This window comes from Rhizobium sp. SSA_523, from assembly GCF_030435705.1.
Classification (GTDB): Bacteria; Pseudomonadota; Alphaproteobacteria; order Rhizobiales; family Rhizobiaceae; genus Neorhizobium.
Map to the genome: position 1 here is coordinate 229791 of NZ_CP129381.1, position 115343 is coordinate 345133.

A 115343-nucleotide genomic window follows, 5' to 3' on the forward strand; every position below is an offset into this window, starting at 1 on the left:
CGGCCAGCTGGATGGTCCCGATGCCGAGCGGCGCAGGAATGGACGCGACGAAAGTGCCGAAGGCTGCAGGCGCGAGCTTCCAGATCTCCACCTCGATCTGGGCGCCGCCTTCTTCGACCCGCACCAGGCCGGGCTTCGGCGGCACCGTGTTGGCGAGCGCGTAGAGGCGATAGGCGGCAGCGGTTTTGATTGCCTTTGAAAAGCGGCCGTTCAAACTCGTCAACTGGTGGTTCAACGGCATGCCGGACAGATGCGCGCCGACGACGACGATCTCGATCATGTCGTCGTCGTCTTGTGCAACGGCAGCCAAGGCCGGCTCGGGATGTCGCCAGCCGGTTGCGCCAAGCGTCACGCCACTCGCGGTGTGGATGTCACGCGCAACCGTTGCCACCAGGCCGTCACGGCCGGCAGGCGCCAGAAGCGTGACGCTGGCGGGCAAGTCGTCGGACCGTTTGCCGGTGGGAACGGCAATTCCGCACATATCGAGCAGGTTGACGAAATTCGTATAGGTACCAAGGCGGGAATTTTCCCGGATCGGCTCGGCTGCGAGGTCCTTGACCGTGAAATGCCGCGGCGCGGTGGGGACGCAAAACAGATCGACGGAGGCAATGTCCGGTGCCAGCGTCTTCTTCAACGCCTGAAGAGCATAAAGCCCGCTGAAGGCATCGGCGGCGGAGAGGCTCCTGGCACCTCCGTAGATCTTCCGGGTCACCGGATGGAACGCGTCTTCCCGCGCATCGAAGAAAGGCTTGACGGCGGCATAGCGTTCCGCCACCCAGGCGCCTTCGTAGAGCAGGTCGGCAACGGTGTAGAAATCGCCGAAGGGGACTTCGACCAGCCGGTGGCCAAGCGCCTCGATCGACGCGAGCGCCTCGTCATAGGCCTTCTCCATTGCCGTATCGCCGAAGAACCTGCGATCGGAGCGCGCGACGGTGCCGATCGTCAGGACTGGCGGGGCAGATCCGTAGCCTGTCGCGGGTATGCGTCGCGAATAGGCATCCCTCTCGTCCGGACCGGCGGCGATCTCCAGGACGCGCCAGGCGTCGTCCACGGTCAGCGCGAAGATCGAGACGCAGTCCAGGGTCCTGCAGGCGGGGATGACGCCGGTGGTGGACAGGGCGCCGAGACTGGGTTTCAGGCCGACAATATTGTTGAGCCCTGCCGGAATGCGGCCGGAGCCGGCTGTGTCGGTACCGAGGGCGAAGGAGACGATGCCATGGGCGGTGGAAACCGCCGAGCCGGAGGAGGAGCCTCCCGGGACGAGAGCGGGGTCCACCGCGTTTTTCGGGATGTCATACGGCGTGCGGACGCCGACGAGTCCGGTGGCGAACTGGTCGAGATTTGTCTTGCCGATGACGAGCGCGCCGGCCTGCTGCAGCGCTGCGACCACGAAAGCGCTTTCCTGCGGCTGGTAGGCGAAGTCGGGACAGGCGGCCGTGGTCGGCATGCCGGCGACGTCGATATTATCCTTGACCGCGAAGGGTATGCCGAACAGCGGCTTGCCCGGATCAAATGCACCGAGCCTTTCGGCTTGCGCTAAAACCTGCTGTCTGTCGGCAAGATGGATGAAGATGCCCGGATCGTTCACCGCCTCGATGCGGGCGTAGACAGCCTCGATGACGTCGGAGACGCTGCCGCCGTCACGATAGAAGGCGAGAAGCGATGCGATGTCAAACGGTGGCAGGGTCGGGATCATGCTACTTCCTCTTCCAATATGATCACGGGCCGGTCCCACTGGATGAGGACCACGCAGCCGCGTTCGCTCCAGACCGAATGTTCGGTTCCCGGGGCGTTGACGATGAAACTACCACGAGGGTAATCGCCGCTCTCGTCGGACTGGACGCCGTCGAGCACGAGAATGGTTTCGAGCCCTTCATGACGATGACGCGGAACGGAAGCCCCGGCCTGGTATTTCAGGAGCGCGACGCCCGGTTGATCGCCTTCGAAAGGCCGTATCCAGTGGATGGTGACGTCACCGCGGAAGGGGGCGAAAGCGACCTGCTTCCAGCCGTCATCGGTCAGTCGGTCGCGAATGGTTTCAGCCATGCGACAGTCCCTCCAGAATGGCGGCAACAGGCGCTGTCCAGCCGATGATCGCGCCTTGCGCGCGCAGCATTTGCAGCGTGGCTGCCTTGAATTCAGGGAAATAACTCTCCGTTGCATCCTCGGCGAGCAGGCATTCGAAGCCGCGATCATTGGCCTCCCGCATGCTCGTCTGCACGCAGACCTCCGTGGTAACGCCCGCAAAGACAAGCTGCGTGATGCCTTTCTGCTTCAGGATCTCGCCAAGGCCGGTCGCGTAGAATGCGCCCTTGCCGGGCTTCTCGATCACCGTTTCGCCGGCGATCGGTGCAAGCTCCGGAAGAATGGCCGTGCCGGGTTCTCCGGCAATCAGCACGCGGCCCATCGGCCCCTGGTCGCCGATGCGCAGCACCGGATTGCCACGATCGCGCTTGGCCGGCGGCAGGTCCGACAGATCCGGCCGGTGGCATTCCATCGTGTGGATCACCGGAAGGTTCGCCGCACGGAAGCCCTCGAGAAGCAGCTTCACCTCCGGCACGATTGTGCCGATGCGGCTGACATCATTGCCGAGGGCCTCGCCGAAGCCGCCGGGTTCGGCGAAGTCGCGCTGCATGTCGATCACCACCAAGGCCAGTTCCGTCAACCGCGTCGGGAAAGCAAAGGGTTGTGCATTGATGACAGCCATTAGTGATGTCCCGCCATATGGGAGCCGATGGTGCCGATATCGGCGTCACGCGCGAGGGTCTCATAGACAAGACGGCCCTCCGACATCACGTGAATGCGGTCGGACAGCTCCATCAGCTCATCCAGGTCTTCCGACAGGAGCAGGACGGCAGTCCCGCAATTGCGAGCCCGCACGATGCGCGCCCGAATTTCCGCAACGGCGGAGAAGTCGAGGCCGAAACAGGGATTGGAGACGATCAGCAGGTCGACCTTGCCGGTCAGCTCGCGCGCCAGCACGGCGCGCTGCACATTGCCGCCGGACAAGGCGGCCATCGGCGATCCGGTGGAGGCCGTCTTGACCTTGAAGTCGGAGATCAGCGTTGTCGCCAATGTCTTGATCTGCCGCCGCGACAGCCAAATCGACCGGCGGCCGCCCGCATCAAGGTCGAAGGTCCGGAACGCCAGGTTCTCGCTCACCGTCATTCGCGGCGCGCAGGCATTCTGCAGCGGCTCTTCCGGAATGAAACGGACATTGTTCCGCCGCGCTTCTTCGCGCGTCGCGCGATAGGTGGCGCCGTTGACGCTGATCCTGCCGGTCTCGCTCGGCCTCTGCCCGGCCAGAAGTTCCGCCAGTTCCTTCTGGCCATTGCCGGAGATCCCGGCAATGCCGACGATCTCGCCGGCATGCACGGTGAGCGCGGCGATCTCGATCGTCTTCAGCCCGCTCCGGTCCAGGGCCTTGAGGTTCTCGACCTGCAGCACCGGCCTTGCCGCCTCCGCCACCGGCACCCTGCTGTCGAGCTGGGGGAGCTTGACATCGCCGATCATTTTCGCCGCCAACTCGGCAGTGGACAGCTCGCCGATCTTGCCGCCGCCGACGAGCTTGCCGCGCCGTAGGATCGAGACGGCGTCGGCAAATTTCGTGACTTCGTGAAACTTGTGCGAGATCATGAGGACCGTCAGCTCCTTGCGTTCGGTCAGGGCGCGCACGAGGCCGAGCATCTCGTCGGCCTCTGCAGGCGTCAGAACCGATGTCGGCTCGTCGAGGATGAGAAAGGAGCGTCCGAGGTAAAGCTGCTTGACGATCTCCAGCTTCTGCTTCTCGCCGGCCGCAAGCTCGCGAACGGGGCGATCGAGCGGTATTGCGAACGGCATCCGCTGCATGAATCTTGCCAGATCCGCCCGTTCCTTCGCCCAATCGATGACAGCGGAAACCTTCTGGCGGCTGATGACGAGGTTTTCCGCTCCGGTCAGCGACGGGACCAGGGTGAAATGCTGGTAGACCATTCCGAGACCGTAGCTTGCCGCCGCCTTGGGAGAGTCGACAGAGACTTCCCGCCCGTCCACCAGAAGCGCGCCGGCGGACGCATGGTAAAAACCCATGATGCATTTGACCAGCGTCGATTTCCCGGCGCCGTTTTCGCCGAGAAGGGCGTGAAAGGAGCCGGCCGGTATGCTGAGCGAAACCTCGTCAAGGGCCGTGAAGGCGCCGAACCGCATGGTCATGCCGATCGTTTCGATGCCGATCGCTTTGCCCGGAAGCGGGAGCGCAGTATCGCGTATGGTGTTCACGTCAGCCCAGCCTTTCCGCAATGATGGCCACTTGACCGGAAGCCGACTACCCTTGGAGCTCGGCCCTTCCGACACAATCTGCCTTTGAAAACCACAGCGTCGTTCATCCGGTGATCCCCGCGATCAGGGGTTCGGACGCCGATACGGCGCCGAAGACCCCGCCCTGCATCTTCACCATCTTGATGGCGGCCAGGTGATTGCCGTAATCGGTGGCGCCGCAGCAGTCCTCGAGAAGCAGGCATTCGAAGCCGCGATCATTCGCCTCGCGCATGGTCGTCGACACACAGACATCGGTGGTGATGCCGGTCAGAATGATGTTCTCGATGCGCTTCTGATGGAGGATGAGTTCGAGATCCGTGGCACAGAAGGACCCCTTGCCCGGCTTGTCGATGATCGTTTCGCCCTCCTGCGGGTAAAGCTCCGGTATGATGTCCCATCCCGGTTCCCCCCGGGTGAGAATGCGTCCACATGGTCCGGCATCGCCAATGCCGGCGCCGATGCGCTGCGAGCGCCACCGCTTGTTGGCCGGCAGGTCAGAGAGATCCGGGCGGTGGCCCTCCCGGGTATGGATGATGTGGTAGCCCTTGGCCCGCATCGCCGAAAGCACCCGCTTGATCGGCTCGATCGGCGCCTGCACGAGAGACAGGTCATAGCCCATATGGTCGACATAGCCGCCTTTGCCGCAGAAATCGGTCTGCATGTCGATGATGATCAGCGCCGTATTGTCCGGCCGCAATCTGCCGTTATAGGGCCAGGGATAGGGATCGGCGGTGATGTAGCGGCTTTCTGCCTCGACCAGCATGTCCATCTCCTCGCTCCTCACTCGGCTGCGGTCTTGAAGGTTTCGCCGTAGCGCCGCGTCGGCTTGGCAAAGCCGCAGCCGGTCCCGTCGGTCACCTTGACTCCGCCTTCCCAGGGCAGGCGATATTGGCCCGCCATCAGGTCGTGCATGTAGGTATAGGGCGCATCGCCCGCCCCACCGTCCACGGCCACATAGCCGCGGTGACCGAACTGGTAGATATTGTTCTCGACGCCCCAGCCGAGCCGCGCTTCGCGCAGGAGATCGGGCCGAACCTCGGCCGTGATGATTTCATTGACCCGGCCGGAGGTGCCGTGTGCAATGATCGTGCCGTCGAAATTGCAGATCATGCCTTCGCCCATCGAGTCGAATGTGCCGTCCGAGCCGCACATGCAGACATTGGCGGTGATCATGAGATTGCAAAAGGCGTTGGACTGGTTGGTGAAGCGCCAGCTCTCGCGGATGGGAGCCGTATAGCCGGCGGTGCGGATCATGATCTCCGCGCCCTTATAGGCGCATTCGCGCGCCATTTCCGGAAACATGCCGTCGTGGCAGATGATCAGCGCCAGTTTGGCGCCTTTGGGGCCGTCGATGACGGGAATGCCGAGATTGCCCGGCTCCCAGGGCTCCACGGGCACCCAGGGGTGCATCTTGCGGTAATAGAGCTTCAGCTCGCCCCTGTCATCGATGACGATGCCGGAATTATAGGGCATGCCCCCCGGGTTGAACTCCATGATCGAGAAGCAGCCCCAGATCTTGTTGTCGGCGCAAGCCTGCTTGAACGCCGCGACCTCCGGCCCATCAAGGCGGCACATGATGTCGGGATTGATGTCCATCGACAGGCCGTGTAGCGCATATTCCGGGAAAATGACGAGATCCATGCCAGGCTGGTTGCGCCGCGCCTTGCCGACGAGATCGACGATTGCCTGCGTCTGCCTGGCAAGGTCGGCTTTGGTGACGGTCACCGGCAGCTGCAGCTGCACGAGGCCGATGCCCACGCCGTTTTCGGATTTGTTCAATCCGCCAAGTCCGTTCATCTGGTGGCTCCTATGATTTCGTTAGCGACAGGGCGCCGGGCGCGCCGGCAAGCGGCCGGTTCGGCGACGAGGTGATGATCAGGATGATGAGGGTGAGCAGGTAGGGTGCGGCATAGAAGAGATAGTAGCCTTGCGTGACTCCCACCGACTGGAGGGCCGGACCCAGCGCGCCGGCGCCACCGAAAAGCAGGGCGGCGAGGAAGCAGCCGACGGGGTTCCAGCGGGCAAAGATGACCAGAGCGACCGCCATCAGGCCCTGTCCCGAGGAGATGCCCTCGTTCCATGATCCCGGATAGAAGAGCGAGAGATAGGCACCGCCGACCGCGGCCAGCGAGCCCCCGACGGCTGTGGCCAGAAGCCGTACGGCATCGGGTCGGATGCCCATGGCGCGCGCGGCATCCGTGCTGTCTCCCACCACGCGCAGCACGAGGCCGATCCGCGTATTGCGAAAGGCCCAGAAGAGGGCAAAGGCAAGCGCCGCGCCGATGAAGAACAGCACGTTGATGTTGAGCGCTGCCTGAACCTGCGGCACATTCGACCAGGCGCCGAGCGGGATGGAAGGAAGCTTGGGAGCGACCGGCTGGATATACGGCTTGCCCAGGAAGAAGGCGAGGCCGAGGCCGAACTGCATCATCGCAATGCCGATCGCGATGTCGTTCACTTTCGAAAAGCTGCAGATCCAGCCGTGAATGAGGCCGAAAACCGAACCGACGAGCATGGCGGCAAAGACCCCGAGCCAGGCCGATCCGGTCGTGGCAGCCACGGCATAGGCGGTAACGGCGCCAAGCACCAGCGTTCCCTCGAGCCCGAGATTGATGCGACCCGAGCGCTCGGTGATCGCTTCGCCGAGGCTGACGAAGATGAAGGGCGTGGAGACCCGGATGGCGCCGCCGATGATCGCAAGCGGGACGCCCCAGAGGCCGAGACCTGTGTCATCCATCGGTCAATTCCTTTTCCAGAGATCGGGATTGAAGAGCTTGAACCGGTCGTAGAGGGTTTCGCAAAGAAGGATGACGACGAAGAGCGTGCCCTGCAGGACAAGGACGGTCGCATCCGGCAGGCCGAGGCGTCGCTGGATAAGCCCGCCGGATGCCTCTATGCCGCCAAGCAGGATCGCTACCGGAATGATGGCCAGCGGGTTGTGCCTTGCAAGGAAGGCGACGAGAATGCCCGTATAGCCGTAACCCGCCACGATCGAGGCATTGGCACTGCCCTGGACGGCGGCGACTTCGATCATGCCGGCCAGGCCGGCAAAACTGCCGGCGATGGCCGTGAAGCCGACGATCAGCCTTCCGACCGGCAGACCCTGGATCTGCGCGGCGCGGACATTGCCGCCGGCAATGCGCGCCGCAAAGCCGAAGCTCGTCAGCTCGATCAGAACCCAGGACAGGATGCAGGCGCCGATCCCGATCAGAAGGCCCCAATGCACCGTCATGCCGGGCATGTCGCCCATCATGTAGTCCGCCGGGATCGGACTGGTCGACGGCTTGTTCAGACTTGCCGGGTCGCGCAGGGGTCCCTCGACAAGCTGATTCATCAGGGCGATTGCGATATAGGCCAATAGCAGTGACGAGATCGTTTCGTTGACGCCGCGGTAATGGCGCAGGACGCCGGAAAGGGCGATCCAGAAGCCGCCCACCAGCATTGCGGTGAGGGCCATGGCAAGAAGCGCCACCAGGGGCGCAACATTGCCCGCCAGCGGGACGGCGATGGCTGCGGCCGCGACGCCGCCCAGAACCAGGGCTCCCTCGCCGCCGATGACGACGAGGCCGAGGCGCGCGGGAAGCGCCACGCATAGCGCCGTGAGGAGGAGAGGGGCTGCGCGCGACAGACTGTTCTGGATCGAGAACCAGCTGCCGAAGCCGCCGGTATACATGACCTGAAACAGCTGCAGCGGCGATTTGCCGATCGCCAGAATGAACAGCGAGAACAGCGCCAGACCGGCGAGGATCGCGCAAAGACTGATCACCACGGGCTCCGCCCGCCGCGCCGTCCATTCCAGGAGCGGACGAAAGGACGTATGCGGAGTGGTGATCGGCAGGGCGGTAGTATCGGCCTCGACGGTCATGGCGGGCTCCTTTGCGATCAAGACGTCGAGCCGACGACGCCTTCCACGAGATAGGCCATGCTCTCCAGCTCGATGGCGTCTTCGGCGAAGGCCTGGCTGGTGCCGACGACCTCCTTGCCCTTGTTGTCCTTGAGGGGACCCTTGAAGACGGAGAATTTGCCGGTCATGATTTCGGCATGGGCCGCTTCGAACTGCTTGCGGGCCGGCTCGGTCACCGCAGTGCCGAGCGGACTCATCTTGACGAAGCCGTCCTTCAGTCCGCCGCGCACGAAGTTGCCGAGGGGCTCGCCCTTCTGGGCCGCCGTGACGAAATTGCTATAGACATTGCCCCAGGCCCATTCGGCGCCGGTCAGGTATTTTTCGAGTGCAAGCGGGCTCTGATTGGCGTGGTAGCCGCACACGAAGGCACCGCGGCCGGCGGCGGTCTCGACCACGACCTTGGGGCTGTCGACATGGCAGGTGATCACATCGGCACCCTGGTCCACGAGCGCATTGGTGGCTTCCGCCTCCTTCACCGCAAGCGACCATTCGCCCGTGAAAATGACCTGGCACGTAATGGACGGATCCACTGAACGCGCACCGAGAAGGAAGGCGTTCACATTCTGCAGCACCTGCGGGATAGGCTTGGCGGCGACGAAACCGATCTTCTTGGTCTTCGAAGCGTGGCCGGCGGCGATGCCGTTCAGATACTGGCCCTGGTGGATATAGCCGAAATAGGATCCTGTATTGGCCGGATGCTTGCCTTCCTGCCAGAGGCCGCCGCAGTGGCGAAACAGCGTCTTCGGATTTTTCGCAGCGGTTGCCAGCATGTGGGGATCGAAATAGCCGAAGGAGGTGGGAAACAGAAGCGCCGCGCCGTCGAGGTTGATCATCGATTCCATCGATTTCTGGACGTCGACCGTTTCGGCGACATTCTCTTCCTCGACCACCGTCACGCCCGGCAGTGCCTTGACCACGGCCGCCCCTTCGGCATGCGCCTGGTTATAGCCGAAGTCGTCCTTGGGCCCGACATAGATGAAGCCGACGGTCAGCTCCGCCTGAGCCTGGGCGGATGAGATCCCGAAGCCGGGCAGGGCACTCGACGCGAAGCCGGCAGCGGAAGCTTGAAGGAAACGTCGGCGGTTTAGGGATAGGAAGTGCGTCATCATCATTCTCCCGCGGCGGTTAGCCTCTGGTTGTTGAACGATGATGACCAAGCAAGCCCCGTGCCAAAACACAAGTTTATGATATTGTTATGAATTTCCGGCGCGAGAATTTTGGTCGCTTAAAGTGTATGCAGTTTTGAGCGCCTGCAGCTAATTTTCAGTCAGAGCTTGCGGTCGAGAACGGATGCTGGTCCAGCGGTTGGAGATTTGAGATTTGCCAAGGGAATGACTTGGACATGTGCTCCTGAGGTGCTGCGAACGCACGCGAGTGTCGGAATCGAATCTCCAGCGCGGTCGTCAGACTTCATTCACTTCTGTCATCGCCTCATGTATCTGCAGTGATTGTACGAGGGCAGGTTCGGGAACATCATGACGCAGAAAGGGCGACGGAAGATCATTCGCGCCGGAACGACGGTGGAGCAGATGGTGCGAGCCATCGCGGATCTCATCGTGACCGGGGTCATGCTGCCCGGCGAGAAGATGGACGAAGTTTCGCTTGCCGCGCGTTTCGAGGTATCGCGCACGCCGGTCAGGGAAGCATTGCGGGAACTCGGCGCCATGGGCCTTGTCGGTCGCGAGCCCAATCGCAGCGCGGTCGTCATGAATGTCACCGATACCCAGCTGCACAGCATGTTCGAGGCTATGGCGGAGCTGGAGGGCGTCTGTGCCCGGCTATCGGCGGCACGCATGACAGAGGATGAGCGGCATACGCTCGATCGCGAGCACAAGGCGTCGCGATTGCTTGTCGACCATGGCCTGTTCGAAGATTATTCCGCTCACAACACGGAATTCCATAATCGCCTTTACAGAGGCGCGCATAACGAGCACCTTTTCGAACTGGCCACACAGACAAGGGCGCGACTGGCCCCATTCCGGCGCGCGCAGTTTCGGCTCAAGGGCAGGCTTCCGAAGTCTTACGAGGAGCATGACACGATCGTGGCGGCCATTTTGAACGGCGATCAAGATGCAGCGGGTCGGGCTGCCTATGATCATGTCTCTATCGTAAGCGACGCCAGCGCCGTCTTTGCCGCGCCTGCGCCGAAGGAGGTGACAGAGCCAGAGCCACCGGCCTCCTGAACCCGCTGACCCGTTGAAGGCTCGGCTCAGGACCGGTTATCGCAGCATTGTCCAAATTGGCCGGGCATTGGACAAGATTGAAACCTCGTAGGGCCGTAAATTTCCATGGTCTCAAGGAGAGGTGTTTTGATGTCTGCTGATCTGCTTCGTTTTCCGCTTTCCCGTCGGCAGGCTTTGCTGACCGGCGCCGCGCTCACAAGCGTGGCGGCCATGCCCTCTTTTGCGCTTTCCGCCACACACGCACAACCAGCGAAAGGACTTTCGGATATGACCAAGAGCTTCGTCGAAACCAAAGACGGCGTGCAAATCTTCTTCAAGGATTGGGGGCCGAAGGATGCCCAGCCGATCGTCTTCCATCACGGCTGGCCGCTCTCCTCGGATGACTGGGACGCGCAGCTGCTGTTCTTCGTGCAGCAGGGCTTTCGCGTGGTCGCCCATGACCGCCGCGGCCATGGACGCTCTTCACAGGTGAGCGATGGCCACGATATGGATCATTACGCAGCCGATGCCTTTGCCGTTGTCGAGCATCTCGATCTCAAGAATGCCGTGCATATCGGCCATTCCACCGGTGGCGGCGAAGTGGCGCGTTATGTTGCCAAGCACGGCGAGCCCGCCGGTCGCGTCGCCAAGGCTGTCCTTGTCAGTGCGGTCCCCCCGCTGATGTTGAAGACGCCGGCCAATCCGGGTGGTCTGCCGATGGAGGTATTCGACGGTTTCCGCTCGGCCCTGGCGGCCAATCGGGCGCAATTCTTCCATGATGTGCCCGCGGGACCCTTCTACGGCTTCAATCGCGAGGGTGCGAAGGTCTATCCGGCCGTGGTCGAAAACTGGTGGCGGCAGGGCATGATGGGCGGCGCCAAGGCCCATTACGACGGGATCAAGGCGTTCTCCGAGACCGACCAGACGGAAGACCTCAAGGCGATCACGGTTCCGACGCTGGTCATGCACGGCGATGACGACCAGATCGTGCCGATTGCAGCTTCCGCCGAACTGTCGGTCAAGCTGCTGAAAAACGGGGCGTTGAAGGTCTATAAGGGCTATCCGCACGGCATGCTCACGACGCATGCGGATGTCATCAATCCCGACCTCCTGGCCTTCATCAAGGCCTGAGCCCGGCAAGCCCGGACCATGGCCTGAGGAGCGCCTACCGTCTGCCGCCCGGTCGCGGTCGCAGCACGGGGGCAAGACCGGTGCCTGATGAAAGGGCAAGGGGAGCCACTGCTTCCCTTGCCGGCCGCGCTTCAATGCGCGAGCATTTCCTCGACGATTTCCTTGCCGGAGAGCCTGGCGGGATAATAGGTCGGCCAGTTGGTCACTTCCTTCAGCAGTTCGGCCCGGTCGTTTCCTGCATAGAGGTGGTAATGGAATGCCTTCTCCGGCGCGATCATGTGATCGCTGAACTGGATGAAGTTCGGTGCGCCGGCATCACCACTGACTTTCTTGAAGATGAAGCGCACGCCCCGATTGCCCTTGCGATAGGTCAGGATCTCGTGGCCATCTGTCTCGTAATCGCCGGCGACGGACTGTTTGCCGCGGTAAAACGTGATGTGCTTGCCGTCGATGACGATGCGATCCACATCGGTCTTGTAACCCGTCTCATAATAGTCCCGGTATTCCTGGGCGCTCTTGTCCCCGGTCTTCGCCTTCTCCGCCATGACCGGATCAAGCGTACCGTTCGTCAGATACGGATAGACCGACTGCCAGTCTCCCTCCCAATCCGAGAGGGCTCGTGCCTTGACCTGCTCGTCATCGAAGAAGCCCTTGTAGATGGATCGCTGCGTCTCCTGGGATTGCGCCGCCTGGCTCTGTGCCTTGGCTTTACTCTCCGCGCCGGCCTGAGTGGCGAGTGTGAGGAGGGCGGTGAAAAGAGCCGCCTGGCCGATCGTCTTCAACACGTGTTTCATGTCCTGATTTCCTTCCTGTCGACGCACGTTCGACATCCGCCGATTATGTATGTAATAACATTACAATCATTCTGGTAGACGGCTTTCCCCGGAGGCGCAAGAGGCAATGCTTGCGGATCGCGCAGGTTTCAAACCGGTTTGCGATGGGTCTGGTGAGGCGTCAGGGGAGATCGACGGGATTCCGCTCCGGCTGTCCATCATCGTCGCGCTGCCGCGACAGCAGGGGATAGACGACGAACCCGTCCTCCTCGCCCCGCGGAAACTGCCCGTCCCTGTGCCTTCGCTCGGCGGCTTTGTAGCCCGCCGGACTGATGCCGATATAGTGCTTGAACATGCGCGAGAAATAATAATTGTCCGTATAGCCGACCGCGGCAGCCGTCTGCTTCACCGACCGGCCACCGGCAAGCATGCCCATTGCGCGCTCCATGCGCTTGAACTCCTGGTATTTGATGGGCGTCAGCCCGACCTGGCGGCGAAAGACGCGGCGAAAATAGTCGGGATTATAGGGAACGGCCGAGAGTGCGCGCGCCACGATCGCCTCATCCAGCGGATCTGCAGCAATCCGGCTGGCCGCCACCATGACCGCCAGGGAGAGCGCATCCGGATTGTCGATCGCGGCATCCTGCTGCTGACGCCAGCCGAGAAAGGCCGCTTCGATATATTCGGTCAGGAAGACCATGAAGAGATGGTGCTGGGCAAGCGTCGTCGACGACAGAGGCACGCTCTCGCGATAGTGGCGCACCATCTGCTGCAACATGTCCCAGCGCGGCAGCCGCACGCAACGCCGCAATTCCATCTGCGACAGAAGATCGACACGACCGAACACGTCCAGCGTGAAGTGCTGGGCAAGGCCCGTATACAATTCGCTGGAAGTCGTGCGCCCCTGGAAGCGGGTCTGCGCCTCGATCAGCATGGCGCAACCGGGTTCGACCACCAGTCTTTCCCCACCGATCTCATACGCGGCTGATCCTGTAAGACATATGATAAGATCGTGGACGGAGTTCGTCTTGTCGATCCGCCAGCTGGGAGAATGCAGCATCTTGATTGTCGAACGGGTCAAGGTCAGCGTCAGCGCCTGCACCGGGATCGCAGCCAGCGGGCCTTGTTCGTTTTTCTCCATCTTTTTGTCCGGAAGCCTCTATTTTCATCTGGTGGTCTGCGCAAGATAGTAGCGACAAATGATGAGAACGGCCAGTTCCATCACCTGTTCAATGGGAGGATCAGGGCAGGACGGGTCATGGCAGGCGGAAATCGCCTGATCGACCTATCATGCTCTCATACCAAGATGCAGAATTCAGAAACGAAAAAACGCAGCCTTCGCGCGGCTGCGCCTGTTGCGTCGTGCCTGTGCGCGGCGGGGCTTGCAAACAGCGCAGCGCGCCCAGTCGCTCTCCGGAACGGCTTCAACCTGTCTGACAAGCATGCTTGCCGCCGATCATCGCATGATCGCGTCACGGCGTCAGGTGGCGAAGGAGGGGGGACATGAGCGGAGACAATCGCTTTCTCGGCCTGATCTATCTCTCGCCCTATATCATCGGGCTCATGATCTTCACGGCACTGCCCTTTGCCGCATCCTTCTACCTGAGCTTCACCGATTACAATCTGATGAGCGCGCCGGTCTTTACCGGTCTCGACAATTACTGGAAGCTCTTCACCGGCGATCGCACATTTCGCAAATCGCTATGGGTGACGCTCGTCTACGTGTTCACGACAGTTCCGCTGAAGCTCGCTTTCGCCCTCTTCATCGCGGTCATTTTGAACTACAAGCTGAAGTTCATCAATTTCTTCCGCACCGCCTTCTACGTTCCGTCGATCCTTGGCGGGTCGATCGCCATTGCGGTGATGTGGCGCTATCTCTTCGCGGATGTCGGCATCGTCAACATGGCGCTCCAGGCCATCGGGCTTGAGCCGGTGAACTGGTTCGGCGATCCGGGCAATGCGCTGTTCACCATCACCCTTCTGCGCCTCTGGCAGTTCGGCTCGGCCATGGTGATTTTTCTGGCAGCGCTGCAAAGCATCGACAAATCGCTCTACGAAGCGGCCTCGATCGATGGTGCCGGCAAGCTGTCCACGTTCTGGCACATCACCATGCCGCTGATTACGCCGGTCATCTTCTTCAACCTCATCATGCAGATGGTCCAGGCCTTCCAGGAGTTCAACGGTCCCTACATCATCACGCAGGGCGGTCCCTTGAAATCCACCTATCTGCTGCCGCTCTACATTTACGAGGAGGCCTTCAAGCGGTTCGACATGGGCTATGCCTCCGCCATCGCCTGGGTCCTCTTCGTCATCATCATGGTGCTCACCGTCATCGCCTTCTGGTCCTCGCGCCACTGGGTGTACTACGCCGGCGACAAGAGGAGCTAAGCCCATGGCCGATCAGGTACTTTCCCAAGATCTTGCCGTCGATGAAGAAGCCAGCCGCATCCAGAAGGCCCAGACCCGCAGACATCGCGTCGGCACGGTCATCCGCTATAGCGTGCTGACGCTGGTCGGATTGCTGATGCTCTATCCGCTGATCTGGCTGGTGGGCGCCTCCTTCAAGCCCAATTCGGAGATCTTTTCCGGCGCAGGATTCATTCCGGATGCGCCAACCGTGGCCGGCTATGTGAACGGCTGGCAGACCTCCACGCCCTATACGTTCGGCCGCTTCTTCTGGAACACCTTCCTGATCGTCATCCCGAAGATCATCGGAACGGCGATTTCGTGCACGGCCGTGGCCTACGGGTTTGCGCGCTTTGATTTCCCGGGCAAGAAGATCCTGTTCGCATCGCTGATCGCGACGCTTCTTTTGCCGAATGTGGTCACCCGCATCCCGCAATATCTGCTGTTTCGCGATCTCGGCTGGCTCGACACCTATCTGCCGCTCTGGGTGCCCTCCGCCTTCGCCGGCGATGCCTTCTTCGTCTTCATGCTGGTGCAGTTCCTGCGCGCCATCCCGCGCGACATGGAGGAGGCGGCCCGTGTCGATGGTGCCAATACCTGGCAGGTGCTGCTCTTCATTGTCGTCCCGCTGCTGATACCGGCGCTGATTTCGGTCTGCCTGTTCCAGTTCATGTGGACCATGAACGACTTCCTCGGGCCGCTGATCTACATTTCCTCGGTCGACAAGTTCCCGGTGTCGCTCGCGCTCAAACTCTCCATCGATACCACCGAAGCCTTCGAGTGGAACCGGATCCTGGCCATGTCGGTGCTCACCATCATGCCGGCGCTCATCGTGTTCTTCCTGGCTCAGAAATACTTCATCGAAGGCATCTCCGCCGGTGGCGTGAAAGGATAAGACATGGCTCGTCTGCAGCTTAGAAACCTCGAGAAGGACTATGGTGGCTTCAAGGCCGTCCACGGCATCAACCTTGAGGTCGCCGATGGCGAGTTCATGGTCCTGGTCGGACCGTCCGGCTGCGCCAAGTCCACGACATTGCGCATGATCGCCGGTCTGGAGCGGGTGACCGGCGGCGAGATCCGCATCGGCGACAGTCTGGTCAACGACAAGGCGCCGGGCGAGCGCGGCATTGCCATGGTGTTCCAGAACTACGCCCTGTATCCGCATATGAAGGTGCGCAAGAACCTCTCCTTCGGCCTGCGCCTGAAGCGCCGCCCCGCCGAGGAGATCGAGCAGTCGACGCAGGAAGTCGCAACCATTCTGGAGATCGGCGATTACCTGGAGCGGCTGCCCAAGCAATTGTCCGGTGGCCAGGCGCAGCGGGTTGCAGTCGGGAGGGCGCTCATCAAGAAGCCGCAGGTCTTCCTGTTCGATGAGCCGCTCTCGAACCTCGATGCGAAGCTGCGCGCCTCCATGCGCGTGCGCATCACCGACCTGCACAAACAGCTGAAGGCCGATGGTCTGCAATCCACCGTCGTCTATGTGACGCATGACCAGACGGAAGCCATGACGATGGGCGACAGGATCTGCGTGATGAAGGAGGGCCGCATCATGCAAGTGGCCGATCCCGTGACGCTCTACAACCATCCGGCCAATGCCTTTGTCGCGGGCTTCATCGGCAGTCCGGAAATGAACCTCGTCGACGCGGACCTTTCCGGCTCCCAACTGGCGATCGGGTCCCAGGCGCTGACGCTGGATGCGGCGATGCTGGATCGGCTGGGCAAGGCCGTGAGCGCCGGCATGCATGGCGGCAGGGCCGAGGCGCTGACCTTCGGGATCCGGCCGCAGCATCTGGCGATCGCCGATGAGACAGAGACGAATGCCCTGTCCGGGCGCATCTCGCATGTCGAGTTCATGGGCCACGAAGTCTATCTCTACGTCACCGTCGAGGGCCAGCAGATGATCGTGGTTGTCCCGGCCAGCACGTACGACCGCAGCAAGATCAACGGAGATGCCGTCCGCCTCGCGCCCAGCCAGGCAATGGCGCATCTGTTCAACCGCAAGACCGGGGAAAATGTCTCCCTGGCTCTACCAGCCTAAATTCATCTCGGGAGGAACGACATGAAACTGACAAAACTTCTTCTGGCCACCGCCTTCGCCGCCACCAGCCTCGCGCCATCGGCGGGCGCGGCCGATCTGCGCATGTCCTGGTGGGGAGGAGATAGCCGCCACAAGGCGACCCAGCAGGCTTTGAAGGCTTGTGGCGACAAGCATGGCCACACGATCGCCGCCGAATTCACCGGTTGGGACGGCCATCTGGAAAAAGTGACCACGCAGATTGCCGGCGGCACAGAGGCCGACATCATGCAGATCAACTGGCCCTGGCTGCCACTTTTCTCGATCAAGGGCGATGGCTTTGCCGATCTCGCGCAGTTCAAGGGCACTCTGGATCTCAGCCAATGGACGCCGGAGGAGCTGGAAGCCGGCTCGATGAACGGCAAACTGAACGGCCTGCCCGTCTCCACCACCGGCCGCGTCTTCATGTTCAACAAGACGGCCCTGGACAAAGCAGGTGTCGCCATCCCGAAGACATGGGATGAGCTTTTCGCCGCAGCCAAGGAGCTGAAGCAGAAGGTTGGCCCCGAGGCCTTTCCCATGAACGCCGTAAAGGAGACGGCCGTCCTTCTGATCTCGCTTCATGCCACCCAGACCACCGGTAAGGATCTCGTCGATCCGCAGGCGAAGACCGTGGCCTGGACACAGGAGGAATTGGCTCAGGCAATCGACTTTTATGGCAAGATGGTCAGCGAGGGCGTCGTCGTCTCGCAGAAGGACAATGCGGCAGAGGGCAATCTCAACCTCTTTGAGAGCCCCAAATGGGCGGATGGCCGGATCTCCGGCTCCTACGAATGGGATTCGACCTTCTCAAAATATGCTGATCCGCTGAAGGATCAGGTTCTGGAACCGGTGGCCCTGCTGAAGAATGCCGATGCCAAGACGGAAGGCGTCTACCGCAAGCCCTCCATGGTGTTCTCCATCTCGAAAAACACGAAGCACCCGGACGCTGCGGCACAGATCCTCAATTGCCTGCTGAACGAGCCGGAGGGGATCGACGCGCTCGGCACCTCGCGCGGCCTACCGGCCAGCAAGATTGCCGCTCAGCGATTGACGGAGGCCGGCAAGATCGAGCCGCAGATCGTGGCCGCGCATGACATCATCATGCAAGGCAAAGGGCCGACAGTTTCGCCTTTGAACGAGCACCCGGAAATCCGTGCCGTCTTCCTCGATACGCTGGAGGAATATGCCTATGAGCAGCTGGACTCCCAGGAAGCGGCCGAACAGATCATCGAGGGCGTCAACGACGTCCTGGCCAAATTCTGATGCGCTTCGGCGGCCGCCTTGCCTATGGCGCGGGGCGGCCGCCGCGTCCTGCCACCATGAGGAATGCCGCAATGCCTAGCCTCGCGCTGCTCGCCGCGACGCCCCGAACCGTAAGCGTCAGTCTCGATGCGGACCGTTTCGCCTATATGCTGGATGCGGCACGCACCTGGCGTCTGTCGGATGCGGACGGCAGGCTCATCGCAGAGGGTGAGACGGAAACCGTGGTCTTTACCCTGTGCGGGCTGACGCCGCAAAGCCATTACAGGCTGGATGTCGATGGAGAGCGTCTGGATTTCGCCACCCGCCCGGAAAGCCTGCTCATCGATATCACTGACTGCGGAGCCTCCCCCGACGGGGATGACAATGCACCGGCCATCCAGTCAGCCATCGACCGGCTGCCCCCCATGGGAACGGTCCGGATCCCGGCGGGCACCTTCCACAGCAGTCCGATCTTCCTCAAGAGCGACATGACGCTGCTCCTCGAGGAGGGGGCGGTTCTCTCCGCCGTCGCCGATCGCAGCCGCTATCCGATCCTGCCGGCGCGCCACACCGATGGGCGGGTTCTCGGAACCTGGGAAGGCGTGGCCGAGCCCTGTTTCGCCAGCCTCGTCACGGCTCTCGATTGCCGCAATCTCATCCTGACCGGCGTGGGACGGATCGACGGGGGTGGCGATCGCGGCGACTGGTGGACCTGGCCGAAGGAGACCCGCCAGAATGCCAGGCGACCGCGGACGATCTTTCTGTCCCATGGCGAGGCGATCATCCTCAGCGGGATCACCGTCTGCAACTCGCCCTCCTGGACGATCCATCCCGTCTTCTGCAGGCACCTGATCGCTGCGGGCCTGACCATCGAGAACGATCCGCTATCGCCCAATACGGACGGCTTCAATCCCGAATGCAGCCGGGAGATCGTGCTTTCCGGTCTGCATTTCTCGGTGGGCGACGACTGTATCGCCATCAAGGCCGGCAAACGCGACCCGAAAGGCGGGCTGGATCAGCCCTGCGAGGAGATCATGGTGGAGAACTGCCGGATGGAGCGGGGCCATGGCGGCGTCGTTATCGGCAGTGAAATGAGCGGCGGCGTGCGCAATGTCACTGTCCGGCGCTGCGCCATGCGCGATACCGATCGCGGCCTGCGCATCAAGACCCGGCGCGGCCGTGGTGGAGTTGTCGAGAAGATCCGCCTCGAGGACTGCGTCATGACTGGCGTCGCCGTGCCGCTGGTCGTCAACAGCTTCTATTTCTGCGATTCGGACGGGCGCTCGGATTATGTCCAGTCGCGTCTGCCGCTGCCGGTCACGCAGGCAACGCCGGTCGTGCGTGACATTGCCGTGCGCAACCTTGTTGCGGAGAATGTGGGCGTGGCGGCCGCAGCCTTTTACGGCCTGCCGGAAGCGCCCATTACCGGCATCACGATTGACGGTTACCGTGTCGGCTTCGATCCGGATGCCGTGGCGGATGTCCCCGACATGGCCTGCGGGTTCACACCCCTGCGCCATGGCCGGATCATTGCAGAAAACGCCCGGATCGACAGATCCGCCGCGCTCGAATTTTCCCCTGCGCCACAGAGTATTGCAGTATGACCATGACCAGCCTGACGGCCTATTTCGACGCCTATGCCCGGGACTATTGCTACTATAAGGGGGGCAGCTGGTGCTACGAGGACGGATGTCTGTATCGTGGCCTGATCGCCCTTTACGAGGCGAGCGGCGACGAGCGCTGGTATGCGCATCTGCGCCGGCTTGTGGATGGCCAGGTGAGCGCTGACGGCACGCTTTCCGGCTATCACCTTACCGAATACAATATCGACAATATCCTGCCAGGGCGGGCGCTTGTCTATCTGGCTCGCAAGACCGGCGAGAGCCGCTATCGCAGCGGCGCGGAAATGCTGGCAAAGCAGCTCGGATCGCATCCGCGCATAGCCGCCGGCCCGCATTGGCACAAGCTCCGCTACCCGCACCAGGTCTGGCTGGACGGGCTTTACATGGCACTTCCCTTCAAGGCCGAATATGCCGCAATGGCCTCGCAGCCGGCGCTGTCGAACGAGGCGGTGCGGGAAATGCTGACGGCGCTCAACCTCACATTCGATGCAGACAGCGGCCTCTACCGACATGGCTACGACGAGGAGCGTCTGCAGAGCTGGGCCAATCCGCAATCCGGCCTCTCGCCGGCCCATTGGGGCCGCTCGATCGGCTGGCTGGCCATGGCCATGGTCGATCTTGTCGACCTGCTGCCGCCTGGCCCCGATCGCGATGATCTGTCTGCGCGATCGAGCGCGCTTTTGCAAAGATTGGCGGCGCTCAGAACCTCCGACGGCCGCTGGCTGCAGGTGACGGACCAGCCGGCGCTCGCCGGCAATTACGCGGAAAGCTCCGCAAGCGCCATGTTCGCCTATGCCTTCCTGAAGGCGGCCCGGATTGGCGTGCCGGATGGATCCGCCTCCATCGGTCTTGCCGCACTGGACAGTTTGCAGGCGCTGGCGCTCGCGCCTGATGCGTCCGGCCGGCCTGTCTTGCAGCAGATCTGCTGCGTGGCCGGGCTCGGCGGGTTTGACGGCGTCTATCGCGACGGTACGCCCGGCTATTACCTCTCCGAAAGCCTGCGCGACGACGATATCAAGGGTGTCGGTCCTTTGATGATGGCGACAGCGGAGCGGATTGCCGCCCGCCGCCATGCCGACATTCCGAACGGCGCCGTTGCGTGACATCTGGATACTGCGGAAGGCCGGCAAGTCTGCAAGTTCCGCAAGGTTTGCAAGGTTCGCCCGGGGTCAGAGCGTATGAATGGTCACCTCCGGCACGACAGCCTTTGCAATGTCGCAGAGATGGCGGTGATGGGTCAGGTAGATGACCTGGCCAAGGCCCGCCATCCGGCCGAACAGCCGGAAGACTTCCTCGGAGCGAAACTCGTCGAAGGTCTCCATGATGTCGTCGGCAACGAAGGGAATGGCGGGGCGCACGGCCGAGAATTCCTCGAAACCCGCCATGCGCAGTGCCAGATAAAGCTGGTAGCACGTACCGGTGGACATGGCGTCCGACAGTTTCGACCCCCCATCGCGCGTCACGCCGATCAGGATTTCGCGATCTTTGTCCGGCAAGGCGGCCAGGCCGGTATAGTCGCCCCGCGTGATCTGCCGGAAGGCATCTGAAGCGCGCTCCATCATCGAGCTGCGATGCTTTTCCCGGTAGATCGACAGCGCGCGTTCGGCGGCAAGAATCCCGGCCCGGAGCCTGAGATGGCGGATGGCCAGGTCTTCGATCTCCATCAGGATCGTCACCCGCTTGCTTTCCAGACGTGCCACCGCATCGTCGCCGCCCACCGCCGCCACCCGGTCTCGCGCCCGTGTCAGATCGGCAAAGAGCTGGCGGCCGCGCTGGTCGAGATCATCCAGCCGGGCGGAAAGTTCAGCGGCTTCCCGCACCAGATCGTCTGGATCAAGCGCCTGCAGTTCCTCTATCGCCTGGGTCAGATCCTCCGCCTGCAGAACAGCAAGAAGCTGCGCCGCAATCTCGTCCTTGCGACGCTCGAGCCGGTCCCTTTCGGCGGCCTTTTCCATATGCTGGCTGACCTCGGTCAAGCTGTCGACGCCAAAGAACTCCGTCATCTCGCTGCGCTGGGCGGCATGGCCGCGCATCTGCTCGGAAAGGGCCGAAATCCGCTCACGCAGTTCGGCAAGGTCGGCCTGACGGGCCTGCCGCTGCGCGTGGTTGCGCTCCGTCTCGCTCAGGCGCTCCGACAGGCGATCGGCACCGGCAAGCGGGAATTGCGAGCGATCGAAGCCGGTTTCCATCTCGATATCGTGGACCTCCCCTTCGAACCGCAGCATGTCGCGCTCCATCAGGTCGATGCGCTGGGCCATTTGGTCGCGCTCGCGCAGGAGCGAGGGAAGGTCCGCAAGTGCATCAAGCATGGCGCGAACGGGGGAGGGCTCCTGCTCGTCGGCGAACCAGGTCTTCGCAAGCGCGGCCTCCCAGCGGTCTCGCCAGAGGCGATCTGCCTTTTCCGCCTCGGCCAGATCGCGCGAGCGTTCGGCACCCTCGCGCGCCAAAGCGGCGGCACGGTCCCGCAAGGCCTCCACCCGGCCGCGCTCCTCTGATGTCCGGGCGGCTCGGTCCGCGGCGAAGGCGATCAGCGCGCGAAGATCAAGGCCCTGCGGCCACTGCCAGCCAAGCGCGGCAAGCGCTGCCTCCAGGTCCGAGCGCACATCGGTCAGTTCACCGAACAACAAGGCCCTCTGTCGACGCCCGCGCTCCACATCGAGAGCGAGCGACAGGCATTCGGCCCGCTTGGCAAGCCAGGTCTCCATGGCCGAAAGCAGGCGGTGGATATCCGGCTCGACAGCCTCGGCAACGGCCGGCGGTACCGCCCGGGAGATCGTCGCATAAACGGCCTCCCGCTCCTCGTTTGCCGTGGCGGCAAGGGTGGCTTCCTGCTGAAGGGCGGCCGCCTGCACCTGACGATCCTGGTGCCATTGCCGCATTTGCGCAAGTTCGTCGGCCCTTGCCAGGCGCGCATCCGTCAGCCGGTCGTCGGCCCGCAGGCGCTGTTCGAACACCGCCGCGCTTTCAGGATCCAGCCTGGCGAGATGCGCTTGCCAGGCGGCCTCCCGCTCCTGTCTGGCGGAAGTCGCCGTTCGATCATCGATCGCCTCGCCGCCCTGCAGGGCCTGGAGCCGAACATCCGTTTCGAGAAGCCGCGCCTCCAGCTCCCGCCGGCGTTCGGCGTGGCGGGCAAGCCTGCGCGACAGCTCGTCCGCCTGGGACCGCCATCGCTCGATCTGCCGCGCGTCGGCCACCGCAAGCCGCTGCAATTCTTCCAGGGAACCCGTCCATGGATGGAGCTCGCCAAGCGCCTGCGCCAATTGCTCCTCACGCTGAGCAAGCGAACGCTCCTCCACGGCAAGAAGTGCCTGACGTTCGCCCTTTTGCAAAAGCGCCAGGGGTTGTTCCAGCTGCCGCAGCTCCGCGGGCGAGGGGAGGTCCTTCGCCTCCGGAAGAGCGCCGTCCTGCACAAGCGACAGAGCCTGTTCTGCCTTGTCTCGTTCGCGCTCGGCCGTCTCGAGGCGTGCCACGATGCCGGATCTTTCCTCGATCAGGTCGCGCAGGCGCGCGGTCAGCGCCGTCGGCAGGATCAGGCTGGCGGGATCGGGATGGCCCGGCTGGCCCAGCGCCTTCAGGAGCTGCGCCAATCCGGCCTCCTGCTCGATAAGCTGCGCGCGACGCTTCGGCAGATCGTTATCGGCGGTGCGGAAGCGGGCGCGACCATCTTCCAAATCGCTGATCTTGCTTTTGGCCTTCAGAATTCGATCGTCCACGACGAGGTTTGCGATCTCCTGGTCGAGCCGCTCGGCGGTCTGCACGAGGCCGGCCATCTGGGTCTGCAGGCGCGTCTCGTCGCGCAGAAGGTCAGCCAAAGCCGATGCCCATTCGCGCGGCGGTCGCGGAAGATCGGCAAGCGTGGCAAGCTCAGCTTGCAGGCGATGGACCTCCTGGAGGAGCGGCAGGGCGCGCAGGCGCGCGTCCACCCGCATGTGCCGCGCCTTCGTCGCCGCCCCCTGGGTAAGCGCTGCCTCGTAATCCACTTCCGCCTGCTGCTGGGCCGCGATCAGGCCGGCATAGACCGTGGCAAAGGTATCGATAGCGTCGCGCTCGGTTTTCAAGCTTGCAAGCTGCTGCTTCAGCTCCGCCAGCTCGGTATTGCGCGCCCGCTTGCGGTGGAAGCGCTGCGCTTCTTCCGCAGCGGTCGAGAGGGCTGCGCTGACATCGGCAAGGCCCGCGCTGGCCGAAAAGAGCAGCTCGCCGAGATCCCCCTTGCTCTCGACGATCGCCTCGCCGCCATCGCGCAGGGAATGTTCGTCGAGCGAGAACATGGACCGATAGCTGCCGCGCGTCAGCCCGCCGAGCGCCGACGTCAGCAAGGCCTCGTTCACCGGCTGGCCGGCACCATCCAGCAGCGCATTGCTGCGCTGTTTCAGCCGCACCAGTTCATGCTCCCGGCCTTCCACCTCCAAAACGCCGCCAATTTGCATGGCGCCATAGGCATGCAGGAAATTATAAGGGCTGCGTTCCGGAATGCCGAACAGCAGATCAAGATAGGCCGAGAAGGCAGTGGACTTGCCCGCTTCGTTGAGGCCGTAGACGATATGCAGATCGGGACGTCCGGCGATTGCCAGGCCGAAATCGAGAACCCGTTCGGTGAACTTGCCGTAGCGCGTGAGATCGAGACGTTTCAGCCGCATCAGGATGGCTCGTCAAGGGCAGCGGCCAGGCGGGCGATCAGGTCTTCGCCGCCCTCGCGGATGATCGTCTCGACGAAAGCATCAAGCGCCGCCTCGTCCTGGCCGGCAAAGCGCCGGCTTTCCGGTGGCAGATCGTCCAGCAGGCTCTGCACCATCTCGCGCACCTCCTGCCGGAAGGCCTCGGAGGTCGTGACATCCTCGCGCATCAGGGCGCCGAGTTCCAGCACCGGGTCGGCGGTGCTTGCCGCGGCGCGCGCGGTCTGCGGCCTTCGCAGATCGAGCTCGATCTTTTCGATCCAGGTGCGGCCGGTCCGCTCGGCCCGCTGCTCGCTATCGGCCTGCAGCAGATCGCGGTCGCGGCGCATGGCAAATGCCAGCGGCGACGTGCCGGTGAGGCGCAGGCGCGCCACCAGATGCTCCGAGCGGGTCCGCTCCCGTTCGGCCTCCAGCGCTGCGCCGATCTGATCCACCAGCTGGCGCCAGTCTTGCGCGGGCGATACATCGAGCGACACCCGCGCGAATTGCGCAAGGCTCGTCAGCCTTTCCTCCACGCGGATCGACCCATCATCATGGACGGTGACGAGCGAGACGGATTTCTCTCCAGCCTCGTTAATATCCCGTCCCTGCGGCATGCCGGGCATGATGACGGTTCGTTCGCCGGCATGATGGGTCCTTTGGTGGATATGGCCGAGCGCCCAGTAATCGAAGCCGGCGCGATGCAGATCGGGCAGCGAGCAGGGCGCATAGGCGTCATGGCCGGGGGCGCCGGCGAGGCTGGTATGCATGATGCCGATATTGACCGCGCCCGGTACCGGCGCCTTGAACTTCGGCAAAAGGCTTTCCGGCGCCTGCGGCTTGGCGAAGCTCAGCCCGTGCACGGCGATGTTGAGGCCGCCACGGGCCATCTCCACCGCCTCGGCGCGGCCGGTGAAGATCTTGACCGACGGCGGCAGGACGAGTTCCTGGGTGATCTTCGACATCGCATCGTGATTGCCGCGGATCTTGTAGACCTCTATGCCCGCCTCGTGCAGCCGCTGCATCTGGGTGGCGAGGAACCGGGCAGTCTTCATTGAAGTCTGCTCGCCGTCGTAGAGGTCGCCGGCAATGATCAGGGCGTCCACCTGTTCGCTCAGACACAGATCGACGATCCGGATCAGTGCTTGGCGGGTGGAATCGCCGATCAGGGCGGCCAGCTCTTCATGACGCATGGATAGCGAGCGGAGCGGCGAATCAAGATGAAGATCGGCAGTGTGAACAAACCTGAAAGCCATTCGCTCTAGTTATCCCGGCAAGGCTTTTCCCGCAATCGCGACACTGCATGCAACAAGGCTTAACCACAGAGATTGACAAGCCGCTTGGTTTGCAGGATGGTCACCGCCATTCCGAGGGGGGCATCGTACGATGCTGAGATGGCGGTGAGCCGGACCCTTGAACCTGATCCGGGTCATACCGGCGTAGGAACGGAAAAGCGTCACCTGATCCTGTCGATCACCGCGCCCTTTCTCTTCTTCGCTTCACCTGGATCTCCGCACTGCAAGGTTTGGAGATCGCCTCATGTCTGATTATCTGCGTCCGGGCCCGGCCCGATCCTTCCAAACTCGTCCCTTTCGCGCCGCCGCGCCAGTCTGAGCCGATGCGAGCCACTCAAGCGGTCTGCGCGCTTGCGGCGCTTATTCTGGTCTGGCAGGGGGTTGTTCACTTCCTGGCGCCGCCACGCTATCTTTTGCCGTCCCCGCAGGCGGTCGCCGGCGTGTTCCTGCAGCAGCCCGAATTCCTGCTTCGCCACGGCCTGATCACCGCAACCGAAATCCTCTTCGGCCTGGCAGCCGGCAGCCTGATGGGATTTACCACGGCCCTTCTTCTTGCCGCGCTTCCGCGGGTCGGTCAGTTCGTCTGGCCGGTCGTCCTGGTGCTGCAGGCGCTGCCAGTCTTCGTCCTGGCGCCCGTCCTGGTCCTGTGGTTCGGCTTCGGTCTTTCCTCCAAGGTCGTGATGACGGTGATCATCATCTTCTTTCCCGTCGCATCCGCCTTTGCCGATGGGCTGAACCGCACCGATCCCGACATACTCGATGCCGCCTCGCTGACACCGGCCAGCCATTGGCAGATCCTGGCGCATATCCGATTGCCGCTGGCGCTGCCCTCACTGATTTCCGGCCTGCGTGTGGCGGCCCCGCTGGCGCCGCTGGGCGCCGTCGTGGGGGAGTGGGTTGGCGCGGCGGGCGGTCTCGGCTTCATCATGATCCAGGCTAATGCCCGCATGCAGGCCGACCAATTATTCGCCGCCATGCTGATCCTGGCGCTGTTTTCCGTTCTCCTTCGGCTCCTTGTCGACCGCCTGACCGCCGGCCTTGCCCCCTGGGCCCGAGAGCAGGCGCCCCGTGTTATCTCCCATCCTGAAAGGTTTTCCACATCATGAGACGGTTCTTCATTGCTGCGGCGCTCTGCGCCGTCACCAGCCTTGCGCCTCTTTCGGCAAGTGCCGAGGACAAGCTCTCCGTTCTCTTGGAATGGTTCGTCAATCCCGATCATGCGCCCATGGTGGTGGCGCAGGAACTCGGTTATTTCGCCGAGCAGGACCTGGATGTGAGCCTGGTCGCGCCTGCCGATCCCTCCGCCGTGCCGCGTCTGGTGGCGACATCCCAGGCCGATATCGGCATTCATTACCAGCCCAATCTCTATTTCGATCACGCCGCCGGCGTGCCACTGGTCCGCTTCGGCACACTTGTCGAAACGCCGCTCAACACCGTGACCGTTCTTGCCGATGGCCCGATCAAGAGCCTGAAGGACCTTGACGGCAAACGCGTCGGCTATTCTGTCGCCGGGTTCGAAAATGTGATGCTGCAACGGATGCTGGCATCGCAGGGCGTCGAGTTGAAGAATGTCGAGCTGGTGAATGTGAATTTCTCGCTGTCTCCCTCGCTGATCGGCGGCAAGGTGGATGCGACCGTCGGTGGTTTTCGCAATTTCGAACTGACTCAAATGCGCCTCGAAGGGCATCCGGGCATTGCCTTTTTTCCCGAAGAACACGGCGTTCCCGCTTATGACGAGTTGATCTACGTCACCCGGCCGGAGCTTGTTTCGGACGATCGGCTGCCGCGTTTCCTGCAAGCCGTCGAAAAGGCGACGATTTATCTCACAAACCACCCGGAGGAGGGCTGGAACCTGTTCGTAAAGGCGCATCCCGATCTCGACAACGCGCTGAACAGGACCGCCTATTTCGATACGCTGCCGCGATTTGCCAAGCGTCCCGCCGCGCTGGACCGTGGTCGCTACGAGCGCTTCGGCCGCTTCATGGCGGAGGCCAAGCTCATTCCCGCGGCGCCGAAGCCCGATGATCTTGCAGTGGAACTGAAATGAGCAATGGCATGACATATCCGGGTGCCGGTAAAGTTTCGCACATCGGCAAAGCCGCCTCGCTTCTCGCCGAAGTGCGGCGCCGACGGCCGCGCGTCCATGCGCTGATGAACACCGTCGTGCAGAAATTCGCCGCCGACGGCCTGACCGCCGTCGGGGCGGTTCCCTCCATGACCTCGTCGGAAGAGGAGATTGCCGACTTCGTGGCCAAAGTCGATGCCCTCGTGGTCAATCTGGGCACGCTCGATCAGGCGCGGCGACGGGTGATTGGCATGGCGGTGGAGGTGGCCAATGCGGCCGGCAAGCCATGGATCCTGGATCCGGTGCATTGCGATTATTCGCCGGGTCGTCTCGCCTTCGCGCGGGAATTGATCATGCTCGGACCCACCGTCGTGCGCGGCAACAAAGCGGAAATGGCGGTAATTGGCGATACGCGGGCGAGCCTACGCATTGAAACCGGGCCTGTCGATCATCTGCAGGACGGCGCCCATCGGCTTGCCGTCCGAAACGGCCATCCGCTGATGGCCAAGGTCACCGGAACCGGCTGCCTTTGTGGCGGCGTGATTGCCGCATTTCTGGCGGTGGACCGCAATGCCCTGCATGCAGCCGCCGCTGCTCTGGCGGTCACCGGTGTCTCGGCGGAACTGGCGGCCGGCCGCGCGCTGGGGCCGGGAACCTTCGAGCCGGCCTTTCTGGATGCTCTGGCAACGCTGTCTCCGGACGACCTGTCGCACCGCGCGAGGATAGATGATGAGAATGATTGATTATCGGCTGAACGCCATTCTGGATGCATCCCTGCTCGACATTGCTCCGCTCGAGGTGCTCGCCGGCCTGGCGGCCCGCAATGGTGCGACGCTCATCCAGTATCGCGACAAGAGCGCCTCTACGCAGGTCATGATTGCCCGAGCGCTCGCCATCCGTGAAGCCTTGGCCGCATCACGGGTTCCGTTCGTCGTCAATGATCGTGTGGATGTGGCGCTGGCCAGCGGCGCCGACGGCGTGCATCTGGGGGCGGACGACATGGATGCCGAGACGGCGCGGCGCCTGATGGGACCGGACGCCATTATCGGCCTTACCGTCAAAACCGAGGCGGATGCCCGGCGTGCCGGCGCTGCCCCTTGCAATTACGCCTGCATCGGCGGCGTTTTCGAGACATTGTCCAAGGTCAATCCCGATCCACCTGTGGGTCTGGAGGGGCTGCGGCATCTGCGTGAAATGATCCGCGCGCTCCAACCCGCCCTGCCGGTCGGCGCCATTGCCGGCATCACGCTCACCCGCATTCCGGATGTCATGACCGCCGGCGCGGACGGCGTTGCCGCCATTTCGGCGATCTATCGCGCCGCCGATCCGGCCGAAGCGATTCGCGGCTTCCGCTCCACCATCGACCGCTGCCTGAAGGACAGACACGCATGACAGCCATCGCATTGACGATTGCCGGCTCCGACAGCGGCGGCGGCGCCGGGATCCAGGCGGACTTGAAGACGTTTTCGGCGCTCGGCGTCTATGGCGCAAGCGTTCTGACGGCAATCACGGCGCAAAACACCCGTGGCGTGACAGGGGTCGAAGATGTTTCGGCCTCGATGATCGGCCTGCAAATGCGTGCGGTCTTCGACGACCTGTCCGTCAATGCGGTGAAGATCGGCATGGTCTCGCGCAGCCAGACGATCGGTGTCATCGCGGATGGCCTGTCGGCGTTCCGAGGGCCGGTCGTCGTCGATCCGGTCATGGTGGCGACTTCGGGCGACCGGCTATTGCAGGAAGAGGCGATCGAGACGCTGATCGCACGGCTTCTGCCGCGCGCCGCCGTCGTCACACCCAATCTGCCGGAAGCCGCCCTGCTCACCGGCCAGCCGGTCGCCACGGAGCCTGAGGCCATGGTGGCCCAGGCTCGCCGTATCCTGGACTTCGGCGCCGGCGCCGTCTTGATCAAAGGAGGGCATGGCGCCGATCCCGAAAGCATCGATTACCTGGTGACCGCCGACGCCGTGACGCCATTTGCCGCTCCAAGGATCGAAACCAGCCATGATCACGGCACGGGCTGCACCCTTGCTGCGGCACTCACCGCGCAACTGGCGCAAGGGCTTCCGCTGGTGGAGGCCTGCCAGACCGCCAAGACCTATCTTCATGCCGCGCTGTCTGCCGGGCGCGGTCTGACCGTTGGCAAAGGCCGCGGCCCGGTTCACCATTTTCACCAATGGTGGACGGCGTGACGAAAGCCCTGCTCGCAGCGCTCGAAACCGTACTGGAAACCTGTGCTGCCGGGCTGCTCCTGGCCCTGCTGGTTCTGGTCCTGTCGAATGTCACGCTGCGCTACGGCTTTCAGACCGGCTTCATCGGCGCCGAGGAACTCGGGATCTGGCTGCACCTCGCCCTGATCTCGCTTGCCGCGCCGCTGGCGCTTCGCGGCCCCCTGGCCATGCGCTTCGAACTGGCGGTGCGTGCCCTTCCACCGCGCCTGACGGCGGTCACGGACGTGCTCGCCGATATGGTCAGCGTGCTGACGGGGCTGACCCTCCTCTTCGGCTCGCTTGCCGTCATCGGCCGATCGACCAATATGTCAGCGGCACTCGGCTTGCCGGAATGGCTGCGCTTTGCGGCCATTGCCGCCGGCGGCGGCTTGCTTCTTCTCGTTCTGATCCTGCAACGGCTGACGGAAGGGCGTGGCCGCGGCCTCCTCGCATCCCTGGTTCTCGGCTGCCTTGCCTATGGGGCCATCACGCGGATCGACCTGGCCGGAGCCTTGCCACCCAGCGCCGCGCTGGCTGTCTTCGCCGGTCTTGGCCTTCTGGTCGGTGCGCCGCTTGCGCATGCCTTTCTGGCAGCGGCATCGCTTGCCGGCATGTTCGGCAGCAGCCTGCCGGAACCTGCGCTGGTGTCTACCGCGGTCAACGGCATGTCGCGCTTCCTGCTGCTGGCCATCCCCTTCTTCCTGCTGGTGGGAGGGCTGCTGACGCTTTCCGGCGCCGCCGAACGGCTGGTTGGATTTGCCGCGTCCCTGGTCGGACATCGCCGGGCCGGCCTGGCGCAGACCGTACTTCTGACGAGCGTGATCTTCTCCGGCGCATCCGGCTCTTCCGTCGCCAATGCGGCTTTCGGCGCCACGACCTTTCAGCCGCAACTGGTCAAGAACGGCTATCCGCCTGCCCAGGCCGGCGCCATCATCGCGGCCACCTCGGTGCTCGATAACGTCATCCCCCCATCCATCGCTTTCCTGCTCCTGGCTGCGGCCACCAATCTCTCGGTCGGAAGCCTGCTGACGGGCGGCTTCCTTGCCGGCGGGCTGATGGCCACCTGCCTTTGTGTCGCCATCCATCTCAGCGCCGGCGCCAGTGCCCAAGGCCAGCCCGCCTCGACTGGCGCCCGGCTGGCAGCGCTCGGCTCGGCCCTGCCGGCTTTCGGTCTTGGGGTCATCGTGGTGGTCGGCATCCGCTTCGGCGCGGTAACGCCGACGGAAGCGGCAGCGCTCGCGGCATTCTATACGCTGGTTCTGGCCGGCCTGGCGCGTCCGGGCCTGCGCGCATTGGTCATGGCCTTCCGCCGCTCCGCGCTCGAAGCCGGCGCCATCGGTCTGCTCATCGGTTCGGCCGGTCCCTTCGCCTTCCTGCTGGCGGTGGATGATGTCGGCCAACTGCTGTCCTCGGCCATCCATTCGTTCGGCGGCAGTGCCTGGACGGTGCTCCTCGGCCTCAATCTCGTTCTGCTGGTGGCCGGACTGGTTCTCGATATCGGAGCCGCAATCCTTCTTCTCGGGCCGATCCTGCTGCCGGTCGCGGTTGCTGCGGGGATCGACCCCATCCATTTCGGCGTCATCCTCGTCGTCAACCTGATGATCCACGGCTTGACGCCGCCGCTCGGAATGCTCGTCTACGTCGTCTCCGGCGTCACCCATGTTCCCGCCGCCGCGCTGTTTCGCGCCGTCTTGCCTTACCTCGCGGCGCTCCTCGTCGCCCTTCTCATCCTGTGCATCGCCACCTTGGTCCTTTAGGCCTTGCTCCGAAACCTTAACCCAGTGGCCCGGCACACCAGCCTGCAAACCTTGAATGTCAACAGATCCTAGGAGTCCTCCATGTTGAAACGTCGCCTGTTCCTCGCGGCCTCTGCCACGGCCCTGGCCATGCCGGCGCTGGTGCGCCCGGCGCATGCCCGGTCGACGACCATCACCGTCGCCTCCCTCCTGTCGGAGGATAAGCCGGAAACCCGGATCTGGCGCCATATCGCCGCGGCCGTCGAGGAGAAGCTTCCCGGCCGCTTCCGCTTCAACGTCGTCACCAATGGCGCGCTCGGCGGTGAGAAGGAGGTGGCGGAGGCCACGCGTCTCGGCTCCGTTCAGGCCAGTCTCTCGACGGTTTCGGCACTGTCCGGCTGGGTTGCGGAACTCCAGCTGCTGGATCTGCCATTTCTGTTCAAGGATGCGGATCATCTGCGTCGCGTCGTCTCCGGTCCGCTGGGCGAGGATTACAAGCAGAAGCTGGCGCAACAGGATTTCGTCGCCTGCGGCTTTATCGATTACGGCGCTCGCCATCTTCTGGCCAAGGAGCCCATCGTTCGGCCGCAACAGCTTGCCGGCAAGCGGATCCGGGTCATTCAGAGCCCGCTCCACACCAAGCTCTGGAGCGCCTATGGGGCGCAGCCGGTCGGTATTCCGATCACCGAGACCTACAATGCCCTTTCGACGGGTGTGGCGGATGCCATGGACTTGACGAAATCCGCCTATGCCGGGTTCAAGCTTTATGAGGTTGTGCCCTATCTGACGGAGACCGGCCATATCCGGGCATCCGGCCTCGTCTATTTTGCGGCCTCCTTTTTTGCGACGCTGGAGGCGGAGGAACAGGCCGTTCTGACTGCCGCGGCGGCTGAAGGCGCTCAGTATTTCAACGAATTGATCGTTGCCGATGAGGCCCGCTCGATGGAAACGGCAAGGGAAAACGGGGGTCAGGTTCTGCAGGCGGAAGAGATCGACCGCTGGAGAGCCGGCGCGCAGCAGGTCTGGCAGGATTTCGCACCGGTTGTCGGCGGCATGGTGCGTATCGAGGCCGTGGCCAAAGCCTGAGCGGAGGGCAAGACTGCGGCGGAGTGGGAGCGTTCCGGCAAATTCGGCTTAGCCTGGCGGCAGAAAGGCGTTATAGCGGTGTTTGATGACGACCGACGACGACGATGCAGCCGAAACTTCAACGCCTACGCCGCGCATGCTTGCCTGGGCGAAGAATTCGGCAGCCTACCGGCTGTCACGCCGCATGATGACGCAGAAGCAACTGGCGGATGCGATCAGCCGCAAGGCGCGAGAAAAATTCGAGGCCATCACGGATGAACAGGTGCGGGCACTGGCAGACCATGCCGTTGCCTTCGGCCTCGACGTAAAAGCGCTGGACGATGCCGCCTATGCCGATATCCGCACAAGGTCTTCGGCGCGGGCCGGCAAATCCCGCAAGGCGATTGCCCGAACCCTGGTGCAGAAGGGGGTCGACCGGAAGATCGTCACGGAGGCAGTGCAGGCAACCGACGATCTGACGGCGGCCGTGATTTACGCGCGGCGGCGGGCGTTCGGTCCGTTCCGCCGGCTTGCGCTGGATGACCGGCAGAAAGCAAAGGAGCTTTCGGCCTTCGCCCGGCAGGGTTTCTCTTATGAGATCGGGGCCCGGATCGTCGGCATGGACCTTGAGGAGGCGGAAGCCTGTCTCTCGCAGCCGCCGGACCTGTTCTCCTGATTGAGGCGGGCCAGTGCCAGGGCGAAGGTCAGGGTCAGGTCCGATAGCCCGGAGCGGCGGCGGCCAATCGCGACTTACTCCGGGTTCAGGCCGGCGCAACGGGCGGTGTTGCGGATGTGAAGCTCCATCTCCGCCTTGGCGCGGGAGCCGTCGTTCTGGCGCAGCGCCTCGATGATCCGCCGATGTTCGGCGATCGACTCGCGCATGCGCTCCGGATCGGTGATGGGGATCGGCTGCCGCTGGGTCTCCGTCAGCAGTTCCCGAACCGTCTGGTAGAGGGCTTGCAGCATCTGATTGGAGCAGGCCGAGACGATCGTCGCGTGAAACTGGAGATCCGCCTCGACATTGGAGAGAAAATCCTGGGTCGCCCAGCATTCCTCCATGGTGCGGGTGGCGCGCTCCATCTCGGCAAGCTGCTGTTGCGTGAGACGGCCGGAGGCGAGGCGCGCAATGTCGCCTTCCAGAAGGATGCGGGTCTGGAACACGTCGAAGGCGGAATAGCTGTGCGAATATCGCCAGGGCGCCATGTGCGCCGCTGCGCCGGCCGGCCGCTCGGCAGGTGCCGTCACGAAGGTGCCTCGGCCGGCTTCGGTCTTGACAAGGCCCAGCGTCTCCAGCGTCAGCAGGGCTTCACGCAATGAGGCGCGGCTGACACCGAAGCGCTCGGACAGATCCCGCTGCGACTGGATCTTTTCGCCGGGCTTGAGAACGCCGGTCTGGATCATCGTCTGGATCTCGCGCGCCACGGTCTGCGGCAAGAGCGTCTTGTTGAACATGGCAATCGTCATCCCGCACACCCATTGTCAGACGCCCGAATCTATTTTCCGCCGCGCATCTTGCAAAGCACAAACTCTCATGCTTTTTTGGTCCAACTGGTCAGACCAGTTAGACCACCTATGAAATAAGGTGTAACAAATTACAAGGGGAACTTCCATGACACCGAAAACGACGCTGCGAGCAGCTCTGCTCTCGGGCCTTTTCTCTTTTCTCGGCCTTGCCTCGGCGCAATCCGCCGACCTGACCGTCGGCGCCAATATCGGCAATGTGCCGTGGGAATTTCAAGACGCAAGCGGCAAGGTGACCGGCTTCGAGGTGGATCTTGTCAACGAGATCGCGAAGCGGCTCGGCAAGTCGGTCGAATTCGTCAATACGCCGTTCAACGGCCTCTTCCCGGCCGTCCAGTCCGGCCGCATCAACATGGCCATTTCGTCGATCACTATCACGGAGAAGCGGCTGGAATCTGTATCCTTTGCCCAGCCCTATTACGACAGCGACCAGTCACTGACGGCAACGGAGAAATCCGGTATCACCGGTTTGACGGGCATGGACGGCAAGGTGGTCGGGGTCGATACCGGATCGACCGGCGACATGTGGGCCGAGAAGCACAAGCAGGAATATAAATTCGGCGATATCCGTCGCTTCGAGGGCTTGTCGCCTGCCATGCTGGATCTCGTTGCGGGTCGCATCGACGGCTATATCAGCGATATTCCGGCGCTTCTCTATTACGTGAAGGACAAGCCGGAGCTGAAAGTGGTGGAGCGCATTCCGACCGGCGAAAAATATTCCATCATGTTCAACAAGGGCGATCCTCTGGCGACGCAGGTGAACGAGGTGATCACCGCGCTGAAAGGTGAGGGCTATATCGCCAAGCTGCACGAAACCTGGTTCGGCGCAAAGGCGGAGGACACGACCTCCACCGTGAAGGTCCTGGACATGCCCAAGGGTCGTTGAGGCCTTGATCTGCCGGCGGGTTCGTCCCGCCGGCCCGAAGGAGCCGCATCGGCATGAATCTCATCAATACGTTCTTCAATCTCAGGGTCTTCCTCGAGAGCCTGCCGCAATTGCTCTGGGGTCTCGTCGTCACCCTGGAAATCGGCCTCGTCAGCATTGTCGCGGGCCTCGTCGCCGGATTGCTGCTGGCGGTCGCACGCCTTTATAGCCCGGCCTGGATCACCGTCCTCATCCGCATCTATGTCGATGTCTTCCGGTCCATTCCTCTGCTCGTCCTGCTGATCGTGGTCTATTACGCATTGCCCTTCGTCGGCATCCGCCTGTCGCCGTTTTTCTCGGCGGTCACGGCTCTGTCGCTCGTTTCGGCCGCCTATACGGCGGAAATCTTCAGGGCCGGCATAGAGGCCATCCCGCATGGCCAGTTCGAGGCCTCGGCGGCACTCGGCCTGTCCAATCGCCATACCATGGTGGATGTCATCCTGCCGCAGGCCATCCGCATCGTCATTCCGCCGCTGACGAACAACTGCATCAATGTCTTGAAGGATACGGCTCTGGCCTCGGTCGTCGCCATGCCGGATCTTCTCAAACAGGCGACGCAGGCCCAGGCGCTGGCCGCCAATCCGACGCCTCTGATCGGCGCTGCGGTCATCTATATCCTTCTTCTGTGGCCAATGGTGGCGGTGGTCTCGCGACTGGAGAAACATTTCAGCCGGGGGAAACGCTGATGCCTGAACCGATCATCTCCATCCGCAGCCTCACCAAGGCCTATGGCACGTTCACCGTGCTGCACGGCATCGATCTCGATATCGACGAGGGAGAGGTGGTCTGCGTCATCGGCCCCTCGGGCTCCGGCAAGTCCACCCTCATTCGCTGCATCAACCATCTGGAAGGCTTTGCCGACGATAGCAGCATCACGGTGGACGGCATCCGGGTCCAGCCCGGGGCGGCGCTTGCCAAGGTGCGCGCCGAAGTCGGCATGGTTTTCCAGTCCTTCAATCTCTTTCCGCACATGACCGTGCTCAGGAACGTCATGCTGGCGCCGATGCGGGTTCGCGGCACGCCTCCGGCACAGGCCGAGGCGAAGGCCCGTGACCTGCTGGCGCGCGTCGGGATATCCGAGCAGGCGGATAAATATCCGGGCCAGCTCTCGGGCGGTCAGCAGCAGCGTGTGGCAATTGCCCGGGCGCTCGCCATGGAGCCCAGGGTATTGCTGTTCGATGAGCCGACTTCGGCGCTCGATCCGGAAATGGTGGGCGAGGTGCTCGATGTCATGCGCAGGCTGGCCGGCACCGGCGTGACCATGATTGTCGTAACGCATGAGATGGGCTTTGCCCGCCAGGTCGCCGACCGCGTCATCTTCATGGATGGCGGCAGGCTGGTGGAAATGGGACCACCGACCGAGATCTTCGATACGCCTCGCGAAGAACGGACCCGCAGCTTCCTGCGCGCCGTGCTCAATCATTAGAACAAGATCAATACGGAGGATACCGGGGATGACAGTCACTCCCTCGCTCGACATGGATTTCGTACGCAGCCAGTTTCCCGGCCTGTCGAACGGATGGACGTTTTTCGACAATGCCGGTGGCGCGCAGATCCTCAAAGGAGCGCTTGAGCGGATCAACAGCTTCCTGATCGAGCGAAATGTGCAGATCGGCGGCTCCTATGCGGTGTCGCAGAATGCGGCCAAGGCGCTATGGGAGGCGCGAACCGCTGGAATGCACCTGGTCAATGCCAGCCGGCCGGAGGAGATCGTCTTCGGCAGTTCGACAACCGTTCTTCTGCAGAACCTGGCAAAGGCCATGCAGAGCCAGCTCGCTCCCGGCGATGAGATCATCGTCACCGTCAGCGATCACGAATCCAATATCGGCCCCTGGGACCGGCTGCAGGCCGCCGGCATCATCGTGAAGATCTGGCCGCTGAACCGCGATACGCTGACGCTGGACCTTGCCGATCTCGAGCCGCTGATGGGCGAGCGCACAAGGCTCGTCTGCGTGACGCATGTCTCCAATATTCTGGGGTCCATCAATCCGGTGCGAGAGATCGCCGATTTCGTCCATGCCCGCGGCGCGCGCATCTGCGTCGATGCGGTGGCCTATGCTCCGCACAGGCTGATCGACGTCCAGGCCTTCGATGCCGATTACTATGTCTTCAGCCTCTACAAGACCTATGGCCCGCATTACGCAATGATGTACGGCAAATATGCGCATCTGCTGGAGCTGGATACGCTGTATCACTATTTCTACGGCAAGGATAAGGTGCCGGGCAAGCTGGAGCCGGGCAATCCCAATTACGAGCTGGCCTATTCCACCTGTGGCATTGTCGATTATCTGACGACGCTCGGCCGGATGGCGGGCGACGAGGGCAGCCCGCGCAGCCAGATTGCCACGGCCTTCGCGGCCATTACCGCGCAAGAGGACGCTTTGACGAACCGGCTCCTCTCCTATCTGCGCTCCCGCAATGACTGCCGCATCATCGGCCAGACGCAAAACCGCGACAGCAACCGGGTGCCCACCATCGCCTTCCGCTTCGATGGGCGCGATGCCGCGCAGCTGTGCCTGGCAATGGATGAAGAGAAGATCGCAATGCGCTTCGGCGATTTTCACTCCCGCCGGCTGGCGGAATATCTCGATCTGACGGACCACGGCGGCATGCTGCGGGTCTCCATGGTGCATTACAACACCGTGGAAGAGGTCGACCGCTTCACCGCTGCACTCGACCGGCTGCTTGCAGGCAATGCCGGTCTCTCCAAGGCCGGCTGAGGAGGCAGGTTATGCAGTACGATACCATCATCCGCAATGGAACGGTCGCAACCGCCAGCGACAGTTTTGTCTGCGATATCGGCATCCGCGACGGCAAGATCGTGGCTCTGGCGAGCGATCTGCACGATGCGGCGGACATCATCGACGCGTCCGGCCTTTTCGTCTTGCCGGGTGGTATCGATAGCCATGTCCATATCGACCAGCCCTCCGGCGAGGGCATCGTCATGGCCGATGATTTCGACAGCGCCACGCGCTCCGCAGCGATCGGCGGCAACAGCACGGTGCTTGCCTTTTGCATGCAGGAAAAGGGGCAGACGCTCCGTGAGGCGCTGAAGGCCTATCATGCCAAGGCCGAGGGGCGCTGCCATATCGATGTCGCCTTCCACCTGGTGATCACTGATCCGACGCCGGAGGTTCTCGGTCAGGAATTGCCGGCGCTTGTGGAGGATGGCTATACCTCGCTGAAGGTCTTCATGACCTATGAAGGCCTGCGGCTGCGAGACGACGAAATTCTCGCCACCCTCGATGCTGCCCGCCGCAGCGGCGCGCTCGTCATGGTCCATTGCGAGAACGAGGATGCCATCCGCTATCTGATCGGCCGGCATGAGGAAGAGGGCATGCTCGCGCCCAGATTTCACGCCACGACGCGGCCGATCCCGGCGGAGCGGGAGGCGACCCACCGGGCCCTGTCGCTGGCCGAGATCGTCGACGTGCCGATCGTCATCGTGCATGTCTCCAATCGCGAGGCGATGGAGGAGATCCAGAGAGCACGTCAGCGTGGACAGAAGATTGCCGGCGAAACCTGCCCGCAATATCTGATGCTGACCGCCGATGATCTCGACCGGGACGAATTGGAGGGGGCAAAATTCGTCTGCTCGCCGCCGCCTCGCGACAAAGCCAGCCAGGAAGCCTGTTGGCAGGGGATAGAGCAGGGGGTCTTCGACCTGTTTTCCTCCGACCATTGCCCCTTCCGCTATGAGGATAGCCAAGGCAAGCTCAACGAACGCGGCAAGCGGCATTTCCGCTGGATCCCGAATGGCATACCGGGTGTAGCGACGCGGCTGCCGATCCTCTTTTCCGAAGGGGTGATGAAAGGGCGGATCTCGATCAACCAGTTCGTTGCCACCACATCGACCAATCATGCCAAACTCTACGGGCTTTATCCCCGCAAGGGAACGATCGCGGTCGGCTCGGATGCGGATATCACCCTATGGGACCCGGATTGCCGGGTGACGATTACCAATGACATCCTGCAGCAGGGGGCCGATTACACGCCCTATGAGGGTCTGGATGTGCGCGGCTGGCCGGTGCGGCTTCTGGTGCGGGGGAAAACCGTGATGCAGGCCGGGTCGCTGGCAAAGGCGAAGCCGGAGGGTACCTATCTGGCGCGGCAGCGCTCCTCGCTCGTTCCGGGGTGAGGAGGGCCGGCCGGCGGACGCAGGCGGCGGCGCATCTGCACCGGCTTCTCGCCGAAACGGCGGTGAAAGGCCTCGTAGAAGGAGGAGAGGGACCCGAACCCGGATTCATAGGCAATCTGCGTGATCGGCAGATCCGTGGCCATCAGCAGCGACTGCGCCGTATCCAATCGGTGGCGGATGATCGCCTGGTTGATCGTCATTCCGACCGACCTGCGAAACAGGGTCATGGCGTAATTGGGATGCAGACCCGCTGCCCGCGCGACATCCTCCGCTGAAACGACACCCAAGGCGTGCTCCCCGACGAAGCGCAGCATGGTTTCGACATGCGCGGCCAGATCCGGCTCGCGCCGAACCGTATGCGACAGGACGGTGCCGGCCTCGCGCAGATCGCGCCAGCCTTCCAGTTCGATGCGCATCATCCTGGCCATCACCTCCATGCGCACAAGCGCTGCGGCATCCGGCTGACCCGATAGCAGCTCCTCCCGCCAGCGCAGGAAGATATCGGTTTCCCATTCGCGCATGGTCACGGCCTCGATGACGGCGCCGCGAAACAGCGCATGGCGCAGCCGGCCCATCCCGGCATGGCCAAGAAAGACGGACATGGGCACGTAAAGGCAGACAAAGCGTGTTCCTTCCGCCCGCTCCGTCACCTGATGCGGCACCATTCCCCAGAACAGGCAGAGCCTGCCCTGGCCGATCGTCACGGAACTTCCGTCGAACCAGTAGGTCATCCGGCCACCCAACACGAAATTCAGCTCGATCTGGGTATGCATATGCGGACCCGCCATTCGCTGCACCTCCATCAGCTTGCCGGCGCAAAACTGATGGTCGCCGTATACCACCAGCGGATGGGACGGATCGAGATGCGGATGGACCGGCTCCGCCCCGAGGCGGTTCACACTGGCTGGGCGATGCAGCATGGACGGCTCCAAGCTTAGGATTCCGGAGGTTTTCGGACGAGGCGCGGAGGAAACTTGCGGCTTTCTCCGGGAGAGTCAAGCCGGGGTCGAGGGGCTGGCTGGCCGCTAATCACGCCGCTGCCCTGGACAGATGGACATTGAACGGAATCGACGACAATGCTTGGCGTTTGCTATTATCCTGAACATTGGCACGAGGATCGCTGGCCGGTGGATGCGCGCCGCATGCGCGAACTCGGCATTTCCTTCGTCCGCATCGGCGAATTCGCCTGGTCCAGGCTCGAGCCGGCTCGCGACGCGTTCGATTTCGGCTGGCTGGACCGGGCCATGGACGTTCTGACCGGGGCGGGGCTGCAGGTCGTTCTAGGAACGCCGACAGCCACGCCACCCAAATGGCTTGTGGATGAGTGCCCCGACATACTCCCCTATGGACGGGACGGGCGGCCGCGCGGCTTCGGCTCGCGCCGCCATTACACTTTCTCGTCGCAAACCTATTGGCGGGAAAGCGCCCGCATTGTCGAGCACCTTGCCCGTCGCTACGGCGATCATGATGGCCTTGTCGGCTGGCAGACTGACAACGAGTATGGCTGCCATGACACGACGCAGTCGTTCGGCCCCGAGGATCTGAAGGCTTTCCGGAATTGGCTGCGGCTGCGCTATCAGTCCATCGATCAGTTGAACGAAGCCTGGGGCAATGTCTTCTGGTCCATGGAGCTTTCGGGTTTCGAGGATGTCACCTTACCGATCCTGACGGTCACCGAACCCAGCCCCGCCGCGCGGCTCGATTTCTGGCGCTTCCATTCCGAGCAGATCGCCCGCTATGACCGCATGCAGTGCGACATCATTCGCAAACATTCTAAGGGGCGGTGGATCACCCATAACTTCATGGGTTTCACCCTGGATTTCGATCATTTCCAGGTGGCCGACAATCTCGACCTGGCCTCCTGGGACAGCTACCCGATCGGCTTCGTCGAAAAATTCCCTTTCACGGAAGAGGAGCGAAACCGGTGGGCGCAGACCTCCCATCCGGATATCGCTGCCTTCCACCACGATCTCTATCGCGCTGTCGGAAGGGGGCGCTTCTGGGTGATGGAGCAGCAGCCCGGCCCGGTCAATTGGGCGCCGTGGAATCCGGTGCCGAAGCCCGGCATGGTGAGGCTGTGGACGCTGGAGGCGCTTGCCCATGGCGCGGAGGTCGTCAGCTATTTCCGCTGGCGGCAGGCGCCCTTCGCGCAGGAACAGATGCATGCGGGCCTTAACCTGCCGGGCCTCGACGAATGGTCGCCGGGCGGCAGGGAGGCGCGTCAGGTGGCGGAAGATCTGGTCCGGCTCGGCAGCCTGCCGGAGACAGGCCCGGCATCGGTTGCCATAATCTTTGATTATCAAAGCCACTGGACGACCTCCGTCCAACCGCAGGGGGCCGATTTCCGCTATGCCGAACTCTGCTTTCGGTGGTACGAGGCTTTGCGACGGCTCGGGCTCGACGTGGATTTCGTCCGTCCCGGAGCCTCCCTCGACGCCTACAGGCTTGTCGTCCTGCCCCTGGCGACCGAGGTCGGCGAAGATCTGCGCGCTGCGCTGGAGGCGACGAAGGCGACCGTTCTGATTGGCGCGCGCAGCGGATCGCGCGACCGGCATTTCCGTCTGCCCGCCGAGCTTCCGCCCGGCCCGCTCTCGGCCCTGACCGGAAACCGGGTCATCCAGGTATCGACGCTTCGCCCGGGGCTCAGCCATGGCGTCCGCGGCGTTGTCGAAGGTGCCGCTATCCGCTGGCGGGAAGATGTTGAGGCGGCGGGAGAGGTTCTGGCGCGTTTCGAAGATGGCGAGCCTGCGCTGACCAGGAAGCAGGACATCTTCTACCTCGCCTGCTGGCCGGATGAGATGCTGCTGCAGGCCGTGATGTCGCTTCTTGCCAAGGAGGCCGGGTTGTCCGTCATGCCTGTGCCCGAGCATGTCCGCCTGCGCCGCCGTGGCGATCTGATCTTCGCCTTCAACTACGGTCCGGGCGACTGGACACTGCCGCAGGGCGTCGAACCGATCCTCGGGGAAAGGGTTCTGAAGCCGCAGGCCGTGGCCCTCTGGCGCCGCTCATCCGACTGATCCTGAGCGGCCGGACGAGAAGGCCGGCAGGCCGTAGAACCGCGACGTGACCGCAATAGGGGTGCGACTGGCAGCGTCAGATCGCAACCCTGTTTCAAGGCCTATTTCGTATTCAGCCTCGGCTTCATCGACTGGATTCCGGCCACCAGATCGCTGAAGCGGTCGCCTTGCACGACGATATGCCCGCGCAGCAGGTTGCGCGCGTCCTCGGCCTGGCCTGCAAGAATAGCCGCAACGATGCCGGCATGTTCGCGGACCGATGTCTGCAGCCGATTGCGCACCCGAAGCTGCAGGCGGCGATAAGGCCGCAGGCGCCTGTGCAGGCTGATGCACTGATCCTTCAGAAAGCCGCTCTGGCTTGCGGCATAGATGGCGTGGTGAAAAATCTCGTTGTCGTAATAATAGGCATCGGTATCGCCATTGCCGGCCGAGATTTCGCAACGGGCATGGGCGTCGGTCAGGATCTTGCGATCCTCCTCCGTGTGCCGCCGCGCTGCGAGCGCTCCCGCCATGCCTTCGAGCTCGCCCATCACCTCAAACATTTCGAACACATATTGCGGCCCGTGATCGGCAACGCAGGCGCCGCGTCTTGGCCTGATCTCGATCAGACCGATGGCGCTGAGCTGCATCAGCGCTTCCCGGATGGGAGTCCGCGAAACGCCGAAGCGGCTCGCCAGCTGGGTCTCATCCAGGCGCTCGCCCGGCTCGAACTCCCCCGTCACAATGCCGTTCTCGATCTCGTCGCGCAGCTTATAGAAGGCATTTTCCAACATGATCAACTCGCGTATATCCCTACCCAGTTTTTGTATACAAGATGATTGACATAGTACGCAAGTTAGGATCATGTTTCTCCATGCCGGTTGGGAGGCCGGCCTAATGGGAGGAATATCATGAACCGTTTCATGCGCAGTCTTGCGCTGGGCGCCAGTTTGGCGGCCTCAACCGTTTTCGCCGTATCCGCGCAGGCTGATACCATATTGAAGGCGTCGCACCAGTTCCCCGGAGGCAAGGGCGACATCCGCGACGAAATGGTCCAGATGATCGCCAGGGATGTGGCGGCGGCAAATGTCGGGCTGACCATCCAGGTCTTTCCCGGCTCGTCGCTGTTCAAGCCGAACGATCAGTGGAATGCGGTGACGCGCGGTCTTCTGGACATGACCTCGTTCCCGCTCGATTACGCCTCCGGCCGTCATCCGGAGTTTTCCGCGACCCTGATGCCGGGCCTCGTCGGCAATTTCGACAGGGCCATGCGGTTGAACGATTCGCCCTTCATGCAGAAGATCAAGGCCATTGTCGAGAAACAGGGAGCCATCGTCATTGCCGATGCCTGGCTCTCGGGCGCCTTTGCGTCGAAGAAGGGTTGCATCACCGCGCCGGAAACGATGAAGGGTCAGGTCATCCGTGCGGCCGGCCCGGCTTTCGAGGAAATGCTGGCGGCAGCCGGAGCCTCCATCGCCTCGATGCCATCTTCTGAGATCTATTCCGGCATGCAGACGGGCGTGCTCGACGCGGCCAATACGTCTTCGGCAAGTTTCGTCTCCTACCGGCTTTTCGAGCAGGTCAAGTGCCTGACGGCGCCGGGCGAGAACGCGCTGTGGTTCATGTATGAGCCGGTGCTGATGTCCAAGCGCGTCTTCGAGGGTCTCAATGCCGACCAGCAGAAGGCCATTCTCGCCGCAGGCGAAAAGGCCGAAGCCTTCTTCAATGAAGAAGTGCGCAAGGGCGATCAGATGATGATCGACACCTTCAAGAAGGCAGGCGTCGAAGTGGTGGAAATGTCCAAGGCCGATTACGATGCCTGGCTCGCGACCGCCAAGGAATCCGCCTACAAGAACTTCGCCGCCAAGGTTCCCGGCGGTGACAAGCTGATCGAGGACGCGCTGGCTGTCCAGTGACGTAAGCTGCGGGCGGCGGGCCGCCTTGGCCCGCTTCCCCTTTGCTGTCTGATGAGGGAATCCCGCTCATGGTGAAGGCCTATATCTGGTTCATCGGCCAGATCTCGCGATTCTTCGCGCTTTTGGCGACTTTGCTGATCATCTCGGCCATGCTCGTCGTCTGCCAGATGATCCTGCTGCGCTATCTCTTTGCTTTGCCGACGATCTGGCAGACCGACTTCGTCGTCTTTTCGGCGACTGTCGCCATGTTCCTCGGCGCGCCCTATGTGCTGCTCAAGAACGGCCATGTCGGCGTCGACGTTGTCGAAATGATGGTGACGACCCGCACCCGCCTGGTGCTCCAGATGGTCGGCAGCGTGCTGGGCCTGGTCTTCTGCCTGGCCATGCTGGTTGCCAGCTGGATCCAGTTCCATGATGCATGGGCGGGAGACTGGCGCCATTCCAGCATGTGGGCGCCGCCTCTGTGGATTCCGCTGTTTGCCCTGCCGCTCAGCTTTGCGATGCTGTGCCTGCAATACACCGCCAAGATCCTGAGCATGGCGACAGGCACCGGCATGCATGCCGCCGGCGTCGAGCCTGCTGTCGATCCTGCTGGCGATCCTGCTATTGCCCCCGCTGGCGGATCAATGCCTTCGCCGAAGTCACCCTTGGCCACCGAACCGCACTCCGCTTCCTGGAAGGATGCATCCCGATGAGCACAATGTCGGCCGGTTTGCTACTCATTCTGTCCCTCTTCGTTCTGCTGGGCACGGGAATGCCCATCGCATTCGCGCTTGGCTTGTCCGCCGTGGCGGCGCTGTTCCTGCAGAGCGGCTTTCCGATCTTCTACATTCTCGGCGATACGATGTTTTCCGGGATCGCCAACCTTGCCTATGTGTCGATCCCGATGTTCGTCCTGATGGGCGCTGCTGTCGCCTCTTCGCCCGCCGGCAAGGATCTCTATACCGCGCTCGATCGCTGGCTGAACCGCGTGCCGGGCGGTCTTGTCCTCTCCAATATCGGCGCCTGCGCCATTTTTTCCGGCATGACCGGTTCCTCGCCCGCCACCTGTGCCGCAATCGGCAAGATGGGCATTCCCGAAATGCTCAATCGCGGCTATCCGAATTCGGTGGCCACGGGTTCGATTGCCGCCGGGGGAACGCTTGGCATCCTGATCCCGCCCTCGGTTACCCTGATCGTCTACGGCATCGCGACCGAGACCTCGATCGGCCGCCTGTTCATGGCCGGCGTCATCCCCGGCATCATGCTGACGATCATGTTCATGATCTGGGCGGTGATCGACTGCAAGCGCAAGGGCTATAGCTTCCAGGGACGCGCCGTGCGTTATACGCTCGCCCAAAAAATGGCCGGCCTGCCGCGCATCCTGCCCTTTCTGCTGATCATCGCCGGAACGCTCTACGTGCTTTACGGCGGCGTTGCGACGCCCTCGGAAGCCGCCGGCGCCGGCGCCTTCCTGACGCTCCTCGTGGTGGTGCTCGCCTATCGGCTCTTCCGCTTCAAGCAGGTGTCCCATATCTTCGGCTCGGCCATGCGGGAAAGCGTCATGATCATGATGATCATGGCCGCGGCGGAACTCTTCGCCTTCGCCCTGTCCTCGCTCTACATCACCCAGTCGATCGCCGAGACGATCGCCGGTCTCGATGTCAATCCCTGGGTCTTGATGGGCATCATCAACCTCTTCCTTCTGGTCTGCGGCATGTTTCTGCCGCCGATCGCGGTCATCGTGATGACGGCGCCCATGCTGTTTCCGATCGTCACCGAGGCCGGCTTCGATCCCTACTGGTTCGCCATCATCCTGACCATCAACATGGAAGTGGGGCTCATCACGCCGCCGATCGGGCTCAACCTCTTCGTCATCAACGCAATTGCGCCGACGGTTCCGACCAAGGAAGTGCTCTGGGGAGCCTTGCCCTATGTGCTGGTGATGTTCCTGGCGATCGTGATCCTGTGCATTTTCCCGGGCATTGCAACCTGGCTGCCAAACCACATGATGGGAGCGGTGTGATGAACACGACCTCCTTCCTGGGCGATATGCTGCAAAGCATTGCCGACCGAGGAAAGCGTCTCTTTGCAGCGCCGAAGGAGAACCCCGCCGATCCGGTGAAGACGATGGAGCTTCAATGCGAGGCTCTGCTGTCCAGTCGCGGCGAGGCGTCCGGCATGGCATTGGCGCGTGATATCATCGAACGCTGGCAGGCGCTGAACCCGGAGGCGCAGCAGACCTTTCTGCGGCTTCTCGTGTCCCGCTTCGGCCCGAATGTCGAACGGCTGGAAAAGGCGATTGCGCGCTATCAGGAGGCGCCGGCCCCGGCGACGCTGCTGGAACTGCATGTGGCGGCCGAACCCTTGCGCCAGGAGCTCATCCGGCGCCTCAATCTTGCACCGGGAGGAACGGCATCCCTGGTCAGGATGCGCCAGTCGCTCTTGCAGATGACCAAGACCGTGCCGGAGCTTCAGGCACTGGATGCCGATTTCAGCCATCTCTTCGCCTCCTGGTTCAATCGCGGCTTTCTGATGTTGAAGCAGATCAACTGGTCGACGCCGGCCGACATTTTGGAAAAGATCATCCGGTACGAGGCGGTGCATCATATCGGCAGCTGGGAGGAATTGCGCCAGCGCCTGGCGCCGGAGGATCGCCGGTGCTTTGCCTTCTTCCATCCGCAGCTTTCGGATGATCCGCTGATCTTCGTGGAGGTGGCGCTCACGCGTCACGTTCCGGCCTCCATCGGCGAGGTTCTCCAGGACGAACGGGAGATCGTGCCGGCAGGCGAAGCCACCACAGCCGTCTTCTACTCGATCTCCAATTGCCAGGAAGGGTTGCGGGGGATCTCCTTCGGCAATTTTCTCATCAAGCAGGTGGTCGAGGATCTGCGGCGCGAATGCCCCAAGCTCTCGACTTTCGTTACCCTTTCGCCGGTGCCGGGCTTGGCCGACTGGCTGGCGCGCGAGCGGCACTCCGAAGCGAGCGACGTGCTGAGCGGCGCGGAGGAGGAGCAATTGGCTGCAATCGACCGGCCGGGATGGGAGGATGATGCCGATGCCGTGCGCCAGGTCCAGCCATTGCTGACTTCGCTTGCGGCCTGGTACTTCCTCAAGGCAAGGGATCGCAATGGACGCGTCGTCGATCCGGTGGCGCGCTTCCACCTTGGCAATGGCGCGCGTCTGGAGCGTCTCAACATGATGGGCGACAGGTCGGCCCGCGCCTTGCGCCAGTCGCACGGCTTGATGGTGAACTACCTCTACAAGCTTGAGGACATAGAAGCCAATCACGAGGCCTTTGCTGCCCGCGGCGAGGTGGTGGCGGCGCCGGCGGTGCGAAGGCTTGCGCCGGACAAGCCGGTGCGGCAGCTTGTTCCGCTCCAGGCCGGTGACGGTCATGCGGCCGAGACCAAGACAGTTCAGAACAGCAAGGAGTTCAGTGCATGAGCAACCATCTTTTCGATGCGATCCGGAAAGGGGTTCAGGCCGATGCGCCCTTCATCGAGACCAAGACGGGACAAAGCTTCAGCTATGGCGACATGCTGGACCTGTCGGGTCAGCTGGCCAATGCACTGATCTCGCTTGGCGTCGAGCCCGGTGATCGTGTGGCGGTGCAGGTGGAAAAGACGCCGCAAGCGCTGATGCTCTATCTTGCCTGCGTGCGCGCGGGCGCCGTCTACCTGCCGCTCAATACCGCCTATACCCTCACCGAACTCGACTATTTCATCGGCGATGCCGAGCCGCGCCTCATTGTCTGTTCGCCGAAAGCTCAGGCAGGCCTTACGCCCATCGCCGAGGCCAGGGGCGCCCGCGTCGAGACGCTGGACGAAACCGGCACCGGCTCGCTGATGGCGCTTGCCGCGACGCAAGCCAGGGATTTTGCCGATATCGATCGCGGTCCGGACGATCTTGCGGCCATCCTCTACACGTCCGGCACGACCGGCCGTTCCAAGGGCGCTATGCTCAGCCATGACAATCTTCTCTCCAATGCGGAGACCTTGCGGGAATATTGGCGCTTTACCCCTTCGGATCGTCTGATCCACGCCTTGCCGATCTTCCACACGCATGGCCTGTTCGTCGCTTCGAATGTCATTCTGATCTCCGGCGCCTCGATGATCTTCCTGCCGAAATTCGATGCCGATGAGGTGCTGGATCTCATGCCGCGGGCCACCGTGATGATGGGTGTGCCGACCTTCTACGTCAGGCTCGCCCAATCCCCGCGCTTGACGCGGGACGCCACGGCCTCCATGCGCCTCTTCATATCGGGTTCGGCCCCGCTTCTGGCCGAGACCCATCGCCAGTTCAGCGCCATGACCGGCCATGCCATTCTTGAGCGCTACGGCATGACCGAAACCAATATGAATACATCCAATCCCTATGACGGCGATCGCGTGGCCGGGACCGTCGGCTTCCCGCTCCCCGGCGTCTCTCTGCGCGTCACCGATCCGGAGAGCGGCGCGGCGGTTTCGGACGGGCAGACCGGCATGATCGAGGTGAAAGGCCCCAATGTCTTTCAGGGATATTGGCGGATGCCGGAAAAGACCGCCGCGGAGTTTCGCCAGGACGGCTTCTTCATCACCGGCGATCTCGGGCGGATCGATGAGCAGGGCTATGTGCACATTGTCGGGCGTGGCAAGGATCTCGTGATCACCGGCGGCTACAATGTCTACCCCAAGGAGATCGAGACGGAGATCGACCAGATCTCGGGCGTGGAGGAAAGCGCCGTGATCGGCGTGCCGCATCCCGATTTCGGCGAGGGAGTGACGGCCATCGTGGTGCGCAAACCGGCCGCCGATCTCAACGAGGCGGCGATCCTCGGCGAGCTGGAGCCGAAGCTTGCCCGCTATAAACAGCCGAAACGCATTCTCTTCGTTGATGAACTGCCGCGCAACACGATGGGCAAGGTCCAGAAGAATATCCTGCGGCAAACCTATGCGACACTCTATCAACCCTCGTGAGCAGGGAGCCTTGGCATTAATGGTTCAGGGCACCCTTCGGTGTCCTGAACCGCGAAGGAGACACAGATAATTGAGGCCCGGCGGGCTTGTTTTGGAACCGAATGCCCCAATCCAGTTTATCCTTGCTGCAATTCATGGCACACAGAATGCCACCTGGGGACGGAACAGGAGACGGGATAATTCTGAAGAAATACGGTTGGTCCGCACTGGGGCTCGTGGTCGTCGCAATTTCCGCCTGGTTCCTGTACAAGGAACTGCGCGATCTCTCACTGGGGGAATTGCAGTACAGTCTGAAAGCCATTCCTTTGTCAGCCTGGTGCCTGGCTGTTCTGGCGTCCCTGGCCGCCTATGCCGCCCTGGCCGGCTATGATGCGCTGGCGCTTTATTATCTGAGGCGCCGCATCGCCTGGTACTTCATCACGCTGACCTCCTTCACCACCTATGCGCTCTCCCACAATCTCGGAGCCTCCGTCCTTTCCGGCTCGGTCATCCGCTACCGCGCCTATTCTTCGAAAGGCATGAGCGCGATCGAGATCGGCCAGCTGGTTGCCTTCTGCTCCTTCACCTTCGCCCTCGGCACGCTGCTTCTGTCGGCAATCACGCTGCTGATCGAACCCGCGCTCGGCTTGCGCCTGGGCCTCTCGGAAGATGCGGCACGCGGGGCGGGCCTCGTAATCCTGTTGTTGATTGCGGCCTATGTCTTTGGCAGCTGGCGCCAATTGCGGCCTTTCTCGATCGGTCCCCTGAAAATCACCTATCCCAATCTGAAGACGGTCGGCCTGCAGCTGCTGATCGGTCCGCTGGAATTGCTGGCAGCCGCGGCGATCATCTACGTGGTCCTGCCATCCGCCGGCAATCCGGGCTTCGTCACCATTCTCGGCATATTCCTGCTCTCGTTCTCCGCCGCCCTGTTGTCGACAGCGCCCGGAGGGCTCGGCGTGCTGGAACTCGTTTTCGTCAACGGCCTTCCCGAAATGGACAAATCGGATGTGCTGGCTGCGCTGATCGTGTTCCGGCTCTTCTACCTTCTTCTGCCCTTCGCACTATCACTCATCGTCGTGCTGGTGTTCGAAAGGCGATCGCTGCGCCATCAGCTCTGACGCCGGACGTCATCTGCGCCTTCTTTGCCTGCGACGCCTTCACCGGTGCCGGTCATCCTCCGGCTCCTCCATCCAGATGAGAGCGAGCAGGCGCCGCAATTCCGTCCGCTCGGCGGTGGTCAATCGGCGCAGCGTCTTCTCCTCATGATCGCGAACCCGTGCCAGCCAGTCCTGCGCCGTCGCAAGGCCCGCATCGGTTGGATAAAGCCGCTGGATCCGTTGATCGGCGGGGTCATCCTTGCGGACGAACAGACCCCGCACCTCCAATTGCTGCAGAAGGCCGACAATATTGGCGCGCTTGATGCCGAGCAAACGGCAGATATCGGCCGATGTGCTGCCCGGCGCATCGATAATGGACAGAAGCACGCTCATGGTGATCGGGCGGGCGCCTACCGGCTCCAATGCCGCGACGGCACCGTTGAGGTCGTGCACCGAGGCCCGGCGCAGGTGATAGCCGACGATATCCGTCAAGGCATCGCGTATGCGGCGGGCCGCCGCTGTGTCAGACGAGACCGACATAAGCTGCATCTCCTTCATCTGCGCCCTTGACGCCGAAGCTGAAGGGAACAATAATGCTATGCATCATAGCAGTCAACGGTCGAGGGCTGGATAAGGCAAAGCAGCGGCGAGGCTTTTATCCCGTAGGCTCAACAGAGGCGCCCGGCGTAGCCGCGGAATTCACCTGCAAGCGGTAGGGCACAACGAACGCAAGGATGAAGACAATGGCAGATGACACCGATACCGTCGCTTTCGAGGTGCGCGACCGCATTGCCTGGGTGCGTTTCAACCGGCCCGACAAGCGCAATGCCATGAGCCCGACACTCAATCGCCGGATGATGGAGGTTCTCGACGAACTGGAATTCCGCGAGGATGTGGGCGTGCTCGTCCTGACGGGCGAGGGAAGTGCCTGGACGGCGGGCATGGATCTGAAGGAGTATTTCCGCGAGACGGAGGCCGAAGGGCTGAAAGGCACGCGCCGGGCGCAGCGCGAGAGCTATGGCTGGTGGCGGCGGCTGCGCTGGTATCAGAAGCCGACGATCGCCATGGTCAATGGCTGGTGCTTTGGCGGCGGCTACGGCCCGCTTTTCGCCTGCGACCTTGCCTTTTGTGCCGACGAGGCGAAATTCGGTCTTTCGGAGATCAATTGGGGCATTCTCCCGGGCGGCGGCGCGACGAAAGTGGCCGTGGAACTTCTGCCGTTCCGCAAAGCCATGTATCACGCCATGCTGGGCGAGCCGGTGGATGGCAAGACCGCTGCAGAATGGGGGCTCGTGAACGAGAGCCTGCCGCTGGCGCAGCTGGAAGACCGGGTAACGGCTGTGGCGCGTGCGCTGCTGGAGAAGAACCCCGTGGCGCTGAAGGCGACCAAGGATGCCGTTCGCCGTGTTGGCGTCATGACCTATGACGAGGCGGAGGATTATCTGGTCCGCGCGCAGGAAGCGGCCAATTCCTACGATAATGAAGGCCGCAAGGAAGGCATTCGTCAGTTCATTGACGAGAAGAGCTATAAGCCCGGCCTCGGCGCCTATGACAAGAGCCGCCGCGGATGATACGACATGCCGGAGACGGCGCGCGCCCGCGCGCCTGATCCGTCCAATGACGAATCCCTGAGCCAAAGCCTGCGAGGCCCAAGCTTGAAAACCGCATCGGGCCGGCAGGTGGGACGCATTGTGCTGCAAGCCTTTGTCAGGCACAACTGATCAATCCTCCGGTGGACGTGGCGGACAAGTCTGTGGCCGTCAAAGGGGACGAGATCGCACGGTGCCGGACTGGCTCCACCGTGGTCAGGCAGGCAGCGCAACAGGGCAAAGGTGATCATGACCGAGAAGCGGGACGTTCCGGCCAAAGTCCAGGGCTGGCGCCATCTGATCGCCGCACAATCCTATTCCATCAGCGGTTTCTTGCGGCTCCTGCAGGAAACGGCCTTCCGGCATGAGCTCCTCGCCTTCGGCCTGTCGCTCATCCTCTTCTTCCTCGTGGGGGCAACGGCCGGCGAATGGCTTGCCCTGATCATCGTCTTTCTGATGGCTTGCGCGGTCGAGGCGCTGAATACCGCCATCGAAGAGATCATCGACCGCATCTCACCCGAATTGTCACCCACCGGCCGGCACGCGAAGGATCTCGGATCCTTCGCTGTCTTCTGTCTCGTGCTCGCCTGGGGCGCGCTGGTCGCGTTCGTTGTCCTCAGCCGGCTGGTGAGCTGGTGGTGAAGCCCGATTGAGCGGGATCCATCCTGACCGCAGTCCCGATAATAGATGATGACAAACAAGAGCTCCACATTGTGGATCTCTTCATGCAGGAAAATCAGCCTCAAATATCGATATTTGCGCTTGTTCGCGTCCGCCTATGGCTGTATCCAATGATCTGTCGTTTTCGCGATCCACATCATGGACAGAAAGCGAGCATTGCAGAGGCAGTTGCTGCCCGCGCCTGACAGCGTTTCGGAAGCTGCTGCCGAAGATGGGAGGGGAGGCCCGTCGATCATGGCAAGCAATGGCGATGTTCTCGTCCTGGATGGCGATCTGCTGCACGCAGACGCCCCGTCCGGCTCAAGGTTCATGCGGCCGATCGAAGGTCTTGCCGCGCTCTTGCTCGTGGTGATGATCGGCCTGCTCCTGCTGGGCGTCAGCTCTCGCTATGCCCTCCATCTGCCGATCGTGTGGATCGACGAGGCGGCGTCCTTCTGTTTCCTCTGGTTTGCCATGATGGGCGCGGCGATCGCGATCGACCGCAATGAGCATCTGCGTCTGACCCTCTTCTTGAACATGATGCCAGAGCGGGTCATCGGCTATGTCAATGCGCTGGCTCTGGTGCTGGTCGCGACCTTCCTCGGCGCCATGCTGATGCCGTCCATCGAATATGTGATGGAGGAGTGGGCGGTATCATCCGCCGCCTTGAACGTGCCAATGAGCTTTCGCGCCTCCGCCCTGCCATTCGGCATCGTTCTGATGCTGGTTCTCGTCCTGGCCAATCTCTTCAGAACCGCGACCCTGCGCCATGTGCTGCTTGCGGTGGCAACGGTGGCGCTTGTCGGCTCCTGCCTCTGGTTGCTGTTCCCGGTGTTCGAGCAATTGGGCAATGTCAACATCGCCATCTTCCTGTGTTGCTTTGCCGCAATCTTCCTGGCGCTCGGCGTGCCCATCGCCTTCTGCTTTGGCCTGGGCGCCCTGTCCTTCCTCGTCTTCACCACATGGATCCCGCTCATCGTGATGGTCGGCCGTGTCGATGAGGGCATGTCCGGCATCATTCTCCTGTCCGTGCCGATTTTCGTGCTTCTGGGCTGCGTCCTGGACGCAACGGGAATGGGCAAGGCCATTGTGGATCTCCTCTCGACCATGTTCGGTCATGTGCGCGCCGGCATGTCCTGGGTTCTGCTCGGGTCCCTCTTTCTGGTCTCCGGCATTTCCGGCTCGAAAGTCTCGGACATGGCAACCGTGGCACCCGCGCTGTTTCCGGAAATGAAGCGACGCGGCCATAAGCCGAAGGAAATGATCGCTCTGCTTGCCACCGGTGCCGCCATGGCCGATACGGTGCCGCCTTCGATCGTGCTGATCGTTCTCGGTTCGGCGGCAGGCATTTCGATCGCGGCCCTCTTCACCTCCGGCTTCCTCATCGCCATGGTCCTGTTGATCGTCCTTGCGATCCTCGCTCGTATCAAGGCGCGGCACGAGAATATGGAAGGTGCGGTCAAGGCGTCCTGGTCGTTTGCTGCAAAGGCGGCTCTGGTGGCGGCGCCGGCGCTGGTCCTGCCCTTCCTCATCCGCAGCCTGGTGGGCGGCGGCGTTGCAACGGCGACAGAAGTGTCGACCATTGCGGTGCTCTACGCCATGGTCATCGGTGCGATCCTCTATGGCGGCATCAGCCTGCGCAAGCTTTACGCGATGCTAGTGGAGACGGCGGCGCTGTCAGGATCCATCCTGATCATTCTCGGCACGGCCTCGGCAATGGCCTGGAGCCTGACGCAGACCGGCTTCGCCTTCCAGCTGAGCACGATGATTGCTGGCCTGCCAGGCGGCTGGGTCACCTATATGATCGTGTCGATCCTCATCTTCATGCTGCTCGGATGTGTTCTGGAAGGTTTGCCCGCCATTGTCCTTCTGGCGCCGATCATGTTCCCGATCGCCAAGGCCGTCGGCATCAACGACGTGCATTATGCGATGGTGGTGGTCGTGGCGATGAATATCGGCCTCATGGCGCCCCCGATCGGGATCGGTTTCTATATCGCCTGCAAGATCGGCAATGTGTCGCCCGATGAGGCGATGGGGGCCATATGGCCTTACCTCGCCGCCATGCTGGTCGGCCTGCTCATCATCGCTTTCGTTCCCGCTTTATCCACGGTTCTGATCTGACCGGCTTCGGGAGGTGCCGTCAGATCAAGAAGAGACTGAACCAACCTGCTTTTATCGATGGAGGAGAAGACAAATGCAGATCACTCGACGCACCGTTCTGGCGGGCGCTGGCTCCGCGGTCCTGACCACGGCCTTCGTGTCGCGCGCCAGGGCAGCCGAATTCAATTACAAATACGCCAACAATCTGCCGGCCGCGCACCCGATGAACCTGCGTGCCAAGGAAGCAGCCGATCTGATCGCGCAGGACACGGGCGGCCGTGTCGCCATCAATATCTTCCCCAGCAGCCAGCTGGGCGCCGATACGGACATGCTGAGCCAGGTGCGGTCCGGCGGGGTTGAATTCTTCACGCTGTCGCCGCTCATCCTGTCGACGCTTGTTCCGAACGCGTCGATCAGCGGGATCGGCTTTGCCTTCCCCAATTACGATGCCGTCTGGAAGGCCATGGATGGAGATCTCGGCACCTATGTCCGGGGAGAGATCGCCAAGCAGAACCTGGTGGCGATGGATACGATCTGGGACAATGGCTTCCGACAGATCACCAGTGCCTCCAAGCCCATCAATGCGCCCGCCGATCTGGAAAACTTCAAGATCCGCGTTCCCGTCAGCCCCTTGTGGACCTCGATGTTCAAGGCCTTCAAATCGGCGCCGGCCAGCATCAACTTTGCCGAAGTCTACACCGCCCTGCAGACCGGCGTGGTCGATGGGCAGGAGAACCCGCTCGCCATCATTTCCACCGCCAAGCTGTTTGAAGTCCAGAAATTCTGCTCCGTCACCAATCACATGTGGGACGGGTTCTGGTTCCTCGCCAACAAGCGCGCCTGGGAACGGCTTCCGGAAGACCTGCGCACCATTGTTGCCAAGCATTTGAACGATGCAGGACGCAAGGAGCGCGACGATGTCGCCAAGCTGAACGCATCGGTCAAGGACGACCTCATCTCCAAGGGCATGACCTTCAACGATACCGACGCCAGCCTCTTCCGCGCCGCGCTGAAGGATGCGGGCTTCTATGCCGAATGGAAGGGCAAATATGGCGATGAAGCCTGGTCCATCCTCGAAAAGGCTGTCGGCTCCAGCCTCGGCTGAACGCAAGTTGTCATCGGGCCGGCGGTGATCGCCGGCCCTGCCTCACCACGTATTTAGCGCGAGCATAGGGAGACCCCGCATTGGCAGGCAGGCTTCAAGGAAAGCGCGCGATCGTCTTCGGCGCCGGCTCGTCGGGACCCGGCTTCGGCAATGGCAAGGCTGCGGCGATCGAATATGCGCGCGAGGGCGCCGAGGTCGCATGCGTCGATCTCTCGTTGGCGGCCGCACAAGAGACCAGGGATCTGATATTGGCGGAAGGCTACAAGGGCGTGGCCCTGGATGCCGATGTCACCCGGCAGGATTCCGTCGATAGAGCGGTCACCGAGACGCTTCGCCAACTGGGCACGATCGACATTCTGCACAACAATGTCGGGGTCACGCATATGGGCGGACCGGTCGAGCTGTCGGAGAGCGAGTTCCAGGCTTCCGTCGATCTTAATATCGGTTCGGTCTACAGGACCACGAAGGCGATCCTGCCCATCATGGAGGCGAAGGGCAGCGGCGCTGTCGTCAACATCTCGTCTCTGGCCGCCATCCGCTGGACCGGCTATCCCTATTTCGCCTATTACGCGATGAAGGCGGCGGTCAACCAGGCAACCGTGGCCATTGCCATGCAATATGCAAGGCGGGGCATCCGGGCCAATTGCATCCTGCCCGGCATGATCGATACGCCGCTGATCTACAAGCAGATCAGCAGCCAATATGCATCTCAGGACGATATGGTGGCCGCCCGGAACGCGCTGGTACCGCTCGGCAAGATGGGCGATGCCTTCGACATAGCCCGCGCCTCGGTTTTTCTCGCCTCCGACGAGGCGAAGTTCATCACCGGCATCTGCCTGCCGGTGGATGGCGGGCAGAGCTGCGCAGTGGGAGCCTTTTCCTGACATGAGACCGGTCCCGAACGAAGAAGGCGAGCTGAAGGGCGCCCGGGCCGTCGACCGGGCCCTGAGCCTTCTGTCCATGGTGGGCCGCCATGCCGAACGCGGCGTGGGGCTGACGGATCTCGTCATTCAGAGCGGCTCCAACAAGCCGACCGTCAGGCGTCTGCTGCTGGCGCTCATGCGGGCCGGGCTCGTCGATCAGGATGAGGAGACACGGCGCTATTATCTGGGCGAAGAGGCCTATGTCCTGGGCAGCCTGTCGGCGCGGCGCTTCGGCCTCCTGCAGATGGCGCAGGACGGTCTGCGCCGCATCTCGCGCCAGACGCAGGATTCGAGCTTCCTGTCCGTGCGGCGGGACAGCTTTTCGCTCTGCCTCTATCGTGAAGAGGGCACCTGGCCGGTGCGCACCCATGCCCTGCAGGCGGGGTTCGAACATCCGCTCGGCATCGGCGCCGGATCGCTCGCCATGCTGGCGGCGCTTCCCGATCAGGAGATCGAGGCGGTGCTTGCCGCCAATGCGCAGGTCGTTGCCAGCCAATATCCCATGGTGGGCGAAGACGATCTGCGCCACGGCATCGAACGCACCCGGCAAGCGGGCTATTCGCTCAATCCGGGTCTCATTCTCGCCAATTCCTGGGGCGTCGGGGTTGCCATCCGCAATCCGGACGGCAGCGTCGCCGGGGCGCTCAGCATTGCCGCGATCGACAGCCGCATGCAGCCGGAGCGGCAGCCGGAACTGGCAAAGCTTCTGCGCGAGGAGGCGGTGCGGATAGAGACACGCATCGGCGAAATGATGGCCGACCGAACGCGGCCGAGACAGGATGCAGACACACAAAGATCGCTGAGGAGAACATCCCGATGAGCAAGGCACATATCGTGGGCTGGGCGCATTCGCCCTTCGGCAAATCGCCGCTGGAGAATACCGAGCAATTGATGGCAAGTGTCGTGGCGCCGGCCATCGAGCATGCCGGCATCGAAAGTGCCGATATCGACGGCATCTTCGTCGGCGTCATGAACAATGGCTTCTCGAAGCAGGATTTTCAGGCGGCTCTCGTCGCGATGGGCGATGAACGGCTCACCTATACGCCCGCGGTCCGTTTCGAAAATGCCTGCGCCACCGGTTCGGCAGCGCTCTACAGCGCCATGGATTTCATCGAAGCCGGCCGGGGCCGGATCGCGCTGGTCGTCGGCGCCGAGAAGATGACGGCTCTGCCGACCGTGGAAGTCGGCGATATCCTGCTGTCCGCCTGCTACCGGGCCGAGGAGGGGGAAATCCCCGGCGGCTTTGCCGGCCAGTTCGGCCGCATTGCGCAGGCCTATTTCCAGCGCTATGGCGACTGCTCCGAAGAGCTTGCGATGATCGCCGCCAAGAACCATGAGAATGGCGCTGCCAATCCCTTTGCCCATATGCGCAAGGATTTCGGCTTCGACTTTTGCAACACGGTATCCGACAAGAACCCCTATGTGGCGGCGCCCCTCAGACGCACGGACTGCTCGCTGATCTCCGATGGCGCTGCCGCGCTGGTGCTGGCCGATGAGGAGACCGCGGCCGGCCTGTCGCGCGCCATCGCTTTTCGGGCGCGCAGCCATGTCAATGATATCATGGCGCTGAGCCGGCGCGATCCGCTGGCTTTCGAAGGGGCGCGGCGCGCCTGGGCCGGCGCGCTGGATATGGCCGGTGCGAACCTTACGGACCTATCCTTCGTTGAAACGCATGACTGCTTCACCATCGCCGAACTGATCGAATATGAGGCGATGGGCCTCGCCAAGCCCGGCGAGGGCCGCCATGTGATCCGCGACGGCGTGACCCGCAAGGATGGAGCGCTGCCCGTCAATCCCTCCGGCGGGCTGAAGGCGAAGGGCCATCCGATCGGCGCGACAGGCGTGTCCATGCATGTCATGGCAGCCATGCAGCTTGCCGGGGCGGCGGGTGACATGCAATTGGCGGATCCGCAGCTCGCCGGCGTCTTCAACATGGGCGGCACGGCCGTGACCAATTACGTCTCGATCATGGAGCGGGTGAAATGACGGAGGTCGCAGACAGGGGCGATCCGCGAGGGGGCGTGCGTCCGGCCACCACCCGGGTCATGAACCTCGCCCATTTTCTCACCCAGGCGGCGCGTCGCCAGCCGCATGAGATCGGCTTCGTCTGGGGCGATCGGCAATGGAGCTGGCTGGAGATGGAGCAGCGGGTCGATGCCATGGCCCATGCTTTGTCCACCCGCTTCGGGGTCGGCAAGGGGGACCGGATCCTCGTCCAGTCGTCCAACAACAACCAGATGTTCGAAAGCATGTTCGCCTGCTTCCGGATCGGCGCTGTCTGGGTACCGACGAATTTTCGCCAGTCACCGGACGAGGTTGCCTATCTTGCCAAGGCGAGCGGCGCACGCGGCATGATCTGCCACAAAGCCTTCGCGGCCCATGCCGCGGCGTGCCGGCTGGCGACGGAGCTGGATTTCGTGCTCTCCATCGGCCCCTCGGAGATCGGACCCGACTATGACGCGATCGTCGAGGAGCATCAGGGCATGCGCGCTGAGAGCCCGGCCATCGATCGCGACGATCCCTGCTGGTTCTTCTTCACGTCGGGCACGACAGGCCGTCCGAAGGCGGCGGTGCTGACACATGGCCAGATGGCCTTCGTCATCACCAATCATCTGTGCGACCTGATGCCGGCGACTGGCCCGCGTGATGCCTCCATCGTGGTGGCGCCTTTGTCGCACGGGGCCGGCGTCCACCAGCTTGTGCAGGTGGCGCACGGGGCAAAGACGATCCTGCCGGCCGCCGAGAAGCTGGATGTTGCCGCCATATGGCAGCTCATCGAGACGTGGCGGATCACCAATCTCTTCACCGTGCCGACGATCTTGAAGATGCTGGTGGAGGATCCGGCTGTCGATCGTTTCGATCATTCCTCGCTCCGCTATGTGATTTATGCCGGCGCACCGATGTACCGGGCGGATCAGAAGCGCGCGCTGGCCAAGCTCGGGCCGGTGCTCGTCCAGTATTTCGGTCTCGGCGAGGTCACCGGCAATATTACAGTCCTGCCGCCGGATTTCCACTCGGCGGAGGATGGGCCTGAGGCGCGAATCGGCACCTGCGGCTATGACCGCACCGGCATGGAAGTCCAGATTCAGGATGACCAGGGTGGCGAAGTGCCGGCAGGTGTCACCGGCGAGATCTGCGTCATCGGTCCTGCCGTTTTCGCCGGCTATTTCGACAATCCGGATGCCAATGCCAAGGCTTTCCGCAATGGCTGGTTCCGCACCGGCGATCTGGGGCACCGCGACGAGAGCGGCTTCCTCTACATCACCGGTCGCGCCTCGGACATGTATATTTCCGGCGGATCGAACATCTATCCGAGGGAAATAGAGGAGAAGATCCTCACCCATCCGGAAATCAGCGAGGTCGCAGTGCTCGGCGTGCCGGATCCCGTATGGGGAGAAGTGGGCATTGCCGTTTGCGTCGCGCGCGAGGGGGCACGTGCCGATGCCATCGATCTGCGCGCCTTCCTGCAGGACAAGATTGCGCGCTACAAGCTGCCGAAGGCCTACCTGTTCTGGGAGGCTCTGCCGAAATCCGCCTATGGCAAGATCACCAAGAAAATGATCCGCGAGGAGTTGGAGCGGCGGGGCGAATTGCACCCCGCATCGCAGACGGAACCCGCCTGATCGCGTCGATCATGCCGAGAGCGGAAACGGGAGACATGTATGACAAAGGGACAGGCAGTGGCCATCACCGGAGGTGCGTCCGGCATAGGCCTTGCGACGGCGCAAATGCTGATCGAGCGCGGCTGGCAGGTCTGGTTGCTGGACCTGTCGAGGGACTCGCTGGACATCGCCTGCAAAGAGCTGGAACTTCCGGCGTCGCGCGGCCTACTCTGCGACGTGTCCGACGATGAGGCGGTCGAGAGGGTGATGAGCCAGATCCTTGCGGCGGAACCGCCGCTTGGCGCAGTCGTCAATTGTGCCGGGACAGGAATGGATAAGCTTGCCGTTGATACCTCGCCCGCGGAATTCCGCCGCCTGCTCGACATCAATCTCGTCGGCAGCTTTTCCGTTGCCCGCGCTGCGGCACGGTATTGGCTGGAGAGGGGTCTGCAAGGCGCGATCGTCAATATCTCATCGGTGTCGGGTCTTTGCGGCAATCGCGGCCGCACCGCATATGGCGCATCGAAGGGCGGCGTCAATCTCATGACGCTGGTCATGGCCAATGAACTCGGTCAGTCGGGCATCCGCGTGAACGCCGTCGCGCCGGGGCCCGTCGATACGCCTCTGACACGCAAGGTGCACACCGAAAACGTCCGCGAGCAGTGGCATCGCCGCGTTCCCATGCAGCGCTACGGCACCTGCAGCGAAATCGCCTCCGCCATCGCTTTTTTGATCTCCGAGGAAGCAAGCTATGTCAACGGCCAGATCCTGGCGGTGGATGGTGGCTTCGTCACGGCGGGCCTTGCCGTATGAGCGCATCTGAACAGACAGCCATGCGGTCCATCCGCCATCCCGGCCCGGTGACGAATGAGCGGACCCGCGCCATCGCGTGTCGCGCGCATGCGCTGACACTGACGCTCAAACCCGATCGCGACATCAATAGTTCGGTGGCCAATGCCTTTGTCGAACAAGGTTTCGAGGGCGGATATATCTGGCTGAGGGAGGTCTCGATGGACGTCATGCGTTTCGTCAAGCCTGCGGCGAGCTCGGATGCAAGCCACGCGGCCTGGTACAGCGAGACCTTTGCGATGCAGGGTGCCATGATCCTGGAGGCCGGTCTTCATGCCGGCACCCGTGATGACCAGCCTTTCCTTCATTGTCACGGCACCTGGCGCGACGCAGACGGTCATGTGGATATGGGCCATCTTCTGCCCTTCGAGGCGCGGCTCCGTCAGGAATGCCAGGTCCAGGCGATTGCCCTCGATGGCGCCCTCCTGGTGGCGCGGCCGGATCCGGAAACCAATTTCACCCTCTTCACACCGGAGCCGCGGCCGGCATCTCCCCTTCGTGGCGGGGCGCGGGCCGTGTTGGCGACCGTGCGTCCGAACGCCGACCTCTGCCTGTCGCTCGAGGCGATTTGCAGTCAGCACGGCATCGCGACCGCCACTGTCCACGGTATCGGGAGCCTGGTCGGTGCCGATTACGAGGACGGCACGAGCCTGTCTGCCCATGCAAGCGAGCTCTACATCCGGGATGGCCAGGTGGTTTCGCGTCAGGGGCAGCCCCGCGCCATGATCGATATCGCCATGATCGACCTCACCGACCGGCAGAGTGCAGGCAGGCTGAAACGCGGGTTGAACCCGGTCTGCGTCACGGCGGAATTGCTGATCGTCGAAAGCCGGGCAGAGGCCTGACCGGCTTTGACAGGGTGCGGCGACAGCGCCTCGCGGGGCCTGTGCGCCCGCTTTAGCGTCGGCGCGGAGAGGCTGTGGAGGTGAGCCAGCGCGGGTGGGACCGAGCCCACCCGCAAAGCCATCATACCAATGAAGCTCGTTGCTTCGCCGGCGGCTACTTGACCAGCGATTCCTTCAGCTTGGAAACGTCGTCGGCCTCCATCTGGCCGATTGTCGTGACCGTGCCATCCTTGATCTGCCAGAGACGGAAGGGGCCGGTGATATCTCCGTTCTTGTCGAAGTTCACGGGGCCGATCACGCCTTCATACCGGATCGCCTTGCCCTCCTTGATCAGCTTCAGGGCTTTCTCGAACTCCTGCTTGCCGGCGTAGATCGGCTCTCCACCCTGCGCCACGACGTCGGGAATGGCCGCCTTGATCGCTGCCTTGTCGGGCTTGCCGGCCTTGGCAATGGCCAGCGCCACGATTGCGCCGGCGTCATAAGACCGGTCGGCTGCCGGAGCGCCGGGCGAAATGCCGCCGGAGAAGGATTCGTAATTGGCGTTGAAATATTCCGTCGATGCCGTCGGGCTGGTGCCGGAGGAGGTGCCATAGGCATCGTTCAGATATTGCGCGCCAACGCTCTCGATGAAATCCTTGGAATTCATGCCGTCATTCAGCAGGAATTTCTGGGCGCCGCCGCCGGAGATCCAGGCCCGGGCCACCGTTGCTCCGTCCACCGGTGTGCTGACGAGATAAAGGGCTTCGGGATCGCCGTTCATGGCAGCACTCGCCTCGGACGAATAGCTGGCCTGCTTCTCGTTATACGGCGTGGTCGAGGTGATCGTGCCGCCGAGCTTCTCATAGGCTGCGGAGAATTCCCGCACCATGTTGACGCCGAAATCATTGTTGACATGGATGATCGCAATTTTCTTCAGGCCCTGGTCGACCGCATATTTGGCCGCTGCCGTGCCCTGCAGGGCATCCGACGTGATGGTGCGGAAGAAGACGCCATTTGTCTTGCCGTCCCGGCCGAGCGCCGTCAGGGTCGGCGAGGAAGAGGCGGGGGAGACTTGCACGACACCTGCCGGAGCCGTGACGGAGGTCAGGATCGGGATGGAGACGGACGAGATGATCCCCCCGATGATGACCGGCACTTTCTTGATGTTGACGAGCTGCGTCGCCTGATCGACAGCGACGGTGCCCTGGCTCTGGCTGTCGCGGGTATCCATGACGAGCTTGCAGCCGTCGACGCCACCGGCCTCGTTGAAGTCGCGGAAGGCCATTTCCACGGATTTCGCGCCGGCCTTGCCATATTCGCCCGCAGGGCCCGTCAATTCGAGGACGACGCCGACGGTGATGTCGCAATCGGCGGCCTCAGCGGACAGGGCGGCAAATGACGCGCCTGCCAGCAATGTGGATGCAAAGATCAGTTTCTTCATGTTCATTCCCCTTTGTTTAAGTTGTATTTCATAATGCTGCCGTGACGTCCCTTGCGATCGCGCTCCAGCGAATAGACGTCACCCTCCAACTCCCGGCAACCGGCCATGACGGCCTCGATTTCGGAGAGATCCTGCGCCGACAGATTCGTGTCGGAAATAGCCAGGTTCGACGCCAGATGGTCGCGGTTGCGCGCGCCGACAATGACGGCTGCGACAGCCGGTCTGCGCAACATGGCGGCACTGGCGATGGTTGCGATATCGGTTTCATGGCGATCCGCAATTTGTCTCAGAACCGTCAGAAGGGCCTGGAACTGATCCCAGCCGCCGATATCGTCGATGATCAGCTTGTATTTGGTCAGCGATCGGTTCTCCAGCGGATGCATGGGCTCCGCAACGCCGAGCCATTTGTCGCTCAAGAAGCCGCCTGCAACCGTGCCGTAACACAGGAGGGAGAAATTCTTCTCCTGCGCCAGCGAGACCATGCGCTTTTCCGGGCGCCGGTCGAGCAGCGAATATTGCAGCTGCAGCGAGGTCAGCGGCAGGCCACCGGAAACCAGCGCATCGATATGATCGCTGTCGAAATTGGTGGCGCTGATCTTGTCGATCTTGCCGGCATGCTGGAGTTCCTTCAGCCAGCCCGCAGTCTCCTGCCAGCCGGGAATGTCATAGGCCCACCAGTGGAACTGAACGAGGTCCAGCCGCTGCAGGTTGAGACGCTTCAGCGAGGTATCGATGACGCTCTCGACATAGGCCTTGCTGATCGTCGAGAGGACCGCAAGATCCGGCACGAACTTGGTGTGGACCCGGATCGCGCGCAGCGCCTCCTCGCCGCGCAGGTCGCGGTATTTCAGGCGGAACCGGCCGATCATCTCCTCGACGCCGGTGTAGATGTCGGCGCAGTCGAAGGTGGTGATCCCGGCATCGGCAAAGGCCACCATATCGTCGATCGCCGCCTCGGCGTCGATTGCGCCATGGCCGCCGGCCAATTGCCAGCCGCCGCGAATGACGCGGGAAATTTTGTAATCGGGGGCTAGCGCTATGCGTTGCATCGGTCAATCTTCTTTCAGGGGAACGGCGGTTGTTTCGGCATGGCTGAAGCGACGAATGCCCGTTCGCGTGATGCGCAGGCGCGTTCCGCAATTGGGGTCGGGGCAGGCGATGTCGGCGTCGGTGGCCATCCAGTCATGCGGATGGAGCGGGCGCTGCTTGGCGGCCAGGAGCGGCAGTACCGATGCCAGCGAATAGATGGAAATGCCCTGGCCCGGCGGCAGATGCAGCATTTCCCCCTTGAGTTCGAAATGGTCGCCCGGCTTGGCGCCGCAATAGACCGGGCCGCTTTCCGGCATGACCACATCCACCCGCAGGTCGAAAAGTTCGAACATATCGTCCTTCGTCATCGCGATCTCCTCACGCTGCCTGTTCATCGGCGTCGAGCCGGGCGCGGACAAGGTCGAAGGAGCGACCGATGTCATCCGCCAGCGCCTGCATCGCCGCCTCGCCGTTGCCTGTCTCGAGCGCGGCGATCATCGCCCAATGATGGTCGGTTGCTGCAAGCCCGCCCGCTTCATTGTGGATCTGTGCCGCGGCCCTGACGACCGGACCGGATTGCAGCCACAGGCTCTCGACGATGGGAATGAGGACATAGGATCCGGCCGCGCCATAGATCTGGAAATGGAAGCGCTGGTTGAGGAGCGACGTTACAGGGCCGATATCCTGGCCGTGCTCGTCGAAGGCGCGATCGCATTCACGGTTGATCTGCCTTAAGGTTTCCAGGGCCTCGGGATTGAGGTTGGGCATGGCCATCTGCACCAGCCGGCCTTCGATCAGCACGCGGGCCCGCTCCAGATCATCCAGCCTCTGGCGGGTAATGAGCGGCACACGGACCGTCCGGTTCGGCATGGCTTCCAGAGCCTGTTCGGAAACCAGGCGGCCCAGCGCTTCGCGAACCGGCATGGTGCTGGTCTGCAGGCGCTCCGCCAGTTCCACGATCCGCAGAAGATCGCCCGCCGCAAAGCCGCCGCTGATGAGCGACTGGCGCAACTGCGCATAGACGCGATCCTGCACCGTCTCCCGCGCAACGGGGGTAAGACCTTCAACGCTGCCCGGCACTGTATCGCTCATTGGCACCTCGCATCTTGTCGGATGGTTCTGCCGAAATTTTAGGGTTGCTTTTCTTTTAGGCTTCAAGTTTGATCAAACATCATTCATCAAATCAAGTCCGAAAATGGCGATGACCGCAAGCGAAAACATCTCACAGAATGCCGAGACGTCGCCGGTCATCGATGCGCGACGGCTGACCAAGCGTTTCGACGGCCTGACTGTCGTCTCCGACATGTCGCTGACGGTGGCCAAAGGCGAGATGGTGGGACTGATCGGCCCCAATGGCGCCGGCAAGACGACCATGTTCAATCTCATCGCCGGGAGCCTGAAGCCGACATCGGGGCAATTGTGGGTGAACGGGCGGGATGTTTCGCGACAGCCGCCCGAGGGACGCATTGCGCAGGGGCTTGCCAGAACCTTCCAGATCCCCAAGCCCTTCTCCGACATGACCGTTCTCGAAAACCTGCTTGTCGGTGGACAGCAGCAGGAGGGGGAGGGCATGCTGGCGAATTTCTGGCGCCTGCCGGCCGTTCGTGCAAGGGAGGCACGGCTGATCGAGAAGGCGCGCGCGCTCCTCGATTTCGTCACCCTGTCCCATCTCGAGCATCAGCCGGCGCGCGTGCTCTCCGGCGGCCAGCGCAAGCTTCTGGAACTTGCGCGCGTGTTGATGGCCGATCCCGATGTCATCCTGCTCGACGAACCGGCGGCCGGGGTGAACCCTGCTTTGCTCGAGCTCATCATCGAGCGGGTGATCCTGCTGAACCGCCAGGGCACCTCGATCCTCCTGATCGAGCACAACATGGAAATGGTATCGCGGCTGTGTTCGCGGGTGGTCGCCATGGCGCTTGGCCAATGGCTGGCAGAAGGCTCTCCGGCCGATGTCGCAAGCAATCCGAGAGTCATCGAAGCCTATCTGGGAGGCGGCATGTGAGCGAGATCGTTCTCTCGACAAAGGATCTCGTCGCGGGCTATGAGCCGGACCTGCCGATCGTGCGCGGCATCGATTTCGCGGTCAGGAGCGGCGAGCTGGTTGTCCTTCTTGGGCCCAACGGTGCCGGCAAATCCACCTTCGTGAAAGCGATCGCCGGGCTTGTCCCCATTCATGCGGGACAGATGGAGTTGAACGGTCGCGACATCACCCGCGTTGCGCCGCACCGGAAAGTGGCCGAAGGCCTGGCCTTCGTGCCGCAGACGGATAATGTCTTCGCGACCATGTCCATTCTGGAGAACCTGCAGATCGCGGTGGCGCATCTGCCGAAGGCTCGGCGAAAGGCCGCGATCGACAGTCTTTTCGCGCGCTTTCCGGACCTGGCGGCAAAGCCGTCGCGCCTGGCGGGCGCATTGTCGGGCGGGCAGCGGCAGATGCTGGCGGTGGCGCGCGCGCTGGCGCTCGACCCGCCGGTGATCATCCTCGATGAGCCGTCCGCCGGCCTCTCGCCCAAGATCGTGGGTGAGGTCTTCGCCATGCTAAAGAGCATCAACCGGGAGGGGGTCACCGTCATCCTGGTGGAGCAGAACGTCAAAGCCGCGCTTGCGATCGCCAGCCGCGCCATCATTCTTGCCGAAGGACGCTTCCGCCACGAGGGGCGGCCGGAGGACCTGATCAACGATCCGCTGGTGGGCCGCATCTATCTGGGCGCGGCACCACATGCCGACACTGGGGGCGCGGCATGAACCCGCAATTTCTGATGGATGGCGTGATTGCGGGAGCCATTATCGGGCTCGGTGCGATCGGCGTCACCTTGACCTATTCGATCCTGCGCTTCTCGAATTTCGCCCATGGCGAATTTCTCTCCTGGGGCGCCTATCTCGCGCTTGCCGTCAGCAGTGCGCTCGGCTTTCTCTCCGCCGGTCTGACAAAGCCGATCGGGCCGTTTTCCTTCGGCTGGTCGCTGCCGTTTGCCGTGCTGGTCGCCATGGCGCTGACGGCCCTGCTTGCTCTGGTGGTGGATGCGCTGCTGTTTTCCAGCTTCCGGCGCCGCGGCAGTCCGATCATCATCATGGTCATGGCCAGCTTCGGCGCATCGCTTGCCTTGCGCAGCCTGCTGGAATTCCTGTTCACCTCGCGCCCGGCCTATTTCTCCAAGGCCTTGCAGATTGCGATGAAGCTCGGCGGCGGTCTGCGAGCGACGCCCGACCAGTTGCTGATGCTTGTCCTGTCGGCGTTTGCCGTCATCGCCGTGCACCTCGTTCTCACACGCACCGATACCGGTCGCGCCATGCGCGCCGTCAGCGAAAACCCGGCGCTGGCAAGCATTGCCGGCATCGATGTGCGGCGGGTCATCCGCACCGCCTGGTGCCTCGGCGCCGCGCTGGCCTGCATAGCAGGGATCATGAGCGGTCTGCTGATCCAGATCCGCCCCTATCTCGGTCATGACCTTCTCCTGCCGCTGTTTGCCGCGGCCATTCTTGGCGGGATCGGCAGCGTGCCGGGCGCCATGGTCGCAGGCCTCTTGATCGGCGTTTGCGAAGCGCTGGCCGTGCAGATGGTGGGGGCGGAATGGCGCGCCGCCGTCTCCTTCGTCATTCTCATCGCGGTGCTGCTGATCCGGCCGCGCGGCCTGTTCGGGAGGGCGGCATGAGCCTTGATATCCTCGCCTATGGTGCTTTCTTTCTCTCCATGGCCCTGACCTATGCCATCATCTGCCTCGGGCTGAACGTCCAATGGGGCATGACCGGCCTTTTCAATGTCGGTATCGCCGCCTTTGTCGCGATCGGCGCCTATACCTCGGCCATTCTGACGACGCCCGACAGCGCCGATCGGTTCGGCGGGTTTGAAATGCCTGTCGCTATCGGCTGGCTCGCCGCCGCCTGCGCCTCGGGCGCGGCCTCCTGGGCCGTGGGAGCCCTGACCATTCGCCTGCGCGCCGATTATCTGGCGATTGCCACGTTCGGCGTGGCCGTGACGGTTCAGCTATGCATGCTCAATCTGCAGCCTTTGACCGGCGGCGCCTTCGGTATCGGCTTCATTCCGCGGCCTTTCGCGGACTATCAGGACAATGCCCTTCTGTTCAGCCTCGCCAATCTCGGCGTCATGGCGCTGGTGGTGCTGCTCCTTTATCTTGGCCTGGAGCACCTGGCGAAAAGCCCATGGGGCCGGGTGCTCAGGGCCATTCGCGAGGATGAGATGGCGGCACAGGCGCTTGGCAAGCGTCCGGTGCGCTTTCGGCTGCAGGCCTTCGCCCTGGGCGGCGCGATCATGGGACTGGCCGGCGCGGCCCAGGCGCATTTCATCGGTTTCATCGCGCCGGACAATTACATGCCCGTCCTGACGTTCCAGGTCTGGGCCATGCTTATCGTCGGCGGATCCGGCAATAATCGCGGCGCGATCGCCGGCGCGGTGATCGTCTGGGGACTCTGGGCGCTGAGCGCAGCCGCCGTCTCTGCTTTCGTTCCACCGGAGCAGCAGGCGCGTGCCGCCGCCCTGCAGATCGTTGCCATCGGCACCGGTCTCTGCCTGATGCTGCTGTGGCGGCCGCGCGGCCTGTTCGGCGAGATCAGCCCGCTGACGCGCCTGAGGGCCGCACGCTCCAGGCAGCCGATGCCATCCGCCATCGAGGCGGCCGCCGCCCCTGCCGACGGCTTTGCCTCTTCAAGCGTCAATTCCACTTCTACGGCCGCCAATTTCAGGGCCAACACTGCCAAGGACTGATACCATGCCAATGCGTCCAGACCGTACCCTGCTTGCCCCTGGCCTCGAGATCAGCCGCCTTGTCTGCGGCCTCTGGCAGGTGGCGGATATGGAGAAAGACGGGACGACCATCGATCCCGAAACCGGCGCCGATGCGCTGCAAGCCTATGTTGAAGCCGGCTTCGACAGTTTCGATATGGCTGATCATTACGGGTCGGCAGAGATCATCACCGGTCATCTTCTGAAGCGTTACGGTGCAGGCGAAAAGAGGCCGCGCGCTTTCACGAAATGGTGCCCGGAGCCTCAGCCGATGACACGGGATGTGGTTCGCCGGGGTGTGGAAGAGCGGCTGCGGCGACTGGGCGTCGAGAAGATCGACCTGCTGCAGTTCCACTGGTGGACGTTTCAACATCCGGCCTGGCTCGACGCCTTGCACGAAATGCAGGCCATGAAGGACGAAGGGCTGATCGGGGCGCTTGGCCTCACCAATGTGGATGCCGCGCATCTGGCGCTGGCGCTGGCCGACGGGATCGAGATCGCCAGCAATCAGGTATCGTTCTCGCTCGTCGATCGCCGCGCGTCGCAGGACCTTTCGGCACTCTGCCAGCGCAGCGGCGTCAAGCTCCTGGCCTATGGCACGCTCTGCGGTGGCTTCCTCTCAGAACGCTGGCTTGGCCAGCCCGAGCCGCACGCGATCGCCGATTGGAGCCGGTCGAAATACAAGCGCTTCATCGATGTGGCGGGTGGCTGGACAGCCTATCAGGGCATTCTGCGGGCCGCTTCCAGCATTGCCCGCAAGCACGGCGTTTCACTGTCCAATGTTGCGAGCCGCTGGGTTCTGGAGCATGAGGCGGTTGCCGCAACCATCATCGGCGCAAGGCTGGGGGAGAGCGAGCATCGCGACGATAACCTCAACGTCTTCCGTTTTTCGCTGGACGACGAGGACAAGGCGCTGCTGGATGACGCTTTCGCCGGGACGCAGCCGATTCCGGGCGATTGCGGCGACGAATATCGCAAGCCACCGTTTCTGACGGCATCCGGCGATCTCAGCCATCACCTCGATGCAATCCCGTCGGTCTATGAAGCGGTTCCGGTCGAGGGCAGGCCGTCCCGCCGCCGGGTCTCTTCGGGCAGTATCTGGGAGCCGCTTGCCGGGTATAGCCGTGCCGTGCGCATCGGCAATCGCGTGCTCGTCTCGGGCACGACAGCAACTCACGGCACTGATCGCTGCGTGGCGCCCGGCGATGCGGGCGCCCAGGCGACCTATATTCTCGACAAGATCGCAGCCTCGCTTGCGCCGCTGGGGGCGAGCATGGACGATGTGGTGCGCACGCGGATCTATCTTCGCGATGCCGCGCAATGGGAACCGGTGTCGCGCGCTCATGGCCGCGTCTTTTCGACCATCCTGCCGGCCAATACGCTTATCCAGGCCGGCGGGCTGATCGGCGATTACGAGGTCGAGATCGAAGCCGAGGCGATGATCGACGGCTGATCAGCGCGTGAGCTCCTGCTGGCTGACGCCGCACAGGCACACGTCGATACCGAGTTCACTGGCGAGTGCGGCCTTGGCGAGCGCTGCCTGATCGGCCTCTTCCGCCGAGTGGGCATAGGCCACCTGGATGTGGTTCGCCTTGTGTCGCGCCATCATCTGGTCGCGGCTGACGCCGGTCAGCACGGCGTGCATGATCGGCCATTGCTCGTTGGTGGAGGACCAGCGGCGCTCCGTCTCCTCCGCCGGAAGCTTGATCGCCCTTGCGCGCCCGATATCCATCTTCAGGCGCTGATCGTCAACGAATATGCGGGACCAGACAATTTCCCCCGGCCGCGCCACGCCGCGCAGCGTCCCGCCGCCTGCCGGAAAGAACATGGGAGGCTGACGCAGGCTGTCGGATCCCGCCCATCCGCCGTCATGATGGGCAGGCGGCGCGGCACCGGAAATTTCAAAGACCCAGACGAAGTCGTCGGTGGAGCCACTGGCATCAAGATCGCCCCAGCGAAGGTCGTGCAGGGTATTTTCCACGGGCTGGCCAAGCGCGCGGTGGAGGCGATTGGTCATCAGGCCGTCGAGACCGGCGCATTCATCCACCTCGTTGAAATGGACGATGGCTTTGCCCTGGCGGATGATGGCTCCATCGCCAGCTCTCACATCCGGCCGGTCATCATCGTTGAGAATGCCCTCCACCAGGTCGGAGGCGGGCAGAAGGTCCTTCAATCCCTGCTGATACTGTATGCCGATGGCCTCGCAGCCGAAAGCCTCCGCCATGCGGACCGCAGCGATATACATGCGGCATTGATCGATCACCTGATCCTCGGTGAGTTCGGTCGTCGGATCCGTTCCGAGGTGGAAGGTCATTCCCTTTGCGCGCAGTTCCTCGAAAATCGCGCGACCCTCTTCCTTCGGTACCTGCATGGTCGCGTGGTAGAGGCTCGACTGCGATAGCCGCTCCTTGTAGATGCCGAGCGGCATCAGCAGCTCATCGGGGATGATCGCATTGTACATGCCCATGCAGCCTTCGTCGAAGATGCCGAGGATGACCTTGTTGCGGCGGAAATCGGCGGCGATGTCCCGGGCAAGGGTCTGCAACGTGCTCGGAAGGGCGGCCGGGTCGAGAGCGCTGACGTGATTGACATCATGGGTGACCGCACCCGTCTCCAGCCATTCCTGCAACCCGTTCAGGAAGAAGGCGTCGTCAAAGTTTTCGCTCCACAGCGAAGCATAGGAGACGCCCGCTTTGGTCAGGGAGCCGTTGAGGTTCAGCATGCCGACCAGTCCCGGCCATTGACCGGACCAATTGGCGAGGGTGAGGATCGGACCCCGATGGGAGACGAGGCCTGCCAGGACATGATGGGAATATTGCCAGACGGATTCCGCCACGATGACCGGCATGTCCGGATCGATCGCGGCAAAGGCGTCCATGCCCTCGCGCTGCGAGGCGAGGAAGCCGTGTCTTTCCGCCGGCTTGTAGGGATGTCCGCGGCGGACAGACCATCCGAGCCTGCGAAGGACCTCCGTCAGTTTCTGTTCCATTGCCTGCTGCGTCGGCCAGCATTGCTGATTGGCCGATAGACGCAGGTCGCCACTGGCAAAAAGTGCGATCTCTCTCGTCATGATCCTCATCCCTTATCTAGTTGATGTCCTGGCCCGTCAGTCGGCCATCAGCGCGGCATAGGCAGCAAAGTCCTGCTGCAGCCGTTGGAAGACCCGGTATTTGCGATCGTGGAAGGACGCCACCTTCCCGCCCCGCGGCGCGAGAACGCGGCCGCGGCCGCTCATCGCCTGCATGGCTGCGGGAAGATCGGGGAAATGACCGCTTGCAACGGCGCCCAGCATGGCGCTTCCCACCAGGACGGGTTCTCTCTGCTCGGGAACAATGATGGCGCACTGCGTCGCATCGGCATGTTCGCGCAGGAAGAGCGCGTTCTGGGCGAGCCCGCCGCTGACCACGAGTAGCTCCACGCGGACGCCCTTGCGGCGCATTTCCTCGATGATCTGACGCGTGCCATAGGCCAGTGCCTGCAGGGTGGCGAGGTAATCCAGCGCCAGGTCATCAAGGCCGCGATCGAGCGAAAGCCCGACAATCGCCCCTTTCCGCGTCGGATCAGCCAAAGGCGAGCGGTTGCCATGAAAATCGGGCTGGACATGGCGATCAAAGGTGAGACCGGCCGTGTCGCCATCTTCCGCCGTTGCAAGCACTGCCAGCCTTTCGGCGAGGAGCTCGTACAGGCTGATGCCGTTCGAGGCCGCCAAAGCTTTGGCCTCTGCGGCCGCGGCGTGGCCTTCTATGATGCGATCGATCAGGGCGCCGGCTGCCGACTGTCCCGCCTCATTCGCCCACATTTCCGGCAGGAGGACCGAGAAATAGGGTCCCCAGACGCCTGGCACGAAGGGAGGCGTCGGGCTGACGGTGATGTGGCAGGAGGAGGTGCCGGCGATCAGGGCCAGGCGCGTGTCGAGGCCGCCATGCGCCATTTCGACGCCAAGCGTGCCGAGCGCACCGGCATAGGCATCGATCAGGCTCGCCGAGACGGCAATGCCCTCGGCAAGGCCAAGATCCGCAGCGGCCTTGCGGGAAAGGGATCCGGCCCGCGCGCCGGGTGCCGCAAATGAGCTGCCGATGGCGGCGAACCCGCTTCGGCTCAGGCTTTCGAGGCCGATGCGGGCGAGGAAGTCACTGTCCCAGCCTTCTCCGGACAGCCCCTTTTGTCCCAGATAGGTCCATTTGCAGACGGTGCTGCAGAGTGACCGGGTCTGTGTTCCGGTGGCCCGATGAACAAGCCAGTCCGGCAAGTCGAAAAAGGCTGCCGCCCGCTCGAAGCTCTGCGGCATGTTGCGTTTCAGCCAGCGCAGTTTCGGCAATTCCATTTCCGGTGAGATGACGCCGCCGACATAGGTGAGAACCTCTCCGCCGATCGCGTTGATCGTCTGCGCATCCTCGATGGCGCGGTGATCCATCCAGACGATGATGTTCCAATCATCGTCGCCGGACGGACTGACAGTCACCGGTTCACCCTCTCCATCCACCACGACGAGCGAGCAGGTGGCGTCGAAGCCGAGGCCGGTGATCTGGGTGCCGTCGATGCCAGCGGACCGGCAGGCGGCTCGCACGCAATGGCAGACGCTCTCCCAAATGTCCCGCGACGATTGTTCGGCATAATCCTCGCGCGGCCTTTGCATGGCGATCGGCCGGGATTCGGCGGCAAGAAGCCGGCCGGACGCATCGAAGATGCCGGCGCGGGCGCTGCCTGTGCCGACATCGATGCCGATGAAATAGGTCATTCCTGATCCTCCCGCGCGTCTTTCCGACGCTGTTGTGGCGGCACGGCAGCGCCGCCTTTCTTGTCAGAGCGAAAGCCGAAGCCCGAGGAGCCAGAGCCGGGGCAGGGGGCGGAGCCTATGCCGTTCCGGCTCCGGCCTTCCATGATCTCCTTCAGCCGTGCAGGTCGAGCTGGAACGTCTGTCCGGCGAGCGAGATGGCAACCTGACCAGGATGGTCGATGGTCAGCAGGCCGCACAGAGTGCCGGTGGTGATGACCTGGCCGGCCTCAAGTTTGACCAGCGGCGTCAGCGGTGCCTGATGGCAGAGCGTCAGCAGCGCCTTCAGCGGGTCGCTATCGGCATGACGAGCCTGGTCGTCGTACAGCGTTCGGCCATCCAGCGCCACGGTCAGGCGACCGGGAGAGACGCCGTCGGCGATCAGGCCGCGATCCAGTTCCGGGCCGAGAAGGTAGCCGATATTGCTCATCAGATCGGCCACGGCCAAACCGGGATCGCCACGCGACCCACCCTTGTAACGGCTGCGCAAGAGCTCCACCCCGAGGCGGACGGAGGAGATCGCATCCACGATGTCGCCTCGCTCGATGGCGGGATCCTGCAGCCGCAGATCCTTTCCGAGAACCAGTGCCAGCTCAACCTCGATGGCAAGACCTGATTGGTGAGGATACTGACCGCCTTCCTTCACGAACAAGAGCGGCGCGCTGTGCGCAACGGCGCCTTTGGACGCGAGTTTCGAGCCGAGCAGCGGCTGGTCGAACTGGCGAAACAGCGCAGTCTGGATCGAGAAAGCGTCGGCGAGCGGCAATCCCAGATGCGGTTCGGGATCGATCACAGTTCCGTCCCGAAGGGCGGCGCTGATGGCGTTTAGCAAGTCATCGGTCGTGGGCATGCGTGTAATCCTGAGTTTATGCAAGGGAAGGATGCGGCATCCCACCTCCGGCCGCCTTTGGCAAGGCGGCTCCGCAATGCAGCCGTCTGCGCGCAGTCGCGGCGGGACCTTCCCTTGCCAGCCACCATGCCGCAACTGCCGGTCGATGTAAACAGACATTTGACGACTGATCAACAAACTGATTATATCAGTCTTCTAACGAGGAACATTCCATGTCTGATTCAGCACTCGCAGGCGTTGTTGCCGCATCCATCACCCCCGTCACCGCAGACTTCAAGATCGATATTCAGCGGTTGAGAACACATGGGGAGCACTTGCTGGATTGCGGATGCAGCTTCATCTCGACATTCGGAACGACGGGAGAGGGCGCGTCCTTTTCCACCGCCGAAAAAATTGCGGCGCTGACCGAACTGAAGGCTCAGGGCATGGAGATGGGCCGGCAATTGCCCGCCGTGATGACGCCCAGTCTTGATGATGCGGTAGAATCGCTGCTCGCCTATGGCCGGCTTGGCTGTCGCGCTGCTCTTGTGCTGCCGCCATTTTACTACGGCGCGAGCGAGGCAGGCATTGCCGCCTTCTTCGATGCCCTGATCGCGCGGACCGAGACGCAGACGCGCATCGATCTGGTTCTCTACAATATTCCCCAGCTCAGCCGCCACCGCTTCACCCAGCCCCTGATCGCCCGCCTGATCGAGCGCCACGGCACACGCATCGCGGGCATCAAGGATTCCACCGGCGATCTCGACAATGGGTTGATGCTGGTGAAATCCTTTCCGCAATTGCGGGTCTTCACCGGCGATGATCGCGTGCTTCCCGTGCTCGTGCGCAATGGCGGGGCCGGTATGATCGGCGGCATGCCGAATGTCTTTGCCTCCGAGTTGAAGGCACTCTTCGACAATCCGAATGATGCAGCCATATTGAACAAGCAGGCGCGCCGCATTGAAGCTGTCGATACGCACGGATCGCTCGTTGCATTGAAGGCGGCTCTCGCCCATTACCGCAACGACGAAAATCTGGCGACGGCCATGCCTCCGCTGCTTGCTCTCAGCCGCGAGGAACGTGCTATGCTGGTTGAACTGATCGAGCAGACGGGCTATCGCGCCGCTGCTTGATCAGCCGGCTCGTGTCCGGCGAGAGGAGAGAGATGAGCGCCCAAGATCCGTCGTCCGGCACCGGACACACCGAACTGCGTTCGGTAAAGCAGATGGCCTATGATCGCTTTCGGGAGGCCCTTTTCGATGGTCGTCTGAGGCCGGGGCAATTCGTCTCCCAGCGGGAGCTGGTGGCTCTGCTCGGCCTGTCGATCGGCGCATTGCGCGAACTTCTGCCGCGACTGCAGTATGAAGGCCTGCTGGTCGTGATGCCGCAGCGGGGTATCCAGATCACGCAGATCGATCTCTCGATGATCCGCCAGGCTTTCCAGGTCCGCATGGCTTTGGAGCGCGAGGCGGTTCTGACGGCGGTCCGGCGCATGCCGGATGCCGTGCTCGACGAGCAGAAGCAATTGCATCAGTCCATTCTGGACGAGGTGAAGTCTGCGCCGTCGCCCGATGTCTTCGAGCGCGGCCAGCGGGTCGATGACGGGTTCCACAGCCTGCTCATCGAGGCCACCCAGAACGACCTGCTGATCCAGGCCTATGCGGTCAACGCTATCCGCATGCGGCTGATCAAGCTCGACAGAATCACGCTTTCGGAGCGGGTTCTGCCGTCTGCTTTCGAAGATCATCTGCTGATCATCGACGCTATCAAGAGCCGCGATCCCATTGCTGCCAGCCAGGCCATCGAGCGACACATCATGAATGCTCGGGAGCGCGCTATCGAGCTCTGACGCCCTGCCGCGCAGATGCATCGAACGGTTCTACCCGGTGCTATAGGTCGCCGCAGGCGCCGGTGCCTGCCGGTTGCGCCCAACGACCGCCGCAGGCCGTGGGAAAGGCGGCCACCCCTTCGGGAGCCTTGCGCGTTGTTGCAGAAAAAGCCCGCGGCCAGCGCGTGTTCGGGCTGGTCCGGCGGCTTTCCTGCCGTGGTCTCCCATCGCCCCCTTCCCCGATCCGACGATACGGGCAGGCTGAACATACAACTGATCATATAAGTTTGCATAGAAGTTATCAGATGACATATTTACAAGCTTTTGGTTTTCATGCATGGTGCCTGTGTCAGCCAAAGCTGGCAACGAATAGAAATTGAGGGAGGAGCAGCTTTGGCGCGTCTGGAGTTGTCCAACGTTTCGAAAAGCTATGGGGCGTTCGACGCCGTCAAGAATGTCTCGCTGGCGATCGAGGACGGCGAATTCGCTGTCTTCGTGGGTCCTTCGGGTTGCGGCAAGTCGACCTTGCTGCGGCTGATTGCGGGTCTCGATCCGATCAGCGACGGGGCCATCATGATCGGTGCTGACGACGTTACGCGGCGCCCGGCTGGAACGCGCAGCGTCGCGATGGTCTTCCAGTCCTACGCTTTGTATCCGCATATGACAGTTTACGAGAATATTGCCTTCCCGCTTCAGATGGAGGGGCGGTCGAAAGGCGACGTCAAGCAGGAGGTCGAGAAGGCTGCGGCAACGGTCCGGCTCTCGACAAGACTGAAGGACAAGCCGTCCAAGCTCTCGGGCGGCCAGAGGCAGCGCGTGGCGATTGCCCGGGCCATCGTCCGCAAGCCTGAAATTTTCCTGATGGATGAGCCCCTATCCAATCTCGACGCCGCGCTGCGGATCGAGATGCGCACCGAACTGACGCAGTTGCACAAGGATCTCGGCGCGACCATGGTCTATGTGACACATGATCAGCTCGAAGCCATGACCATGGCCGACCGCATCGTCGTCCTCAATGGCGGCCGCGTGGAGCAGGTGGGGCGTCCGATGGATCTCTATCACAATCCGGTCAACCGTTTCGTCGCCGGCTTTATCGGCAGCCCGCCGATGAACATGCTGCGCGGCAGGTTGAGCGCCGTCGAAGCCGAATATCATGCATTTGACGTTCCCGGCATCGGTCGCGTCGTTCTTGCCGGTCTTGCCGGCCAGCTGAAGCCGGGCGACGAGGTCACGCTCGGGATCCGGCCGGAATATCTCGCGCCGCAGCCGCATGGCGGCGAACCGCTGCTGAAGATCGCCATCGTGCCGCGCTCGGTGGAGCGGCTGGGCGCGCAGACCATTCTGCATTCCGCCGTGGAGGGGCAGAATTTCACCTGTGTCTTCTCGGGCGATCAGCGCCTCGAGCCTGGCCTCGGCATCAATGTCTATTGTGACCCGGCCAATATTCACGTCTTCGATGCGGCAGGACTGACGGTCGCTCGGCGGTAGATCAGAAGAAATGGTAACCTTTGGGAGGAAATTGCCATGAAAGATGATATCCGGAATGTTCTAAAACCCACGCGACGGGGCTTCCTGTCGGGAACGGCAGCTGGGATTGCCACGCTTCCACTGTTGATGTCGGCGTCCGGCCGTGCCCTGGCAGCGAGTGAGGAACTCGTCTTCTGGTCGCAGCTGGCCGGCAGCAAGAAAGCGGCAGGCGAGGCGCTCGAGGCGTCCTTCAAGGCCAAGCATCCCGAAGTGGCGCTGCAGTCGAGCCTTTACGCGGAGCCTGCGCAGCTGAACGAGAAAATGCTGACGGCGATCAACGGCAATACGGGGCCGGATCTCATCGTCCAGCATTGGGATTACAACCTGACCTACGCCTCCGGAAAGAAGCTGGTGGAGCTTGGCAAGGCGCTGCCCGAGGTGAAGATGGATGGGCTGGATGCCTCGCTTCTGGCCTATGGCAAATATGATGGCGGGCAGATTTCGATGCCGCTCTACGGCACGTCTCGCGGCCTTGGCATCAATCGCAAGCTGATCAGCGAAGCGGGCCTCAATCCCGATCAGGGGCCGCAGAACTGGGCCGAACTCCGCGAATGGGCAAAGGCCGCCACCAAGCGACCGGGCGGCGACATGCTTCAGGTGGCAGGCCTGCAGCTCTACCAGAATGATCTGGAAGCCTTCGAGCTCTTCACCCTCTTCCTGCAGGGCGCAGGCGGCACCTTGCTGACGGCGGATCTGTCTGCCCCGTCCTTTGCCGGTCCGGAGGGCATCAAGGCGCTGCAGTTCATTCAGGATCTCATCGTCGTCGACAAGATCACCGATGTCGGCTTCGGCGTTGGATCCGGCGGCATGTCCAACCCCTTTAACCAGGGGCGCGCTGCCATGCTGATCGCCGGCAACTACTCCACCAACAATGCGCTGAAGGGCGGCGTCGATTTCGATGTCCTGCCGATCCCGAAGGAGAATGGCGGCTTCACCTCCATCGTCGATCCGTTCTGCTTCGCCATCCGCGCCGGCTCCCCGAACGAGAAGGCGGCCGCCAAATTTGTCGCCTTCGCGGTCGAGCCGGAGCAGCAGATCGCCTTCGCGCTGGCTTCCAAGAACGTACCGGTCCTGAAATCGGCGCAGCAGGATCAGGCCGTTCAGGCTGACAAATATCTCGCGAAGTTCATCAAGACCGCCAGCTACGCGCCGCAGACGGCGCCCGCGACGCCGGTCTTCCCGCGCATGATGACGCTGGTTGCACGCGGCGTGCAGGAAGTGATCTTCCAGAGGAGCACGCCGGAGCAGGCGCTGAAAAGCGCGGCCGCGGAAGTCCAGACCTTGCTGAAGAGGGGCTGAGGCAAGCAATGGCGTTCCAGAACCTGACATCCCGGCCGTCGCAAACGGTCAGCTTCCATCAAAACTGGAGCGCCTACGCCTTTCTTGCACCGGCGCTTGTCATCCTGTTTCTGTCGCTGATGCTGCCGGCAGCGGCCACGCTGGTGATGAGTTTCACCGATGTCTCCTTCCTCAGGCCGACGAATTTCGTCGGCCTCGAGAATTACATCAAGCTGTTTTCCGATACCGGCTTCCGTCAGGCCGTCGGCAATACCGCTTACTATACGGTCGGCGTGACCTTCCCGACCATGGCGCTCGGCCTGCTTGCCGCAGTCGCCTTGAACCGGAAGGTGCCCGGCCGCATTGCCTTCCGCACCATATTCTATCTGCCGGTTCTGACATCACTGATCGCTGCTGCGGTTGTCTGGGCCTATGTCTACGATCCCTATGCCGGTCCCCTGAACAATATTCTGACCCAGATCGGCATCAGCCCGCGGCCCTGGCTGCAGGATCCGAACCTTGCCCTGAATGCCCTGATCGTCATGGCGATCTGGCGCGATTTCGGCACGGCGATGATCATCTATCTGGCCGGCCTGCAGGATATTCCCAACGATATCTATGAAGCGGCCCGCCTGGATGGCGCCAAGGGGCGGCATATCTTCTTCCGCATCACCGTGCCTATGCTGAGTTCGGTGACATTCTACCTGTTGATCATCCTGATCGTGCAGACCTTCCAGGTCTTCGGCGCCATCTATGTGATGACGCAGGGCGGACCGCTCGGCTCCACCGAAACAGTGGTCTACCAGATGTATCGGACCGCCTTCAGCTACACCGAGTTCGGCTATGCCGCCGCCATGTCGACGGTTCTGTTCTTCACCATTCTCCTGTTTTCCATCATCGGAACGAGAATCATGCGGAGGAAAGACGCGTGACCGATCTTGCTGAACCGGCTTCGTTCGAAGCGCAACTGAACCACGGCGCCAAGCCGCGAAGGACCGGCTTTGCCAGCTTCGACCTGATGAATGTCATCGGCTATGCTCTTCTGATCTTCGCTGCCGTCGCAACCATCATGCCCTTCCTCTGGATGGTCTCGACCTCGTTCAAGACCGACCAGGAGATCTTCCGGTTTCCGCTGAGCTTCATGCCCGACGGGCTGGAATGGAAGAACTATCTCGATGCCATACGCTCGCCGGAAGCCGGGCGGCAACTCGTCAACAGCCTGATCTATGCGCTGGGCTCCACCTTTTCGAACCTCGTCTTCTGCTCGCTGGCAGGCTATGCGCTGGCCCGCATGCAGTTTTCCGGCAAGAACCTGATCTTCGCGCTGGTTGTCGGGCTTCTGATGGTGCCCGCCCAGAGCCAGATCGTCCCGGTCTATCTGATCGTCCAGAAAATCCCCTTTGCCGGCGGCAATGACTGGCTGGGCAACGGCGGCACTGGTCTGCTCAACACCTATTGGGGCATGATCCTTCCGACGGCGGCAACGCCCTTCGGCATCTTCATGATGCGCCAGTTCTTCACCCGCATCCCAATGGAATATGAGGAATCGGCAAAGCTCGACGGAGCGCCGCCCTTCACCATTTTCCGCCGGATCCTGCTGCCGCTGGCGCGGCCTTCTCTGGCCGTCCTTGGTGTCCTGAGCTTCCAGAGCGCCTGGAACGACTTCGTCTGGCCGCTGATCCTCAACTCGCATCGGGAAATGGCGACGCTTCAGATCGGCCTGCAACTCCTGCAGAGCGGGCCGGACGCGCGCTGGAATGTGGTGATGGCGATGGCCACGCTGATAACCATGCCCATCATCATCGTCTATCTGTTCGCCCAGCGGCATGTCGTCGATGGCGCCGTGTCCAGCGGCGTGAAGGGCTGATCCGACTAAATCTATCATCAATGCAAGCAGGCCGCTTCCGCGGCATGGAGGATGCACGTGACAAAGCCGACCAGTGTCAAGAATGTCGAAGTCTATCGCCGCCCCGCGGAGTTTGCCGCCTGGCCCGCCAATTATGGTCTGTGGATCTGGGGCGACGAGGCCGTGACCATTTTCGTCCAGGGTTTTCGCGGCGTGTCGGAAGATCTGCATGCCCGCGACAAGTCGCGGCCTTTCATTCCGGTCCAGGCGCGCAGCCGCGATGGTGGCGAGACCTGGCAGATCGAACGCTTCAACGGCTTCGTACCGGGAAGCCAGACCCTGTCCGGCGACGAGCATGTTCAGCCCGATCTGGAGGCCCTGCCGAGGATCGATGTGGAGCGGGACTTGCGGCCACTCGATCAACCGATCGATTTCACGGATCCGGAGACGATCGTCATGTGCGCCCGCACCGGTCTGTTGGGCGGCTCCATCAGCTGGTTCTATGTCAGCAACGACCGCGCACAGACCTGGCGCGGGCCGTATCGGCTGGGCGATTTCGGATTGCCGGGGCTTTCGGCGCGTACGGATATCGTGCCGCTCGGCAAACATGATGCGCTCTTCCTGCTGACCGCGGCAAAGCCGAATGGCCGGGAAGGCCATGTGTTCTGCGTCCGCACCCGCGATGGCGGCAGGAGCTTCGAATTCCAGAGCTTTTTGGGGGAGGAGCCGGAGGGCTTCTCCATCATGCCGGCCTCCATCCAGCTGAAGAACGGCAAGGTTCTGACGCTTGTTCGCTGCTCGACACCCGGCAAGGGTCCGGACCGCAAGGCCTGGATCGATGCCTATGAGACCAGCGATCAGGGCAAGACCTGGCATTACAGGAACCGTCCTGTGGAAAATACCGGCTATGCCGGCAATCCGCCGACCCTCAACCGGCTGTCGGACGGACGGCTGGTGCTGGTTTATGGCTACCGCGATGCGCCCTTCGGCATCCGCGCGCGGCTCAGCGCCGATGAAGGCGAGAGCTGGAGCGAGGACATCATCATCCGTGACGATGGCGGGATGTCCGATCTTGGCTATCCGCGCAGTGTCATTCGCCCCGATGGCAAGCTGCTGACGGTCTATTACTATAATGACGGCAGCGAGAGCGAACGCTATATCGCGGCATCGATCGTCACCTTGGACATGTAACCGATCGCGGGCCGAGGCGGTTCGCACGCTGAAGGAATAAAAAGCCCTTCGCATTGCCGTTTCGACGGCCGTGTGAGGGGCTTTCGCCATCGACCGGTTGCGGATCGACCTATACCAACGTGCATGCCGTTCGATACCACAGGCTGATATTGGACCCGGGAATGATTTTGTAGCTTCAGTCAGGTTTTCCGCAGCGTCGGCAACCGGTTTTCCAACTGGAGATGATCATGACCAATCCTTCCCTTTCGGCTCGGCGCCTTGCGCCTCTCACCACGCCCACGGATCTCGGTGCGACCGCCCGCCACGAGATCTCCGCCTCGCTGACCGCCTTGCTGGCAGATGTCTTCGCGCTGTATCTGAAGACCAAGAATTTCCACTGGCACATGTCCGGCCGCAATTTCCGCGATTATCACCTTCTCCTGGATGAGCAGGGCGACGAGCTCTTCGAGCTGACGGATGTGATTGCCGAGCGCGCCCGCAAACTTGGCGGCACTACGCTGCGGTCACTCGGCCACGCCGCGCGCCTGCAGCGCATTGCCGATAATGATGCGGATTTCGTCACGCCGGACGACATGCTGGCGGAGCTGCGGGAAGACAACACGCAGCTGGTTTCGATCCTGCGCCAGCTTCACGGCGCCACTTCGGAACACGGTGATGTGGCCACCACGAGCCTGATCGAGAACTGGATCGATGAGGCCGAGCGGCGCGTCTGGTTCCTGTTCGAAACCTCCCGCTCCGTCTGACCGGCGGGGAGGAAGATGAAGATCGTCTGCAACCGCAGACGGTTTCAGCAATTCTCCCCTGGACGGCCAATCGGCGGTTTTGATCGTTTCATCGAGGAGTGCAGCATGACCATGAAGACAGCCGACATCATCACCGAAGTCCTGCATGCGGCCGGCGTGCGCCGCATCTATGGCGTGGTGGGCGACAGCTTGAATGGGTTGACGGAATCCTTGCGCGTTCGCAACGATATCGAGTGGATCCACACACGGCACGAGGAAACGGCTGCCTTCGCCGCCGGCGCCGAAGCGCATCTCACAGGCAGGCTTGCCGTTTGCGCCGGCAGCTGCGGGCCGGGCAATCTCCATCTGATCAACGGCCTGTTCGATTGCCATCGCTCGCGCGTGCCGGTGCTTGCAATTGCGGCGCAGATCCCTTCGGCGGAAGTCGGGCGCGGCTATTTCCAGGAAACCCATCCGGACCAGCTCTTTCGCGAATGCAGCCATTTTTGCGAAGTGGTCAGCCATGCGGAGCAATTGCCGGGCGTGCTGGAATCGGCGATCCGCTCCGCCCTTGGCAATCGCGGCGTGGCGGTCATCGTCATTCCCGGCGATGTGGCGCTTTCGGCGTTCAGCGGCAAGATCTCCGAGGCCGCCACCTTTGAGTTGCCGCAGCCGAGCGTTACGCCGCAGGCCGGCGAAATCGAAAGGCTGGCCGGGATGCTGAACGAGAGCGGCAAGACGGCGCTTCTGTGCGGTCGCGGCTGCCAGGGCGCACATGCCGAATTGCTGCAGCTGGCCGAAGCGCTCAAGGCGCCGATCGTCCATGCGCTTGGCGGCAAGGAACATGTGGAATGGGACAATCCCTATGATGTCGGCATGACGGGTCTTATCGGCTTCTCCTCCGGCTATGCGGCGCTGCAGGAATGCGACACGCTTGTCATGCTCGGCACGGATTTTCCGTACCGCCAGTTCTATCCGTCCGAGGCAAAGATCGTGCAGGTGGATATCCGACCGGAAAACCTCGGCCGGCGTGTTCCGCTCGATCTTGCGCTTGTGGGCGATGTGAGATCGACGCTCTCCGCCGTTCTGCCGCACATTGCAGTGAAGACCGACGCCTCCTTCCTCGAGCTCTGCCAGGACCGCTATGTCAAGGCACGCGCCGATCTGGATGATCTCGCCACGGGCAAGGCCGGCCGGACCATCCATCCGCAATATCTGGCGAAGCTGCTGAGCGATCATGCCCGCGAAGATGCGGTCTTCACTTTCGATGTCGGCACGCCGACGATCTGGGCAGCCCGCTACCTCAGGATGAACGGCAAGCGCCGCATGATCGGCTCGCTGGTCCATGGTTCGATGGCAAATGCCATGCCGCAGGCCATCGGCGCCCAGGCAGCCTATCCCGGCCGCCAGGTGATCAGCCTCTCGGGCGATGGCGGCTTTGCCATGCTGATGGGCGATTTTCTAACCCTCGTTCAGCAGGATCTGCCGGTCAAGGTCGTGATCTTCAACAATGCGAGCCTCGGCTTCGTGGCCATGGAAATGAAGGCTTCGGGCTTTCTGGAAACCGGCACATCGCTGAAGAACCCGAATTTCGCGGCCCTTGCCGAAGCGGTCGGCGTGCATGCCATCCGGGTCGAGGACCCTGCGGCGCTGGAGGATGCGGTCAAGGATATTCTTGCGCATGACGGACCGGCACTCCTCGATGTCGTCACCAATACGCAGGAATTGTCCATGCCGCCGCAGATCAGCGCCGAGCAGATCAAGGGTTTCAGCCTCTGGGCTCTTCGGACGGTGATGAACGGCCGTGGAGACGAGCTGGTCGACCTCACCCTGTCGAATTTCCTCAGACGGTGACGAAAGACTTGAGGCCGGTTGCCGTGCGTGGCGGCAGCCATCCGCGAGCACCGTCCGACCGTCATTTTCGTCGTCAGCGCGCCATCCAGCCGCCATCGACCATCAGATTATGGCCGGTCAGGTAAGTGGCTTCTTCGCTGGCAAGGAAGAGAACGGCGCGAGCGACATCGATCGGCGTTCCGAGGCGAGGAAGCGGCGTGCGGCTCCTGGAATAATCCAGCATCTCCGGATCGATTGCCCGCCCGCCTTTGCCGGTCAGGATCTTGCCCGGCGCCACGGCATTGCAGATGATGTTCTCATGGCCGTAATCCGAGGCTACCTGCTTGGTCATGTAGACCATGCCCGCTTTGCTGACGCCATAGGCGAAATCTCCGGGAGCAGCGATCATGCCGTGCTGCGAGGTGATGTTGACGATGCGTCCGCGCGCCTCGCCGATGATATCCTGCGTCAGCATCTGACGCACGGCCGCGCGCAGGCAGAGATAGGCGCCTTTCAGGTTGACGTCCGTCACACGGTCCCACTCCGCCTCGTCGGTCTCGACGAGCGATGAGCCGCCTCGCACGACCGCGTTGTTGACGAGAATGTCGATCCGTCCAAAGCGCTGCGCCGTTTCGTCGAACAAAGTCTGCACGTCGGAGCTTCTGGAAATATCCGCCTTGGCGAAGATCGCCGCGTCACTAATCTTTCGAAGCTCGTCGATCACCGGTGTTCCGCCTTCGACGACATCGGCGGTCACATCGGCCGCCACCACGGTTGCGCCCTCACTGGCGAACAAAAGGGATATTGCGCGGCCTATTCCAGAGGATGCGCCGGTGATGATCGCGGTCTTGCCTGCCAATCTCATTCTTCTGATCCTAATGCCTGATAACCTGCTGCAGAAAGGTCTTGGTCCGCTCATGCTGCGGGTTGGAGAAGAAGGGCTCGGGCGCATTGCGCTCGACGATCGTGCCGCGATCCATGAAGATGACCTCGTCGGCGATGGACCGTGCAAATCCCATTTCATGGGTCACGCAGACCATGGTCATGCCCTCATGGGCCAGCTCCACCATGACATCCAGCACTTCCTTGATCATCTCCGGGTCGAGAGCGGATGTCGGCTCGTCGAACAGCATGATCTGCGGCTCCATGCACAGGGCGCGTGCAATGGCGACCCGCTGCTGCTGCCCGCCGGAGATCTGCGAGGGCATTTTGTGGGCGTGATCGGCAATCTGCACACGGTCGAGATAATGTCGCGCCAGCGCCTCGGCCTCGGCACGGGGCTTGCCGCGGTTCTTCATCGGCGCAATCATCAGGTTCTGCAGCACGGTCAGGTGCGGGAAGAGATTGAAATGCTGGAAGACCATGCCGACTTCCTGCCGCACCTTGTCCAGATTGCGGGTGGAGCCGCCGATGGAGAAGCCGTCGACCGTGATGGAGCCGGTATCGAAGGTCTCAAGCCCGTTGATGCAGCGGATGAGCGTCGACTTGCCGGATCCGGATGGGCCGCAGATGACGATGCGCTGTCCGCGGGTGACATCAAGATCGATGCCGTCCAGGGCCTTGAAGCCTGAGAAGGATTTGGTGAGGGCGCGGATGGCGATCACGGTGCGGCCGGAATTGACGGTGTTCATGCACTTGTCCTTGTCGCGGGCGGGTCGAAGCGGGTAAGCCAATCGGCATAATCGGAGGCGGCCTCGTCAGGACTGCGGGCATGGTGGCCGCAATCCTGCACCAGGCGTTCGATGCAAAGGGGTGCGCGATCCTGCGCCATGGTGACGCTGACATTCGCCGTTTCATGCGGTCCGGCAAGCGCGGCATCGCCGCCGCCGATCCGGGGCGAGAGAGTATTGGCCCAATCCAGCACGGTATGCGAGGATCCGGCGCCGACATTGTAGGTCATGTGCTGAAGCCTCTCGCCTGTCAGTAGCCCGAGAAGGTCCAGCCCGGCATCGCGGCTGTAAAGCCAGTCGCCGGCGAGCGGCCGTCCAAGACGGGCGGGCCTGCCCTTGCGCCAATGGGACAGGATCTGCGCATGCGGGCTGAGCAGCGGGCGAACGCCTGTCGAATGTTCCCAGGGACCGAAGAGCGGACCGAGCCGGGCGATCCTGAGATCGTAACCGAAAAGCGCGGCCATCCGGCGCGCCGTCCCCTCGGCCGCGACCTTGGTGATGCCGTACAGGCTGGCGGGATCGAGCTTGCGATCTTCCGCTATGGAGCCCTCGTCGAGGCCGACATGGCCATAAACGGCGACACTGCTCGCACAGACAATGCGGGACAGATCCTCCGCCTGCGCCAGCATCTTCATCAGCGTGGCGGTGCCGCCGATATTGACGGCGATGATCCGTGCGGCCATCTCCCGCTCGGCGTCGACGTTAGGGGTCATCGCCGCCAGGTGCAGGACGGATTGCGGCCGGGCCGCAGCGATGGCTCGAGAGAGATCCGCCTCGCTGCAGATGTCGCCGAGGACGAGGCTGGCTCCAGCAAGTTCGGGGGCATCGCGAAAGGGATCGGCAAGGCCCGTTGAGGCAAACAGCGTCACCTCATGGCCTGCCTTCAACAGCGCCTCTGCGCTGGCCAGGCCGACAAAGCCGGTGCCGCCGGTGATCAGAATGCGCACGGTCTCATCCTCTTCCGATAATGGCCTTGCGCTCCAGGCGCGACACCCAATGGGAGAAGGGCCAGAGCATGATGAAGAAGATGACGGCCGCAGCCGTCAGCGGGGTCGGATTGTAGGTCTGCTCCTGCGCCACGCGGGCAGAGCGGAGAAGTTCGGGAAGCGCCACCAGCGAAGCGATCGACGTCGTTTTGACGAGTTCGAGCGAGTTGCTGGCGAGCGGTGCGACGACTTTCCGGATGGCCTGCGGCAGGATGATGTAAATCATGCCGCGGAACTTGTGAAAGCCAAGCGCTGCCGCGGCCTCGTGCTGACCCTTGGGGATCGATTCCAGTCCTGCGCGGAAAATCTCGCTGAAATAGCCGGTATTGTTAATGACCAGCGCCACTGTGACGGCGGTGAAGCTGCCAAGCGTCAGCCCGAAGAAGGGCAGGCTGTAATAGATGAGCACGAGCAGGACGAGCACCGGAAAGGCACGCAGAAGATCGATGACCACGACCATCAGCCGGCGTATGCCCGGATTTGCGAAACTGTAGGCGACCGCAACCGTCAGGCCGGAGAGCAGCGACAGGGGCAAGGCGACGGCCGCCAATAGCAGGGTCAGCTGCAATCCCTGCAAAAGCAGGGGGTAGACGAGCTTCAAGGAGTCGATATTGGCAAAATTGAGCAGAAGAAGTTCCATGCCCGTTTCCTCAATGGGAGTATCGACGTTCCACATAGCGGCTGAAGGCCACCAGCGGGATGAAGAACAGAAGGTAGAAGAAGGCGGCGAGCGTCAGCGGCGAAGGATTGGCCTTGATCGACATGATGCTCTGCGCGGCGCCGAGAGTCTCCTGCAGCGAGACCGCGACACCCAGCGCAGTGCCCTTGGTGATCGCGATCGAGCGATTGGTGACGAGCGGCAGGGCAAGGCGCACCGCCTGCGGCAGGATGATGTAAGAGAGCGTGCGCCATGGCTTGAAGGCAAGCGCCGTCGCCGCCTCCCATTGCCCCTTCGGCACTGCGACGATGGAGGCCCAGAAGATTTCAGCCGCGAAGGCGGACAGGACTGCGGCCAGGCCGAAGACCGTTGCCAGGAAAGGGGAGAAGGCGATGCCGAGATAGGGCAGGCCGAAATAGACGAAGATCAGTACCACGAGCTGCGGCAGGGTACGGAAGATCTCGATATAGGTGGTGATCACCCCATCGATGATGCGATTGCGCAGGCACCGGAGAATGGCCAGCACAAGCCCGGTCATCAGGCCGATGACGATGACGGCGAGCGAGGCCTGGACCGTCACCCAGAAACCCGCCAGCACGTCGGGAAATGCCTCCTTGAGGATCTCCCAATTGAGATAGTTGTCGATGATTTTCTGCATGGCGCACTCCCGGAAGAGGCCGCTGAACCAGGGTCCGCGGCCTCCGCTGTCAGGATTTATTTGCAGGCGAGTTCATGCGGCGTGGCATCGTAGCCGGTAAAGTCCGGGGCGCCATAGCCCGGATAGACTGTGCTCAGCGGGCTGTCGGCCGCCGGCTTCTCGTTGTACCACTTCTCATAGAGCGCCACGAGAACGCCTTCCTTCTTCAGGCATTCGATGGCGTCTTCCACCTTGTTGCGCAGCGCCTGGTCGTCGTTGCGGAAGGCATAGCCGAATTTTCGACCATCGAAATCCTTGAAGGCGACCTCGATCATCGGATTCTTGCTCGCGGCATAGACGGTGGTCGGGATCTCGTTGAGCGCGGAGAAGGCGCGGCGGGTGAGGACCGCCTGGACGGAATCCGGGAACGTATCGTAGCGCTGGACCTCGAAGCCGTATTTCTCCGCATTCGCGGTTGCCCAGGTATCGGAGAGGGTTCCGCGATTGACGGCAATGGCCTTGCCCTTCAGATCCTCGAAGCCGCCGATCTTGTCACCCTTGGCGACGATGAAGCCGTTGCCGGTCGCGAAGATCGGCTCGGAAAACAGCATTTTCTCGCTGCGGTCCTTGGTGATGTTCAACGGGTTGACGGTGATGTCGATACGGCCGGCAAAAAGCGCGGCGAAGAGACCGGAGAAATTGACGTCGGTGATCTCGACCTTGGGTCGGCCGATCTTTTCGCCGACGGCGTTGATCAGATCGACGCCGAAGCCTTCCGGCCCGTTCGCGCCCCTGACCATCCAGGGTGCAACGCCGAAGTCGGAGCCGACAACGAGCGGCGCTGCGTCCTGGGCGGTGGCTGTGGAGGCCAGGGTCAATGCCATGACGCCGGCGATGGTGGAAAGAAGCATTGTCTTCATTTTTAAGTTCCCCTTTTGTCGAACTATGCTTGCGGTGGATGGTGACGCCGCCAGTGGTGGGCGATAGCGGAGCGGGTGGTGACCCACACCGCATCGCCGTGGCTGGCAACGTGGTCGAGAAAGCGTTTCAGGCCCGAGGCGCGGCCCGGATGTCCGGCTATGCGCAAATGCAGGCCGACAGACATCATTTTCGGCGCGGTTGCGCCCTCCGAAAGCAGCATGTCGAAGCTCTCGCGCAGCATGCGGAAGAATGCTTCGCCGCTGTCGATGCTGCCGCGCATGAATTTGGCATCGTTATTGGTCAGGCTATAGGGGACCACAAGATGGCTCTTGCCATCGACGTCACGCCAGTAGGGCAATTCGTCATTGTAGGCATCGCTGTCGTAGAGAAAGCTGCCATTCTCGCTGAGCAATTGCCGCGTGTTCATGCTCGGCCCGTAACGGCAATACCAGCCTTCCGGCTGGCGCCCGGTGGTTTCCCGAATGGAGGCAAGGGTGCGGGCAATGCGCTCCCTCTCCTCGTCGCGCGTCAGGCCGCGATGGTGTTCCCAGCGGTAACCATGGGCGCAGACATCGAAAAGCGTGGTCTCGCGAATATGAGCCGCGATCGCCGGATTGCGTTCGAGCGCCAGAGCGCATGCCATGATGGTGGCCGGCATGCCGCGCTCCTGGAAGAGCCGGACAAGGCGCCAATAGCCGACGCGGCTGCCATATTCGAACATCGATTCCGCCGCCAGGTCCCGGCCGGGAAACTGGCCCGAGGCGCCCTCGGTCAGGGCGGATTCGGTTTGCGCGTCGCCATCCTCGATGGAGGGCTCCGAACCCTCTTCGACATTTATGACGAAGTTGAGCGCGAGCTTCGCGCCTGAGGGCCATTTCGGATCGGGCGGGTTCCTGCCGTAGCCCTCGAAGTTGCGGTCCGGATGGCGGTTCTGCATCAGGCGCTCTCCTCGGACGTGACATGGAAGGGCTCGTCCAGCGGGAAGAAGACATCGGTATCGGGTGCCGCCTCGCCCATGGCCATGGTCACGACGAATTCCGACGGCAGGTCGAGCACCGACATTCCCGCGTGCCAGACGTTGCGGCGGTACAAGATCCCCTGGCCGGGCTTGGAGACAAAGGCTCGCAGATCCGATCGATCCGGCGAACCATCCGCAAGCGAGGGGCAGACGACGATCAGCATGCGCTGGCCCGAAAGCGGAAAGAATGCCTGGTCCGAATGCGGGTGGCGCTCCATCCGGTCGATCTCGAACGGGAAGGAGATGGCTTCGGCCACCTTTGTCACCCAGAATGTCTGGGCAAGTCCGTCGCTGCCGTGGAGCGGGAAATAATGGCGACGTTCGTGTCCCCGATGGGCAATCACTTCACCGAATCCCAGAAAGGCCTCCGCGGTCAGTGGGCTGGGTTGCAAATTCACGAGGCACTCCGTCTGCAAATGCGTTATGCTGATGGTGAATACCGCTGGTATCCCAAGCGGATCCTGATGGGATTTTTATAGAAGAATATTCTGGTGTAAAGAGATTCATCGCGCCGCAGCATAAATTGTCGTGAACGGACGGAGAGAGCGCCACGACTGGCATTCCGCCGCGGGCTGGATTAACGAGGATAGTTGTTGCGTGGCTCGCGGCACACGCAAACAGTGGGGAGAGAGCATATGGCCGAGGCTAGCGAAATGGTCACAATGGCAGGCAAGAAGACAGTGAGCTTGACAGAGCAAGCCTATCAATATGTCCGCAGCCTCATCCTGGCGCAGGAATTGCAGCCGGGCGAGGTGTTTACCGAACGGGCGCTCGCCGATCAGCTGAACGCGTCGCGAACCCCCATGCGCGCCGCCATCAACCGGCTGGTGGGCGAGGGGCTGGTGGAGCGCCTGTCCAATGGCACCATCGTCATCAAACAGGTGGCGATCGAGGAGCTGATGGATATCCTTATCATCCGCCGCATGCTGGAGGGTGAGGCTGCAGCCCAGGCCGCACAACGCCATGGTCCCGCAAGTCTCGACGCGATCTTGCAGAAGAGCCGCGAGGTGGCGGCCAATCCGGAAATGGAGCTCGAGCCCTTCTGGAAATATGATGACGATTTCCACGAATTCATCGCCGAGGCCAGCGGTCGGCCAATCCTGAAGCAATATGTTCAGAATATTCGTCAGCGTGCCCGCATGTGCCATGTGGTGCGGATGGAAAAGAATTTCGAACACCAGGCCATGGAGCACATTGCCGTGCTGGAGGCTATCGCAGCCGGCGATGCCAGCCGCGCGCGGGCTGCAATGGAAGCGCATGTCGATGGCGTGAGAGACCGGTTCGTCCGCTGGTATTTCGCCTGAGGCCAAGCGGCGTCTGCGGGCGGGAGCGACCTCTAGGGCGCTCACCACTAACCAGGGATTGCACGGCCTGGCGGCCCTGCGGCTTCCTAGCCGACAAGGTCGCACGACGCCGCCGCTCAGGGCCTGGCGATATGCGTCGGGCAGGTCGGGTCGACGGCATGTCGGGGAGCAAGAGCGCCAGGGCCAAAGTGCAGGGGCGAACCATTTCAACGGTCACGCGTTTGCGATGGAGCACTCTCTCCACAGGAAACCGCCATGTCCCGGACACCCAATTTCGAACATCTCGCGAGGTCCGGTTACGCGGCCCGCGGGGTGGTCTTCCTCCTGATCGCCGCGCTTGCCCTTCTCTCGGGTGTCGCCGGCGGCGAGCCCGATTCCAAGTCTGCCGTCGCAAGCGTGCTGGAGCAGCCGCTCGGCCGCTTATGGGTGGCGCTGATCGGCTTCGGCCTTCTCGGCTTCGTTGCCTGGCGGCTGGCGCAAGCGCTGGCCGATAGCGACGGTCACGGAAAGGACTGGAAGGGGCTGATCATCCGCCTGGCCATGCTCGGCAGCGCCTTCACCTATATCGGCCTTGCCGTCTTCGCCCTCAGCCATGCCATTCTCGGAACGGGTGGCAGCGGCGGGTCCGGCGAAAAAGGCCTGGCCAGCTGGGTCATGGGGATGCCGTTCGGCTCCTATCTGGTGATCCTGATCGGCATCGGCTTCATCATCGGCGGGATGGTCACCTCCTGGAAGGGCATCACCCGGCGGTTCGAGCGATATCTGCAGATCCCGAGCGCCAGGCAGATCGTCACGTGGATCTGCATTTACGGCCTGGTCGCCCGGGGCGTCGTGTTTGCCATCACCGGCGTTCTCTTTGCCTATGCCGGCTTTGCCGTCGATGCCGAGCAGGCAGGCAGCATTGCCGATGCCCTGGCATCCCTCAGGCAGCTGCCCTTCGGTGGTGTTCTCTACATCATTCTTGCGGCAGGGCTCGCAGCCTTCGGTCTCTACAATATGGTCGAGGCGCGCTACCGGGTGGTGCGCGGACCTTCCGTCTCCGACTTCAAGCGGCCCTTCGAGAAGACCCTGAACGCCTGACCCCTTTCCGTCCCATCGGACCAAAGTCCCTGGTGGGGACTGAGGTCCCTGCCGCGGAACGGAAGAAGAGGATGCTCGTTGTCTGGTCGGTACAACAGGAACAGGAGAAACATCGTGTATAACAAGCTGTTTGTCGCCGTCGGAGCGCTTGCTCTTCTTTCGGGCCAGGCCATGGCGCAGTCATCCACCGTCAATGGCGCTGCCGGTGGCGCAGTCACAGGTGCGATCGTCGGCGGTCCCGTCGGTGCGGCCGTTGGTGGCGTGGTCGGCGCTATCGCCGGCACGGCGATCGATCCGCCGCCGCAGCAGGTCGTGACCTATGTACGCGAGGCTCCCATGCCGAGCACCCCGGTCGTGGTGCAGGAGCAGGTGGTTGTCGGCAAGGCTCTGCCGTCCACCGTCGTGGTGACGCCGGTTCCGGAAAACCCGACCTATGGCTATGCCGTGGTGAATGAACGCCGCGTCATCGTCGAGCCGTCGACGCGTCAGGTCGTTCAGATCATCGACTGATGCCAAAGGGGAGGCGCATGTTTTGCATGCGCCTCCCCTTCGTTCGTCTTCTTCCTGATCGCATATTCCAATTCCAAGCATGTGCCGCGAGGCCCGGTTTCCCGGTAACCCGTCAGGCGGCTGCCTCGCTCATTCGCCGTAACACGGCTGCAGGCACGTTCCCGCCGCATTGCATTCTCCCCGCTCTCCACAAGCACGAGCCTGACGACCAACCCCTTCCGCCTGCCGGCGAACAAGGCTGGTTTCCTGCGGCGACCTCTGTTCACGGCATTGTGCGCCATTGCGCTTGCACTTCCCGCATTCGTCGTTCCATTTCTAGATCCGCACATCTCCGACGCCGAAGGGCTCAGATCACGTCCTCCCGTCGAGCTATATGACCTAAGCTTTGCGCCCACAGGTCATTTCGAAAGCGCGGAAGTTTCGTTTGACATTCGTTGTAGGTTCGCTTTAGGTTGTTTTGCGAGCGTTATTCGGCGATTTTCGCCGTATACTGCTTCGGGCCTGTGCTTGTAGATTTATTGAAAGAGGTTCATGTTCTTTGCTTCCCGTTTCGAATGGGGAGCGCGCCATTGCGTGCCTTGGGAGGGGCGTTTGACTGATGTCCGCATGGTTCGACCTGCCGTTACACTGCGATTGTCTTGGCTGCGCAAGGGGTGTTTTGCCCGCGGCGCATCGCTGATCCGGTTGCGGGCAGAGAGTTGGCGGTTGGCTCGGCGCGTCTTTGCGGTGAGCCGCCCCGGTCATGACTGCGAGGGTTGGGAGGCCCGAGTTATCGATGCTGGAATTGCGCGACGTTTCGAAAATCGTGGGGCGTGACGTCCATATTCATGCGACGCACCTCACGCTTCACCGTGGAACGTTGAATGTCCTTCTGGGGCCGACGCTGTCCGGCAAGACGTCGTTGATGCGGCTGATGGCCGGATTGGATCGCCCGACCAGCGGCGCGATCGTTTTCGACGGGCAGGATGTTACCCATTTGCCGGTCCAGAAGCGCAATGTCGCCATGGTGTACCAGCAATTCATCAATTATCCGGCGCTGACCGTCTATGAGAATATCGCATCGCCCATGCGGATCGCCGGCAAGGATGCCGCAGCGATCGACCGGGAGGTTCGCAAGGCGGCAGATCTGCTGCGACTGACGCCTTACCTTGATCGCACGCCACTCAGCCTGTCCGGCGGACAGCAGCAGCGAACGGCTCTTGCCCGCGCCATCGTCAAGAATGCCAATCTCGTCCTTCTCGACGAGCCTCTGGCCAATCTCGATTACAAGCTGCGCGAGGAATTGCGCGAGGAACTGCCGAAGATCTTCGCCCAGTCAGGTGCGATCTTCGTTTATGCCACCACCGAACCGTCCGAGGCGCTGCTGCTTGGCGGCAATACGGCGACGCTGAGCGAAGGGCGAGTGACGCAGTTCGGCAGGACCATCGACGTCTATCGCAAACCTGCCGATCTTCGAACCGCGAAGACCTTCGCCGATCCGCCGCTGAACACGATCGACCTGGTGCGCGACGGCGACAGGCTCCTGCTCGGCGGAGTGGCCGTGCTGCCGGTTCCTGCGCATCTCGGCAACGTTCCGGCAGGACCGGTGACGATCGCCTTCCACCCGCATCATTTGTCGCTCAAAGCCGGGCCTTCGACCCATGGGCTTTCCGCGCGAACACAACTTTCGGAACTGGCCGGCTCGGAGAGTTTCATCCATGTCAGCTTTGCCGAGCGGAAATGGGTTCTGTTGACCCATGGCATCCACGATATCGAGGAGGATCGCGCGCTCGAGATTTATCTCGATACCCGTCACCTGATGGCATTCGACCCGGCGACCGGCCGGTCGCTGGCCGATGCCAGCCGTGAAGCAGCGTGAGGGAGAGCCGATGGCACGCATCAATCTCAACCATATCCGCCACGCCTACAGCGCCAAGGCTGCTGCTGCCGGCGATTATGCCCTCAAGGAAGTGCATCACGAATGGGCGGATGGTGGCGCCTATGCGCTGCTCGGCCCTTCGGGATGCGGCAAGACGACACTGCTCAACATCATTTCCGGGCTGCTTTATCCTTCCGAGGGCCGGATAGAGTTCGATGGCCAGGACGTGACGGATCTTCCGACGGAAAAACGCAATATCGCGCAGGTCTTCCAGTTCCCCGTCATCTACGACACGATGACCGTCTACGACAACCTGGCCTTTCCGCTGCGCAACCGGCAGGTTCCCGAAGCCGAGGTCAAGCGCCGGGTCGACCATATCCTCGACATGATCGATCTCGCCTCCATGGCCTCCAAGAAGGCGCAGGGACTGACGGCGGACCAGAAGCAGAAGATCTCGCTGGGGCGCGGCCTCGTGCGCTCCGATGTGAGCGCCATCCTCTTCGACGAGCCGCTGACGGTGATCGACCCACACATGAAATGGGTTCTGCGCTCCCAGCTCAAGCGGCTTCACCGGCAATCCGGCTTCACCATGGTCTATGTCACGCATGACCAGACGGAGGCGCTTACCTTTGCCGACAAGGTCGTCGTCATGCATGACGGCCAGATCGTCCAGATCGGGACACCGGCGGATCTTTTCGAGCGGCCGATGCACACTTTCGTCGGCTATTTCATCGGGTCGCCTGGCATGAACGTCATGCCCGTGGAGATCGATGGGGCGCAGGCAAGGCTCGGCGACCAGGTGATCGCGCTCGCCGGACGGCCGCGGATCAAGACGACCGATCGCTTGGAACTCGGCATTCGCCCGGAATTCCTGCAGCTTGGCCGGGAAGGCATGCCGGTCCGCGTGGTGAAGGTGGAAGACATCGGCCGCCAGAAGATCGTCCGCGCCATTTTCGAGGGGCATCCGCTCGCGATCGTCGTGCCGGAGGACCAGCCGATACCGGAGGATGCGCGGCTGAGCTTCAAGACAGACGCCATCGGCATCTATGCCGGATCCTGGCGCGCCGAGATGGAGGGCTGAGACATGGGAAAGACCTGGAACAACAAAGCCTGGTTCATGGTGCTGCCCGTGCTTGTGCTGGTCGCCTTCTCCGCGGTGATCCCTCTCATGACGGTGGTGAACTACTCGGTCCAGGATACGTTCGGCAACAACCAGTTCTTCTGGGCGGGCACCGACTGGTTCGTGCAGATCCTGCATTCCGCCCGCTTCTGGGATGCTCTGGCGCGCAACCTGTTTTTTTCCGGCGTGATCCTGGCAATCGAGGTGCCGCTCGGCATCCTGATCGCCCTGAACATGCCGAAGAAGGGGCCGGGCGTGCCGGTTTGCCTCGTTTTGATGGCGCTGCCGCTCCTGATCCCCTGGAACGTGGTCGGCACGATCTGGCAGGTCTTCGGCCGCGTCGATATCGGGCTGCTCGGCTATGTGTTGAACAGCCTCGGCGTGGATTACAATTATACGCAGGACTCAGTCGATGCCTGGGCCACCATCATCGTCATGGATGTCTGGCACTGGACGAGCCTTGTCGTCCTGTTGTGCTATGCCGGCCTCGTCTCCATTCCGGATGCCTATTACCAGGCGGCGAAAATCGACGGGGCGTCGCGCTGGTCGGTCTTCCGCTATATCCAGTTGCCCAAGATGAAGCGCGTGCTTTTGATCGCGGTTCTCCTGCGCTTCATGGACAGCTTCATGATCTATACCGAGCCTTTCGTCGTCACCGGCGGCGGTCCGGGCAATTCCACCACATTCCTGTCGATCGACCTGGTGAAAATGGCGGTCGGCCAGTTCGATCTTGGGCCGGCCGCGGCCATGTCGATCATCTATTTCCTGATCATCCTGCTGCTGTCATGGGTCTTCTACACCGTCATGACGCAGAGCGATGAAAACCCGTCGTGAGGAGGCAGCCATGAACACCAGCAAGAGCCGCCGCAGCTTCGGCTTCCTCATCCCGACGCTCTACATCGTCTTCCTGCTCCTGCCGATCTACTGGCTGGCGAATATGAGCTTCAAGACCAATACCGAAATCCTCGGCGCCCTGTCGCTGTGGCCGCGCGATCCGACCCTGAACAATTACCGGGTGATCTTCACCGATCCGTCCTGGTATGGCGGGTACATCAATTCCATCATCTACGTTGCGCTGAATACGGTGATCTCGGTCACCGCGGCATTGCCGGCGGCCTACGCCTTTTCCCGCTACCGCTTTCTTGGCGACAAGCACCTGTTTTTCTGGCTCCTGACCAACCGGATGGCGCCTCCGGCCGTCTTTGCCCTGCCGTTCTTCCAGCTCTATTCCGCCTTCGGGCTGATCGACACGCATATTGCCGTCGCTCTGGCGCACTGCCTGTTCAACGTGCCGCTGGCGGTCTGGATCCTTGAGGGCTTCATGTCCGGGGTGCCGAAGGAAATCGACGAAACCGCCTATATCGACGGCTACAGCTTCCCGCGCTTCTTCACCAAGATCTTCATGCCGTTGATCGCCTCGGGCGTGGGCGTTGCCGCCTTCTTCTGCTTCATGTTCTCCTGGGTCGAACTGCTGATCGCCCGGACCCTGACGACCACGGACGCGAAGCCGATTGCCGCGACCATGACCCGCACGGTCTCCGCGTCCGGCATGGACTGGGGCGTGCTGGCGGCCGCGGGCGTGCTGACCATCATTCCCGGCGCGCTGGTGATCTATTTCGTCCGCAATTACATCGCCAAGGGCTTTGCCCTTGGTCGTGTTTGAAGGGAGGTTGCGATGGATTTCACCTGGATGGCCTGGACGCTTCCGACGGCGGTGTTCTTCGTGACCATCTTCACCCTGATCGCCGGCATGGGCGTCTGGGAATACTTTCGGCCGGGCGGCAGTCCGAGGGTCGGCATCCTGCGCTTCGAGACGACCCGCGGCGACCGCCTCTTCATCTCGCTTCTGGGGTCGGCCTTCATCCATCTGGCATGGCTTGGTCTGGGAGGGCCGAGCCTTTGGTGGGCGCTTGCCCTCTCGGTGGTCTACGCCATCGGCGTATTCCGCTTCGTCTAAACCGGAATTGCCGTCTGGGGGCTTGGCCTTCATCCGGCATGTAGATCGATAATCACGTTTCGCAAACTTCGGGAGGATGAACATGCGAAAGAGACTTTTGACAACGACGGCGGTGATGCTGCTCGCCATGGGCGGTTCTGCTTTTGCCGACATGGAGGCGGCAAAGAAGTTCCTCGACAGCGAGATCAAGGACATGTCCGCTCTTGACCGGGCGGGCCAGGAAAAGGAAATGCAATGGTTCATCGATGCCGCAAAGCCTTTTGCCGGCATGGAGATCAAGGTGGTTTCCGAGACGATCACCACGCATGAATATGAATCCAAGGTGCTGGCCCCGGCCTTCAGCGCGATCACCGGGATCAAGATCACCCACGACCTGATCGGCGAGGGCGATGTTGTCGAAAAACTGCAGACGCAGATGCAGTCCGGCGAGAACATCTACGATGCCTATGTCAATGACTCCGATCTGATCGGCACCCATTGGCGCTACAAGCAGGCGCGCTCGCTGACCGACTGGATGGCCAATGCCGGCAAGGATGTCACCAATCCCGGCCTCGACCTGCAGGATTTCATCGGCCTGAAATTCACCACCGCGCCGGACGGCGATCTCTACCAATTGCCGGACCAGCAATTCGCGAACCTCTACTGGTTCCGCTATGACTGGTTCAACGACGAGAAGAACAAGGCCGATTTCAAGGCCAAATACGGCTATGATCTGGGTGTGCCGGTCAACTGGTCTGCCTATGAGGATATCGCCGAATTCTTCACCGGCCGCGAAATGGACGGCAAGAAGGTCTATGGCCATATGGATTATGGCAAGAAGGATCCCTCGCTCGGCTGGCGCTTCACCGATGCCTGGCTCTCGATGGCGGGCAATGGCGACAAGGGTCTGCCCAACGGCCTGCCGGTCGATGAATGGGGGATCAAGGTTGATGAGAACTCGCGGCCCGTGGGCTCCTGCGTGGCGCGCGGTGGGGATACCAATGGCCCTGCCTCGGTCTATGCAATCCAGAAATATCTGGACTGGCTGAAGGCCTACGCGCCTCCGGCCGCCCAGGGCATGACCTTCTCCGAATCCGGTCCTGTTCCGGGCCAGGGAGAGGTGGCGCAGCAGATGTTCATGTACACAGCCTTCACCGCGGATATGGTCAAGGACGGTCTGCCGGTCGTGAATGCCGATGGCACGCCCAAATGGCGCTTCGCCCCCAGCCCGCATGGTGTCTACTGGAAGGATGGGATGAAGCTCGGCTACCAGGATGTCGGCTCCTGGACCCTTCTGAAATCCACGCCGGACGACCGCGCCAAGGCTGCCTGGCTCTATGCGCAGTTCGTCACGTCCAAGACGGTCGACGTCAAGAAGAGCCATGTCGGCCTGACCCTGACCCGTGAGTCGACCATCCAGCACAAGAGCTTCACCGATCGCGCACCGAAGCTCGGCGGTCTCATCGAGTTCTACCGCTCGCCGGCCCGCGTGCAATGGTCGCCGACGGGAACCAATGTTCCGGACTATCCGAAGCTGGCGCAGCTCTGGTGGCAGGCTATCGGCGATGCCTCCTCGGGTGCCAAGACGGCGCAGGAGGCGATGGATTCGCTCTGCGCCGAACAGGAAAAGGTGCTTCAGCGGCTGGAGCGTGCGGGCGTACAGGGCGATATCGGCCCGAAGCTGGCCGAGGAACATGACCTCGCCTACTGGAACAAGGATGCTGCGGCAAAGGGCAATCTTGCCCCGCAGCTGAAGATCGAGAACGAGAAGGAAAAGCCGATCACGGTCAATTACGACGAACTCGTGAAGAGCTGGCAGAAATAAGACCGGGTTTCCGGTCCTCCTTGGCCGGAGCGGCAGTCTGCCGCTCCGGCTTTTTTATGGGCATGTTTCACGACGCAGATGCGCGGTCGGTAGTTTCACTGCAGCGATCTGCGAAAACCGCGCAGGGACAGGCTGAAGAGGATCGCGGCGATTGCTGCCAGCCAGACGAATTGCGGCCAGACGACCGAGAAGCCGGCGCCGCGATAGAGTACAGCCTGCGCCATCGTGATGAAATGCGTATTGGGCGCGGCCAGCATGATGGTCTGGATTGTTTCCGGCATGCTTTCGCGCGGCGTCGTCGCGCCGGAGAGGATTTGCAGCGGCACCAGGACCAGCATCAGCAGCAGGCCGAATTGCGGCATGGAGCCGGCAAAGGTCGCAAGCGCAATGCCCATGGCTGTCGTCGCCAGGAGATGCAGAGCCGCGCCGGCCATGAACAGGGCGAGCGAGCCTCCCAGGGGCACCGCAAGTATTCCCTGAACGACGACGAGAAGAGACAGGATCGTCGCGATGAACACCACGAGCCCCATGGACCAGATCTTGGCAAGCATGATCTCGGCGGGCGAGACCGGCATCACCAGCAGATGCTCGATCGTGCCATGTTCCCGTTCGCGGATCAAAGCGGTACCGGTCAGAATGATCGACAGCATGGTGACATTGTTGATGACATGCATGACCGAGGCAAACCATGTCTGGTTGAGCTCCGGGTTGAAGCGGGCCCGCAGGACGAGGTCGACGGTCGGGACGGAGACCGCCGATTGTGAGGCGGCAAAGCGAGTGACCTCCTCCGTTACGATTGCCTGGATATAGCTTGCGCCGGAAAAGGCCTGGGTCATGCGCGTCGCATCGACGTTCAGCTGAACGATCGGCGATTTACCGGCCAGAAGATCGCTCTGGAAGTTCGGCGGGATGTCGAGCGCGAAGGTATCGGTGCCGGCATCCATCCGGGCATCCATCTCGCCGGCAGTGATCAGCTCCGGTGTCTTGAAGAAGGGGGCCAGAAAGGCATCCGCTATCCGGCGCGACAGCGGTGAGGCATCCTCATCGACGATCGCGATCGGCGCATTGTTGAGGGTTTCCGGAACGGCTCGGGCTTCCGAATAGACGGCAATGGTGAAGGAATAGACGATCAGGCCGAGCAGGATCGGGTCCCGCATCAGCCCCCGCAGCTCCTTGATCCCGAGGTGGATTATGGTGGCAAGGCGCATTCTCTTACCCCGCCTGTTTCTTGAGGAAGAGGGCACTCGTTGCAAGCAGCAGCGGACCTGCGACGAGGAGCGGAAGCAGGGCGGCTTGTAGATCCGCCAGGCCGAGCCCTTTGGAAAAGGTGCCGCGTGAGATGATGTTGAAATAGGTGGTCGGGAAGACCTGGCCGATCAGCGCGCCAAGCCCCTCCAGCGAGGAGACGGGATCGATCATGCCGGAGAACTGCACGGCGGGAATGATGGTCATCAGTGCGGTCCCGAAGATAGCGGCGATCTGGCTCGACATGAAGGTGGAAACGAGCAAACCGAAGGCAGTCGCGAAGGCGACGTAGAAGAAGGCGGAGACGCCGAAGGCGAGCAGGCTGCCGGTGAACGGAACCTGGAAGACGAGAACCGCGAAAAGCCAGAGCAGCGCCGCGTTGACCATGCCGAGCGCGAGATAGGGCAATTGCTTGCCGATCAGGAATTCCAGCCTCGTCGTGGGGGTGGCGTAGAAATTGATGATCGAGCCCAGCTCCTTCTCGCGCACGACCGAAAGGGCAGAGAGCATGGCGGGAATGAGCAGCAGCAACAGGGGAATGACGGCCGGCACCATGGCCACAAGGCTTTCGATGCCGGGATTGTAGCGGAAACGGGTTTCGATCGAGAAGGCGCCCGGAGCCTGGTCGCCATAGATCTCGCGCGCCTTCCGGGCAAGCCAGCTGGTATGCATGCCCTGGACATAGCCGCGCGTCGTCTCCGCCCGCTGCGGCATGGCGCCATCGATCCAGGCGCCGACCTCGACATCATGACCCCGCGCGACATCCTCGGCAAACCCTGCGGGAATTTCAAGCGCAAGCTTGAGGGAGCCGTCGCGCATGCGCTGCTCAAGGTCGGCATAGCCGTCGATCGGCGCCTGTTCCAGGAAATAGCGCGAGCCGGCGATATCGGCGACGTAGTCCCGGCTTGCCACGGTATCGTCCCGGTCCAGAACCGCAAAGGTCAGGTCCTTCACAGCCATGTTGATGCCGTAGCCCACGACAAACATCAGGATCACGCTGCCGATCAGCGCCAAGGTTGCACGGATGGGATCCCGGCGCAGTTCAATGGCTTCGCGCTGGCTGTAGCTGAGGATGCGGCGGATATCGAAAAGACGGTTTTGGCTGTCGACCGGATGGGAGTTTGGTGCGAGCGGCTTGTCCGATCCGGAGGCTTCGCTTGCCTCTGCCGAGCCTGCGCGTGCATCCGTTTGCGGAGCCGTGCCGATCGCCTCTTCCAGATAGCCGATGAAAGCCTGCTCCAGCGTCGCTGCATGGCGACTGTCGCGGATCGCCTGCGGCGTGTCGCTCACCAACACCCGGCCTGCATGCATCAGCGAGATGCGATCGCACCGTTCCGCCTCGTTCATAAAATGGGTGGAGATGAAGATGGTGACCCGATCCTTGCGCGAAAGCGCGATCAGCGTCTCCCAGAGCTGGTCGCGGGCAATCGGATCGACGCCGGACGTGGGTTCGTCCAAGATGAGCATTTCCGGCGCATGGATGAGTGCCGCCGCGAAGGAGAGGCGTTGCCGGATGCCGAGAGGCAGCGAATCCGGAAGCGAATCCATCACCTCGATCAGTTCGAAGCGCTCTGCGATCTCCTGGACCCGGCCGGGTATCTGCGCCTTTGGCAATGCGAACAACCGCGCATGCAGATCGAGATTCTGCCGCACGGTCAGTTCCGAATAGAGCGAGAAGGCCTGGCTGACATAACCGACACGCTGGCGCAGGCTGCTGTCCTGCGCGTCGATCGGCTTGCCGAAGAGCTTCGCGTCGCCTTCGCTCGCCGGCAGCAGGCCGGTCAGCATTTTCATGGTTGTCGATTTGCCGCAGCCGTTCGAACCCAGGAAGCCGAAGATCTCGCCACGGCGGATCTGGAACGAGACATTGTCGACAGCGGTGAAATCGCCGAAACGCTTGGTCAGACCATCGGCCTCGATCGCGTAATCCGCCTCCTGAGCGCCCTGCCAGGGCGTCAATGTCACCGCATGATGTGCGGCCCGCCTCTCCTCCGGCATGAGGGCGATGAAGGCGTCGTCGAGCGTTGCGGTTCCGGTCGAGGCAAGCAGCGCACCCGGCGCCCCGGTGGCAACCACTTGTCCTTCATCCATCGCCGCCAGCCAGTCGAAGCGCGCTGCCTCTTCCATATAAGCGGTGGCCACCAGGACGCTCAGCCCTGGCCGCTCGAGGCGGATGTCGTCGATCAAGGACCAGAACTGCTGGCGTGACAGCGGATCGACGCCGGTGGTCGGTTCATCGAGGATCAGGAGGTCCGGGTCGTGAATGAGGGCGCAGCAAAGGCCGAGCTTCTGCTTCATGCCGCCGGAGAGTTTGCCGGCGGGTCGGTCCTCGAAACCGGCAAGGCCGGTGCGGCCCAGCAGCGTGGCAATCCGATCGGCCCGCTCGGCGCGTCCCTGGCCGAAGAGCCGGCCGAAGAAATCGACATTCTCGAACACCGAAAGTGTCGGATAAAGGTTCTTGCCGAGACCCTGCGGCATATAGGCCACCAGCGGGCAGACCCGCCGGCGGTGACTGCTGTGACGCATGTCGCCGGACAGGACCTCGACCTTTCCTTGCTGGACCTTGCGTGCGCCGGCGATCAACGACAGAAGCGTCGACTTGCCGACCCCGTCGGGACCGATGATCCCGGTCATCCGCCCCTGCGGGATGGAGAGCGAGACATCCGAAAGGGCGATTGTCTTTCCATAGGCATAGCTGACATGGTCGAGACTGGCGACGGAGGATGTCGCATCGTCCATTTCTGTTGTCGACTGACCCGCTTCGGTCTGGGACTGCTCCATCGCTGCCGACCCCTATGGAGAAACGGGCTGCGACAGTGGCGCAGGCCATTGCGCATCGGGGTCGAGCTTGACATAGGCGCGACCGGGCAGGCCGGTCTTGACCTGGGTTATGTATTTGCGCAGTAGTTCCTCCGGAACCTGCGCGCGCAGCCGGAACATCAGCTTCTCGCGCTCTTCTTCGGTTTCGACTGTCTTGGGCGTGAACTGCGCAACATCGGACACGAAGGAAATGCGGGCCGGTATGACATATTGCGGCGCTGCGTCCAGAACGATCCGGGCTTCGCTGCCAATCGCGGTGCGGCCCGCTTCGGCGGTGGGCAGGAAAAATGTCATGTAGACATCACCGAGATCGAGCAGAGTGAGAACACGCCCACCGGCGGCGACCACCTCACCGGGACGCGAAATGATATATTGCACGCGCCCGCTGCGGGATGCCTTCAACTCGCTGTCGCGCACATCGGCATCCACCCGTGCCAGCGTGGCTTCAGCAGCTTCGACCGCGGCCCGTGCATCGACAACCTGCGCCTCCGCGGCGCTGATGCCGGATTTCGCCGCCGCCAGATTGGCCTTCGCCGCGCCAAGCGCTGCCCTGGCCCCATCCACCCTTGCCCTGTCGTCATCCAGGGTCTGCTCCGAAACCGACCCGCTCCGGGACAATTGCGTGCTGCGGGAAAACCGTCTTTCGGCAGATTGAAGCTGGACTTCGGCCTGAGAAACGGCTGCCTGCGTTGCATCCCGCTCCGCTTCCCGCTGGGTCACCAGGACGCGAACCGTCTCGACGCCGATCCTGGCTCTCGACAGCTGAGCGGATGCCTCGCGCTTCTGGGCGCTGAGCTGTTCGATATCCATGGTCGCGACGATCTGACCCGCTTCGACGAATTGGCCCTCTCGAACGGTCACATCCCTGAGACGTCCGGGCGTCCTTGCGGCAATGTCGATTTCCACGGCCTCGATCCGCCCGTTGCCGCTGGCAAATCCGGCCATGGACTGCGCCGCCTGCCGCTCCTCCATGTAACGCCAGCCAAAAAAGCCCAATCCCGCGACGAGGATAAGGCCGGTTCCGATCTTCCAATAGGTCTTCAACGCAAGGCATCCTTTTTTCGAAAGCGCGGCAATCCTTCATCCTCCATTTCGACACGCCCCGCGTTGACGACGATCAACTGCCAGGGACGCATTCGGCCGCAGATGGTCACGCCTCGCGCATGGACGCGTCGGCCCCCTTGCGCGCCCGCCGCAGAAAGGCAGCGGCAGTTCGATCACCGGCGGAGCAGCCAGTCGCCATTCCCGGCCATCAGTGGTGGCGTCGCCAGAGCCATTTCTCGATCTCCGTCACCGCCAGCAGCGAAGCGGCGAGGAGGAGGAGAACCAGCCATTCTGCCGGCGTGACCGGCGAAAGTTGCAGCGTATCCCTCAGCCAGGGAATGTATGTTGCTGCGAGGTGCAAGGTCTGCGACGCGCAGATGGCAAGGACGAGGAACGGGTTGCGGAAGATCGAGTTCTGGAAGACGGAATGCCTTTCGGACCGGCAGGCAAGCGTCTGCACGTTCTCGAACAGCACGAACAGCATCAGGAGGAGATTGCGCGCTGAGGCAAGTTCGTAACCCTGCGCCAGCAGAAACGAGAAGACGGCAAAGCCGCCGCCACCGATCACCAGGGTGGACTGGATGATGCGCCGTATCATCAAACGGTCGAAGATCGGCTCCTGCGGACGTCTTGCCGGCCGCGTTAATTCGTCGCCTTCCGGTTTTTCGCCGGCAAGGGCGACATCCTGGATGCCGTTCGTCACGAGGTTCAGCCAGAGGAGTTGTACGGGCAGTAGCGGCATCGGCAGGCCGAGCGGAATGGCCAGCAGGAAGATCAGCATCTCGGCGGCTCCGGTCGCCGTCAGCATCAGAATGACCTTGCGGATATTCGAATAGGCAGTGCGGCCCTCGCTGATCCCGCTGACGATCGAGGCAAAATTATCGTCGGAAATGACGATATCGGCGCTCTCCTTCGCGACATCGGTGCCCTTCATGCCCATGGCGACGCCCACATGGGCGTGCTTCAGGGCCGGCGCATCATTGACGCCATCCCCGGTTACCGCCACGAAGTGCCCGTTGCGCGCCATGGACAGAACGATCAAAAGCTTTTGGGCGGGTGCAACGCGGGCATAGATGCGAACCCGGCGGGTCAGTGCATCCAGGGCCTGCTCGCCGGCGGCCACGGCCTTTTCAACCGTTGCGCCGGTCGCGATCTGGTCCGGCCTGACGGTCAGCCCGGCGCGTGCCGCAATCGCTGCGGCGGTCTTCGGATCGTCGCCTGTCACCATGGCCACCTCGATGCCGGCCGCGCGGCATTGACGGATGGCGGGCGGCACTTCCGGCCGAATGGGATCCTGCATGCCGGCAAGGCCAAGGAAAACGAGATCGATGAGATGGTGATGGGCGAAAGCCTCGGCCTTCCCGCTGCTGATCTCGCCTTCGGCAAAGGCGAGCACTCTGAGCCCGCGCGCTGCCATATCTTCCTTTTGCATGAGAAGCGTCTCGCGCGCGATCGGCGCGATGCGGTCGCCCAGGTCCATGCGGTCCGCCATGTCGATCAGCGTCTCGGCCGAACCCTTGACAAAGATGCGGATCCGCTCGCCCCTTCGGTGGAAGGAAGCCGCGTATTTCAGATCCGGTTCATAGGGAATGCGTTTGATAAGCGGGTAATCGTCGCTGATGCGGTCCTGCTCCAGGCCGGCTTTGCGCGCCGCGGCCAGAAGCGCGATATCAACGGTATCGCCAATGCCTTTCCAGCCGTCCTCGTCCTTCGAAAGTGCCGCTTCATTCGGCAACGAGGCGGCGCGAAGCAGGCGAGAGGCACGCTGTCTCGCTTCATTGGGTTCGATATCCGGTCCATGCAGCGCACAGGCATCGAGATCAGCCCCCGCTTCGACGAGAATATCTGTGCCGTCGGGCAGGCGGATATCCGTCACGGTCAGTTCGTTCAGGGTCAGCGTGCCCGTCTTGTCGGTCGCGATCATGGTGCAGGAGCCAAGCGATTCCACCGCCGGCATATGCCGCACGATAACATTGCGCCTCGCCATACGGCGCATGCTGATCGCCAGCGCCACCGAGATCGCGATAGGCAGCCCCTCGGGAATGGCACTGACGGCCAGCCCGACGGCCATCAGGAACAGTTCGTTCCAGTGCATCCCTCGCATCAGCCCGATCACCGCAAGAGCCAGAGCGGCGAGACCGACCGACCAGGCGACGATGTTGGAGAAATGCGCGAGCCGGATCATCAGCGGCGGCTGGGACATCGATGCCTTGCCGATCTCGGCGGCGATCACTCCGATCTGCGTGGATAATCCGGTATGGGTCACGATGCCCCTGCCGCGGCCACGGGTGACAAGCGTGCCGGCAAAGGCGCTGTCCGTCCTGGATGCATCGGACTCTGTCGAACGCGTCGACGCAACCCGCTTGCGCACCGGCTTGAATTCGCCTGACAGGAGGGATTCATCGCACAGAAGATCGTTCGCCTCGACCAGACTGAGATCGGCCGGCACCCGCGCTCCTGCTTCGATCGTCACGAGGTCGCCGGGCACCAGGAGGCGCGCTTCGATATCCTGCAGCCTGCCATCCCGGATCACCGTGGCATGCGGCTGTTCAAGCCCGCGCAATGCCGCGGCCGCCCGTCCAGCCGAATATTCCTGGCCGCAACCGATCATGCCGTTCAGCAAAAGCACGACGCCGATGAAGATGGCATCTTCCACCTCGCCGAGGAAGAGCGAGACCGCCGCGGCAACCAGGAGGATGTAGATGAGCGGGCTCTTGAACTGCCGGAGAAATGTCGAGACGAGTGAGGCGGCCTTGGGCTCGGGCAGGCGATTTTCCCCGATGCGCTGGAGGCGCTCGATCGCTTGTGCCTCGGTCAGGCCGGTGGCGGCGGCGCCTGGCGGCGAGGCCTGGTCAAGCATCGTCATGACGCATCCCCCGGGCCAGGGCCGCGGCCGGGCTCTTCTGGCGATGCGGGCGCAAAGGGTTGTGCGCTGAAAACCGGGATGACTGTGGCTTTGATCGATCGCGACATGAAGGGCTCTTCCATCGGAAAGCCCGGAGCTTAGTCGAATATCGCAGTCGCCTAATTGACGTCAGTCAATGTCGGATCCGAATCCCCCGGCCTTGGGCGTCAATCCCGGCCCAAGCCGAACCGGTCGAAATCGGCTGCGGTCGCGGCGCGATTGATGATCGTCCTGCCGCGCCTGTCGCGCATGATATAGCGCCCATTGACGAGCTGCTCGCGAATTCCATTGGCATGCCGCACCTCGCCCGACCCGCGGGTATCCTGTGCCCGCGAACGCGGCTCATTGCCGTTCCGGCCGCGCGACCCGGCATTGCCATTGTTCGATCCCGAACGGCCGGAGCTATTATTGCCGCTGGATGATGCGCCATTGCCGGAATTTCCGTTGCCCGAATTGCCGTTGCCGCCACCGTTGCCGCCACCGTTGCCGCCACCGTTGCTGCCACCGTTGCCGCCACCGTTGCCGCCGCCGTTGCCGCCGCCGTTGCCGCCGCCGTTGCCGCCGCCATTGCCGCCACCATTGCCACCGCCATTGCCGCCACCATTGCCGCCGCCGTTACCACCGCCATTGCCGCCACCGTTACCACCGCCATTGCCGCCGCCATTGCCTTGCGCGAATGCCATGTCAGGCTTGGTCACAGGGGAAGAGGCCAGCGCGAATGCCGCCACTGTTGTGACAATGAGCTGCCGGCGATTGAGCAACATGGCCTCCATCGGTTGGACGTGATCGGTCTGCCTCTTGAGAACGCGACCTAATAATGTTCCGTTGCATGCGTCAATTACGAGACTTCAACCGATGGGCGAAGGGCGCCATTGGCCTGAAGCGGCGGGCGTGGATCTTGATTTCGCCGGTCGACGAAACAGCTCCGGCAGCACGGCTTGCTGCCTTCGCTCTCCTTGTTTAACGGCCTGAGCGACCAACTGGATCCCCGGCCAAAGCGAGACGTCCTGTCGCATTCTGCGCATGAGCGGCGGCGGGCTCGCGGCCGGTCTCGCGAGAGGCCAACGCCCCGGCACCAATCCCGGCCGACATCAGGCCTGTGGTCAGCACGAGCATGACGATGAGTATCCAGCGGGCTTCGTAAACGCTTCTGTCCATGTCCTTTATCCTGTGTGCGTTGCGTTGCGGTCGTGTCGGCGGTGCAACCCTTGTTCGCGCCGCCTGTTCCGTGGGAAGGCCTAAGGGCCAGGGCCGCCCGGACCTCTGTCGAGACCGGCTTGGACGAAGGTCCGATGGCCGCTCCGACTGAGGCCCCGCACCTGGAACGGCCTGCGATTCCAAGGGTTGTCCGGTTGGCTTCCACGAAGCTCACGGACTTAAAACTCTGAGGAAACGCAAGGAGATAGATATGACGCTCGCTAGAACGGCAGCTTTCGCTGCAGTACTTTTCGCCGGCACCACGCTCACCGCATTCGCCCAGACCAGCAGCACCGTCGGCACCGGAGGAACCAGCGCAGGCGGCGGCACGTCCAGCAGCACGATCGGCACTGGCGGCTCGTCAGCCGGCACCGATTGCCCGGCCGGCAGCACCAATTGCGGCGCGGGCTCGGCCTCTACCCTCGGCACGGGCGGTTCTTCTGCCGGTGGCGGCACATCCAGCAGTTCGGTCGGCACCGGCGGCTCGGCCGCAGGCTCGGGTAGCGGCTCGGGTTCGGCCTCCACGCTCGGCACCGGCGGCACCTCTGCGGGCGGCGGCACATCCAGCAGCTCGGTCGGCACCGGCGGTTCCGCCGCAGGCACAGGCAGCGGTTCGGGCTCGTCGTCGACGCTTGGCACGGGCGGCAGCTCTGCCGGTGGGGGCACATCCGGCAGCAGTGTCGGTACGGGATCGAGCGCCGCGGGTGCGGCCCAGGACGACATGAGCAACAAGGATTGTCCTCCCGGCCAGTCGAAGAAGAGCGGCGGCAAGTGCTCTTGAACCGAGATGCGGTGAATTGATGTGCCGGTAAAGACATGCCGGTAAAGACATGCCGGTGAATTGACATGCCGGTGAATTGACATGCCGGCCGCAGCCTTCCTGCGGCCGGCTTCCCCAGGGAGGAATTGAGATGATGTCTTCACGACGAAGTTTTGCCGGTCTTCCGGCCGGCGTCCTGATCGCTCTGGCCACCATGGTTCCGACATTCCACGCCGCTTCGGCGGAAACCACGGAAACCCTGCAGGACGGGACGCGGTGTAGCGTGATCACCGGACAAACAGACAGCGGGAGCGGTGTCTCGACACAGGTCACGGCCGGAGGCGGTACGGTGAGCTCCTCCACCAGCATCGGCAAGGCCGGCAATACCGGCCAGACGGCCTCATCGGGAGCGGCTGCGAGCAGTTCCTCGTCCAGCACGGGCAGCGCGCAGGCCATTTCCTCGACAAGCATGACCCGTTCCGACGGATCCGTCGTCACCCGCAGCTCCGACGGCAGCTGTGTCATCACCAGACCTGCGAAGTAAGGAGAAACGAAGATGAGAATGAACCTCGTATCCGCAAGCCTTGCGGCAATGCTATCGCTCGGCGCGCCCGCTGCCGTGCTTGCCCAGGATTGCAATTCCGCGGGAACTGTCGGAACCGGCGGCAGCGCTGCCGCCGGCGGCACATCGGCCAGCACGCTCGGAACCGCCGGCGCCTGTGCAACCGATAGCGGCACATCCGCCTCTATTGCTTCGGGCGGCAGCGCTGCCGCGGCCGACGGCACGGCGAAAAGCCAGACCAGGGTCAACGAGAACCCCAATCAGCTGAAGACGCAGTCCCGGGCCCAGGCCATGGATCAGGGGACCTTCAGCAAGTCGCAAACGAAGACGCGCGTCAAGGGTGACGAACTGGAGAGCAAGACGCGGACCATGTCGCATGTGCCGGGTCAGAAACCGGTCAAAAGCACTACGGAAACAGGGGTCACCCTTCCGCAGCAGTGATGGGGACCAGGCAGCAGGTAGAGAGATCCGTCCCCTTTGCCGGGTCTCTCCGTCATTGAAGATGACACCTGCTGACATATCTTGTCCGATGATATGGATCAGGCGTGACATCAATCGTGCAAATCTTAGTCCAGCGGTTCAACTCCCTGTCCCTCGCCCGGCAGTTCCTTCTGGCGGGCGGGGCCGTCACGCTTCTGGGCATGCTGGCAATTGGCGCTTTCGTGACGGAACTGATCGAGAAGGCCGTCACCCGCAATGCCGCGGCCAGCACGGCTCTTTATGTCGACAGCATCATCGCGCCTGTCCTGCCTGACATGACGACGACCGAGCGTCTGGACGAAAGCGTCGAGCGCGCTCTCGACGAGACGCTGGGGCAGGGGGCGCTTGGCCGGCGCCTCGTCGCCTTTCGTCTCTGGCGTGGCGACGGCACGGTGCTCTACTCCAACGACAAGACGCTGATGGGCCAGGTCATTCCGGTCGGAGAAGACCTGCGCGCCGCCTTTGCCGGGCAGATGGTCTCCGAATTCGAGATCGATGACGATGAGCACGCCGCAAGCGCCGTTATCGGGCATCAGCCGCTTCTGGAAATCTACAATCCCATTCTGCAGCCCTGGTCGGGCGAGGTGGTGGCCGTCGCCGAATTTTATGAAGTGGCGGAGGGGTTGGAGAGAGATCTGGCGGAAGCACGGCTGAAAAGCTGGCTTGCCGTGGCACTCGTCACGCTCGGCTTCTACCTCCTGCTGTCGGTGATCGTCTTCAGGGGAAGCCGGACGATCGATGCGCAGAAGCTACAGCTTGAAACGCAGATTGCGGAACTGCGCCAGCTTCTCGATCAGAACCAGAAGCTCAGTTCGCGGGTGCGCCAGGCCGCCCAGCGCGCGGTCGATCTCAACGAGCGCTTCCTGCGCCGGATCGCCGCCGATCTGCATGACGGCCCGGCACAGCTCATCGGTTACGCTTCCCTGCGGATCGACAGCAAGTCCATCACCGATGTGACGGTGCCCGCGGCGGATCGGGGGCGGGAGGTTCAACTCATCAAAAGCAGCCTTGACGAGGCCATGGGGGAGATCCGCAACATCTGCCAGGGTCTGGTTCTGCCGGAAATCGAAGCGCTTTCGACCGAGCAGGTGATCCGACGCGTGGTCCAGGGCCACGAGCGGCGGACAGGATGCCCGGTCGCTCTCGAGCTTGAGGGATCGCGCGCCGACTTGCCGCTTGGCGTGAAGATCTGCCTCTATCGTTTCGTCCAGGAAGGGCTTCACAATTCCTGGCGCCATGCCGGAGGCCGCGGCCAGTCGGTCCGGCAACTTAATCAGGACGACACCGTTATTGTGCAGGTTGGTGACAGCGGCGGCGGATTTGATCCTTCCGCCATCGGGAGCGACAGCCTGGGACTGTCGGGGCTGAGAGAGCGGATCGAAAGTCTCGGCGGACAATTGTCCATCGAGACGGGGCCGCGCGGAACGGTTCTGACGATGATTTGGAAAGTATGAGGAGACACTATGGGCGCGCCATTATCGATCGCTGTCGTGGACGATCATCCGCTGTTTCGGGAAGGGGTGGGCCGCAGCCTTGAAGAACGCGGCTGTTCGATCATCGCCGAGGGTGCGTCGGCCGACGAGGCAGTGCGCATTGTTGCCGATTACGAGCCGGATATCCTGTTGCTCGACGTTTCCCTCCCCGGCGGCGGGCTGCGCGCGCTGGAAGAGATACGCGAGCGGCAGCCCGAGCAGAAAGTGGTGATGCTGACCGTGTCGGAACAGAGCGACGATGTTCTGCAGGCCCTGAAACTCGGCGCGCAGGGCTATGTCTTGAAAGGGATCGGCTCTGCAGCTCTCGCCGATGTGCTGGCCACCGTGTCTTCCGGCGCCCGCTATGTGGCGCCATCGCTGAGCGCCGATCTGCTGGCGCGCCGCGCCGAGGTGAAGCAGGCAGGCGAACGCCCCCAGCCCGATACAAGCGGACTGACGGAGCGAGAGCAGGATGTCATGATCCACCTCTCACAAGGTCTCAGCAACAAGATGATCGCCCGCAAGCTCGGCCTGCAGGAGAAGACCATCAAACATCATATCACGCGGATTTTCGACAAGCTGTCGGTCAGCAACCGGACGGAAGCGGCGCTTGTCTGGCGGCAACGGCATCCGGAGCCGCCGGCTATTGCCGCCCTGGCACCCTCTGCACCGCGAACGCTGACGATCTGAAGGCAGAGAGGAGGATCCGGGGCGCAACCGTTCGGGCGGTTGCGAGGTTCGGCTGGCAGTTCCTGGCGTTCGCGGGGGTGACGTTGCGACCGCCGGACTTTAGTCCCTCGAGGAGGGACCAAAGTCCATGAAACACAGCGGAAAAGGGTCGCCATCGCCATTTTTCCTCCACGTCTCGACCGTTTCCGACACTCGCGCGCCTATCCGCGCGGCTGCGTCGTCTATCGGCTGTTGACACGATGCAGCCTCGGACGCATTGACTGTTGAGGAAACCGCCCGCTTCTGTTTTACGGCTTCGGGGCGGAGTGGAGGATGCATGGCGGACGGGGCACTGGGAAGTCATAACAGTCTTCTGATGATACTCGCTGTGCTCGTCGCCATCGCAGCGTCCTATACGGCTCTCGATCTTGCGCAACGCATCAGCGCGGCACCGACAAAGCTCGGATCCACTGCCTGGCTGGCGACGGCGGCCGTCTGCATGGGCGGCGGCATCTGGTCGATGCACTTCATCGCCATGCTGGCCTATAGTGTCTCGGATGCGGCCATAGCCTATGATCCCTTCCTGACCTTGTTGTCGCTGCTGATCGCCGTTCTGGCCACGGGCGGCGGCTTTGCCGTGGTGTCGAGGCCGTCGACCGGCCCCATGGCGCTCATTCTGAGCGGCCTCTTCATGGGGGGCGGCGTCCTTGCCATGCACTATATCGGCATGGCGGCCATGCGGCTGAATGCGACGCTCTCCTATGCTGCCGGCTGGGTCGCCGTGTCCGCCTTCATCGCGATCGGCGCGGCCATCGCCGCCCTGTGGCTCGCATTTCGCGGCGGCGGCGTCGCGCAGAAGGGCTTGTCTGCGCTGGCCATGGGTCTGGCAATTTCCGGCATGCACTTTGCCGGCATGCGGGCAGCCTCCTTCGGCGCACATCAAGGCCCGATCGGCAGTGAGGGTCCCGCCGGCGTGGATCAGGGGAGCCTGGCACTCTCTGTCGCAGCCATCACCTTTCTCATTCTGCTTGCGGCCATTGTGGCGGCCATGTTCGATCGGCGCTTCGCGGCACTTGCCACCAAGGAAGCGCTCGCGCTGAAGCGCAGCGAAGAGCAGTTCAGGCTGATGTATCGCCGGACGCCCCTGCCGCTCCACTCTCTCGACGAAGAGGGGCAGATCGAGGATGTCAGCGATGCCTGGCTTTCGCTTCTCGGTTATGACCGCGCCGCCGTGATCGGCCGGCCGCTGATCAATTTCATGACGGAAGCCTCCGCAAGGCAGCGGGTGAAGGACTGGCAGACCTTGCGGGAACTGGGCGAGCTTCGCGAACAGGAGTATCGGCTGGTAACCCGCAGCGGCGAATTCATCGACGTATTGTCGACATCGAGGATCGAGCGCGACCAGGATGGCCGTTTTCTGCGCGCGGTCGGCGGGCTCGTGGATGTCACCGCGCGGCGCAAGGCGGAAGAGGCGCTGCGCCAGGCCCAGAAGATGGAGGCGGTCGGTCAGCTGACCGGTGGCATCGCCCATGACTTCAACAATGTTCTCGCCATCATTCTCGGCAGCCTGGAAATGATCCGGAAGCGCGTTCCAGAGGATCCGCGGGTGATCCGCATGGTCGACAATGCGCTGGAGGGTGCCAAGCGCGGCGCAGCGCTCACGCAGCGCATGCTTTCCTTCGCGCGCCGGCAGAGCCTCATGCCGCAGGCGGTGGACCCGCTGTCGCTCGTCGAGGGCATGCGCGACATGCTGGAAAAATCGCTCGGGCCGCGCCTGTCTCTTCTGGTGCAGGTGCCGCCCGGACTGGCGCCGGTGCAGGCCGATCCGCACCAGCTGGAAATGGCGCTGCT

105 protein-coding genes and 1 riboswitch (2 of these 106 cut by a window edge) are annotated in these 115343 nt (G+C 62.5%); of the genes, 67 read left to right on the forward strand and 38 right to left on the reverse strand.

From position 1 onward, the window contains the following. The 9 genes from atzF to QTJ18_RS02490 form a co-directional block, all read right to left on the reverse strand. Positions 1-1696 carry the 5' portion of an allophanate hydrolase gene (atzF, locus tag QTJ18_RS02450; RefSeq protein WP_252752213.1) on the reverse strand. It extends 125 nt beyond the left edge of the window, so the window shows 1696 of its 1821 coding nt (coding positions 1-1696); the start codon lies at positions 1694-1696; its stop codon lies beyond the left edge, outside the window. Continuing rightward, entirely contained in the window at positions 1693-2046 is a 354-nt protein-coding gene (locus QTJ18_RS02455; protein ID WP_252752212.1) for a cupin domain-containing protein, read from the reverse strand. The genes atzF and QTJ18_RS02455 overlap by 4 nt, the downstream gene beginning before the upstream one ends. Continuing rightward, positions 2039-2707, reverse strand: coding sequence for a cysteine hydrolase family protein (locus tag QTJ18_RS02460; RefSeq protein WP_252752211.1), 669 nt, complete (start codon positions 2705-2707; stop codon positions 2039-2041). Before QTJ18_RS02460 ends, QTJ18_RS02455 begins: the two co-directional genes overlap by 8 nt. Further along, entirely contained in the window at positions 2707-4257 is a 1551-nt protein-coding gene (locus QTJ18_RS02465) for an ABC transporter ATP-binding protein (RefSeq protein ID WP_252752210.1), read from the reverse strand. Before QTJ18_RS02465 ends, QTJ18_RS02460 begins: the two co-directional genes overlap by 1 nt. Positions 4258-4360: 103 nt before the next feature. Further along, the gene (gene biuH, locus QTJ18_RS02470) at positions 4361-5065 is read right to left on the reverse strand and encodes a biuret amidohydrolase (protein ID WP_252752209.1); all 705 of its coding nucleotides are present in this window, start codon (positions 5063-5065) and stop codon (positions 4361-4363) included. 11 nt (positions 5066-5076) lie between these two features. Further along, entirely contained in the window at positions 5077-6093 is a 1017-nt protein-coding gene (locus tag QTJ18_RS02475; protein WP_252752208.1) for a formamidase, read from the reverse strand. A 10-nt stretch (positions 6094-6103) separates the two neighbouring features. Beyond that, on the reverse strand, positions 6104-7033 hold the full coding sequence (locus QTJ18_RS02480) for an ABC transporter permease (protein ID WP_252752207.1): 930 nt from the start codon (positions 7031-7033) through the stop codon (positions 6104-6106). A 3-nt stretch (positions 7034-7036) separates the two neighbouring features. Further along, positions 7037-8161 (reverse strand): ABC transporter permease, encoded by a 1125-nt coding sequence (locus QTJ18_RS02485; protein ID WP_252752206.1) that lies wholly within the window; start codon positions 8159-8161, stop codon positions 7037-7039. 17 nt (positions 8162-8178) lie between these two features. Next, positions 8179-9306 carry a BMP family ABC transporter substrate-binding protein gene (locus tag QTJ18_RS02490; RefSeq protein ID WP_252752205.1) on the reverse strand — a complete coding sequence of 376 codons (1128 nt, stop codon included), beginning with the start codon at positions 9304-9306 and terminating at the stop codon, positions 8179-8181. A gap of 369 nt (positions 9307-9675) precedes the next feature. Between QTJ18_RS02490 and QTJ18_RS02495 the strand changes: the two genes are divergently transcribed. Together QTJ18_RS02495 and QTJ18_RS02500 are read left to right on the forward strand one after the other, a co-directional pair. Then, on the forward strand, positions 9676-10383 hold the full coding sequence (locus QTJ18_RS02495; protein ID WP_252752204.1) for a GntR family transcriptional regulator: 708 nt from the start codon (positions 9676-9678) through the stop codon (positions 10381-10383). A 267-nt stretch (positions 10384-10650) separates the two neighbouring features. Next, on the forward strand, positions 10651-11493 hold the full coding sequence (locus QTJ18_RS02500) for an alpha/beta fold hydrolase (protein WP_489667189.1): 843 nt from the start codon (positions 10651-10653) through the stop codon (positions 11491-11493). Between the two features lie 131 nt (positions 11494-11624). Here the strand turns inward: QTJ18_RS02500 and QTJ18_RS02505 are convergent, their stop codons facing one another. Further along, complete coding sequence (locus QTJ18_RS02505; RefSeq protein WP_252752202.1) at positions 11625-12287, reverse strand: metal-binding protein ZinT; 663 nt, start codon at positions 12285-12287, stop codon at positions 11625-11627. 160 nt (positions 12288-12447) lie between these two features. Continuing rightward, entirely contained in the window at positions 12448-13407 is a 960-nt protein-coding gene (locus QTJ18_RS02510; protein ID WP_252752201.1) for a helix-turn-helix domain-containing protein, read from the reverse strand. Positions 13408-13769: 362 nt separating this feature from the next. Here QTJ18_RS02510 and QTJ18_RS02515 point away from each other — a divergent pair, with 362 nt between their 5' ends. From QTJ18_RS02515 to QTJ18_RS02540, 6 genes are all read left to right on the forward strand, one after another. Beyond that, positions 13770-14654, forward strand: coding sequence for a carbohydrate ABC transporter permease (locus tag QTJ18_RS02515; protein WP_252752200.1), 885 nt, complete (start codon positions 13770-13772; stop codon positions 14652-14654). 4 nt (positions 14655-14658) lie between these two features. Next, positions 14659-15567: a carbohydrate ABC transporter permease gene (locus QTJ18_RS02520; protein ID WP_252752199.1), complete on the forward strand. Its 909-nt coding sequence runs from the start codon at positions 14659-14661 to the stop codon at positions 15565-15567. 3 nt (positions 15568-15570) lie between these two features. Next, positions 15571-16710: an ABC transporter ATP-binding protein gene (locus QTJ18_RS02525; protein WP_252752198.1), complete on the forward strand. Its 1140-nt coding sequence runs from the start codon at positions 15571-15573 to the stop codon at positions 16708-16710. A 21-nt stretch (positions 16711-16731) separates the two neighbouring features. Then, positions 16732-17991, forward strand: coding sequence for an ABC transporter substrate-binding protein (locus QTJ18_RS02530; protein WP_252752197.1), 1260 nt, complete (start codon positions 16732-16734; stop codon positions 17989-17991). Between the two features lie 71 nt (positions 17992-18062). Further along, positions 18063-19574 (forward strand): polygalacturonase PglA, encoded by a 1512-nt coding sequence (gene pglA, locus QTJ18_RS02535; RefSeq protein ID WP_252752196.1) that lies wholly within the window; start codon positions 18063-18065, stop codon positions 19572-19574. After that, entirely contained in the window at positions 19571-20695 is a 1125-nt protein-coding gene (locus QTJ18_RS02540; protein ID WP_252752195.1) for a glycoside hydrolase family 88/105 protein, read from the forward strand. Before pglA ends, QTJ18_RS02540 begins: the two co-directional genes overlap by 4 nt. A gap of 66 nt (positions 20696-20761) precedes the next feature. On the opposite strand, the gene QTJ18_RS02545 is transcribed toward QTJ18_RS02540, so the two are convergent. Next, positions 20762-24229, reverse strand: a complete 3468-nt coding sequence (locus QTJ18_RS02545) for an ATP-binding protein (RefSeq protein ID WP_252752194.1) — start codon at positions 24227-24229, stop codon at positions 20762-20764. After that, complete coding sequence (locus QTJ18_RS02550; protein ID WP_252752193.1) at positions 24229-25500, reverse strand: metallophosphoesterase family protein; 1272 nt, start codon at positions 25498-25500, stop codon at positions 24229-24231. The genes QTJ18_RS02545 and QTJ18_RS02550 overlap by 1 nt, the downstream gene beginning before the upstream one ends. A 104-nt stretch (positions 25501-25604) precedes the next feature. Further along, a riboswitch (TPP riboswitch) is annotated at positions 25605-25707 on the forward strand. A 155-nt stretch (positions 25708-25862) separates the two neighbouring features. Here QTJ18_RS02550 and QTJ18_RS02555 point away from each other — a divergent pair. The 8 genes from QTJ18_RS02555 (at position 25863) to recX (ending at position 33288) form a co-directional block, all read left to right on the forward strand. After that, positions 25863-26645, forward strand: coding sequence for an ABC transporter permease (locus QTJ18_RS02555; RefSeq protein WP_252752192.1), 783 nt, complete (start codon positions 25863-25865; stop codon positions 26643-26645). Beyond that, the gene (locus tag QTJ18_RS02560) at positions 26642-27586 is read left to right on the forward strand and encodes an ABC transporter substrate-binding protein (protein ID WP_252752191.1); all 945 of its coding nucleotides are present in this window, start codon (positions 26642-26644) and stop codon (positions 27584-27586) included. Before QTJ18_RS02555 ends, QTJ18_RS02560 begins: the two co-directional genes overlap by 4 nt. An 8-nt stretch (positions 27587-27594) precedes the next feature. Next, positions 27595-28347, forward strand: coding sequence for a hydroxyethylthiazole kinase (locus tag QTJ18_RS02565; RefSeq protein WP_252752190.1), 753 nt, complete (start codon positions 27595-27597; stop codon positions 28345-28347). Further along, complete coding sequence (thiE, locus tag QTJ18_RS02570) at positions 28334-28996, forward strand: thiamine phosphate synthase (RefSeq protein ID WP_301557766.1); 663 nt, start codon at positions 28334-28336, stop codon at positions 28994-28996. The genes QTJ18_RS02565 and thiE overlap by 14 nt, the downstream gene beginning before the upstream one ends. Further along, positions 28993-29793, forward strand: a complete 801-nt coding sequence (thiD, locus tag QTJ18_RS02575; RefSeq protein ID WP_252752188.1) for a bifunctional hydroxymethylpyrimidine kinase/phosphomethylpyrimidine kinase — start codon at positions 28993-28995, stop codon at positions 29791-29793. The genes thiE and thiD overlap by 4 nt, the downstream gene beginning before the upstream one ends. Next, positions 29778-31568 carry a TRAP transporter large permease gene (locus QTJ18_RS02580; RefSeq protein WP_252752187.1) on the forward strand — a complete coding sequence of 597 codons (1791 nt, stop codon included), beginning with the start codon at positions 29778-29780 and terminating at the stop codon, positions 31566-31568. The genes thiD and QTJ18_RS02580 overlap by 16 nt, the downstream gene beginning before the upstream one ends. 81 nt (positions 31569-31649) lie before the next feature. Beyond that, complete coding sequence (locus tag QTJ18_RS02585; protein WP_252752186.1) at positions 31650-32633, forward strand: TRAP transporter substrate-binding protein; 984 nt, start codon at positions 31650-31652, stop codon at positions 32631-32633. An 85-nt stretch (positions 32634-32718) separates the two neighbouring features. Further along, positions 32719-33288, forward strand: coding sequence for a recombination regulator RecX (gene recX / locus QTJ18_RS02590; protein ID WP_252752185.1), 570 nt, complete (start codon positions 32719-32721; stop codon positions 33286-33288). 74 nt (positions 33289-33362) lie between these two features. Here the strand turns inward: recX and QTJ18_RS02595 are convergent, their stop codons facing one another. Further along, on the reverse strand, positions 33363-34064 hold the full coding sequence (locus QTJ18_RS02595; protein WP_252752425.1) for a FadR/GntR family transcriptional regulator: 702 nt from the start codon (positions 34062-34064) through the stop codon (positions 33363-33365). A 157-nt stretch (positions 34065-34221) separates the two neighbouring features. Between QTJ18_RS02595 and QTJ18_RS02600 the strand changes: the two genes are divergently transcribed. The 5 genes from QTJ18_RS02600 to hydA are packed head-to-tail and all read left to right on the forward strand — an operon-like array spanning position 34222 to position 39196. Then, complete coding sequence (locus QTJ18_RS02600) at positions 34222-35019, forward strand: transporter substrate-binding domain-containing protein (protein WP_252752184.1); 798 nt, start codon at positions 34222-34224, stop codon at positions 35017-35019. Positions 35020-35072: 53 nt separating this feature from the next. Continuing rightward, positions 35073-35744: an amino acid ABC transporter permease gene (locus QTJ18_RS02605; RefSeq protein WP_252752183.1), complete on the forward strand. Its 672-nt coding sequence runs from the start codon at positions 35073-35075 to the stop codon at positions 35742-35744. After that, positions 35744-36484: an amino acid ABC transporter ATP-binding protein gene (locus QTJ18_RS02610; RefSeq protein ID WP_289852014.1), complete on the forward strand. Its 741-nt coding sequence runs from the start codon at positions 35744-35746 to the stop codon at positions 36482-36484. Before QTJ18_RS02605 ends, QTJ18_RS02610 begins: the two co-directional genes overlap by 1 nt. Before the next feature lie 28 nt (positions 36485-36512). Beyond that, a complete protein-coding gene (locus QTJ18_RS02615; protein WP_252752182.1) occupies positions 36513-37778 on the forward strand; it encodes a cysteine desulfurase-like protein in 1266 nt (421 codons plus the stop codon). Between the two features lie 11 nt (positions 37779-37789). After that, on the forward strand, positions 37790-39196 hold the full coding sequence (gene hydA / locus QTJ18_RS02620) for a dihydropyrimidinase (protein ID WP_252752181.1): 1407 nt from the start codon (positions 37790-37792) through the stop codon (positions 39194-39196). On the opposite strand, the gene QTJ18_RS02625 is transcribed toward hydA, so the two are convergent. Further along, the gene (locus tag QTJ18_RS02625) at positions 39157-40116 is read right to left on the reverse strand and encodes a helix-turn-helix domain-containing protein (RefSeq protein ID WP_252752180.1); all 960 of its coding nucleotides are present in this window, start codon (positions 40114-40116) and stop codon (positions 39157-39159) included. The two genes, hydA and QTJ18_RS02625, sit on opposite strands and share 40 nt — an antisense overlap. Before the next feature lie 156 nt (positions 40117-40272). Here QTJ18_RS02625 and QTJ18_RS02630 point away from each other — a divergent pair, with 156 nt between their 5' ends. Next, complete coding sequence (locus QTJ18_RS02630; RefSeq protein WP_252752179.1) at positions 40273-42213, forward strand: beta-galactosidase; 1941 nt, start codon at positions 40273-40275, stop codon at positions 42211-42213. Positions 42214-42314: 101 nt separating this feature from the next. Here the strand turns inward: QTJ18_RS02630 and QTJ18_RS02635 are convergent, their stop codons facing one another. Further along, the gene (locus tag QTJ18_RS02635; RefSeq protein ID WP_252752423.1) at positions 42315-42986 is read right to left on the reverse strand and encodes a GntR family transcriptional regulator; all 672 of its coding nucleotides are present in this window, start codon (positions 42984-42986) and stop codon (positions 42315-42317) included. Positions 42987-43103: 117 nt separating this feature from the next. Here QTJ18_RS02635 and QTJ18_RS02640 point away from each other — a divergent pair, with 117 nt between their 5' ends. The 6 genes from QTJ18_RS02640 (at position 43104) to QTJ18_RS02665 (ending at position 50145) form a co-directional block, all read left to right on the forward strand. Then, positions 43104-44108, forward strand: a complete 1005-nt coding sequence (locus QTJ18_RS02640; RefSeq protein ID WP_252752178.1) for a TRAP transporter substrate-binding protein — start codon at positions 43104-43106, stop codon at positions 44106-44108. A 68-nt stretch (positions 44109-44176) separates the two neighbouring features. Beyond that, positions 44177-44803, forward strand: coding sequence for a TRAP transporter small permease subunit (locus QTJ18_RS02645; RefSeq protein ID WP_252752177.1), 627 nt, complete (start codon positions 44177-44179; stop codon positions 44801-44803). After that, on the forward strand, positions 44800-46113 hold the full coding sequence (locus QTJ18_RS02650; RefSeq protein ID WP_252752176.1) for a TRAP transporter large permease: 1314 nt from the start codon (positions 44800-44802) through the stop codon (positions 46111-46113). Before QTJ18_RS02645 ends, QTJ18_RS02650 begins: the two co-directional genes overlap by 4 nt. After that, positions 46113-47534, forward strand: coding sequence for a malonyl-CoA decarboxylase (locus tag QTJ18_RS02655; protein WP_252752175.1), 1422 nt, complete (start codon positions 46113-46115; stop codon positions 47532-47534). Before QTJ18_RS02650 ends, QTJ18_RS02655 begins: the two co-directional genes overlap by 1 nt. Further along, entirely contained in the window at positions 47531-49045 is a 1515-nt protein-coding gene (locus QTJ18_RS02660) for a malonate--CoA ligase (RefSeq protein WP_252752174.1), read from the forward strand. Before QTJ18_RS02655 ends, QTJ18_RS02660 begins: the two co-directional genes overlap by 4 nt. Before the next feature lie 176 nt (positions 49046-49221). Further along, complete coding sequence (locus QTJ18_RS02665; protein WP_489667195.1) at positions 49222-50145, forward strand: lysylphosphatidylglycerol synthase domain-containing protein; 924 nt, start codon at positions 49222-49224, stop codon at positions 50143-50145. A gap of 39 nt (positions 50146-50184) precedes the next feature. Here QTJ18_RS02665 and QTJ18_RS02670 read toward each other — a convergent pair whose 3' ends face one another. Continuing rightward, positions 50185-50664 carry a MarR family winged helix-turn-helix transcriptional regulator gene (locus QTJ18_RS02670; protein WP_252752172.1) on the reverse strand — a complete coding sequence of 160 codons (480 nt, stop codon included), beginning with the start codon at positions 50662-50664 and terminating at the stop codon, positions 50185-50187. A 203-nt stretch (positions 50665-50867) separates the two neighbouring features. Between QTJ18_RS02670 and QTJ18_RS02675 the strand changes: the two genes are divergently transcribed. The 10 genes from QTJ18_RS02675 to QTJ18_RS02720 all read left to right on the forward strand — a co-directional run bounded on the left by QTJ18_RS02675 (position 50868) and on the right by QTJ18_RS02720 (position 61797). Continuing rightward, positions 50868-51695: a p-hydroxycinnamoyl CoA hydratase/lyase gene (locus QTJ18_RS02675; RefSeq protein WP_252752171.1), complete on the forward strand. Its 828-nt coding sequence runs from the start codon at positions 50868-50870 to the stop codon at positions 51693-51695. Between the two features lie 267 nt (positions 51696-51962). After that, positions 51963-52355: a diacylglycerol kinase gene (locus tag QTJ18_RS02680; RefSeq protein WP_252752170.1), complete on the forward strand. Its 393-nt coding sequence runs from the start codon at positions 51963-51965 to the stop codon at positions 52353-52355. Between the two features lie 273 nt (positions 52356-52628). Next, positions 52629-54494 carry a TRAP transporter large permease gene (locus tag QTJ18_RS02685; RefSeq protein ID WP_252752169.1) on the forward strand — a complete coding sequence of 622 codons (1866 nt, stop codon included), beginning with the start codon at positions 52629-52631 and terminating at the stop codon, positions 54492-54494. Positions 54495-54567: 73 nt separating this feature from the next. Next, positions 54568-55578 (forward strand): TRAP transporter substrate-binding protein, encoded by a 1011-nt coding sequence (locus QTJ18_RS02690; RefSeq protein WP_252752168.1) that lies wholly within the window; start codon positions 54568-54570, stop codon positions 55576-55578. Between the two features lie 80 nt (positions 55579-55658). Further along, entirely contained in the window at positions 55659-56462 is an 804-nt protein-coding gene (locus QTJ18_RS02695; protein ID WP_252752167.1) for an SDR family NAD(P)-dependent oxidoreductase, read from the forward strand. 1 nt (position 56463) lies between these two features. Beyond that, a complete protein-coding gene (locus QTJ18_RS02700; RefSeq protein WP_252752166.1) occupies positions 56464-57321 on the forward strand; it encodes an IclR family transcriptional regulator in 858 nt (285 codons plus the stop codon). Continuing rightward, on the forward strand, positions 57318-58487 hold the full coding sequence (locus tag QTJ18_RS02705; protein ID WP_252752165.1) for an acetyl-CoA acetyltransferase: 1170 nt from the start codon (positions 57318-57320) through the stop codon (positions 58485-58487). The genes QTJ18_RS02700 and QTJ18_RS02705 overlap by 4 nt, the downstream gene beginning before the upstream one ends. Continuing rightward, positions 58484-60124, forward strand: coding sequence for an acyl-CoA synthetase (locus tag QTJ18_RS02710; protein WP_252752164.1), 1641 nt, complete (start codon positions 58484-58486; stop codon positions 60122-60124). Before QTJ18_RS02705 ends, QTJ18_RS02710 begins: the two co-directional genes overlap by 4 nt. Positions 60125-60163: 39 nt before the next feature. Continuing rightward, positions 60164-60916 carry an SDR family NAD(P)-dependent oxidoreductase gene (locus QTJ18_RS02715; protein ID WP_252752163.1) on the forward strand — a complete coding sequence of 251 codons (753 nt, stop codon included), beginning with the start codon at positions 60164-60166 and terminating at the stop codon, positions 60914-60916. Then, positions 60913-61797 carry a PPC domain-containing DNA-binding protein gene (locus tag QTJ18_RS02720; protein ID WP_252752162.1) on the forward strand — a complete coding sequence of 295 codons (885 nt, stop codon included), beginning with the start codon at positions 60913-60915 and terminating at the stop codon, positions 61795-61797. Before QTJ18_RS02715 ends, QTJ18_RS02720 begins: the two co-directional genes overlap by 4 nt. 154 nt (positions 61798-61951) lie before the next feature. Here the strand turns inward: QTJ18_RS02720 and QTJ18_RS02725 are convergent, their stop codons facing one another. Genes QTJ18_RS02725 through QTJ18_RS02740 form a run of 4 tightly spaced genes read right to left on the reverse strand, consistent with a single transcriptional unit; the run spans position 61952 to position 65338 of the window. After that, positions 61952-63217 (reverse strand): ABC transporter substrate-binding protein, encoded by a 1266-nt coding sequence (locus QTJ18_RS02725; protein ID WP_252752161.1) that lies wholly within the window; start codon positions 63215-63217, stop codon positions 61952-61954. A gap of 2 nt (positions 63218-63219) precedes the next feature. Continuing rightward, positions 63220-64266 (reverse strand): aldo/keto reductase, encoded by a 1047-nt coding sequence (locus QTJ18_RS02730; protein WP_252752160.1) that lies wholly within the window; start codon positions 64264-64266, stop codon positions 63220-63222. A 3-nt stretch (positions 64267-64269) separates the two neighbouring features. Further along, positions 64270-64614 carry a TIGR04076 family protein gene (locus QTJ18_RS02735; protein ID WP_252752159.1) on the reverse strand — a complete coding sequence of 115 codons (345 nt, stop codon included), beginning with the start codon at positions 64612-64614 and terminating at the stop codon, positions 64270-64272. Positions 64615-64624: 10 nt separating this feature from the next. After that, positions 64625-65338, reverse strand: coding sequence for a GntR family transcriptional regulator (locus tag QTJ18_RS02740; protein WP_252752158.1), 714 nt, complete (start codon positions 65336-65338; stop codon positions 64625-64627). A gap of 103 nt (positions 65339-65441) precedes the next feature. On the opposite strand from QTJ18_RS02740, the gene QTJ18_RS02745 reads away from it, so the two are divergent. Genes QTJ18_RS02745 through QTJ18_RS02765 form a run of 5 tightly spaced genes read left to right on the forward strand, consistent with a single transcriptional unit; the run spans position 65442 to position 70440 of the window. Next, positions 65442-66248 (forward strand): ABC transporter ATP-binding protein, encoded by an 807-nt coding sequence (locus tag QTJ18_RS02745; protein ID WP_489667188.1) that lies wholly within the window; start codon positions 65442-65444, stop codon positions 66246-66248. Next, positions 66245-66991 (forward strand): ABC transporter ATP-binding protein, encoded by a 747-nt coding sequence (locus QTJ18_RS02750; protein ID WP_252752156.1) that lies wholly within the window; start codon positions 66245-66247, stop codon positions 66989-66991. The genes QTJ18_RS02745 and QTJ18_RS02750 overlap by 4 nt, the downstream gene beginning before the upstream one ends. Continuing rightward, entirely contained in the window at positions 66988-67899 is a 912-nt protein-coding gene (locus QTJ18_RS02755; protein ID WP_252752155.1) for a branched-chain amino acid ABC transporter permease, read from the forward strand. The genes QTJ18_RS02750 and QTJ18_RS02755 overlap by 4 nt, the downstream gene beginning before the upstream one ends. Then, on the forward strand, positions 67896-68969 hold the full coding sequence (locus QTJ18_RS02760) for a branched-chain amino acid ABC transporter permease (RefSeq protein WP_252752154.1): 1074 nt from the start codon (positions 67896-67898) through the stop codon (positions 68967-68969). Before QTJ18_RS02755 ends, QTJ18_RS02760 begins: the two co-directional genes overlap by 4 nt. 10 nt (positions 68970-68979) lie before the next feature. Then, positions 68980-70440: an aldo/keto reductase gene (locus QTJ18_RS02765; RefSeq protein WP_252752422.1), complete on the forward strand. Its 1461-nt coding sequence runs from the start codon at positions 68980-68982 to the stop codon at positions 70438-70440. Here the strand turns inward: QTJ18_RS02765 and QTJ18_RS02770 are convergent, their stop codons facing one another. From QTJ18_RS02770 to QTJ18_RS02780, 3 genes are all read right to left on the reverse strand, one after another. Continuing rightward, entirely contained in the window at positions 70441-72057 is a 1617-nt protein-coding gene (locus QTJ18_RS02770; protein WP_252752153.1) for a fucose isomerase, read from the reverse strand. Between the two features lie 36 nt (positions 72058-72093). Next, entirely contained in the window at positions 72094-73725 is a 1632-nt protein-coding gene (locus QTJ18_RS02775) for an FGGY-family carbohydrate kinase (protein ID WP_252752152.1), read from the reverse strand. Between the two features lie 151 nt (positions 73726-73876). Further along, entirely contained in the window at positions 73877-74611 is a 735-nt protein-coding gene (locus QTJ18_RS02780; protein ID WP_252752151.1) for a hypothetical protein, read from the reverse strand. A 212-nt stretch (positions 74612-74823) separates the two neighbouring features. On the opposite strand from QTJ18_RS02780, the gene QTJ18_RS02785 reads away from it, so the two are divergent. The 9 genes from QTJ18_RS02785 to poxB all read left to right on the forward strand — a co-directional run bounded on the left by QTJ18_RS02785 (position 74824) and on the right by poxB (position 84836). Then, a complete protein-coding gene (locus tag QTJ18_RS02785; RefSeq protein ID WP_252752150.1) occupies positions 74824-75723 on the forward strand; it encodes a dihydrodipicolinate synthase family protein in 900 nt (299 codons plus the stop codon). Between the two features lie 32 nt (positions 75724-75755). Beyond that, the gene (locus QTJ18_RS02790) at positions 75756-76439 is read left to right on the forward strand and encodes a GntR family transcriptional regulator (RefSeq protein ID WP_252752149.1); all 684 of its coding nucleotides are present in this window, start codon (positions 75756-75758) and stop codon (positions 76437-76439) included. Positions 76440-76811: 372 nt separating this feature from the next. Then, positions 76812-77906, forward strand: a complete 1095-nt coding sequence (locus QTJ18_RS02795; protein ID WP_252752148.1) for an ABC transporter ATP-binding protein — start codon at positions 76812-76814, stop codon at positions 77904-77906. Between the two features lie 36 nt (positions 77907-77942). Further along, positions 77943-79244, forward strand: a complete 1302-nt coding sequence (locus QTJ18_RS02800; protein ID WP_252752147.1) for an extracellular solute-binding protein — start codon at positions 77943-77945, stop codon at positions 79242-79244. Between the two features lie 8 nt (positions 79245-79252). Then, positions 79253-80155 (forward strand): carbohydrate ABC transporter permease, encoded by a 903-nt coding sequence (locus QTJ18_RS02805; RefSeq protein ID WP_252752146.1) that lies wholly within the window; start codon positions 79253-79255, stop codon positions 80153-80155. Continuing rightward, entirely contained in the window at positions 80152-81090 is a 939-nt protein-coding gene (locus QTJ18_RS02810; RefSeq protein ID WP_252752145.1) for a carbohydrate ABC transporter permease, read from the forward strand. Before QTJ18_RS02805 ends, QTJ18_RS02810 begins: the two co-directional genes overlap by 4 nt. A 57-nt stretch (positions 81091-81147) precedes the next feature. Further along, positions 81148-82260: an exo-alpha-sialidase gene (locus QTJ18_RS02815; RefSeq protein WP_252752144.1), complete on the forward strand. Its 1113-nt coding sequence runs from the start codon at positions 81148-81150 to the stop codon at positions 82258-82260. 227 nt (positions 82261-82487) lie between these two features. Continuing rightward, positions 82488-83003 (forward strand): Dps family protein, encoded by a 516-nt coding sequence (locus QTJ18_RS02820; protein ID WP_252752143.1) that lies wholly within the window; start codon positions 82488-82490, stop codon positions 83001-83003. Positions 83004-83108: 105 nt separating this feature from the next. Then, positions 83109-84836 (forward strand): ubiquinone-dependent pyruvate dehydrogenase, encoded by a 1728-nt coding sequence (gene poxB / locus QTJ18_RS02825; RefSeq protein ID WP_252752142.1) that lies wholly within the window; start codon positions 83109-83111, stop codon positions 84834-84836. Positions 84837-84909: 73 nt separating this feature from the next. Here the strand turns inward: poxB and QTJ18_RS02830 are convergent, their stop codons facing one another. From QTJ18_RS02830 to QTJ18_RS02865, 8 genes are read right to left on the reverse strand one after another with little or no spacing between them, the layout of a single operon-like run. Continuing rightward, complete coding sequence (locus tag QTJ18_RS02830; RefSeq protein ID WP_252752141.1) at positions 84910-85680, reverse strand: SDR family NAD(P)-dependent oxidoreductase; 771 nt, start codon at positions 85678-85680, stop codon at positions 84910-84912. 10 nt (positions 85681-85690) lie between these two features. Next, the gene (locus QTJ18_RS02835; protein ID WP_252752140.1) at positions 85691-86446 is read right to left on the reverse strand and encodes an amino acid ABC transporter ATP-binding protein; all 756 of its coding nucleotides are present in this window, start codon (positions 86444-86446) and stop codon (positions 85691-85693) included. Continuing rightward, on the reverse strand, positions 86443-87432 hold the full coding sequence (locus tag QTJ18_RS02840) for an NAD-dependent epimerase/dehydratase family protein (RefSeq protein WP_252752139.1): 990 nt from the start codon (positions 87430-87432) through the stop codon (positions 86443-86445). The genes QTJ18_RS02835 and QTJ18_RS02840 overlap by 4 nt, the downstream gene beginning before the upstream one ends. 4 nt (positions 87433-87436) lie before the next feature. Then, positions 87437-88111: an amino acid ABC transporter permease gene (locus QTJ18_RS02845; RefSeq protein WP_252752138.1), complete on the reverse strand. Its 675-nt coding sequence runs from the start codon at positions 88109-88111 to the stop codon at positions 87437-87439. A gap of 10 nt (positions 88112-88121) precedes the next feature. Next, positions 88122-88787, reverse strand: coding sequence for an amino acid ABC transporter permease (locus QTJ18_RS02850; RefSeq protein ID WP_252752137.1), 666 nt, complete (start codon positions 88785-88787; stop codon positions 88122-88124). A 56-nt stretch (positions 88788-88843) separates the two neighbouring features. Continuing rightward, complete coding sequence (locus QTJ18_RS02855) at positions 88844-89686, reverse strand: substrate-binding periplasmic protein (RefSeq protein ID WP_252752136.1); 843 nt, start codon at positions 89684-89686, stop codon at positions 88844-88846. 23 nt (positions 89687-89709) lie between these two features. After that, positions 89710-90624 carry a polysaccharide deacetylase family protein gene (locus QTJ18_RS02860; protein WP_252752135.1) on the reverse strand — a complete coding sequence of 305 codons (915 nt, stop codon included), beginning with the start codon at positions 90622-90624 and terminating at the stop codon, positions 89710-89712. After that, positions 90624-91103, reverse strand: coding sequence for an ureidoglycolate lyase (locus QTJ18_RS02865; protein ID WP_252752134.1), 480 nt, complete (start codon positions 91101-91103; stop codon positions 90624-90626). The genes QTJ18_RS02860 and QTJ18_RS02865 overlap by 1 nt, the downstream gene beginning before the upstream one ends. A gap of 237 nt (positions 91104-91340) precedes the next feature. Here QTJ18_RS02865 and QTJ18_RS02870 point away from each other — a divergent pair, with 237 nt between their 5' ends. From QTJ18_RS02870 to QTJ18_RS02910, 9 genes are all read left to right on the forward strand, one after another. After that, positions 91341-92009 carry a GntR family transcriptional regulator gene (locus tag QTJ18_RS02870; RefSeq protein WP_252752133.1) on the forward strand — a complete coding sequence of 223 codons (669 nt, stop codon included), beginning with the start codon at positions 91341-91343 and terminating at the stop codon, positions 92007-92009. A gap of 255 nt (positions 92010-92264) precedes the next feature. After that, positions 92265-93089 (forward strand): DUF1206 domain-containing protein, encoded by an 825-nt coding sequence (locus QTJ18_RS02875; protein WP_252752132.1) that lies wholly within the window; start codon positions 92265-92267, stop codon positions 93087-93089. A gap of 171 nt (positions 93090-93260) precedes the next feature. Further along, on the forward strand, positions 93261-93599 hold the full coding sequence (locus tag QTJ18_RS02880; RefSeq protein WP_252752421.1) for a DUF1236 domain-containing protein: 339 nt from the start codon (positions 93261-93263) through the stop codon (positions 93597-93599). A 775-nt stretch (positions 93600-94374) separates the two neighbouring features. Then, positions 94375-95457 carry an ABC transporter ATP-binding protein gene (locus QTJ18_RS02885; RefSeq protein ID WP_252752131.1) on the forward strand — a complete coding sequence of 361 codons (1083 nt, stop codon included), beginning with the start codon at positions 94375-94377 and terminating at the stop codon, positions 95455-95457. 10 nt (positions 95458-95467) lie between these two features. Then, complete coding sequence (locus QTJ18_RS02890; RefSeq protein ID WP_252752130.1) at positions 95468-96538, forward strand: ABC transporter ATP-binding protein; 1071 nt, start codon at positions 95468-95470, stop codon at positions 96536-96538. Between the two features lie 3 nt (positions 96539-96541). After that, the gene (locus QTJ18_RS02895) at positions 96542-97411 is read left to right on the forward strand and encodes a carbohydrate ABC transporter permease (protein ID WP_252752129.1); all 870 of its coding nucleotides are present in this window, start codon (positions 96542-96544) and stop codon (positions 97409-97411) included. A gap of 10 nt (positions 97412-97421) precedes the next feature. Next, positions 97422-98240 (forward strand): carbohydrate ABC transporter permease, encoded by an 819-nt coding sequence (locus QTJ18_RS02900; RefSeq protein ID WP_252752128.1) that lies wholly within the window; start codon positions 97422-97424, stop codon positions 98238-98240. Between the two features lie 12 nt (positions 98241-98252). After that, positions 98253-98534: a DUF2160 domain-containing protein gene (locus QTJ18_RS02905; RefSeq protein WP_252752127.1), complete on the forward strand. Its 282-nt coding sequence runs from the start codon at positions 98253-98255 to the stop codon at positions 98532-98534. An 82-nt stretch (positions 98535-98616) separates the two neighbouring features. Further along, positions 98617-100338 carry an ABC transporter substrate-binding protein gene (locus QTJ18_RS02910; RefSeq protein WP_252752126.1) on the forward strand — a complete coding sequence of 574 codons (1722 nt, stop codon included), beginning with the start codon at positions 98617-98619 and terminating at the stop codon, positions 100336-100338. 95 nt (positions 100339-100433) lie between these two features. Here QTJ18_RS02910 and QTJ18_RS02915 read toward each other — a convergent pair whose 3' ends face one another. From QTJ18_RS02915 to QTJ18_RS02940, 6 genes are all read right to left on the reverse strand, one after another. Then, positions 100434-101546: an ABC transporter permease gene (locus QTJ18_RS02915; protein WP_252752125.1), complete on the reverse strand. Its 1113-nt coding sequence runs from the start codon at positions 101544-101546 to the stop codon at positions 100434-100436. Between the two features lie 4 nt (positions 101547-101550). Next, positions 101551-104364 (reverse strand): ribosome-associated ATPase/putative transporter RbbA, encoded by a 2814-nt coding sequence (gene rbbA / locus QTJ18_RS02920; RefSeq protein WP_489667187.1) that lies wholly within the window; start codon positions 104362-104364, stop codon positions 101551-101553. Positions 104365-104376: 12 nt separating this feature from the next. Continuing rightward, positions 104377-105375, reverse strand: coding sequence for an HlyD family secretion protein (locus QTJ18_RS02925; RefSeq protein ID WP_252752419.1), 999 nt, complete (start codon positions 105373-105375; stop codon positions 104377-104379). 280 nt (positions 105376-105655) lie between these two features. Continuing rightward, the gene (locus tag QTJ18_RS02930; protein WP_252752124.1) at positions 105656-108313 is read right to left on the reverse strand and encodes a cation-translocating P-type ATPase; all 2658 of its coding nucleotides are present in this window, start codon (positions 108311-108313) and stop codon (positions 105656-105658) included. A 206-nt stretch (positions 108314-108519) separates the two neighbouring features. Then, positions 108520-109116: a hypothetical protein gene (locus tag QTJ18_RS02935; RefSeq protein WP_252752123.1), complete on the reverse strand. Its 597-nt coding sequence runs from the start codon at positions 109114-109116 to the stop codon at positions 108520-108522. Positions 109117-109312: 196 nt separating this feature from the next. Beyond that, entirely contained in the window at positions 109313-109510 is a 198-nt protein-coding gene (locus tag QTJ18_RS02940; protein WP_252752122.1) for a hypothetical protein, read from the reverse strand. Between the two features lie 250 nt (positions 109511-109760). Between QTJ18_RS02940 and QTJ18_RS02945 the strand changes: the two genes are divergently transcribed. From QTJ18_RS02945 to QTJ18_RS02970, 6 genes are all read left to right on the forward strand, one after another. After that, complete coding sequence (locus tag QTJ18_RS02945; protein WP_301557758.1) at positions 109761-110330, forward strand: hypothetical protein; 570 nt, start codon at positions 109761-109763, stop codon at positions 110328-110330. 130 nt (positions 110331-110460) lie between these two features. After that, entirely contained in the window at positions 110461-110853 is a 393-nt protein-coding gene (locus QTJ18_RS02950) for a hypothetical protein (RefSeq protein ID WP_252752120.1), read from the forward strand. 12 nt (positions 110854-110865) lie between these two features. After that, a complete protein-coding gene (locus QTJ18_RS02955) occupies positions 110866-111312 on the forward strand; it encodes a hypothetical protein (RefSeq protein ID WP_489667185.1) in 447 nt (148 codons plus the stop codon). A 116-nt stretch (positions 111313-111428) separates the two neighbouring features. Beyond that, positions 111429-112805, forward strand: a complete 1377-nt coding sequence (locus QTJ18_RS02960; RefSeq protein ID WP_252752119.1) for a sensor histidine kinase — start codon at positions 111429-111431, stop codon at positions 112803-112805. Between the two features lie 9 nt (positions 112806-112814). Continuing rightward, complete coding sequence (locus QTJ18_RS02965; RefSeq protein ID WP_252752118.1) at positions 112815-113513, forward strand: response regulator; 699 nt, start codon at positions 112815-112817, stop codon at positions 113511-113513. A gap of 316 nt (positions 113514-113829) precedes the next feature. Next, positions 113830-115343, forward strand: partial view of an MHYT domain-containing protein gene (locus QTJ18_RS02970; protein WP_252752117.1) — the 5' portion only. It continues 781 nt past the right edge of the window; 1514 of the gene's 2295 nt are visible here — the first part of the coding sequence; the start codon lies at positions 113830-113832; its stop codon lies beyond the right edge, outside the window.

Coding starts and splice junctions, on each gene's coding strand:
- QTJ18_RS02455 (WP_252752212.1), bottom strand. CDS start 2,046: ATGGCTGAAACCATTCGCGACCGACTGACCGATGACGGCTGGAAGCAG.
- QTJ18_RS02460 (WP_252752211.1), bottom strand. CDS start 2,707: ATGGCTGTCATCAATGCACAACCCTTTGCTTTCCCGACGCGGTTGACG.
- biuH (WP_252752209.1), bottom strand. CDS start 5,065: ATGGACATGCTGGTCGAGGCAGAAAGCCGCTACATCACCGCCGATCCC.
- QTJ18_RS02475 (WP_252752208.1), bottom strand. CDS start 6,093: ATGAACGGACTTGGCGGATTGAACAAATCCGAAAACGGCGTGGGCATC.
- QTJ18_RS02480 (WP_252752207.1), bottom strand. CDS start 7,033: ATGGATGACACAGGTCTCGGCCTCTGGGGCGTCCCGCTTGCGATCATC.
- QTJ18_RS02485 (WP_252752206.1), bottom strand. CDS start 8,161: ATGACCGTCGAGGCCGATACTACCGCCCTGCCGATCACCACTCCGCAT.
- QTJ18_RS02490 (WP_252752205.1), bottom strand. CDS start 9,306: ATGACGCACTTCCTATCCCTAAACCGCCGACGTTTCCTTCAAGCTTCC.
- QTJ18_RS02495 (WP_252752204.1), top strand. CDS start 9,676: ATGACGCAGAAAGGGCGACGGAAGATCATTCGCGCCGGAACGACGGTG.
- QTJ18_RS02500 (WP_489667189.1), top strand. CDS start 10,651: ATGACCAAGAGCTTCGTCGAAACCAAAGACGGCGTGCAAATCTTCTTC.
- QTJ18_RS02505 (WP_252752202.1), bottom strand. CDS start 12,287: ATGAAACACGTGTTGAAGACGATCGGCCAGGCGGCTCTTTTCACCGCC.
- QTJ18_RS02510 (WP_252752201.1), bottom strand. CDS start 13,407: ATGGAGAAAAACGAACAAGGCCCGCTGGCTGCGATCCCGGTGCAGGCG.
- QTJ18_RS02515 (WP_252752200.1), top strand. CDS start 13,770: ATGAGCGGAGACAATCGCTTTCTCGGCCTGATCTATCTCTCGCCCTAT.
- QTJ18_RS02520 (WP_252752199.1), top strand. CDS start 14,659: ATGGCCGATCAGGTACTTTCCCAAGATCTTGCCGTCGATGAAGAAGCC.
- QTJ18_RS02525 (WP_252752198.1), top strand. CDS start 15,571: ATGGCTCGTCTGCAGCTTAGAAACCTCGAGAAGGACTATGGTGGCTTC.
- QTJ18_RS02530 (WP_252752197.1), top strand. CDS start 16,732: ATGAAACTGACAAAACTTCTTCTGGCCACCGCCTTCGCCGCCACCAGC.
- pglA (WP_252752196.1), top strand. CDS start 18,063: ATGCCTAGCCTCGCGCTGCTCGCCGCGACGCCCCGAACCGTAAGCGTC.
- QTJ18_RS02540 (WP_252752195.1), top strand. CDS start 19,571: ATGACCATGACCAGCCTGACGGCCTATTTCGACGCCTATGCCCGGGAC.
- QTJ18_RS02545 (WP_252752194.1), bottom strand. CDS start 24,229: ATGCGGCTGAAACGTCTCGATCTCACGCGCTACGGCAAGTTCACCGAA.
- QTJ18_RS02550 (WP_252752193.1), bottom strand. CDS start 25,500: ATGGCTTTCAGGTTTGTTCACACTGCCGATCTTCATCTTGATTCGCCG.
- QTJ18_RS02555 (WP_252752192.1), top strand. CDS start 25,863: ATGCGAGCCACTCAAGCGGTCTGCGCGCTTGCGGCGCTTATTCTGGTC.
- QTJ18_RS02560 (WP_252752191.1), top strand. CDS start 26,642: ATGAGACGGTTCTTCATTGCTGCGGCGCTCTGCGCCGTCACCAGCCTT.
- QTJ18_RS02565 (WP_252752190.1), top strand. CDS start 27,595: ATGACATATCCGGGTGCCGGTAAAGTTTCGCACATCGGCAAAGCCGCC.
- thiE (WP_301557766.1), top strand. CDS start 28,334: ATGAGAATGATTGATTATCGGCTGAACGCCATTCTGGATGCATCCCTG.
- thiD (WP_252752188.1), top strand. CDS start 28,993: ATGACAGCCATCGCATTGACGATTGCCGGCTCCGACAGCGGCGGCGGC.
- QTJ18_RS02580 (WP_252752187.1), top strand. CDS start 29,778: ATGGTGGACGGCGTGACGAAAGCCCTGCTCGCAGCGCTCGAAACCGTA.
- QTJ18_RS02585 (WP_252752186.1), top strand. CDS start 31,650: ATGTTGAAACGTCGCCTGTTCCTCGCGGCCTCTGCCACGGCCCTGGCC.
- recX (WP_252752185.1), top strand. CDS start 32,719: ATGACGACCGACGACGACGATGCAGCCGAAACTTCAACGCCTACGCCG.
- QTJ18_RS02595 (WP_252752425.1), bottom strand. CDS start 34,064: ATGTTCAACAAGACGCTCTTGCCGCAGACCGTGGCGCGCGAGATCCAG.
- QTJ18_RS02600 (WP_252752184.1), top strand. CDS start 34,222: ATGACACCGAAAACGACGCTGCGAGCAGCTCTGCTCTCGGGCCTTTTC.
- QTJ18_RS02605 (WP_252752183.1), top strand. CDS start 35,073: ATGAATCTCATCAATACGTTCTTCAATCTCAGGGTCTTCCTCGAGAGC.
- QTJ18_RS02610 (WP_289852014.1), top strand. CDS start 35,744: ATGCCTGAACCGATCATCTCCATCCGCAGCCTCACCAAGGCCTATGGC.
- QTJ18_RS02615 (WP_252752182.1), top strand. CDS start 36,513: ATGACAGTCACTCCCTCGCTCGACATGGATTTCGTACGCAGCCAGTTT.
- hydA (WP_252752181.1), top strand. CDS start 37,790: ATGCAGTACGATACCATCATCCGCAATGGAACGGTCGCAACCGCCAGC.
- QTJ18_RS02625 (WP_252752180.1), bottom strand. CDS start 40,116: ATGCTGCATCGCCCAGCCAGTGTGAACCGCCTCGGGGCGGAGCCGGTC.
- QTJ18_RS02630 (WP_252752179.1), top strand. CDS start 40,273: ATGCTTGGCGTTTGCTATTATCCTGAACATTGGCACGAGGATCGCTGG.
- QTJ18_RS02635 (WP_252752423.1), bottom strand. CDS start 42,986: ATGTTGGAAAATGCCTTCTATAAGCTGCGCGACGAGATCGAGAACGGC.
- QTJ18_RS02640 (WP_252752178.1), top strand. CDS start 43,104: ATGAACCGTTTCATGCGCAGTCTTGCGCTGGGCGCCAGTTTGGCGGCC.
- QTJ18_RS02645 (WP_252752177.1), top strand. CDS start 44,177: ATGGTGAAGGCCTATATCTGGTTCATCGGCCAGATCTCGCGATTCTTC.
- QTJ18_RS02650 (WP_252752176.1), top strand. CDS start 44,800: ATGAGCACAATGTCGGCCGGTTTGCTACTCATTCTGTCCCTCTTCGTT.
- QTJ18_RS02655 (WP_252752175.1), top strand. CDS start 46,113: ATGAACACGACCTCCTTCCTGGGCGATATGCTGCAAAGCATTGCCGAC.
- QTJ18_RS02660 (WP_252752174.1), top strand. CDS start 47,531: ATGAGCAACCATCTTTTCGATGCGATCCGGAAAGGGGTTCAGGCCGAT.
- QTJ18_RS02670 (WP_252752172.1), bottom strand. CDS start 50,664: ATGTCGGTCTCGTCTGACACAGCGGCGGCCCGCCGCATACGCGATGCC.
- QTJ18_RS02675 (WP_252752171.1), top strand. CDS start 50,868: ATGGCAGATGACACCGATACCGTCGCTTTCGAGGTGCGCGACCGCATT.
- QTJ18_RS02680 (WP_252752170.1), top strand. CDS start 51,963: ATGACCGAGAAGCGGGACGTTCCGGCCAAAGTCCAGGGCTGGCGCCAT.
- QTJ18_RS02685 (WP_252752169.1), top strand. CDS start 52,629: ATGGCAAGCAATGGCGATGTTCTCGTCCTGGATGGCGATCTGCTGCAC.
- QTJ18_RS02690 (WP_252752168.1), top strand. CDS start 54,568: ATGCAGATCACTCGACGCACCGTTCTGGCGGGCGCTGGCTCCGCGGTC.
- QTJ18_RS02700 (WP_252752166.1), top strand. CDS start 56,464: ATGAGACCGGTCCCGAACGAAGAAGGCGAGCTGAAGGGCGCCCGGGCC.
- QTJ18_RS02705 (WP_252752165.1), top strand. CDS start 57,318: ATGAGCAAGGCACATATCGTGGGCTGGGCGCATTCGCCCTTCGGCAAA.
- QTJ18_RS02710 (WP_252752164.1), top strand. CDS start 58,484: ATGACGGAGGTCGCAGACAGGGGCGATCCGCGAGGGGGCGTGCGTCCG.
- QTJ18_RS02715 (WP_252752163.1), top strand. CDS start 60,164: ATGACAAAGGGACAGGCAGTGGCCATCACCGGAGGTGCGTCCGGCATA.
- QTJ18_RS02720 (WP_252752162.1), top strand. CDS start 60,913: ATGAGCGCATCTGAACAGACAGCCATGCGGTCCATCCGCCATCCCGGC.
- QTJ18_RS02725 (WP_252752161.1), bottom strand. CDS start 63,217: ATGAAGAAACTGATCTTTGCATCCACATTGCTGGCAGGCGCGTCATTT.
- QTJ18_RS02730 (WP_252752160.1), bottom strand. CDS start 64,266: ATGCAACGCATAGCGCTAGCCCCCGATTACAAAATTTCCCGCGTCATT.
- QTJ18_RS02735 (WP_252752159.1), bottom strand. CDS start 64,614: ATGACGAAGGACGATATGTTCGAACTTTTCGACCTGCGGGTGGATGTG.
- QTJ18_RS02740 (WP_252752158.1), bottom strand. CDS start 65,338: ATGAGCGATACAGTGCCGGGCAGCGTTGAAGGTCTTACCCCCGTTGCG.
- QTJ18_RS02745 (WP_489667188.1), top strand. CDS start 65,442: ATGGCGATGACCGCAAGCGAAAACATCTCACAGAATGCCGAGACGTCG.
- QTJ18_RS02755 (WP_252752155.1), top strand. CDS start 66,988: ATGAACCCGCAATTTCTGATGGATGGCGTGATTGCGGGAGCCATTATC.
- QTJ18_RS02760 (WP_252752154.1), top strand. CDS start 67,896: ATGAGCCTTGATATCCTCGCCTATGGTGCTTTCTTTCTCTCCATGGCC.
- QTJ18_RS02765 (WP_252752422.1), top strand. CDS start 68,980: ATGCGTCCAGACCGTACCCTGCTTGCCCCTGGCCTCGAGATCAGCCGC.
- QTJ18_RS02770 (WP_252752153.1), bottom strand. CDS start 72,057: ATGACGAGAGAGATCGCACTTTTTGCCAGTGGCGACCTGCGTCTATCG.
- QTJ18_RS02775 (WP_252752152.1), bottom strand. CDS start 73,725: ATGACCTATTTCATCGGCATCGATGTCGGCACAGGCAGCGCCCGCGCC.
- QTJ18_RS02780 (WP_252752151.1), bottom strand. CDS start 74,611: ATGCCCACGACCGATGACTTGCTAAACGCCATCAGCGCCGCCCTTCGG.
- QTJ18_RS02785 (WP_252752150.1), top strand. CDS start 74,824: ATGTCTGATTCAGCACTCGCAGGCGTTGTTGCCGCATCCATCACCCCC.
- QTJ18_RS02790 (WP_252752149.1), top strand. CDS start 75,756: ATGAGCGCCCAAGATCCGTCGTCCGGCACCGGACACACCGAACTGCGT.
- QTJ18_RS02800 (WP_252752147.1), top strand. CDS start 77,943: ATGAAAGATGATATCCGGAATGTTCTAAAACCCACGCGACGGGGCTTC.
- QTJ18_RS02805 (WP_252752146.1), top strand. CDS start 79,253: ATGGCGTTCCAGAACCTGACATCCCGGCCGTCGCAAACGGTCAGCTTC.
- QTJ18_RS02820 (WP_252752143.1), top strand. CDS start 82,488: ATGACCAATCCTTCCCTTTCGGCTCGGCGCCTTGCGCCTCTCACCACG.
- poxB (WP_252752142.1), top strand. CDS start 83,109: ATGACCATGAAGACAGCCGACATCATCACCGAAGTCCTGCATGCGGCC.
- QTJ18_RS02830 (WP_252752141.1), bottom strand. CDS start 85,680: ATGAGATTGGCAGGCAAGACCGCGATCATCACCGGCGCATCCTCTGGA.
- QTJ18_RS02835 (WP_252752140.1), bottom strand. CDS start 86,446: ATGAACACCGTCAATTCCGGCCGCACCGTGATCGCCATCCGCGCCCTC.
- QTJ18_RS02845 (WP_252752138.1), bottom strand. CDS start 88,111: ATGGAACTTCTTCTGCTCAATTTTGCCAATATCGACTCCTTGAAGCTC.
- QTJ18_RS02850 (WP_252752137.1), bottom strand. CDS start 88,787: ATGCAGAAAATCATCGACAACTATCTCAATTGGGAGATCCTCAAGGAG.
- QTJ18_RS02855 (WP_252752136.1), bottom strand. CDS start 89,686: ATGAAGACAATGCTTCTTTCCACCATCGCCGGCGTCATGGCATTGACC.
- QTJ18_RS02860 (WP_252752135.1), bottom strand. CDS start 90,624: ATGCAGAACCGCCATCCGGACCGCAACTTCGAGGGCTACGGCAGGAAC.
- QTJ18_RS02870 (WP_252752133.1), top strand. CDS start 91,341: ATGGCCGAGGCTAGCGAAATGGTCACAATGGCAGGCAAGAAGACAGTG.
- QTJ18_RS02875 (WP_252752132.1), top strand. CDS start 92,265: ATGTCCCGGACACCCAATTTCGAACATCTCGCGAGGTCCGGTTACGCG.
- QTJ18_RS02880 (WP_252752421.1), top strand. CDS start 93,261: ATGGCGCAGTCATCCACCGTCAATGGCGCTGCCGGTGGCGCAGTCACA.
- QTJ18_RS02885 (WP_252752131.1), top strand. CDS start 94,375: ATGCTGGAATTGCGCGACGTTTCGAAAATCGTGGGGCGTGACGTCCAT.
- QTJ18_RS02890 (WP_252752130.1), top strand. CDS start 95,468: ATGGCACGCATCAATCTCAACCATATCCGCCACGCCTACAGCGCCAAG.
- QTJ18_RS02895 (WP_252752129.1), top strand. CDS start 96,542: ATGGGAAAGACCTGGAACAACAAAGCCTGGTTCATGGTGCTGCCCGTG.
- QTJ18_RS02900 (WP_252752128.1), top strand. CDS start 97,422: ATGAACACCAGCAAGAGCCGCCGCAGCTTCGGCTTCCTCATCCCGACG.
- QTJ18_RS02905 (WP_252752127.1), top strand. CDS start 98,253: ATGGATTTCACCTGGATGGCCTGGACGCTTCCGACGGCGGTGTTCTTC.
- QTJ18_RS02910 (WP_252752126.1), top strand. CDS start 98,617: ATGCGAAAGAGACTTTTGACAACGACGGCGGTGATGCTGCTCGCCATG.
- QTJ18_RS02915 (WP_252752125.1), bottom strand. CDS start 101,546: ATGCGCCTTGCCACCATAATCCACCTCGGGATCAAGGAGCTGCGGGGG.
- rbbA (WP_489667187.1), bottom strand. CDS start 104,364: ATGGAGCAGTCCCAGACCGAAGCGGGTCAGTCGACAACAGAAATGGAC.
- QTJ18_RS02925 (WP_252752419.1), bottom strand. CDS start 105,375: ATGGAGGAGCGGCAGGCGGCGCAGTCCATGGCCGGATTTGCCAGCGGC.
- QTJ18_RS02930 (WP_252752124.1), bottom strand. CDS start 108,313: ATGACGATGCTTGACCAGGCCTCGCCGCCAGGCGCCGCCGCCACCGGC.
- QTJ18_RS02935 (WP_252752123.1), bottom strand. CDS start 109,116: ATGTTGCTCAATCGCCGGCAGCTCATTGTCACAACAGTGGCGGCATTC.
- QTJ18_RS02940 (WP_252752122.1), bottom strand. CDS start 109,510: ATGGACAGAAGCGTTTACGAAGCCCGCTGGATACTCATCGTCATGCTC.
- QTJ18_RS02945 (WP_301557758.1), top strand. CDS start 109,761: ATGACGCTCGCTAGAACGGCAGCTTTCGCTGCAGTACTTTTCGCCGGC.
- QTJ18_RS02950 (WP_252752120.1), top strand. CDS start 110,461: ATGATGTCTTCACGACGAAGTTTTGCCGGTCTTCCGGCCGGCGTCCTG.
- QTJ18_RS02955 (WP_489667185.1), top strand. CDS start 110,866: ATGAGAATGAACCTCGTATCCGCAAGCCTTGCGGCAATGCTATCGCTC.
- QTJ18_RS02965 (WP_252752118.1), top strand. CDS start 112,815: ATGGGCGCGCCATTATCGATCGCTGTCGTGGACGATCATCCGCTGTTT.